General features: G+C 42.7%; 109 protein-coding genes, 1 other RNA gene and 1 pseudogene. 58 read left to right on the forward strand and 53 right to left on the reverse strand.

Features of this window, described 5'->3' with window-relative positions; all coding sequences use genetic code 11:
- Positions 1–237: 237 nt before the first annotated feature.
- The 4 genes from MWG72_RS06945 to MWG72_RS06960 all read right to left on the reverse strand — a co-directional run bounded on the left by MWG72_RS06945 (position 238) and on the right by MWG72_RS06960 (position 4,067).
- Positions 238–933 (reverse strand): methionine ABC transporter permease, encoded by a 696-nt coding sequence (locus MWG72_RS06945; protein WP_247143533.1) that lies wholly within the window; start codon positions 931–933, stop codon positions 238–240.
- A complete protein-coding gene (locus MWG72_RS06950; protein ID WP_247143534.1) occupies positions 930–1,955 on the reverse strand; it encodes a methionine ABC transporter ATP-binding protein in 1,026 nt (341 codons plus the stop codon). Before MWG72_RS06950 ends, MWG72_RS06945 begins: the two co-directional genes overlap by 4 nt.
- 76 nt (positions 1,956–2,031) lie before the next feature.
- Positions 2,032–2,907 (reverse strand): MetQ/NlpA family ABC transporter substrate-binding protein, encoded by an 876-nt coding sequence (locus tag MWG72_RS06955; RefSeq protein WP_247143535.1) that lies wholly within the window; start codon positions 2,905–2,907, stop codon positions 2,032–2,034.
- A 602-nt stretch (positions 2,908–3,509) separates the two neighbouring features.
- Positions 3,510–4,067 carry a GNAT family N-acetyltransferase gene (locus MWG72_RS06960; protein WP_247143536.1) on the reverse strand — a complete coding sequence of 186 codons (558 nt, stop codon included), beginning with the start codon at positions 4,065–4,067 and terminating at the stop codon, positions 3,510–3,512.
- A 166-nt stretch (positions 4,068–4,233) separates the two neighbouring features.
- On the opposite strand from MWG72_RS06960, the gene MWG72_RS06965 reads away from it, so the two are divergent.
- Positions 4,234–5,388 (forward strand): PDDEXK family nuclease, encoded by a 1,155-nt coding sequence (locus tag MWG72_RS06965; protein WP_247143537.1) that lies wholly within the window; start codon positions 4,234–4,236, stop codon positions 5,386–5,388.
- A 106-nt stretch (positions 5,389–5,494) separates the two neighbouring features.
- Here the strand turns inward: MWG72_RS06965 and purD are convergent, their stop codons facing one another.
- The 8 genes from purD to MWG72_RS07005 all read right to left on the reverse strand — a co-directional run bounded on the left by purD (position 5,495) and on the right by MWG72_RS07005 (position 13,649).
- A complete protein-coding gene (gene purD / locus MWG72_RS06970) occupies positions 5,495–6,778 on the reverse strand; it encodes a phosphoribosylamine--glycine ligase (RefSeq protein ID WP_247143538.1) in 1,284 nt (427 codons plus the stop codon).
- 127 nt (positions 6,779–6,905) lie between these two features.
- The gene (gene purH / locus MWG72_RS06975) at positions 6,906–8,480 is read right to left on the reverse strand and encodes a bifunctional phosphoribosylaminoimidazolecarboxamide formyltransferase/IMP cyclohydrolase (RefSeq protein WP_247143539.1); all 1,575 of its coding nucleotides are present in this window, start codon (positions 8,478–8,480) and stop codon (positions 6,906–6,908) included.
- 95 nt (positions 8,481–8,575) lie between these two features.
- Positions 8,576–8,845 (reverse strand): DNA-binding transcriptional regulator Fis, encoded by a 270-nt coding sequence (fis, locus tag MWG72_RS06980; RefSeq protein WP_001086304.1) that lies wholly within the window; start codon positions 8,843–8,845, stop codon positions 8,576–8,578.
- Positions 8,846–9,243: 398 nt separating this feature from the next.
- Positions 9,244–10,122: a DUF3426 domain-containing protein gene (locus MWG72_RS06985; RefSeq protein WP_247143540.1), complete on the reverse strand. Its 879-nt coding sequence runs from the start codon at positions 10,120–10,122 to the stop codon at positions 9,244–9,246.
- A gap of 15 nt (positions 10,123–10,137) precedes the next feature.
- Positions 10,138–11,043 carry a 50S ribosomal protein L11 methyltransferase gene (gene prmA / locus MWG72_RS06990; protein WP_004646702.1) on the reverse strand — a complete coding sequence of 302 codons (906 nt, stop codon included), beginning with the start codon at positions 11,041–11,043 and terminating at the stop codon, positions 10,138–10,140.
- A gap of 131 nt (positions 11,044–11,174) precedes the next feature.
- Positions 11,175–12,062: a bile acid:sodium symporter family protein gene (locus MWG72_RS06995; protein ID WP_005107208.1), complete on the reverse strand. Its 888-nt coding sequence runs from the start codon at positions 12,060–12,062 to the stop codon at positions 11,175–11,177.
- Positions 12,063–12,149: 87 nt separating this feature from the next.
- A complete protein-coding gene (locus MWG72_RS07000) occupies positions 12,150–13,037 on the reverse strand; it encodes a bile acid:sodium symporter family protein (protein WP_247143541.1) in 888 nt (295 codons plus the stop codon).
- Positions 13,038–13,181: 144 nt separating this feature from the next.
- A complete protein-coding gene (locus MWG72_RS07005; RefSeq protein WP_004279893.1) occupies positions 13,182–13,649 on the reverse strand; it encodes a hypothetical protein in 468 nt (155 codons plus the stop codon).
- A gap of 254 nt (positions 13,650–13,903) precedes the next feature.
- Between MWG72_RS07005 and mnmG the strand changes: the two genes are divergently transcribed.
- The 3 genes and pseudogenes from mnmG (at position 13,904) to MWG72_RS07020 (ending at position 17,762) form a co-directional block, all read left to right on the forward strand.
- A complete protein-coding gene (mnmG, locus tag MWG72_RS07010; RefSeq protein WP_247143542.1) occupies positions 13,904–15,784 on the forward strand; it encodes a tRNA uridine-5-carboxymethylaminomethyl(34) synthesis enzyme MnmG in 1,881 nt (626 codons plus the stop codon).
- Positions 15,785–16,098: 314 nt separating this feature from the next.
- Positions 16,099–17,303, forward strand: a pseudogene (gene mhpT / locus MWG72_RS07015) (3-(3-hydroxy-phenyl)propionate transporter MhpT).
- A gap of 132 nt (positions 17,304–17,435) precedes the next feature.
- Complete coding sequence (locus MWG72_RS07020) at positions 17,436–17,762, forward strand: hypothetical protein (protein WP_004279890.1); 327 nt, start codon at positions 17,436–17,438, stop codon at positions 17,760–17,762.
- Positions 17,763–17,811: 49 nt separating this feature from the next.
- Here the strand turns inward: MWG72_RS07020 and glnG are convergent, their stop codons facing one another.
- Together glnG and glnL are read right to left on the reverse strand one after the other, a co-directional pair.
- Positions 17,812–19,287 carry a nitrogen regulation protein NR(I) gene (gene glnG, locus MWG72_RS07025; protein WP_004279889.1) on the reverse strand — a complete coding sequence of 492 codons (1,476 nt, stop codon included), beginning with the start codon at positions 19,285–19,287 and terminating at the stop codon, positions 17,812–17,814.
- A complete protein-coding gene (glnL, locus tag MWG72_RS07030; protein ID WP_005107202.1) occupies positions 19,274–20,383 on the reverse strand; it encodes a nitrogen regulation protein NR(II) in 1,110 nt (369 codons plus the stop codon). The genes glnG and glnL overlap by 14 nt, the downstream gene beginning before the upstream one ends.
- A gap of 341 nt (positions 20,384–20,724) precedes the next feature.
- Between glnL and rimO the strand changes: the two genes are divergently transcribed.
- The 12 genes from rimO to lpxA all read left to right on the forward strand — a co-directional run bounded on the left by rimO (position 20,725) and on the right by lpxA (position 33,100).
- Complete coding sequence (gene rimO, locus MWG72_RS07035; RefSeq protein WP_247143543.1) at positions 20,725–22,068, forward strand: 30S ribosomal protein S12 methylthiotransferase RimO; 1,344 nt, start codon at positions 20,725–20,727, stop codon at positions 22,066–22,068.
- A gap of 46 nt (positions 22,069–22,114) precedes the next feature.
- A complete protein-coding gene (pyrH, locus tag MWG72_RS07040; RefSeq protein ID WP_004279886.1) occupies positions 22,115–22,843 on the forward strand; it encodes a UMP kinase in 729 nt (242 codons plus the stop codon).
- A gap of 80 nt (positions 22,844–22,923) precedes the next feature.
- A complete protein-coding gene (gene frr, locus MWG72_RS07045; protein ID WP_004279885.1) occupies positions 22,924–23,478 on the forward strand; it encodes a ribosome recycling factor in 555 nt (184 codons plus the stop codon).
- Positions 23,479–23,485: 7 nt separating this feature from the next.
- Complete coding sequence (gene uppS / locus MWG72_RS07050) at positions 23,486–24,238, forward strand: polyprenyl diphosphate synthase (protein WP_247143544.1); 753 nt, start codon at positions 23,486–23,488, stop codon at positions 24,236–24,238.
- A gap of 3 nt (positions 24,239–24,241) precedes the next feature.
- The gene (locus MWG72_RS07055; protein ID WP_247143545.1) at positions 24,242–25,066 is read left to right on the forward strand and encodes a phosphatidate cytidylyltransferase; all 825 of its coding nucleotides are present in this window, start codon (positions 24,242–24,244) and stop codon (positions 25,064–25,066) included.
- On the forward strand, positions 25,067–26,263 hold the full coding sequence (gene ispC / locus MWG72_RS07060; protein ID WP_213687179.1) for a 1-deoxy-D-xylulose-5-phosphate reductoisomerase: 1,197 nt from the start codon (positions 25,067–25,069) through the stop codon (positions 26,261–26,263).
- Positions 26,264–26,266: 3 nt separating this feature from the next.
- Complete coding sequence (gene rseP / locus MWG72_RS07065) at positions 26,267–27,622, forward strand: RIP metalloprotease RseP (RefSeq protein WP_247143547.1); 1,356 nt, start codon at positions 26,267–26,269, stop codon at positions 27,620–27,622.
- A gap of 39 nt (positions 27,623–27,661) precedes the next feature.
- Positions 27,662–30,172, forward strand: coding sequence for an outer membrane protein assembly factor BamA (gene bamA, locus MWG72_RS07070; RefSeq protein ID WP_247143548.1), 2,511 nt, complete (start codon positions 27,662–27,664; stop codon positions 30,170–30,172).
- An 80-nt stretch (positions 30,173–30,252) separates the two neighbouring features.
- A complete protein-coding gene (locus tag MWG72_RS07075) occupies positions 30,253–30,750 on the forward strand; it encodes an OmpH/Skp family outer membrane protein (protein WP_219309551.1) in 498 nt (165 codons plus the stop codon).
- Between the two features lie 3 nt (positions 30,751–30,753).
- Positions 30,754–31,824, forward strand: a complete 1,071-nt coding sequence (gene lpxD / locus MWG72_RS07080) for a UDP-3-O-(3-hydroxymyristoyl)glucosamine N-acyltransferase (protein WP_247143550.1) — start codon at positions 30,754–30,756, stop codon at positions 31,822–31,824.
- A 5-nt stretch (positions 31,825–31,829) separates the two neighbouring features.
- The gene (fabZ, locus tag MWG72_RS07085) at positions 31,830–32,315 is read left to right on the forward strand and encodes a 3-hydroxyacyl-ACP dehydratase FabZ (RefSeq protein ID WP_026055766.1); all 486 of its coding nucleotides are present in this window, start codon (positions 31,830–31,832) and stop codon (positions 32,313–32,315) included.
- Positions 32,312–33,100, forward strand: a complete 789-nt coding sequence (lpxA, locus tag MWG72_RS07090) for an acyl-ACP--UDP-N-acetylglucosamine O-acyltransferase (protein WP_247143552.1) — start codon at positions 32,312–32,314, stop codon at positions 33,098–33,100. The genes fabZ and lpxA overlap by 4 nt, the downstream gene beginning before the upstream one ends.
- A 64-nt stretch (positions 33,101–33,164) precedes the next feature.
- Here the strand turns inward: lpxA and MWG72_RS07095 are convergent, their stop codons facing one another.
- On the reverse strand, positions 33,165–33,962 hold the full coding sequence (locus MWG72_RS07095; RefSeq protein WP_247143554.1) for a tol-pal system YbgF family protein: 798 nt from the start codon (positions 33,960–33,962) through the stop codon (positions 33,165–33,167).
- A gap of 294 nt (positions 33,963–34,256) precedes the next feature.
- Here MWG72_RS07095 and ffs point away from each other — a divergent pair.
- An RNA gene (gene ffs, locus MWG72_RS07100) (signal recognition particle sRNA small type) lies at positions 34,257–34,353 on the forward strand.
- 220 nt (positions 34,354–34,573) lie between these two features.
- Here ffs and MWG72_RS07105 read toward each other — a convergent pair.
- The 4 genes from MWG72_RS07105 to MWG72_RS07120 all read right to left on the reverse strand — a co-directional run bounded on the left by MWG72_RS07105 (position 34,574) and on the right by MWG72_RS07120 (position 37,591).
- Positions 34,574–35,191 (reverse strand): regulatory protein RecX, encoded by a 618-nt coding sequence (locus MWG72_RS07105; RefSeq protein WP_247143556.1) that lies wholly within the window; start codon positions 35,189–35,191, stop codon positions 34,574–34,576.
- A gap of 91 nt (positions 35,192–35,282) precedes the next feature.
- Positions 35,283–36,326 (reverse strand): recombinase RecA, encoded by a 1,044-nt coding sequence (recA, locus tag MWG72_RS07110; RefSeq protein ID WP_004279873.1) that lies wholly within the window; start codon positions 36,324–36,326, stop codon positions 35,283–35,285.
- 145 nt (positions 36,327–36,471) lie between these two features.
- Complete coding sequence (locus MWG72_RS07115) at positions 36,472–36,912, reverse strand: RNA-binding S4 domain-containing protein (protein WP_004646726.1); 441 nt, start codon at positions 36,910–36,912, stop codon at positions 36,472–36,474.
- A complete protein-coding gene (locus MWG72_RS07120; RefSeq protein ID WP_035335127.1) occupies positions 36,905–37,591 on the reverse strand; it encodes an HAD-IA family hydrolase in 687 nt (228 codons plus the stop codon). The genes MWG72_RS07115 and MWG72_RS07120 overlap by 8 nt, the downstream gene beginning before the upstream one ends.
- 13 nt (positions 37,592–37,604) lie before the next feature.
- On the opposite strand from MWG72_RS07120, the gene MWG72_RS07125 reads away from it, so the two are divergent.
- The 3 genes from MWG72_RS07125 (at position 37,605) to MWG72_RS15525 (ending at position 39,623) form a co-directional block, all read left to right on the forward strand.
- Positions 37,605–38,456, forward strand: coding sequence for a 3'(2'),5'-bisphosphate nucleotidase CysQ family protein (locus MWG72_RS07125; protein WP_005246616.1), 852 nt, complete (start codon positions 37,605–37,607; stop codon positions 38,454–38,456).
- Between the two features lie 62 nt (positions 38,457–38,518).
- On the forward strand, positions 38,519–39,259 hold the full coding sequence (locus MWG72_RS07130; RefSeq protein WP_004279869.1) for a histidine phosphatase family protein: 741 nt from the start codon (positions 38,519–38,521) through the stop codon (positions 39,257–39,259).
- A 238-nt stretch (positions 39,260–39,497) separates the two neighbouring features.
- Complete coding sequence (locus MWG72_RS15525; protein ID WP_004646731.1) at positions 39,498–39,623, forward strand: hypothetical protein; 126 nt, start codon at positions 39,498–39,500, stop codon at positions 39,621–39,623.
- Between the two features lie 161 nt (positions 39,624–39,784).
- Here the strand turns inward: MWG72_RS15525 and rpsT are convergent, their stop codons facing one another.
- Positions 39,785–40,054, reverse strand: a complete 270-nt coding sequence (gene rpsT / locus MWG72_RS07135) for a 30S ribosomal protein S20 (RefSeq protein ID WP_004279868.1) — start codon at positions 40,052–40,054, stop codon at positions 39,785–39,787.
- A 214-nt stretch (positions 40,055–40,268) separates the two neighbouring features.
- On the opposite strand from rpsT, the gene MWG72_RS07140 reads away from it, so the two are divergent.
- From MWG72_RS07140 to MWG72_RS07160, 5 genes are all read left to right on the forward strand, one after another.
- On the forward strand, positions 40,269–40,934 hold the full coding sequence (locus tag MWG72_RS07140) for an NAD(P)H-binding protein (protein ID WP_184413600.1): 666 nt from the start codon (positions 40,269–40,271) through the stop codon (positions 40,932–40,934).
- A gap of 12 nt (positions 40,935–40,946) precedes the next feature.
- Positions 40,947–41,456, forward strand: coding sequence for a ribonuclease E activity regulator RraA (gene rraA / locus MWG72_RS07145; RefSeq protein WP_004279866.1), 510 nt, complete (start codon positions 40,947–40,949; stop codon positions 41,454–41,456).
- A 117-nt stretch (positions 41,457–41,573) separates the two neighbouring features.
- Positions 41,574–42,356, forward strand: a complete 783-nt coding sequence (locus MWG72_RS07150) for a glutathione S-transferase N-terminal domain-containing protein (RefSeq protein ID WP_004646733.1) — start codon at positions 41,574–41,576, stop codon at positions 42,354–42,356.
- Between the two features lie 222 nt (positions 42,357–42,578).
- On the forward strand, positions 42,579–43,262 hold the full coding sequence (locus tag MWG72_RS07155; RefSeq protein ID WP_247143557.1) for a response regulator: 684 nt from the start codon (positions 42,579–42,581) through the stop codon (positions 43,260–43,262).
- Positions 43,262–45,184, forward strand: coding sequence for a sensor histidine kinase (locus MWG72_RS07160; protein WP_247143558.1), 1,923 nt, complete (start codon positions 43,262–43,264; stop codon positions 45,182–45,184). Before MWG72_RS07155 ends, MWG72_RS07160 begins: the two co-directional genes overlap by 1 nt.
- A gap of 83 nt (positions 45,185–45,267) precedes the next feature.
- Here the strand turns inward: MWG72_RS07160 and MWG72_RS07165 are convergent, their stop codons facing one another.
- Genes MWG72_RS07165 through MWG72_RS07175 form a run of 3 tightly spaced genes read right to left on the reverse strand, consistent with a single transcriptional unit; the run spans position 45,268 to position 47,443 of the window.
- Positions 45,268–46,437 (reverse strand): ribosomal protein uL16 3-hydroxylase, encoded by a 1,170-nt coding sequence (locus MWG72_RS07165; protein ID WP_247143559.1) that lies wholly within the window; start codon positions 46,435–46,437, stop codon positions 45,268–45,270.
- A gap of 29 nt (positions 46,438–46,466) precedes the next feature.
- Positions 46,467–47,060 carry a Maf family protein gene (locus MWG72_RS07170; protein ID WP_247143560.1) on the reverse strand — a complete coding sequence of 198 codons (594 nt, stop codon included), beginning with the start codon at positions 47,058–47,060 and terminating at the stop codon, positions 46,467–46,469.
- Positions 47,060–47,443, reverse strand: coding sequence for a DUF2237 family protein (locus MWG72_RS07175; protein WP_004279857.1), 384 nt, complete (start codon positions 47,441–47,443; stop codon positions 47,060–47,062). Before MWG72_RS07175 ends, MWG72_RS07170 begins: the two co-directional genes overlap by 1 nt.
- A gap of 139 nt (positions 47,444–47,582) precedes the next feature.
- On the opposite strand from MWG72_RS07175, the gene MWG72_RS07180 reads away from it, so the two are divergent.
- The 4 genes from MWG72_RS07180 (at position 47,583) to MWG72_RS07195 (ending at position 51,301) form a co-directional block, all read left to right on the forward strand.
- Positions 47,583–48,770 carry a phosphoglycerate kinase gene (locus MWG72_RS07180; protein ID WP_071852145.1) on the forward strand — a complete coding sequence of 396 codons (1,188 nt, stop codon included), beginning with the start codon at positions 47,583–47,585 and terminating at the stop codon, positions 48,768–48,770.
- Between the two features lie 155 nt (positions 48,771–48,925).
- Positions 48,926–49,204 (forward strand): hypothetical protein, encoded by a 279-nt coding sequence (locus MWG72_RS07185; RefSeq protein WP_247143561.1) that lies wholly within the window; start codon positions 48,926–48,928, stop codon positions 49,202–49,204.
- Positions 49,205–49,323: 119 nt separating this feature from the next.
- Positions 49,324–50,361 (forward strand): class II fructose-bisphosphate aldolase, encoded by a 1,038-nt coding sequence (gene fba / locus MWG72_RS07190; RefSeq protein WP_004279853.1) that lies wholly within the window; start codon positions 49,324–49,326, stop codon positions 50,359–50,361.
- A gap of 85 nt (positions 50,362–50,446) precedes the next feature.
- Complete coding sequence (locus MWG72_RS07195; protein WP_195724805.1) at positions 50,447–51,301, forward strand: DMT family transporter; 855 nt, start codon at positions 50,447–50,449, stop codon at positions 51,299–51,301.
- On the opposite strand, the gene MWG72_RS07200 is transcribed toward MWG72_RS07195, so the two are convergent.
- Together MWG72_RS07200 and nfsB are read right to left on the reverse strand one after the other, a co-directional pair.
- Positions 51,264–51,491: a hypothetical protein gene (locus MWG72_RS07200; RefSeq protein WP_005171148.1), complete on the reverse strand. Its 228-nt coding sequence runs from the start codon at positions 51,489–51,491 to the stop codon at positions 51,264–51,266. The genes MWG72_RS07195 and MWG72_RS07200 overlap by 38 nt on opposite strands.
- A gap of 112 nt (positions 51,492–51,603) precedes the next feature.
- The gene (gene nfsB / locus MWG72_RS07205) at positions 51,604–52,257 is read right to left on the reverse strand and encodes an oxygen-insensitive NAD(P)H nitroreductase (protein WP_247143562.1); all 654 of its coding nucleotides are present in this window, start codon (positions 52,255–52,257) and stop codon (positions 51,604–51,606) included.
- A 243-nt stretch (positions 52,258–52,500) separates the two neighbouring features.
- On the opposite strand from nfsB, the gene hpaI reads away from it, so the two are divergent.
- Entirely contained in the window at positions 52,501–53,295 is a 795-nt protein-coding gene (hpaI, locus tag MWG72_RS07210; RefSeq protein WP_247143563.1) for a 4-hydroxy-2-oxoheptanedioate aldolase, read from the forward strand.
- 681 nt (positions 53,296–53,976) lie between these two features.
- Entirely contained in the window at positions 53,977–54,195 is a 219-nt protein-coding gene (locus MWG72_RS07215; RefSeq protein WP_004279847.1) for a hypothetical protein, read from the forward strand.
- A gap of 28 nt (positions 54,196–54,223) precedes the next feature.
- Here the strand turns inward: MWG72_RS07215 and MWG72_RS07220 are convergent, their stop codons facing one another.
- The gene (locus MWG72_RS07220; protein WP_004646748.1) at positions 54,224–54,943 is read right to left on the reverse strand and encodes a UDP-2,3-diacylglucosamine diphosphatase; all 720 of its coding nucleotides are present in this window, start codon (positions 54,941–54,943) and stop codon (positions 54,224–54,226) included.
- Between the two features lie 120 nt (positions 54,944–55,063).
- On the reverse strand, positions 55,064–55,573 hold the full coding sequence (locus MWG72_RS07225) for a peptidylprolyl isomerase (RefSeq protein WP_004279844.1): 510 nt from the start codon (positions 55,571–55,573) through the stop codon (positions 55,064–55,066).
- A 423-nt stretch (positions 55,574–55,996) separates the two neighbouring features.
- Between MWG72_RS07225 and MWG72_RS07230 the strand changes: the two genes are divergently transcribed.
- Together MWG72_RS07230 and MWG72_RS07235 are read left to right on the forward strand one after the other, a co-directional pair.
- Complete coding sequence (locus MWG72_RS07230; protein ID WP_247143566.1) at positions 55,997–57,724, forward strand: glutamine--tRNA ligase/YqeY domain fusion protein; 1,728 nt, start codon at positions 55,997–55,999, stop codon at positions 57,722–57,724.
- A gap of 69 nt (positions 57,725–57,793) precedes the next feature.
- Positions 57,794–58,705, forward strand: coding sequence for a bestrophin family protein (locus MWG72_RS07235; RefSeq protein ID WP_247143568.1), 912 nt, complete (start codon positions 57,794–57,796; stop codon positions 58,703–58,705).
- An 82-nt stretch (positions 58,706–58,787) separates the two neighbouring features.
- On the opposite strand, the gene MWG72_RS07240 is transcribed toward MWG72_RS07235, so the two are convergent.
- The 4 genes from MWG72_RS07240 to putA form a co-directional block, all read right to left on the reverse strand.
- On the reverse strand, positions 58,788–59,348 hold the full coding sequence (locus MWG72_RS07240) for a lecithin retinol acyltransferase family protein (protein ID WP_026055785.1): 561 nt from the start codon (positions 59,346–59,348) through the stop codon (positions 58,788–58,790).
- Between the two features lie 391 nt (positions 59,349–59,739).
- Positions 59,740–59,964, reverse strand: coding sequence for a hypothetical protein (locus MWG72_RS07245; RefSeq protein WP_034436106.1), 225 nt, complete (start codon positions 59,962–59,964; stop codon positions 59,740–59,742).
- A 243-nt stretch (positions 59,965–60,207) separates the two neighbouring features.
- Entirely contained in the window at positions 60,208–61,290 is a 1,083-nt protein-coding gene (gene trmA / locus MWG72_RS07250) for a tRNA (uridine(54)-C5)-methyltransferase TrmA (protein WP_219309525.1), read from the reverse strand.
- Between the two features lie 184 nt (positions 61,291–61,474).
- Positions 61,475–65,230 (reverse strand): trifunctional transcriptional regulator/proline dehydrogenase/L-glutamate gamma-semialdehyde dehydrogenase, encoded by a 3,756-nt coding sequence (gene putA / locus MWG72_RS07255; protein WP_247143569.1) that lies wholly within the window; start codon positions 65,228–65,230, stop codon positions 61,475–61,477.
- Positions 65,231–65,348: 118 nt separating this feature from the next.
- Between putA and MWG72_RS07260 the strand changes: the two genes are divergently transcribed.
- A complete protein-coding gene (locus MWG72_RS07260) occupies positions 65,349–65,843 on the forward strand; it encodes an Lrp/AsnC ligand binding domain-containing protein (RefSeq protein WP_004279833.1) in 495 nt (164 codons plus the stop codon).
- Positions 65,844–65,921: 78 nt separating this feature from the next.
- Here the strand turns inward: MWG72_RS07260 and putP are convergent, their stop codons facing one another.
- Positions 65,922–67,430, reverse strand: a complete 1,509-nt coding sequence (gene putP, locus MWG72_RS07265; RefSeq protein WP_247143571.1) for a sodium/proline symporter PutP — start codon at positions 67,428–67,430, stop codon at positions 65,922–65,924.
- Positions 67,431–67,851: 421 nt separating this feature from the next.
- Here putP and MWG72_RS07270 point away from each other — a divergent pair, with 421 nt between their 5' ends.
- The 5 genes from MWG72_RS07270 to MWG72_RS07290 all read left to right on the forward strand — a co-directional run bounded on the left by MWG72_RS07270 (position 67,852) and on the right by MWG72_RS07290 (position 75,536).
- Positions 67,852–69,294, forward strand: a complete 1,443-nt coding sequence (locus tag MWG72_RS07270; RefSeq protein WP_247143597.1) for an aspartate ammonia-lyase — start codon at positions 67,852–67,854, stop codon at positions 69,292–69,294.
- Positions 69,295–69,423: 129 nt separating this feature from the next.
- On the forward strand, positions 69,424–69,789 hold the full coding sequence (locus tag MWG72_RS07275; protein ID WP_247143573.1) for a hypothetical protein: 366 nt from the start codon (positions 69,424–69,426) through the stop codon (positions 69,787–69,789).
- Between the two features lie 123 nt (positions 69,790–69,912).
- Entirely contained in the window at positions 69,913–73,371 is a 3,459-nt protein-coding gene (mfd, locus tag MWG72_RS07280; protein WP_247143575.1) for a transcription-repair coupling factor, read from the forward strand.
- 229 nt (positions 73,372–73,600) lie between these two features.
- On the forward strand, positions 73,601–74,035 hold the full coding sequence (locus MWG72_RS07285) for an HIT domain-containing protein (RefSeq protein ID WP_004646760.1): 435 nt from the start codon (positions 73,601–73,603) through the stop codon (positions 74,033–74,035).
- 55 nt (positions 74,036–74,090) lie between these two features.
- Complete coding sequence (locus MWG72_RS07290) at positions 74,091–75,536, forward strand: adenylate/guanylate cyclase domain-containing protein (protein ID WP_005107163.1); 1,446 nt, start codon at positions 74,091–74,093, stop codon at positions 75,534–75,536.
- Between the two features lie 89 nt (positions 75,537–75,625).
- Here the strand turns inward: MWG72_RS07290 and fdx are convergent, their stop codons facing one another.
- The 8 genes from fdx to MWG72_RS07330 all read right to left on the reverse strand — a co-directional run bounded on the left by fdx (position 75,626) and on the right by MWG72_RS07330 (position 81,794).
- On the reverse strand, positions 75,626–75,964 hold the full coding sequence (gene fdx, locus MWG72_RS07295) for an ISC system 2Fe-2S type ferredoxin (protein WP_004279821.1): 339 nt from the start codon (positions 75,962–75,964) through the stop codon (positions 75,626–75,628).
- Between the two features lie 15 nt (positions 75,965–75,979).
- Positions 75,980–77,839, reverse strand: a complete 1,860-nt coding sequence (gene hscA / locus MWG72_RS07300; RefSeq protein ID WP_247143576.1) for a Fe-S protein assembly chaperone HscA — start codon at positions 77,837–77,839, stop codon at positions 75,980–75,982.
- Positions 77,840–77,873: 34 nt separating this feature from the next.
- Positions 77,874–78,389 carry a Fe-S protein assembly co-chaperone HscB gene (gene hscB / locus MWG72_RS07305; protein WP_005107161.1) on the reverse strand — a complete coding sequence of 172 codons (516 nt, stop codon included), beginning with the start codon at positions 78,387–78,389 and terminating at the stop codon, positions 77,874–77,876.
- A gap of 103 nt (positions 78,390–78,492) precedes the next feature.
- Positions 78,493–78,813 carry an iron-sulfur cluster assembly protein IscA gene (gene iscA / locus MWG72_RS07310; RefSeq protein WP_005107159.1) on the reverse strand — a complete coding sequence of 107 codons (321 nt, stop codon included), beginning with the start codon at positions 78,811–78,813 and terminating at the stop codon, positions 78,493–78,495.
- A 34-nt stretch (positions 78,814–78,847) separates the two neighbouring features.
- Complete coding sequence (iscU, locus tag MWG72_RS07315) at positions 78,848–79,234, reverse strand: Fe-S cluster assembly scaffold IscU (protein WP_004279815.1); 387 nt, start codon at positions 79,232–79,234, stop codon at positions 78,848–78,850.
- Between the two features lie 104 nt (positions 79,235–79,338).
- Positions 79,339–80,556 (reverse strand): IscS subfamily cysteine desulfurase, encoded by a 1,218-nt coding sequence (locus MWG72_RS07320; RefSeq protein ID WP_247143577.1) that lies wholly within the window; start codon positions 80,554–80,556, stop codon positions 79,339–79,341.
- A 1-nt stretch (position 80,557) separates the two neighbouring features.
- Positions 80,558–81,031 (reverse strand): Rrf2 family transcriptional regulator, encoded by a 474-nt coding sequence (locus MWG72_RS07325; RefSeq protein WP_004279811.1) that lies wholly within the window; start codon positions 81,029–81,031, stop codon positions 80,558–80,560.
- A gap of 112 nt (positions 81,032–81,143) precedes the next feature.
- Complete coding sequence (locus tag MWG72_RS07330; protein ID WP_247143578.1) at positions 81,144–81,794, reverse strand: hypothetical protein; 651 nt, start codon at positions 81,792–81,794, stop codon at positions 81,144–81,146.
- A 203-nt stretch (positions 81,795–81,997) separates the two neighbouring features.
- Here MWG72_RS07330 and MWG72_RS07335 point away from each other — a divergent pair, with 203 nt between their 5' ends.
- The 4 genes from MWG72_RS07335 to MWG72_RS07350 all read left to right on the forward strand — a co-directional run bounded on the left by MWG72_RS07335 (position 81,998) and on the right by MWG72_RS07350 (position 86,507).
- Complete coding sequence (locus tag MWG72_RS07335) at positions 81,998–82,471, forward strand: phasin family protein (protein ID WP_184413218.1); 474 nt, start codon at positions 81,998–82,000, stop codon at positions 82,469–82,471.
- 162 nt (positions 82,472–82,633) lie between these two features.
- Positions 82,634–82,906 (forward strand): HU family DNA-binding protein, encoded by a 273-nt coding sequence (locus MWG72_RS07340; RefSeq protein WP_004279807.1) that lies wholly within the window; start codon positions 82,634–82,636, stop codon positions 82,904–82,906.
- A 130-nt stretch (positions 82,907–83,036) separates the two neighbouring features.
- On the forward strand, positions 83,037–84,902 hold the full coding sequence (locus MWG72_RS07345) for a SurA N-terminal domain-containing protein (RefSeq protein WP_247143579.1): 1,866 nt from the start codon (positions 83,037–83,039) through the stop codon (positions 84,900–84,902).
- 156 nt (positions 84,903–85,058) lie between these two features.
- Positions 85,059–86,507 (forward strand): Ig-like domain-containing protein, encoded by a 1,449-nt coding sequence (locus MWG72_RS07350; RefSeq protein ID WP_247143580.1) that lies wholly within the window; start codon positions 85,059–85,061, stop codon positions 86,505–86,507.
- Between the two features lie 28 nt (positions 86,508–86,535).
- On the opposite strand, the gene MWG72_RS07355 is transcribed toward MWG72_RS07350, so the two are convergent.
- On the reverse strand, positions 86,536–87,408 hold the full coding sequence (locus MWG72_RS07355) for a DUF2797 domain-containing protein (protein ID WP_005246559.1): 873 nt from the start codon (positions 87,406–87,408) through the stop codon (positions 86,536–86,538).
- A 34-nt stretch (positions 87,409–87,442) separates the two neighbouring features.
- Here MWG72_RS07355 and MWG72_RS07360 point away from each other — a divergent pair, with 34 nt between their 5' ends.
- Together MWG72_RS07360 and MWG72_RS07365 are read left to right on the forward strand one after the other, a co-directional pair.
- Entirely contained in the window at positions 87,443–87,913 is a 471-nt protein-coding gene (locus MWG72_RS07360) for a DUF6231 family protein (protein WP_213687208.1), read from the forward strand.
- Positions 87,914–88,018: 105 nt separating this feature from the next.
- Complete coding sequence (locus MWG72_RS07365) at positions 88,019–88,690, forward strand: YidB family protein (protein WP_184413211.1); 672 nt, start codon at positions 88,019–88,021, stop codon at positions 88,688–88,690.
- A 66-nt stretch (positions 88,691–88,756) separates the two neighbouring features.
- Here the strand turns inward: MWG72_RS07365 and MWG72_RS07370 are convergent, their stop codons facing one another.
- Genes MWG72_RS07370 through MWG72_RS07380 form a run of 3 tightly spaced genes read right to left on the reverse strand, consistent with a single transcriptional unit; the run spans position 88,757 to position 90,718 of the window.
- On the reverse strand, positions 88,757–89,371 hold the full coding sequence (locus MWG72_RS07370) for an OB-fold-containig protein (RefSeq protein WP_184413209.1): 615 nt from the start codon (positions 89,369–89,371) through the stop codon (positions 88,757–88,759).
- 19 nt (positions 89,372–89,390) lie between these two features.
- Positions 89,391–89,699 carry a Rieske (2Fe-2S) protein gene (locus MWG72_RS07375; RefSeq protein WP_004279797.1) on the reverse strand — a complete coding sequence of 103 codons (309 nt, stop codon included), beginning with the start codon at positions 89,697–89,699 and terminating at the stop codon, positions 89,391–89,393.
- A 14-nt stretch (positions 89,700–89,713) separates the two neighbouring features.
- The gene (locus MWG72_RS07380) at positions 89,714–90,718 is read right to left on the reverse strand and encodes an adenosine kinase (RefSeq protein WP_004646774.1); all 1,005 of its coding nucleotides are present in this window, start codon (positions 90,716–90,718) and stop codon (positions 89,714–89,716) included.
- Positions 90,719–90,994: 276 nt separating this feature from the next.
- Here MWG72_RS07380 and MWG72_RS07385 point away from each other — a divergent pair, with 276 nt between their 5' ends.
- From MWG72_RS07385 to MWG72_RS07395, 3 genes are all read left to right on the forward strand, one after another.
- Positions 90,995–91,447, forward strand: a complete 453-nt coding sequence (locus tag MWG72_RS07385; RefSeq protein WP_005246552.1) for a GNAT family N-acetyltransferase — start codon at positions 90,995–90,997, stop codon at positions 91,445–91,447.
- Positions 91,448–91,612: 165 nt separating this feature from the next.
- Positions 91,613–94,552, forward strand: coding sequence for an insulinase family protein (locus tag MWG72_RS07390; RefSeq protein ID WP_247143582.1), 2,940 nt, complete (start codon positions 91,613–91,615; stop codon positions 94,550–94,552).
- A gap of 21 nt (positions 94,553–94,573) precedes the next feature.
- On the forward strand, positions 94,574–95,713 hold the full coding sequence (locus tag MWG72_RS07395) for a phospholipase A (protein WP_247143583.1): 1,140 nt from the start codon (positions 94,574–94,576) through the stop codon (positions 95,711–95,713).
- A 69-nt stretch (positions 95,714–95,782) separates the two neighbouring features.
- Here the strand turns inward: MWG72_RS07395 and MWG72_RS07400 are convergent, their stop codons facing one another.
- The 4 genes from MWG72_RS07400 to ilvA form a co-directional block, all read right to left on the reverse strand.
- Complete coding sequence (locus tag MWG72_RS07400; RefSeq protein ID WP_243474668.1) at positions 95,783–97,123, reverse strand: TrkH family potassium uptake protein; 1,341 nt, start codon at positions 97,121–97,123, stop codon at positions 95,783–95,785.
- Positions 97,120–97,776 (reverse strand): potassium channel family protein, encoded by a 657-nt coding sequence (locus tag MWG72_RS07405; RefSeq protein WP_247143585.1) that lies wholly within the window; start codon positions 97,774–97,776, stop codon positions 97,120–97,122. The genes MWG72_RS07400 and MWG72_RS07405 overlap by 4 nt, the downstream gene beginning before the upstream one ends.
- Before the next feature lie 109 nt (positions 97,777–97,885).
- Positions 97,886–98,350 (reverse strand): hypothetical protein, encoded by a 465-nt coding sequence (locus MWG72_RS07410; protein WP_247143586.1) that lies wholly within the window; start codon positions 98,348–98,350, stop codon positions 97,886–97,888.
- A gap of 152 nt (positions 98,351–98,502) precedes the next feature.
- Positions 98,503–100,041, reverse strand: coding sequence for a threonine ammonia-lyase, biosynthetic (ilvA, locus tag MWG72_RS07415; protein ID WP_004646781.1), 1,539 nt, complete (start codon positions 100,039–100,041; stop codon positions 98,503–98,505).
- A gap of 104 nt (positions 100,042–100,145) precedes the next feature.
- Between ilvA and rpiA the strand changes: the two genes are divergently transcribed.
- The 7 genes from rpiA (at position 100,146) to MWG72_RS07450 (ending at position 106,867) form a co-directional block, all read left to right on the forward strand.
- The gene (rpiA, locus tag MWG72_RS07420) at positions 100,146–100,817 is read left to right on the forward strand and encodes a ribose-5-phosphate isomerase RpiA (RefSeq protein ID WP_004279784.1); all 672 of its coding nucleotides are present in this window, start codon (positions 100,146–100,148) and stop codon (positions 100,815–100,817) included.
- Positions 100,818–100,957: 140 nt separating this feature from the next.
- Positions 100,958–101,638 (forward strand): M48 family metallopeptidase, encoded by a 681-nt coding sequence (locus MWG72_RS07425; RefSeq protein ID WP_219309505.1) that lies wholly within the window; start codon positions 100,958–100,960, stop codon positions 101,636–101,638.
- Between the two features lie 183 nt (positions 101,639–101,821).
- Positions 101,822–102,877, forward strand: coding sequence for an N-acetyl-gamma-glutamyl-phosphate reductase (gene argC, locus MWG72_RS07430; RefSeq protein WP_247143599.1), 1,056 nt, complete (start codon positions 101,822–101,824; stop codon positions 102,875–102,877).
- Positions 102,878–102,954: 77 nt separating this feature from the next.
- Positions 102,955–103,704 (forward strand): DUF6776 family protein, encoded by a 750-nt coding sequence (locus MWG72_RS07435; RefSeq protein WP_180038696.1) that lies wholly within the window; start codon positions 102,955–102,957, stop codon positions 103,702–103,704.
- An 18-nt stretch (positions 103,705–103,722) separates the two neighbouring features.
- Positions 103,723–104,136, forward strand: coding sequence for an ATP-dependent Clp protease adapter ClpS (gene clpS, locus MWG72_RS07440; protein ID WP_247143588.1), 414 nt, complete (start codon positions 103,723–103,725; stop codon positions 104,134–104,136).
- A gap of 9 nt (positions 104,137–104,145) precedes the next feature.
- A complete protein-coding gene (gene clpA, locus MWG72_RS07445; protein ID WP_180038695.1) occupies positions 104,146–106,422 on the forward strand; it encodes an ATP-dependent Clp protease ATP-binding subunit ClpA in 2,277 nt (758 codons plus the stop codon).
- 91 nt (positions 106,423–106,513) lie between these two features.
- Complete coding sequence (locus MWG72_RS07450) at positions 106,514–106,867, forward strand: YnfA family protein (RefSeq protein ID WP_005246534.1); 354 nt, start codon at positions 106,514–106,516, stop codon at positions 106,865–106,867.
- 101 nt (positions 106,868–106,968) lie between these two features.
- Here the strand turns inward: MWG72_RS07450 and MWG72_RS07455 are convergent, their stop codons facing one another.
- The 3 genes from MWG72_RS07455 to MWG72_RS07465 form a co-directional block, all read right to left on the reverse strand.
- Entirely contained in the window at positions 106,969–107,442 is a 474-nt protein-coding gene (locus tag MWG72_RS07455) for a hypothetical protein (protein WP_004646787.1), read from the reverse strand.
- A 105-nt stretch (positions 107,443–107,547) separates the two neighbouring features.
- Complete coding sequence (gene argF / locus MWG72_RS07460; protein WP_247143590.1) at positions 107,548–108,468, reverse strand: ornithine carbamoyltransferase; 921 nt, start codon at positions 108,466–108,468, stop codon at positions 107,548–107,550.
- Between the two features lie 113 nt (positions 108,469–108,581).
- Positions 108,582–109,229, reverse strand: coding sequence for a TetR/AcrR family transcriptional regulator (locus tag MWG72_RS07465; protein WP_247143592.1), 648 nt, complete (start codon positions 109,227–109,229; stop codon positions 108,582–108,584).
- Between the two features lie 230 nt (positions 109,230–109,459).
- On the opposite strand from MWG72_RS07465, the gene prpB reads away from it, so the two are divergent.
- On the forward strand, positions 109,460–110,344 hold the full coding sequence (prpB, locus tag MWG72_RS07470) for a methylisocitrate lyase (RefSeq protein WP_004280180.1): 885 nt from the start codon (positions 109,460–109,462) through the stop codon (positions 110,342–110,344).
- A gap of 4 nt (positions 110,345–110,348) precedes the next feature.
- Positions 110,349–111,488: a bifunctional 2-methylcitrate synthase/citrate synthase gene (prpC, locus tag MWG72_RS07475; protein WP_247143594.1), complete on the forward strand. Its 1,140-nt coding sequence runs from the start codon at positions 110,349–110,351 to the stop codon at positions 111,486–111,488.
- A gap of 64 nt (positions 111,489–111,552) precedes the next feature.
- On the opposite strand, the gene MWG72_RS07480 is transcribed toward prpC, so the two are convergent.
- Both MWG72_RS07480 and MWG72_RS07485 read right to left on the reverse strand, forming a co-directional pair.
- A complete protein-coding gene (locus MWG72_RS07480) occupies positions 111,553–112,173 on the reverse strand; it encodes an aminotransferase (RefSeq protein ID WP_247143595.1) in 621 nt (206 codons plus the stop codon).
- 102 nt (positions 112,174–112,275) lie between these two features.
- Complete coding sequence (locus tag MWG72_RS07485; RefSeq protein ID WP_004280184.1) at positions 112,276–112,752, reverse strand: CinA family protein; 477 nt, start codon at positions 112,750–112,752, stop codon at positions 112,276–112,278.
- A 257-nt stretch (positions 112,753–113,009) separates the two neighbouring features.
- Between MWG72_RS07485 and MWG72_RS07490 the strand changes: the two genes are divergently transcribed.
- Entirely contained in the window at positions 113,010–113,240 is a 231-nt protein-coding gene (locus MWG72_RS07490) for a hypothetical protein (RefSeq protein ID WP_004280185.1), read from the forward strand.
- The last annotated feature ends 260 nt before the right edge of the window (positions 113,241–113,500 follow it).

The raw sequence follows: 113,500 nt of genomic DNA on the forward strand, positions 1-113,500 counted from the left end.
TTAGTTAGTTGTTAGAAGATATTTTCTTTTACTTTTGATGGGACAAAAGTAACAAAACCCCTTTGTTGATCTGATGGCACTCTCATGTGTCACAGACCAACGGGCGACTTCCTGTCGCCGTGGCACGTATCAAATAGTTGCAGGACTTTACTTTGAAATAATGAGAAAGGGTTCGTAAGTATTAAAAACAATAAACCCTCTTTTTAGAGGGCTTTATTCATACATAAAAAAACTAGCTTAACGAAGTCGGGATAACCAGTCACCGAGGCTTTGTACAATCTGCACCAGAATCAACAATATGATCACCGTCATAATAACCACAGAGGTATCAAAACGCTGATAACCATAAGAAATCGCTAAGTCACCAATACCACCCGCACCGACAGCACCGGCCATTGCCGTTGCACCAATCAAACTGATGGTAGCAGTAGTCAAGTTTAGAATGAGTGAACTACGCGCTTCCGGCAAAATAAACTTAAAGATAATCTGCATTGGCGTCGCGCCCATGGCTTGAGCAGATTCGATAATACCTTCATTCACTTCAAGCAAAGATGTTTCAATCAGGCGACCAATGTATGGGCCGACATAAATGGTCAATGGAACAATCGCTGCCCATGTACCAATTGATGTGCCGACAATTAACTTGGTCAGTGGAATCACCGCAATCAACAAGATAATAAATGGCAGCGAACGCAGCGCATTCACAATCGGATTGAGACCGTGATAAATCACACGATTCGGCAGAATCCCATTTGGACGTGTCACCAGCAGGGTAATCGCCTGAATAAAGCCCCAGATACAGCCAAACAGCATCGCGAAGAACACCATATGAAAGGTTTCTTGTAGCGCTGTCACGAACTGATCTATCGACAGGGAGCTTTTCCAGAACGGTGCAGTGATCGTCGTCAGCCACTGTACAATCAAATCTCTCATGCCTGTACTCCCGCCTGATCGACTTGTACGCCGTGTTGTTCAAGGAATTTTATTGCTGCTTGAATTTCTTGTGCATCACCCAGTAGCTGAATAAACATCTGGCCAATCACCGTGCCATTAATTTCGGTCATATTGGCAAACAGAATATTTAAACTGATATCAAACTGTTTAATCACCGCTTGAATCACGGTTTCCTGTGCCGAGCTACCAAGGAATTTCAGGCAATAAATACTGTTGTGATTCTGGTTTTCCAGATTATTCAGAATATTGACTGGTAAATGCTGCTGTAATACGGTCTGAATAAAATTCTTGGTCGTCGGGTGCTGGGGCTGACTGAATATTTGTAAGGTACTGCCTGTTTCAATCACGTCACCTTTTTCCATCACAGCGACATAATCACACACGGTTTCAATTACATCCATTTCATGGGTAACCATAACAATGGTGATGCCTTGTTCTTCGTTAATTTTTTTAAGTAGCTGTAGAACAGATTTGGTGGTTTGTGGATCAAGTGCAGAAGTCGCTTCATCACAGAGTAAAATTTTTGGATGATTGGCAAGGGCACGGGCAATACCGACACGCTGCTTTTGACCGCCAGACAATTCATCTGGAAAAGCATGACGTTTATGTTTCAGGTCAATAAAGTCTAATAATTCTTCGAGGCGCTTTTCCCGTTCTGCCTTGCTCCAGCCCAAGAGTTTCATGGGCATTTCGATATTGGCGGCCACGGTTTTAGTCTGCATTAAATTGAAATGCTGAAAAATCATGCCGATTCTGGCACGTTCTTGACGCAATGCTTTGGCATCCAGTGCGGTAAAATCTGTTCCGTTAATGATAATCCGACCTGAGCTTGGGCGCTCAAGCAGGTTGATCAGACGGATGAGGGTGCTTTTACCGGCACCACTATAACCGATGATGCCAAAAATACTGCCGGTTGGAATCTGAAGATTAATCTGATTCAAGGCATGCAAGGTTTGACCCTTAAGCTCATACTGTTTTGAAATATCTTTAAATTCAATCATAGTGTCAAAAACTGCATCACGGATAAAAAAACAGGCAAGAAATCGTCCTTGCCTGTTCTAAAAGTCTATTATAGTACTATTTTGATTCAGTTAAATACGTCACAGGTTTGTTTACCGCAACTTTAGTACCACCAAAATGCTCATCAACATATGCTTTTACTGCTGGCGTATGATACAACGCACCTACTTTTTGCAGAACTGGATCATTTTGACGATCTGCTGCAACCGCTAATACGTTGACGTTCATTTTTGTGCTTTGATCAATCGGCTCATAGTAAATCGCATCTTTTAATACGTTTAAACCACCTTCCATTGCCAAGGTATTGCCCAGCACAATCGCATCAACTTCATCTTTTACGCGTACTGCAGTCGCCATTTGAATTGGCTTAATCACGATTTGTTTTGCATTTTCGGTCACATCAGAAGTTGTGCCTTTGACATTGTCAAAACCAGCTTTTAATTTAACCAGACCTGCTGATTGTAAAAGTAATAATGCACGCGATTCGTTTGCGCCGTCATTCGGAATGGCAATGGTCGCACCAGTTTTAAACTCGTTTAAAGATTTGACTTTGCTTGAGTAAATACCCATCGGCTCTAAATAAGTGGTAGATAGAGGTGCAATTTTGGCTGTGTTAGCATCGTTGTAAGCAACCATATAGGCATAAGACTGGAATGCATTTACATCAATTTCTTTGTTGGCTACTGCCGTGTTCATTGACACGTAGTCAGTGAAATTTTTCACATCAAGTTTGATGCCGGCTGCTTTGGTTTCAGGCAATGTCGCGATATAACGCCATACGTCTGCATCTGAACCGGTCGACGCCATGGTTACAGTCTGAAGACCATTTGCATCTTTGCTTTGCGCTGCATCAGTGGCAGGCGCATCCTGTTTACCACACCCAGTTAAAGTCAATACAGAGGCACTCAAGATAACGCCAAGTAACTTTTTCATGAAATTGTCCTAATTCTATTCTTGCCTAAAGTATAAGCATTTTTAAATCGTGTTAAATAAGAGTTTTATTACGATCTAAGTAGGTAGCTTGATCATGGTTGAAGAGGGCTTGAGATCGGAAGATGCAAGCGTGCAGCAACAGTTCTGGTGAACTTGATCAAGTCAGAGGCAGCCAAAATCTGATGTACTTGATCTATTTTGGAGAGAGAAAATAGATATTTTATAAGTACATGGTAAGGTTCGAGTGCTCTGAAGTTGCGGATATCATAGCAATAAATCTATATTCGATATACTGGATAAAAAAGCCTTGCTTATCTCTTTAGTCGAATATAAAAAAAAGATCTTTTAAAGAAAATATTAATTAAAACAATATATTATTTATATTGAAAATATAGTTTTAATGAATGTGTTTAAATAGTGATCTTTATAAGATTTTGTAAGATAGAAATATAAAAAATGCATATAGATAAATATAAAAAATGTCTGATTTTTGGGAAATGAAGAAAATTCGATCATTAACGAGATAAATCTTTCCTTTATATTAACTTAAGCGAGTCAGTATCTGATCTTGGTTTCCTCTGGTCATGATACGCAAACTTGTTTTAACAGAAGGGAATATAGAGATAATCCGAACGCTGTTTTTCATAGAGTACGTGTCTATACAAGATATGATCGGCAGGTACAAGCGGATGATCAAACTCTCCCACTTTTTCTAAGCCAATGTTTTGCATGACACGTTCTGATGGCGTGTTAACGCATGCAGTAAAAGAAATGACTTTCTCGAGTCGTAGAGTTCTAAAGGCATATTTCAGTACCGCTTTGGCTCCTTCAGTGGCATAGCCTTGATTCCAGTATTGCGGTAGCAAGCGCCAGCCAATTTCAGGTGCATCGGCAATTTCAAATTCAGGTGGATGTACGTGTAAGCCAATAAATCCGATGAATTCGCCTGTCGCTTTGAGTTCTACGGCAAAGAGTCCCCATCCACGCGTTTTAATAGCAGTACGAATACGTTCAAGAAAAGCGGTTGCCTCAGTCGCATCGAGTTTTTTAGGGAAGTAGCGCATGACCTCATCATCTGCACACATTTGGATAAATGGGGTAGTGTCGGATTCTTGCCATTGGCGGAGGATGAGGCGAGGGGTTTGAATGAATATATGCATATTAAATATTAATTTGTATGGGTGTTTTCTAACTGAGATTAAAGTAAATATTTTATAGTGTACATGAGGATGGAATTGACATAAGTGAATAGTATTTTTGGAAGATGTAATTTAATAAGCTAATCTTAATAGGCTTTTACTTATATTTAGTTGATAAGGAGTAAATATGGAGTTGCGATACAAATTTTCAGAGGATGAATTTCTCGCATTATGCCAAGAGAATCTTGGACGGGAAAAAACAACAGTTTTTGAAGATTTATATGAAGCTCTTATTCACTTTTTTAGTACTCCGGATTCAGTCTTAATAACCAACATAAAGCATAACTACCCATTTGAATACTATGATGATCACTTATCGCTGAAAGAGTATATAGACAAAGGGAAAATGATAATCCCTTATCTTCAATTTGAGCTACACAGTGATAAGGTCACTGATCTAGAGGTTACGGACGTTAAACTACCTTCATTTATTTTATTATGTGATTTCCTGTATGGAGGAGGCGTTACAAGAAAGTACAATATCAAAAATACAAAAATGAAAACCAAAAACAAAACATCAATACAGCTTCTTTCCGTTGAATTCCCACAAGCATTGTTAACAAAGCTTAATTCACGAATGACACCACCAAAAAGTTTATTACCATCAAAATTAGGCTTTTATGAATGGCGGCAGACTTTCTATAACAAAGTGACCGGTGAAAGCTTCTTTTGCTTATGTTTTAAAGATGCAATATTTAGAGAGCAGAATGGTTTAATGGTAAGACATGCTCATCTTAAAAATGCATTAGAAAAGCAGTCATTTAAAGAATCGATTTGTCACATTTGCACTAACACAAATTCAGACTTAGTATTTGGAGGTTCTGTATTTAAAGGAAGATATGGTGCATATATTACAAAGCACTCAATACAAGAAGGTATTAGTGAAAGGGAGTCGGAAAACCATATTAGAGAGTTAAAAGGTTTAGCGCGTATAGGTGAAAGGTGGGTTAATGAAACCTTATTGTTTAACTATATCAATCTGCTATTTCCTCAATACACGGTTCAAAGAGAAGCATCACCAAGTTGGTTGAGTCGACAAAGGTTTGATGTCTATATCCCAGAGCTAAATTTAGCGATTGAGTACCAAGGGCAACAACACTATCTTGCTGTCGATCTATTCGGTGGAGAAGAAGGTTTAAAACGGACAAAGCAAAGGGATAAGGAAAAGCTTCAACTCAGTAAAGCAAATGGAGTGGAGATTATCTATTTTAGCTACAAAGATAATTTAACTGAAAAATTAGTACAAAATCGACTTAAAAATTATCTTAAAGAACCTCTATAAAAGTGTATTTTTAATCATGGATATAGATGATAAAAGCCATTATTTGAGCTATATATTAAGAAAAAACCCCGCACTTAGCGGGGTTTTTTCTTAATCCAAATTCAGATTAAGCATTTTCACGAGCAATCGCACGGTAACCAATATCTTTACGGTATTGAACGCCGTCGAATGTCACTTTTTCGCAAAGCTCTAATGCTTTTGCTTGTGCTTCACCAATCGTGTTACCAAGCGCAGTTACGCAAAGTACACGACCACCAGCAGTCACGATCTCACCATTTTCATTGGCTTTAGTACCTGCATGGAACACTTTCGCATCAGTCATTTCAGTGTCTAAGCCTGAAATTACATCGCCATTGCTTGAAGTTTCAGGGTAACCTTTAGATGCTAGTACGATACCTACAGTCTTACGCTCATCCCATTCAGCTTCCGCAGGTAAGTTACCCGCAATACCAGCTTCAACCAAATCAACTAAAGATGATTTTAAACGCATCATGATTGGTTGAGTTTCAGGGTCGCCAAAACGACAGTTAAACTCGATCACTTTTGGTTGACCTTTGTCGTCAATCATCAAGCCTGCGTATAAGAAACCTGTATAAACGTGACCATCTTTTTTCATACCTTCAACGGTAGGACGCATCACTTCATTCATGGTTTTTTCAAAAACTTCAGCTGTTACAACAGGCGCAGGAGAGTAAGCACCCATACCGCCTGTGTTTGGACCTTGGTCGCCTTCAAAAATACGCTTATGGTCTTGTGAAGTTGCCATTGGCAAGATGTTGTCGCCATCAATCATACAAATGAAAGATGCTTCTTCACCTGCAAGGAATTCTTCGATCACAACACGAGAACCTGCATCACCAAATTTGTTGCCTGCAAGCATGTCGTCAATCGCATCGAATGCTTCTTGATTGGTCATTGCAACGATTACGCCTTTACCTGCAGCAAGACCGTCAGCCTTAATCACGATTGGCGCACCATTTTTCTCAACAAATGCTTTCGCAGCATCTACTTCAGTGAACACATCATAGAATGCTGTTGGAATGTTGTGGCGTTTTAAGAAGTGCTTGGCAAAAGCCTTAGAGCCTTCAAGCTGTGCAGCAAATTGAGTTGGACCCCAAATTTTAACGCCAGCTTCACGGCATGCATTTACAACACCATTTACAAGTGGTGCTTCAGGACCAACAACCACTAAATCAACCGCATTGTTTTTTGCAAAGTCGATAATTGCAGCGTTGTCTAAAATATTTAAGGCAACATTTTCGCATTTATTTTCTGTTGCAGTACCTGCATTACCTGGTGCTACAAATACTTTTGCGACTTTGTCATCTTGCGCGATTTTCCATGCAAGTGCATGTTCACGACCACCATTACCCAAAACTAAAATATTCATTAAAAAAAATCCTTCTGAAATAGAATCCCCCTAAATCCCCCTTTGATAAAAGGGGGACTCCCTTCGCTCTACTATGATATAGAAAACCCTCCTTTATTAAGGAGGGCTAGGGAGGATTTAAAATTAATTAGTGACGGAAGTGACGCATACCAGTGAACACCATTGCAATACCAGCTTCGTCAGCCGCAGCAATCGTTTCTTCATCACGCATAGAACCACCCGGTTGGATAATGCATTTGATACCCGCTTTCGCAGCGTTATCAATACCATCACGGAATGGGAAGAATGCGTCAGATGCCATTACCGCACCTTCAACTACTAAGCCAGCATGTTCAGCTTTGATTGCAGCAATACGAGCTGAGTTTACACGGCTCATTTGGCCAGCGCCGACACCAATGGTTTGACGGTTTTTAGCATACACAATCGCGTTAGATTTTACGTATTTCGCTACTTTCCAAGCGAAGATCATGTCATCGATTTCTTGTTCAGTCGGCGCACGTTTGGTGACTACTTTAAGATCATCTTTAGTGATCATGCCCAAGTCTTGATCTTGAACTAACAAACCACCGTTTACGCGTTTGTAGTCAAGTTGCGATTGACGCGCATCGATTGCTGGAAGTTCGCCACATACAAGTACGCGTACGTTTTTCTTCGCGCCTGTTACTTCAAGAACGCCTTCAGCAACGCTCGGTGCAATGATCACTTCAACGAATTGACGATCTACAATCGCTTGTGCAGTTGCAACGTCTAATTCACGGTTGAATGCAATGATGCCACCGAAAGCAGATTCAGGATCTGTTGCATACGCAAGATCATAAGCTGCTTGAATACCGTCTGAAGATACTGCAACGCCACATGGGTTAGCGTGTTTAACGATCACACAAGCAGGCTTCGCAAATGATTTCACACATTCAAGTGCTGCATCAGTATCTGCGATGTTGTTATAAGAGAGTTCTTTACCTTGAAGCTGTTTCGCTGTTGAAACAGAAGCTTCAGTCGCTGTGTCTTCTACATAGAATGCAGCAGCTTGATGCGGGTTCTCACCGTAACGAAGGTCTTGAACTTTGTTCAATTGAGTATTGAAAGTACGTGCAAATTTGTCTGCCTGACCTTCTTCTTTACCTACGCGAGCGCCTAAGTAAGATGCGATCATGCCGTCATATTGAGCAGTATGTTCAAATGCTTTTACTGCTAGGTCAAAACGAGTTGCATGAGATAAAGCACCCTCAGCTTTAAGCTCGGCAACGACAGTTGCATAGTCAGAAGCATTTACGATGATACCTACAGATGCATGGTTTTTTGCTGCAGCACGAACCATGGTAGGACCACCTATGTCGATGTTTTCGATAGCATCAGCAAGTGAACAGTTTGGTTTGGCTACCGTTGCAGCAAATGGATAAAGGTTTACAACGACTAAATCAATAGCATCAATGTTGTGTTCAGCCATCACAGCTTCGTCTAGACCACGACGAGCCAGGATACCCCCATGAATTTTTGGATGTAGTGTTTTTACACGGCCGTCCATCATCTCTGGAAAACCTGTATGCTCCGAAACTTCAACTACAGCCACATTATTGTCTTTCAACAATTTGTAGGTACCACCTGTAGATAAAATTTCTACCCCTAGAGCAGCAAGTTCTTGTGCAAATTCAACAATACCAGTCTTGTCAGACACAGAGATTAAAGCGCGTTTAATAGTCATGATCTTCGTCACAGTTTTCAAGGAACAGAATAAAACAAAATCAGCAATTTACAGGTTAAAAAAAATGCCTGCGGAAGCCGCAAGCATTTTATCATTTATTCACTCATTAAACCGTGAGCTTTTAACTTTTTACGTAAAGTACCACGGTTGAGTCCGAGGATCTCGGCAGCACGTGTTTGGTTACCACGTGTATATTCTAGAACTACAGATAGAAGAGGTTTCTCCATTTCTGCTAGCACCATGTCGTATACCTGAGATGGTTGCTCGCCCTGCAGTTGTGCAAAATAGTGGCGAACTGCGCGATCTACGTGGATACGTAAAGCAACATCAGATTGTGCAGTAAAAATAGGAGATTTGCTATTCATGCGAATTAATCCGAAAAACAAATATCACTTGGGTAAAGTGATATATAAAAGTGGTCTAGAAATTGAAATGAACTCCATTTTAGATCCTAAAACGGAAGTTCTAAAACTTAGTCATTACATTGAGCCTGTAGCTTGACACATCTCTGCGATTTGGTCGAAAAATAAGCGTAACAATAGTTAAAGTTTTGTTACTGACCAAAATCAAAACAAAAAAATCTGCACGATACGCAATAAATTTTATAGCGCATTAGGCAAGACTGTATTTGTTGTGAAAAAGTCGCGAGGAGTTGCAGCACATAGCTTTCGTGGCGCGTATCATACCATTGTCTAAGCAAAAGTGAGCAAGAAAACTGCATTTTTTTTAACTTTTTTTAATTTTTTAATGCTTTCTCAGCAGATTAGGGGCGAATTATTTCCAAAGTATAGCGATCAAAGCTTTTACGATCGACTGGAAGCTTAAATTTGAATTTAAACGGGCTGTTTTTTGGGATGCGCTGAATATTGACCAGACTTTCAATCAGGTACTCTTCGGAGGACAGGTTATAAGTTGCAATCACTTCACCGCGATGTTCCAGATTGATTCTTAAAATTGGTAAAGCCAGACTACGGTCATGAAAATTAATCAGCTCACCGCTAAACTCAGCTTCATTATTACCGGTTGCCTTGATTTTGACTTTATTAACCTGAATTAGTGTGTAGTATTTTTCCAGATTGGAACAATTAAACACTTCACAAGCACTGTTAAAGGCCAGACTCATGACGTGACTGTTTTTGATGTATTGCGGATTGAACCAGAAAAATTGAAACAGCAGCAGGCTGAACAGCGACAGATTAAGTAAACTCCAGCCTATATAGTACATTGGCCCGCGTTTGGTTTGTTTTTCTGCCTGATCTTCCCAATTCATGCTCGGCAGGACTGAAATCGGCTCGGTACTGAAATAATTCAGGTTATTTAAATAGGTTTCCAGGTCAATATTGGAATGTTCAACTTTTTGATCAAAAATCTGTAGCAGGCTATGACGATGGTGCTGCTGATCCGTGTGATAAACACCTGAGTTATTTTGAGCATTAGTTTTGCTGAATTCGCTGGAGTTTGATTGAGCCTGAGACATTGAGGCAGTGACCGAATTCCGGGTTTCGGTCACCAAATGCGATAAGGCATTAAATGAGGTGGTACATTTAGGACAGCAAACCATTCCCTGCGCAACGGTGAGTTGAGCAACTGTGACCTTATAGGTGGTGGAACAGGTAGGGCAATGGGTTCTTTTGTCACTCATGGATTATTTATAGGCTCATTCGTTCTTATGGCGTTTACCCGAGATACGGCACCAGTGCTCATCTCGTTTTTCTACCTCTAATATATCAAAATAATTTGAGTAAATGCTAGTAACATCAGCAACTTGCTCTTCAATAACACCCGCAAGTGCGAACTGTCCCTCAGATTTAATTAAAGTTGCGAACTCAGGAGCCAGCATCATTAGTGGTGCTGCCAGAATATTGGCAACAAATACGTCAGCTTTGGTATTGCCGAGTTCATCTCTAAATTCTTCTGGCAGTCCGACATAAAGCTTGTCCAGTACGCCATTCAGTTCAGCGTTTTGCTGAGTCGCCAGTACAGCTTGTGGATCGATATCCGTGGCATATGCTTTTTTCGCACCTAATAAGAGTGCAGCTACCGCGAGAATGCCTGAGCCACAGCCATAATCGATGACAATTTTATCTTTCACATCAATCTTGCCGAGCCATTGTAAGCACAGGAAAGTTGAAGCATGGTTGCCTGTTCCGAAAGCCAGACCTGGATCAAGCTTGATGTTTACCGCATCGGCATCAGGTGCTTCCATCCACTCCGGTACGATCCAGTATTTATCAGCAATCTGAATGGGCTCATAGGCATCCATCCAGGTACGTTCCCAAGCCTGATCTTCAATCAACTCATGACGGATCGGAGCATCTGGCATTTGTGCACGAATAAAGGTTTCTAGTGCGGTAACATCAATTTCTTCGCCTTCTTCCTGCGCATAAATACCAGTCACAATCACTTTATTCCAGAGTGGTGTTTCACCTGGAAGTGGTTCCAGCAAATCCTGGTTTTCAGCATCATCCAGAGTCACACTCACTGCGCCTAGCGAGCTGAGTAATGTCTCAGTAAAATCAACCTGAGCCTGTTCAACCGTAATATGAATTTGTAACCACTTCACAGAAATAACCTTTATACATTTTTCAAAAAGCTATTGTAACGGAAGTTCAGACTCAGCGCTGCTATCTTCTTGATCCATTCCCAAAATAAAAAGGATGCCTGAGGCATCCTTTAAATATCTTCAGATGTTGTCTAATCCAGATTTGTTAGGGGTGTTTGCGCCGGGAGTGGTGCAAGCCGATTCAACAAGCTGCCAAAAATTGCAGCAAAAATATACATAAAAATAGAATAAACCGCAGCCGGCATTGCCACAGCAGCACTGCCAATCACGGTCAGGGCAATAGTCATGGCGAGGGTACTGTTATGAATGCCAATCTCAAATGCGCTGGCACGGGCTTGAGCGCTATTAATATTCAGTAGTCGCGGAATCAGATAACCAATACTCAGACTTAGTATGCAGAACAAGGCAGTGGCCAGACCCACCTGGGTTAGATATTCACCGATATTTGTGCGTTCTTTAATAAGTGTGGCAAGAATAATCAGCACCAAAAAGCCAATGGAAAAAATCCGCAACGGCCGATTCAGTTTTGCGGTCACGCTTGGAGCATAGCGCCGAATTAACATGCCAATGCCCACTGGAATCAGGATGATCGCGAAGACTTGTAAAATCTTGCCGAATTGCAGGCCAACTTGCTGGCTATCCTGCATAAAATGCATGATCGAAAAATTAATAATTAAAGGTAGGGTAATCGCTGCAATGACTGAGTTGATAGCAGTCAGCGTGATATTGAGGGCTAAGTCACCTTTAAACAGGTAGCTAAACAGGTTGGCCGTTGCACCCCCTGGCGAAGCCGCCAGGAGCATCAACCCGACTGAGAGTAATGGAGTTAAAGCGAATAGCTTGCAGAGTAAAAAGGCAATGCCAACCAGAATAACCAGTTGGCAGAACAATGCTATAAATACGGCTTTGGGGTGGCGAGTGACACGGCTAAAGTCCCGAGGCGTCAGTTCAAGGCCCAGTCCCATCATGATAATTGCAAGTGCCAGTGGCAGTAATATCGTTATAAGGCCAGAATCCATCTGTATGCTCCTTGTCGAAAATTGTTTTAATACTTCTGATTTTCTTTGGAAAAGCATACAGCCTTATAGCAGAATCAGCCAAATAAATTACAAATCTGATAAACGACTTTTATTACTATATACCACTTGCTGGCGGCTAATCAGCACACCGAAAATGGTGGCGAAAGTGTACATGAAAATCGTATAAATACCTGCTGGAATGGCCATCGTGACATTATTCAACACCGAAATGGCAATGGTCAGGGCAATGGCAGTGTTATGAATGCCGATTTCAAAAGTACAGGCGCGTGCCATTTTCTCAGGAATGCCCATGAGTAGGGGAATGCAATAGCCAATAAACAGGCTGGAAAAACATAAAATCGCAGTTGCTGCACCAATATTGGCAAAGTATTCGACCAAATTCGAACGTTCTCTGAAAATGGCAAATATCAACAATATGGCTAAAAAACCGATAGAGAGTAAGCGCATAGGCCTGCTGACTGTAATCGACAGGTTTGGAAATTTGGCCCGAAGCAGCATACCCATGATCACAGGAATCAAGGTAATTAAAAAGACCTGCACGATCTTTTCAACTGGAAAAGTCACGTTTGAGTCATGACTCATAAAGTAGTGTAAGGACAGATTGATAATAAAGGGCAGAGTAAAAATAGAGATGATGGTATTAATGGCGGTTAGAGTAATATTTAGAGCTACATCACCTTTATATATGTAGCTAAACAGGTTTGCGGTTGGGCCACCAGGTGAGGCGGCTAGCAACATCAGACCTACAGCAAGCAAAGCGGGTAAGTCCAAAATCAGACAAATAAAAAAAGCAATACTGGGTAATAGGACTAACTGCGCAAATAAAGTAATAAAAATGACTTTAGGATAGCGACTTAAGCGCAGGAAATCTTTGATGGTTAGTTCTAGCCCCAGCCCCATCATCATAATTGCCAATGTAATTGGCAAAAAAACGCTAAAAAACCCCGAATCCATGAATTTGCCTTTTTATTATACATTTATAGATATATTTCCAGTTTAGCCTAGATGAATAAATAAGCAATAAAAAACGGGCAAAATGCAGTCACTTTGCCCGTCAAAGCTTTTACTTGAAATCTAAACTATTTGGATATATATCGGCTACATACCTGGCTGGCCTTGCATTGGTGAATCAGGCTGTGCTGGCTGGTTCATCTGATGCTGCATAGGCTGGTTTTGCATATGTGGCTGCATCGGTTGGCTTTGCATCTGAGATTGTCCCTGAGGGCGTGGTGGCATAAAGCCTAATGCACATTTACCTTTGACTTCGGCACCATTGATGGTGGCAGTAGTCGCACCACTGTTGCCGCTACAGGTACTCATGAGTTCGGCTTCATCGCCTTTGATTGAAGCATTTTTGGATGAAGCGAAAAACTGCGGCTCACAGGTACCATTCCAGATAATGCCGCGATAGGCAAAACTGACTTGTGCACCTTGGGATTTGCCTTTACAAACCTGTTGGTACTTTTGTGCATTATAAATGGTTTCGACCTTATCATTCGCTGATGCAGCAAATGGCGCAAAACATAAACCACATAGAACGGTTGAGAGGAAAATATTCTTATTCATCTTTTATACCTTTGTTTGTAATGTAACCAATATATAGATTAAAAAATGCGCGAGATTAAACAATGCAAATCGAGTAAATTTCTCAGCTTATATGTTTAATTTATATAGTTCCTCTGCAAAGTTAAATTACAGTGCTTTATTGTTATGGGAGTTAAGTGCGATTTATCTCAGGATAAATTCAACTGAATTTGTCTACTTTAGAGTGAAATTTGCTATAATGCTCAGCTATTCTTTTTTATCTCTCAATTACCACTATGCATTATCCTAAAGTATACGATGTCATTGTTATCGGTGGCGGTCACGCCGGTACGGAAGCGGCTCTGGCTGCAGCGCGTATGGGTCGACAGACTTTACTCTTAACTCATAACATTGAGACTTTAGGGCAGATGAGCTGTAACCCGGCCATCGGTGGTATTGGTAAATCGCATTTGGTGCGTGAAATTGATGCCTTGGGCGGTGCGATGGCACTGGCTGCCGATAAAGGCGGTATTCAATTCCGTATTTTGAACTCGCGTAAAGGTGCTGCAGTACGTGCAACACGTGCGCAGGCGGACCGTGTACGTTATAAAGCGGCTATTCGGGAAACATTAGAAAACCAAGCAAACCTTGATATTTTTCAGCAAGCCGCAGATGACCTGATTGTTGAAGGCGATACCGTTAAAGGTGTGGTTACCCAAATGGGTATCCGTTTTGATGCGAAAACTGTGGTGCTGACAGCAGGTACATTCTTAGGTGGTGTCATCCACGTTGGTCTGGAGAAATCTAGCGGTGGTCGTGCTGGTGATCCGCCATCTATTTCACTTGCACATCGTTTGCGTGAATTAAACTTGCCAGTAGGTCGTTTAAAAACAGGTACACCACCACGTATTGACGCGCGTTCAGTGGATTTCTCTGTGATGACACCACAGCCGGGTGATTTCCCATCTCCGACCATGTCATTCATGGGGGATGTGTCTATGCATCCTGAGCAGGTAAATTGCTATATCACGCATACCAATGAACGCACGCATGAAATCATTCGTGGCGGTTTAGACCGTTCACCGATGTACACGGGTGTGATCGAAGGTGTTGGACCACGTTATTGCCCATCGATTGAAGATAAGATTCACCGTTTTGCCGATAAAGATTCTCACCAAGTCTTCTTGGAGCCTGAAGGCTTGGATACACATGAGCTTTATCCAAATGGTATTTCGACTTCTTTACCGTTCGACGTTCAGTTTGAACTGGTTCGCTCGATCCGTGGTATGGAAAATGCGCACATTCTTCGTCCGGGCTATGCCATTGAATACGATTATTTCAACCCACAAGCGTTGAAATTTACCCTTGAAACCAAAGCAATTAATAACTTGTATTTCGCCGGTCAAATTAACGGCACAACCGGTTATGAAGAAGCGGGTGCGCAGGGTTTGCTTGCAGGCTTGAACGCTGCACGCCGTGCTTGGGATCAGGAGCAATGGACGCCAAAACGTGATGAAGCATACATGGGTGTTCTGGTCGATGACCTGATCACATTAGGTACCAAAGAACCATACCGTATGTTCACCTCACGTGCCGAATACCGTTTGATGCTGCGTGAAGATAACGCAGATCAGCGTTTAACAGCCATTGGTCGTGAAATGGGTCTGGTGGATGACGCGCGTTGGGCAGTGTACTGTGAGAAAATGGAAGCAGTGGAAAAAGAAACAGGCCGTTTGCAACACTTGTGGGCCGCACCAAATAACCCAATGGGTAAGAAATTCGTTGAGATGACCGGTGCAGACCTGTCTAAAGAATGTTCGGCGATTGATTTGTTGAAACGTCCAAACATTTCATTTGCTCAAATTGCAGAGTTAACCAATTCTGAAGTATCACCATTTGTCGGTGAGCAAATCGAAATTGTAGTGAAATATGCGGGTTATATTAATCGTCAGCATGAAGACGTCGCACAAATGAAACGTCTTGAAGAAACCCGTATTCCTGCGGATTTCGATTATGACATCGTGTCAGGTCTGTCCCGTGAAATTACCCTGAAACTGAAAGATGTTCGTCCTGAAACATTGGCGCAAGCCAGTCGTATTCCAGGTGTAACCCCTGCAGCAGTTCAACTGGTGATGATTACAATTCGTAAGAATGCACAAGCAAAGAAATCTGCTTAAGATTTTGCGCTAAAAAAGCCCGCATTAAGCGGGCTTTTTATCGGCTTGTAGTTTTGTATAAGTTTTGACTATCGTTGAATTAAAAATAACTACTATTAAATTAAGTTATTGATAAATATATATAATAAATATTATTAAGATGTATTAAGTCTATAAATACAATCTTTTAGGTCTAATTTAGATGATATTTACACATGCTGATGTGCTTAAACCCGACTATTGTCGTGCTATTTCTCTATTAAGATTAGGTTAAGAATAATGCAACGGATCGTCAGACTATTAAACGGTTTGTGAATTATTGATGGAGATCAGTCATGGCACAGTCATACAGCGAAAAAGCCCAAAAAATATTAACGATATTCTTATGTTTCTGGGTCGCATTTTTTGAAGGTTTTGACCTTCAAGTTCCCGGGATTGCGGCGAAAGGAATTGCAGCAAGCTTTGGTTTAGATCAAATCCAAATGGGCTATGTATTTAGTCTGGGTGTCTTTGGAATGCTGTTTGGCGCATTCTTTGGCGGACGTATTGCAGATTATCTAGGACAAAAGAAAGTCCTAATGCTTTCTGTGACTATTTTTGGTCTGTTCATGTCGTTGACTGCAATTGCGCCAAGCATCGAAGTTTTATATGCAGCGCGTTTCTTTACTGGTTTGGGTTTAGGTGCGGCAATGCCAACCATGATTTCAGTCGTCGGTGATGAAGCAACGGAAGCCAACCGTGGCAAGCTAAATAGTCTGATGTATTGTGGTTTGCCGGTAGGGGCGATCTTTGTTGCCGGTCTGGCCATGTTGCTTCCGGAGATTCAATGACAAACCTTGTTCCTGATTGGGGGATTAACGCCTTTAGCACTGATTCCATTGATGGCATTTATTCTTAAAGATAAGCCTAAAGTGAATGCGGAAGTACCGGTTTCTGGCGAAGCTGTGCCGGGAATGGCTGAGGTGTTGTTCAAGCAGCGACAGTATAAAAATACAGTGCCTCTTTGGGTTGGCTTCTTTTTTACCTTGATGATCAATTATATTTTGATTAGCTGGTTGCCAAATTTACTTATGGAACAAGGTTTGCAGAAACAGCAGGCATTTTTGGTGATGTTGGTGTTCCAGGTGGGCGCTGTCATTGGAACCCTAAGCCTGGGTTATTTACTGGACCGTTTAAAGCTCTGGCAAATGGCGACTATCATTTATAGTGGCTTGTTTGTTGCCTTGGTATTGCTATTCACCACAACTTCTATTCCGTTATTAATTTTGGCGGGAGTCATGGGGGTATTTTCTCTACAGGTGGCCAATCTATTCTGTATGGGATCTCACCAATTTTTTATTCAGGCGCAGGTAAAGTGACAGGCGTAGGCAGTGCGATCTCTTTAGGGCGTTTAGGGGCGATGACTGGACCATTATTAACCGGAAAAATTCTGGCATTAGGTTTGGGAACGACGGGCATTCTTGTGGCAAGTTTGCCAGCAGTGGTCGTATCGGCAGTAGCTGTCACCGCACTATCACGTTATAAGGCTGCTCATAAGTAATTGATCATTGATATCTGTCAATACAAAAAGGGAATCTGAAGATTCCTTTTTTTATCGTCGAGGTTTTAATTGAATAAAGTCAGTCCATAAAATTTGCTAAAATATACGGATAGTAAACAGATTGATTTTTATATGGCTTATCAACTTATTCCACTCTCGATTCAGGCCACTGATAATATTGCCTGTCCACATTGTCAGCACAACGTGATTGATTGGGCAGAAGAGCAGTATGTGCAACCTTGTGAACATACCCTGTTTATTGCCATGGATATTGGCTTTGAGTATATGACGGATGAATTCGAGCACAGCATGCCGCGTTCTGTAGATGATCTGCATGCCAATGATGATCAGGTGAATATGCTGGATGAAATCACCCAAGCGACTTATTCAAATTATCTGATATATAAGTCTGATCTGGGCATAGATGGGTATTTCCGCTATGTGGGTTTTACTGCATAAATCATCATCAATAAAAAAGCGCCAATCGGCGCTTTTTTATATGGAAAGATTAACTTTCTATTTCTTCTTCGATTTCATCATCCGTAGTATCCATGCCCAATTCTTTAAGCTTGCGCGTTAAAGTGTTGCGACCCCAACCTAGAAGCTCTGCGGCATGACGTTTACGGCCACGGGTTTGTTGCAAGGCTGCATTAATTAAGGTGCGTTCAAACATCGGCGTCGCAACATCCAGAAGTTTCATTTCACCATTTTTGAGTTTCTGCATCGCCCATTGACCCAGCAATTCATCCCAGTGATGCGGTGCGATCTGGTTCAGCGTTGGAATTGGCGCACCCGGATCCTGCTGATGAATTGGAATCTGTTTCAGCTCAGGTGGCAAGTCTTCAGGATAGACTTCACGACCTGTGATCATGACAGTCAGCCAGCGACAGGTATTTTCAAGTTGACGCACATTACCTTGCCATGGCAATTTCTGCATATATTCTTGGGTTTCAGGACGTAATATCTTTGGATTGACCCCAAGTTCTTTACCGGCACGTGCCAGAAAATGCTGCGCCAGCATCGGAATATCTTCACTGCGATGTGCCAGTTTTGGAATATGAATACGAATTACATTCAGGCGGTGATATAAGTCTTCACGGAAACGACCATCATGGACCAGTTTTTCCAAATCCTGATGTGTTGCAGCCACGATACGCACATCGACCTTAACCGGAATATGACCGCCAACTCGGTAGAACTCTCCATCGGCTAGGACACGCAATAAACGGGTCTGGGTCTCAAATGGCATATCGCCAATTTCATCTAAAAACAGCGTACCGCCATTTGCCTGTTCAAAACGACCTTGGCGCTGGGTATTAGCACCGGTAAATGCACCTTTCTCATGGCCGAAAAGTTCAGTTTCGATCAGGTCTTTTGGAATCGCCGCCATATTGAGGGCAATAAAAGGTTTTGAGCTGCGTGGTGAATGACGATGCAGGGCATGCGCTACCAGTTCTTTACCTGTACCAGACTCACCATTAATCAACACGGTAATATGCGATTGTGATAAACGGCCAATGGCACGAAACACTTCCTGCATGGCAGGCGATTCACCAATAATTTCGGTAGATTGAATTGGTGGAGCCGCTTTTGCTGATTCTTGTTGCTGTAGCTTGGTGATATGTAAAATTGCACGATTTACCAGCGCCAGTGCTTCATCAATATCAAAAGGCTTAGGCAGATATTCAAAAGCACCAGTTTGATAGCTAGAAACAGCCGATTCTAAGTCTGAATGCGCCGTCATAATAATGACAGGTAGGTCAGGATAACTGTGTTTAACCTTGCCCAGGAAGGTAAGTCCATCAATACCCGGCATGCGGATATCGGTCAAAATCACATCGGGTGCTTCCAGACTCAGTTGGTCTAGTGCAGATTGTGCTTCTTCAAAACTGGTCACATCCAGACCTTCCTCTTTAAAGGTCTTTTCCAGTACCCAGCGCATGGCGCGATCGTCATCAATCACCCATATTTTATTTCGCGACATGATTCGACTCCCAAGGTAAATATAAGCTAAAGACGGTTTTTCCAGCCACGGACTGACACTCGATCATGCCGTTGTGCTGATGAATAATATTTTGAGCAATACTGAGGCCCAGTCCGGTACCTTTTGCGCGACTGGTGACCAGCGGATAAAACACCGATTCGATAATCTCTTCCGGCACACCTGGACCGTTGTCTTCAATATCAATCCTTACTACAGAGCGGTGAATCACCCCGTTAATGGTAAAGAGACGCTGAATCCGGGTTCTTAAAATCAGTTCCGGTTGATGTTCGACAAAGAACTCCTTGTTCTCGGTCATGGCCTGTACGGCATTGGCGCAAATATTCAAAATGACCTGAATCAATTGGTCGCGGTCTGCCAGAACTTCCGGTAAGGACAGGTCGTAATCCCGGGTAATCTTGATTTTCTTTTTGGTCTGATTGGCAATCAGTGAACGCACCCGTTCCAGAGGTTCATGCACATTGACCAGTTCATAGCTCGGAAGCTGGCGTGAACCGAGCATGGTATCGGCCAGATTTCTGAGTCGATCCACTTCGCTAATAATAATGTCGGTAAATTCTTTGTATTGTGGATCATTCAAACTGCGTGCCAGGAGTTGAGTCGCCCCGCGAATGCCACCCAAGGGATTCTTGATTTCATGCGCAACACCGCGAATCAGCTGACGCGCTACCTGATGCTGTTGCAGCAGATTTTCTTCACGAGAGATTTTTAACATGCGATCGCGAGGATTGAGTTCGATGAGCAGTAGCGGATGATAAGGTTTGCCCAGATTTAGCTGAGAAACAGTGTAGTCAACATGGATGTCTTTAAAGTTGACCAGAATAGTGGCTTCGCGGCGTGTATAAGGCTGTCCCGTAGTTAAAGTATTATTCAGGGCTTCTTCGGTATTAAACTCATCTGTCGGGTTTTGCAGAATATTGAGTACGGATGTGCCGCTCGCGCGGAATAAGCTCACATCAAATAAGGCTTCACAGGCAGAATTCAGATAATAAATATTAAGATCGCGGTCTATCAATAAGATACACGTGGTCATATTGTCCACTAAAGCACGATAGTCGATCGGAATAATTTGATCCATTCGCGGGTTTGTTCCTGTATTAAAATGGCGCAATGGCATCTTCATAAAGCAATTTAATCAATTTTAAGTTCTGATTTGATGCAAGATGCACGCCAACTTTTATGACTAGAGATTATTTATTGCGATGAAATGCAGAAATGTGACAGAGCAACACAATTCATTTTAGATATAGCGGATTAAATTGAGGCTGTAAATCTAAAATGATTCATTTTGGTGCATGAGTGGGTATGTTGAATATTTTATGGCAATATTTTAGTGCATGATGCAAAGAGTCAGGTTTTCAACTATTTTTATGATGCGAAAAGACATACAATACGCGCATTCTAGTAGAGCGAAAATTCATGAAGTCCCCCAAAGTCGGTTTTGTATCTTTAGGTTGTCCTAAGGCATTGGTAGATTCTGAACGTATTTTAACCCAGTTAAAGACTGAAGGTTATGACGTCGCTTCGGATTATGACGGTGCTGATTTAGTTGTAGTAAATACCTGTGGTTTCATTGAATCCGCAGTGCAAGAATCGCTAGATGCGATTGGTGAGGCGATGAGCGCGAATGGTCGCGTGATCGTAACAGGTTGTCTAGGTAAAGACGAAGACAAGATTCGCCAAATGCATCCCAATGTCCTGAAAGTGACAGGTGCAGCGGCATATAAAGAAGTTATGGATGCGGTTCATCAATACGTACCTGAGCCGCCAAAACACAATCCATTTATTGATCTGGTTCCAGAACAAGGCATCCGCCTGACGCCAAAACATTATGCTTATCTGAAAATATCCGAAGGCTGCAACCATCGTTGTACTTTCTGTATTATTCCAAGCATGCGTGGCGATCTGGTCTCACGTCCAGTTGGTTCTGTGCTTGAAGAAGCTGCAGCGCTGAAACGTGCCGGTGTAAAAGAAGTACTCGTCATCTCCCAGGATACTTCTGCTTATGGCCTGGACACGAAATACAAGCTGGATTTCTGGAATGGCCAGCCGGTTAAAACCAAATTCTATGACATGTGTGAAGCATTAGGTCAGTTGGGGATCTGGGTGCGTTTGCACTATGTTTACCCGTATCCGCATGTGGATGCTGTGATTGACCTGATGGCACAAGGTAAAATCCTGCCTTATCTGGATATTCCATTCCAGCACGCGAGTCCAAAAATTCTCAAACTGATGAAACGCCCTGCGCACAGTGAAAATACACTGGAGCGTTTGAAAATCTGGCGCGAGAAATGTCCTGATCTAGTGTTGCGTTCAACATTTGTGGTGGGCTTCCCGGGTGAAACTGAAGAAGACTTCCAGATGTTACTGGACTGGCTGAAAGAAGCCCAGCTGGATCGTGTGGGATGTTTTACCTATTCGCCAGTTGAAGGTGCGACAGCAAATGATTTGCCAGATCACGTTCCTGAAGAAATTAAACAAGAGCGTTATGAGCGTTTCATGCAGGTTCAGCAAGAAATCTCGGCAGCCAAACTCCGAAAACGTATCGGTCAGACCATGACTGTGCTGGTAGATGACCTGGAAGATGAATTCCCGGTAGCGGTTGCGCGTTCTTATGCAGATGCACCTGAAATTGATGGTAATGTTTTTGTTGAAGATATCGATAAAAGCGTCATCAAGGCGGGGGATTTACTTGAAGTCGAAATTACTGATGCAGATGAATACGATCTGTATGCAAAACTCATTTCAGTCAAGTCTGCTTAAGATTTTGAATTAAAAAAATTTAAATTGAATACTTTGGAGTTTGATGATGTTGGATTCTAAAAAGCCACGCTTTGGTCGCATCCTGTTAAAGCTTTCTGGTGAGGCGCTGGCAGGCAATAAAGACATGGGGATCGATGCACAAGTGCTCGATCAGATGTCACTTTCTATTGCGCACCTCGTGGGTTTAGGCGTACAAGTAGGTATTGTTGTGGGTGGTGGTAACCTGTATCGCGGTAGCCAGCTACAAAAAGATGGTCTGGTTGGCCGTGTAACTGGCGACCAGATGGGTATGCTGGCAACAGTCATGAACGGTTTGGCACTTCGCGACGCTTTGGTGCGCCGTAATATTAAAACCCGTTTAATGTCTGCATTGCCGATTGGTGCTGTAGTTGAGTCTTACTCAAGCCGTGATGCGATCCGTCACCTGACTCAGGGTGAAGTGTGTGTATTCGTGGCAGGTACAGGTAATCCGTTCTTTACGACAGATACTGCTGCCTGTTTACGTGGTATCGAAATCGAATCAGATTTGATTTTGAAAGCGACCAAAGTTGATGGCGTATATAACAAAGATCCAAGCAAATATGATGATGCTGTTAAATATGACACATTGACTTTTGACCAGGTTCTGGACGAAAAGCTGGGTGTGATGGACTTAACTGCAATCTGTTTATGTCGTGATCACAACGTGCCGCTACAAGTATTCGATATGAATAAATCTGGCGCATTGCTTTCCGTTGTGATGGGTGAAAAAGAAGGGACTCACGTTACCAATTAATGACGTGAGCACCAAAGCACTTTATACTACACGCTAATTTAGTAATAACCTCTTTTCAAGAATTAAGTAAGGAAGATCATATGATTAACGATCTTAAAAAAGACAGCGAAGACCGTATGAACAAAACTCTAGAATCTCTAGAGCATGGTTTTGCAAAAGTTCGTACTGGTCGTGCGCATCCATCAATTTTAAATAACGTGATGGTTTCTTACTATGGTTCAGACGTTCCATTGAACCAGGTGGCAAACGTAGGTGTTGAAGATTCACGTACTTTGTTAATCCAGCCTTTCGAACGTTCAATGGTTTCTGCAATTGATAAAGCGATTCGTGAATCTGACTTGGGTCTGAATCCAATTACAGCAGATGCGATTCGTGTACCGATGGCTGCGTTGACTGAAGAAACGCGTCGTGACATGCAAAAAGTTGCACGTAATGAAGCTGAAAATGCAAAAGTCGCGATCCGTAACATCCGCCGTGATGTATTGGGCGATATCAAAGCTTTGTTGAAAGAAAAAGAAATTTCTGAAGATGAAGAGCGTCGTGCTGCTGACGAAATCCAGAAAATTACCGACAAATTTGTTGCTGAAGTTGACAAGCGCTTGGCTGCGAAAGAAGCTGAATTGATGAAGGTCTAATTCATCGATGACCGTTGCTGAAGAAAATCCCCGTCTTCCGAAACATGTTGCCATCATCATGGATGGCAACAATCGTTTTGCCAAAAAAAATCAGATGCAAAAAGGTGATGGACACCGTGAAGGAAAAACGGTTCTGGATCCGATTGTTGAACACTGTAAAAAAAGAAATATCCAGGCTTTAACTGTATTTGCCTTTTCAAGTGAAAACTGGAATCGTCCACAGTTTGAAGTTGAATTGCTCATGAAATTGCTGGTTGATACCATTCATGAACAATTGCCCCGCATGGAAAAATTCAATATTGCCTTACGCTTTATCGGTGATCGCAGCCGTTTGTCCCCAGAATTACAGGGACTTATGTTGCATGCCGAAGAAAGGACTGCTAATTTCAATAGTATGACACTCACTATTGCAATCAGTTATGGTGGTATGTGGGATATGGCACAAGCTGCACAGCGAATTGCCAGCGATGTTTTAACAAATAAATTAGATCTTGATGCAATTAATACTGATGTATTTGGTCAATATGTCAGCCTCGGTGATTTACCTGCAGTTGATCTGCTGATTCGTACGGGTGGAGATTTCCGTCTGTCGAATTTCCTGTTGTGGCAGGCAGCCTATGCAGAGCTTTATTTCACTGAGACGCTATGGCCAGAATTTACCGTTGAAGAACTTGATGATGCACTTGCCGTATTCGGTGGACGTGAACGTCGTTTTGGTAAAACATCAGAACAGATTCGTCAGGAAAAACTTGAGAATTAGTACATGTTTGAGCGGATTATAACCGCATTGGTGTTGGTAGCAGTTGTACTGAGCTGTATGTTTGCTACCGAATCACATTATCCAATGTTTGTATTGATGGTTCTTGCTGCTGGGGTGGCCGGTTATGAGTGGTTCAAACTCATGCCGCGAAAATTTAAACATGTCATCAAACCTGTTGCTTGGGGATATGGGGTGCTCACTGCAGCACTTTCCGCTTTGGCATTGTATTTTGCCGAAGTTGCCTTATTGTTATGGGTAGCTTCTATTATTACCTGGTTACTGAGTATTTACTGGGTTAAAACCTATCCTGAATATGATGGCTGGTATAACACTAGCCTACACGGAATCGGTGTAGTTCTGATTTCTGCTGCAGTTACTGCAATTTTCTCTGTCTGGCAAAGTTCACCGTGGTGGCTAATGTACCTGTTTCTACTGGTATGGGGCGCAGATAGTGGTGCATATTTTGTGGGTCGTAAACTCGGCAAGAAAAAGTTGGCGCCGAATGTTAGTCCTAACAAATCGGTAGAAGGACTTTACGGCGGTATCGTTACCTCAATGCTGATTGTAACGGCAGTTGCCTTGCTTTATCTGGATATGACCTGGCCAGAACTGACTTTATTCCTGATTTTATCTGTCGTTACGGTATTTAGTTCGGTACTGGGTGATCTGTTTGAATCCATGATCAAACGTCGTGCCGGTATTAAGGATTCAGGTCGCATTTTGCCAGGACATGGCGGAGTACTGGATCGTATTGATTCTTTGCTTGCTGCAGCTCCAATCTTTGCAGCAGGTATGGCTGTTTTAAAACTTATTGGTGTAGATTTATAAATGTCACAAGCAGTTTGTATACTGGGTGCTACAGGTTCCATTGGTCAAAGTACTTTAAAAATCTTGCAGCGACATCCTGAAGCATACTCGGTTTTTGCTGTGACCGCGCAAAGTCGTATCGAGGAGCTGGTTGAAATTTGCCGGCAATACCGTCCTAAAGTGGCGGTGGTGCCGGCTGAAAAAGTAGATGAACTCTCAAAACGACTCCAGCAACATCATTTGGCTAATATTGAAATTCTGCAAGATGAAGCCGGTTTAATTGCTGTGGCTGAACACGCTGACGTTGATATTGTGATGGCAGCAATCGTTGGTGCTGCAGGATTATTGCCGACATTGGCTGCTGTGAAAGCGGGTAAACGCGTACTGTTGGCCAATAAAGAAGCTTTGGTGATGTCGGGTGACATCATGATGCAGGCAGCGCGCGATCATGGGGCATTACTGCTTCCCGTTGACTCTGAACATAACGCGATTTTCCAATGTCTGCCACAGCATTATTTTGAGGCAGAGCGTCATGGCAAGCCCAAACTGGGTGTATCCCAGATTCTGCTGACCGCGTCGGGTGGGCCGTTTCTGAACCATAGCATGCAGCAACTTGAAGAGGTCACACCTGCCCAAGCTTGCAAGCATCCTAACTGGTCCATGGGTCAAAAAATTTCAGTCGATTCTGCTACCTTGATGAATAAAGGTTTAGAATTGATTGAAGCCTGCCATTTGTTTGCAGTTCAAGAACAATTTGTTACAGTTGTTGTGCATCCACAGAGTATTATTCACTCCATGGTTCAATACGTTGATGGTTCGACTTTGGCACAAATGGGTAATCCAGATATGGGCACGCCTATTGCACATGCTTTGGCATGGCCTGAGCGTATTAGTACGCATGTGGCGCCACTGGATCTGTTTATGCATTCACAACTTAATTTTCAAGAACCGGATATGCTCCGTTTCCCTGCATTAAAACTGGCCCGTCAGGCCATGCAGAGTGGCGGAATTGCACCTACGATTTTAAATGCGGCCAATGAAATTGCAGTTGCTGCATTTTTAAATCAACAGATCAGATTTACCCAAATTCCTCAGGTAGTTGAGCATGTCCTAAATCAGATGGACAATCAACCTGCACATGATCTGGAGGCTATCTTGCAAGCAGATCAAATGGCACGAGGTTTATCACAGCAATACGTTGTGAGTAAAGGAAGTTAAGATATGAATGCCTTGTTTATGATTGCCGCAGCAATTCTCTTACTCGGTCCCTTAATTGCGATTCACGAGTTCGGTCACTATATTGTGGCGCGTAAACTGGGCGTTAAAGTATTGGTCTATTCCATTGGATTTGGGCCAACATTATTAAAATGGACCTCGAAAAAATCCGGAATTCAGTATCAATTGTCTGCCTTACCTTTGGGTGGCTACGTCAAGATGCTGGATGAACGTGAAGGTAATGTTGCTGAAGAAGACTTACCCAAAGCTTTCAATCGTCAGCATCCGTGGAAACGGATTGCCATCGTGGCAGCGGGTCCATTGATCAACTTGATTTTTGCAGTTCTTCTATTCTGGGTGTTATTTTTACCGGCACAAGAACAGCTCAATACCCGTGTGGGTAAAGTTTTACCAAATACGCCTGCTGCCACCGTACAAATGCAGCCGGGTGACAAAATTGTAGCTGTGGATGGTACTCAGGTGGAAACTTGGGAAAAGCTCAGTTATGCCTTGGTGGATCGTGTTGGTGAAACTGGTGTGGTTTCTATTCAGGCAGATCGCGCTGGTGAAAACAAATTGTTCCAGTTGCCGATTCAAAACTATTTAAAAGATCAAAGTCAATCGCCGCTAGAAAGCCTGGGGTTCTTGCCTTATCGGCCAGAAATTCCGGCAGTGATCAGCAAATTGAGTGAAGATGGTGCAGCCATCCGTCAAGGTTTGAAAGAAGGTGACAAGATTCTGGCCATTGACGGCGTTCAGATGAAAGACTGGTTTGATGTGGTGCAGGTGGTACAGGCATCTCCAGAAAAATTACTGAAAATGGATGTACTACGTGCAAATCAGGTGGTTCAGCTAGAAGTCATGCCACAAGGCAAACGTGACAATATGGGCAATGTGACCGGTATGCTGGGTGTACAAAGTGATCCGGGTAAACTGAACATTCCTGCAGAATATAAACAGACCATTCATTACTCGCCAGGCGAAGCACTGGTAATGGCATTTGATAAAACAGCACATTTATCTTCGATGATTCTGAACTCGATTGTCAAAATGGTACGTGGTCTGATTGGCCTGGATAATTTATCAGGTCCAATTACTATTGCCAAAGTGGCAGGACAAAGCGCAGAAATGGGCTGGGAAACTTTTATTTCCTTTATGGCGCTAATGAGTGTAAGTTTAGGAATATTAAATCTACTGCCTATTCCAATGCTTGATGGCGGACATCTGGTTTACTATTTTGTTGAATTAATTCGTGGTAAACCTGTTTCCGAACAAATACAATTGGTTGGGTTAAAAATTGGTATGGTACTGCTCGGCAGTATGATGCTTCTGGCATTATTTAATGATTTTATGCGTTTATAACAACGTAAATGGAATAAATTAACAGCGGAAAAGACTGGCATGCAGCACACACATTTATTTATGCCTCTGGCACTCGTTAGTGCAATGGCAGTAGCACAACAAGTATATGCAGCAGATGAATTCATTGTACAAGATATAAAATTTGATGGATTAGTACGTTTAACTCCTGACAATGTGTATGGCCTAGTGCCAATTAACAGTGGTGATCGGGTCAATGATCCAATCATTGCCAATGCAATTCGTAGCATGTATGCATCAGGCCTGTTTGATGACATTAAAGCCGTTCAGCAGGGCAATACCTTGGTTTTCCAAGTGGTTGAACGCCCGGTTATTTCGAAAATCGAATTGAAAGGCAATAAGCTGATTCCTAAGGAAGCACTTGAGGAAGGCCTGAAAAAAATGGGTCTGGCTGAAGGTGAAGTTCTGAAAAAATCAGCGCTGCAAACTATTGAAACTGAACTTGAACAGCAATACATGCAGCAAGGTCGTTATGATGCCGATATTACGGTCACTACTACGCCTCGACCAAATAACCGTGTTGAATTGCTAATTGATTTTATTGAAGGTAAAGCGGCCAAAGTTTTTGATATAAATATTATCGGGAATACCGTATTTAAAGAATCTGATATCAAGCAGGCCTTTGCAGTAAAAGAAAGTGGCTGGAGTTCAGTCATTTCGCGTAATGACCGTTATGCACGTGAAAAGATGGCGGCAAGTCTTGAAGCTTTGCGTGCCATGTATCTGAATCGCGGTTACATCAACTTTAATATTACCAATTCCAGTCTGAACTTGAGTGAAGATAAAAAGAATGTCTTCATCGAAGTATCTGTGGATGAAGGTGAGCAATTTAAATTTGGTCAAACCAAATATTTAGGTGACGCGCTTTATAAGACTGAAGAATTACAGGCTTTACAAATTTTCAAAGAAGGCGAAATTTATTCGCAGGAAAAAGTCAACGCGGTTAAGCAGTTATTGCAGCGTAAGTATGGTAATGCAGGTTATTACTATGCAGAAGTCAATATTGTTCCTCAAATTAACAACGAAACCAAACTGGTTGATCTAAATTATTATATTAATCCGGGTCAGCAAGTCACGGTGCGACGTATTAATTTCACTGGTAATACGAAAACTGCAGATGAAGTACTACGTCGTGAAATGCGCCAAATGGAAGGTGCACTTGCTAGTAATGAAAAGATTGACCTGTCTAAGGTCCGTCTGGAGCGTACCGGGTTCTTTAAAACTGTCGATATCAAACCTGCACGTATTCCGGGTGCACCAGATCAGGTGGACTTGAATGTTGCCGTTGAAGAGCAGCATTCAGGGACCAGTACTCTTGCAGTTGGTTTCTCGCAAAGCGGTGGTGTAACTTTCCAGGCAGGTTTAAGTCAGACCAACTTCCTGGGTACAGGTAATAGTGTCTCAATCGATTTGTCGCGTTCTGAAACGCAAGATTATTATAACCTGAGCGTGATGGACCCGTACTTCACCATTGATGGTGTGCGTCGCGGCTATAACATGTATTACCGTAAAACCAAGCTGGATGATGATTATAACGTCAACAACTATGTAACGGATAGTTTTGGTGGTGGGATTAACTTTGGTTATCCAATTGATGAAAACCAAAGTGTTAGTTTGGGTCTGAATGTTGATCAGACGGATGTAACCACTGGTCCATATGTGTCGACTTATGTTGCTGATTATTTGGAACGTAATGGCGGAAAAGAAACAAAAAGTGGTGAGTATTGTCCTCAAGCATTAGTTCCAATTAAAGATTCTGCTGGGAATGTTACTGGTTACCAGCCTTGCCCTAATCCAGTTCCATATGGTCAAGAATTCCAGGGTGATTTTTTGACTTATAACCTTAATTTAGGTTGGTCTTATAATACCTTAAATAGACCGATGTTCCCGACAACGGGTATGTCACATCGTGTCAATGCTGAAATTGCCTTGCCAGGTAGTGATGTCGAGTATCAAAAAGTCACTTATGACGCTCAGGCATTTTTCCCATTAGGCAAAGATTTTGTCCTGCGCGGTTATGGTAAGTTGGGTTATGGTAATGACTTGCCATTCTACAAGAATTTCTATGCAGGTGGTTTTGGTTCGGTTCGTGGTTATGAAAATAGTACATTAGGTCCTAAATATCCAGGTGTATATTTCTCTGATACAGGTCAAACGGATCCTTCTCCTGAGGAAGTAGGTGGTAATGCACTAATTCAATTTGGTACCGAATTAGTGCTTCCAGTACCATTTAAAGGGGATTGGGCACGTCAGGTTCGTCCAGTCATCTTTGCTGAAGGTGCACAAGTGTTTGATACCCAATGTGATGTATCAAATGAAAATATTTTCGTTAATGGCACTTCAGTAAATGGAAAGCAGTACTGTAAAGATAACTTCGGTTTCGATGCAGATAATATGCGCTATAGCGTGGGTGCAGGTTTCACCTGGATCACTATGATTGGACCATTATCACTTAGCTATGCTTATCCGTTGAATAAAAAAGACGGTGATGATACTAAAAACATCCAGTTCGAAATTGGACGTACTTTCTAAAATCGTTTTGACCTAGAAACTAAATTTTGCTCATAAAGCCTTTAGGTTTTGTGAGCAAATTTTTTTGAATGAGTAAGAATATGAAAAAAATGATTATGGCAATGAGCCTGGCTTTGGCAAGTGTTGCTCCTTTGACTCAAGCGGCTAGCATGGGGGTAATTGACTTGGAGCGTGTGGTTGAAGGTAGTACATATCTGAAACAACAAAACACGATATTTCAGCAAAAAATTCAGCCACAAACCACCAAGATTGAGCAACTCAGCAAAGAGCTGGAAGCTTTGCAGCAACGTGCTCAATCCAATACCAAGCTCAGTGAAACTGAAAAACAGAAAATGTCTGCGCAATATCAGGCTAAGTTGCAAGAATTGAATCAGTTACAGCAATCTGTACAGACGAATGTCCAAAGCTCGATTCAGCAGATCCGAATTGTATTTGATGCACGGGTAAAGCAAATTGCTGAACAATTGCGTAGAGAAAACAACCTGGATGTGGTTTTAAATAAAAATTCAGCGCTTGCTTATGATGCTAAATATGATTTAACTGATAAAATGATTCAAAAGGTTAATGCAATTAAATAATCAATGAATCATCAACAGCTTCAGTTAGCTGATCTCGCTCGCCTGGTTCAGGGCGAGTGCATAGGTCAGACAGATTTACGTTTGAGCGCTTTGGCCAGTCTTGAACAGGCAACTTCACACGATCTGGCATTTGTGAATGTCGATAAATATGTAGAGCAGGCCAATCAAAGTCAGGCAGGTGCTTTAATTGTCACGGCTGAACTAAAACAACAGATAACTTCACATCAAAACTTTATTGTTGTGGCAAATCCCTATCTGGCTTTCGCTATTCTGACGCATGTCTTTGAGAAAAAACATCGCCAGCGCGGCATTGAGAGTACTGCTCAAATTCACCCGTCGGCAGTGATTGCGGACGATGCTTATATTGGTCATTATGTGGTGATTGGTGAGCATTGTGTCGTGGGTGCGAATACGATTGTTCAGGCGCATGTGCAGATCGATGATGAGGTCGAGATCGGTCAGGACTGTTTTATTGACTCACATGTGACCCTCACCGGCGCAGCAAAAATTGGTAATCGGGTACGTATTCATGCCAATAGCGTGATTGGCAGCGAAGGGTTTGGTTTTGCACCTTATCAGGGTAAATGGCACCGTATTGCGCAATTAGGTTCTGTACGCATTGAGGATGATGTGCGTATTGGGTCAAATTGTAGCGTAGACCGTGGTGCGCTGGATGATACGATTTTGCAACAGGGTGTTATCATTGATAATCTTGTGCAAATCGCGCATAACGTTAAAATTGGTGCACATACCGCCATTGCTGCAAAAACTGCGGTAGCAGGAAGTACCTCGATTGGCAAAAACTGTATCATTGGTGGTGCTTCCGCGATTTCTGGACACTTGAATATTGCCGATAATGTGACGTTGACCGGAATGTCAATGGTGACAAATAATATTTCTGAAGCTGGAAAATATTCATCCGGGATTGGTCTGTTTGAAAACCAGAAATGGAAACGTACCGTGGTTCGCCTCAGACAATTAGCAGATGTGCCATTGACCCAGGTGATCAAACGACTAGATCATATGCAATCTCAGATTGAGTCCATTGAATCAACATTTAAGTTGCGTAAATAATTATGATGACAGAGTCGAATTTGCCTACATTCACGAAGCCTGAATTGCCAATGAATATTCAAAAGATTCGTGAATATTTGCCCCATCGCTATCCATTTTTATTGGTTGATCGCGTTGTCGAAATTACCGATAATGGCATTGTTGGTTATAAAAACGTCTCAATTAATGAAGAGTTTTTACAGGGCCATTTTCCGAATTATCCAATTATGCCAGGTGTACTGATTGTTGAAGCGCTGGCACAAATCTCTGGAATTCTGGGTTTTGTGATGAATAACGAAGTGCCAAGTGAGGGTTCTTTGTTTCTGTTTGCCGGTGCGGAAAAAGTTAGATTTAAAAAACAGGTGGTTGCAGGTGACCAATTGGTTTTAAAATCTGAATTAGTGATGCAAAAGCGGGGCATTTACAAATATAATTGTATTGCCACTGTAGATGGCGTCGTCGCAACAACCGCGGAAATTATGGTTTCGCATCAAAAAGTCGAGCAGGCATGAGCAATAATCCCCTTATTCATCCAACTGCCATTATTGACCCGTCAGCAGTCATTGCTGCTGATGTAGAAATTGGCCCATATTGTATTATCGGGCCAAATGTCACTATTGGTGCGGGTAGCAAACTTCATTCACACGTAGTGGTGGGTGGCTATACGCGTATAGGTGAATATAATGAAATTTTCCAGTTCGCCAGTGTAGGCGAGGTGTGTCAGGATCTTAAGTATGCCGGTGAAGAAACCTGGCTTGAGATTGGTGATCACAACAAGATTCGTGAGCATTGCAGTCTGCATCGTGGTACGGTTCAGGACCAGAGCCTGACTAAGATCGGTAGTCATAACCTGCTCATGGTCAATACTCATATTGCACATGACTGTATGGTTGGAGATTATAATATCTTTGCCAATAATGTCGGTGTGGCTGGACATGTGCATGTCGGGGATTATGTCGTCATTGGCGGAAACTCGGGCATTCATCAGTTCTGTAAGATTGATTCTTATAGCATGATTGGTGGGGCATCACTGATTCTGAAAGATGTACCGGCCTATGTAATGGTGTCGGGTAATCCTGCGCATGCATTTGCCATGAATATTGAAGGCATGCGTCGTAAAGGCTGGTCGAAGACCGTAATCAGCGGTTTACGTGATGCCTTTAAACTGATTTATAAATCAGGTTTAACGACTCAGGAAGCAATCGAGCAGATCCGTACAGGAATTTTGCCGGAAGTGACTGAAGTACAGCGTCTCATTGATTCTCTTGAACAGTCGAAGCGCGGTATTGTGCGCTAAAAGTTTAAGATAATAAAAAAGACACCTTATTTAAGGTGTCTTTTTTATTTTGGAAATTTCTATTTTACTTAAGAAATTTTATTTCCTCAGCTTTCGGATAATTCTTCAGTAGCTTTGTTTTGTATTGCGATGCAAGCGTAGTATTCTTTTCGACATCTTTGCTGATGTTATAAAGCTGATACAGGGCAGTGGAGGCTTTCGCAGAATTTGGATAGCGGTCAACGACAATCAGATAATTGCGTTTCGCTTCATCAAATTTTGGTGGGTCAATCGCCAGATTGAATTCCGCTAACCAGAAATAAGCATTGCTGATATAAACGCTATTCGGATTGTTTTTAATAAAGTTTTGCATCGGTGCAATGGCTTTGGCTGCACCGCCATTTTTATAAGCATCTAAAGCCACGGTATAAGCTGCTTTTTCAAGATCAGCAGGTTGCTGTCCGCTGCTTGCTGTATTGACCTTATTTGTGTTTAGGCTGGGTGCAGTATCCTGTGGGTTTTCCTCCGTTGGATTGTCCTCAGCAGGTTCAATTTTTTGTTGCAATAGTTCAAGGCGCTGATCAAGATCGGCATAACGATTGGTCAGTTCATTCTTGAGCCGTTCAATCTCATTTTCCTGTTCTTCCATTTTACCGCGCAAAATCCGCAGGTCATTCTCGAGCTGCTGGTTCTTTTGCATGATTTGCCAGCTGGTATTGGTTTGAACTGCTGGAGTTGCACCAGCCGCAATTGCTGCTGGGGTATTTACTGTGGTTTGATTCGTAGCTTGACTCAAGCCACGCGATTCAATCGGAATATTGGCAAATAGAGGCGTGGTAAAGAGTGCTGTCACTGCACACAATACGGTCTTTTTAAACATCATAAAATTTCCATAATTCTTTGTGAGATGCGGATCCGCTGCTCATCTTTTCAAAGTAGATCATTCATATACATTGCACACATTAAAAACGGCATTTTTAGAAAATGCAACAAGGTTTTACAAAGATCATGTGAATCTGAGTGTTGATGGATTGATTGTGAAGATCCCTTAAAAATCAGCAGAAATATCAATATTGTTTTTAAAATAATCAAACGGATAGCTTGAGGGATTATTTTGCGGAACAAGGCTTGCAACTTGATTAAAAATCTCTATACTCTGTTTTTGTAATGGTAGCCCTGCTGGTTACTTCGCAATTGTACTCTATGAACCCCGCCAGGACCGGAAGGTAGCAACGGTAATAGAACTATGATGTGCCGGAGCTTTGCTGGTAGGGTTGCCACCATATTCTTATTATTATAATAACAATGCAAATTCGCAGTTTTCTATTCTCAAATATTATTCCTTTTTCAATGTCGTCAAATAGCACTATCTTATTATTTTAATGATTAAATCATCATTATCTTTTGCCGTGCTTTATTTTATTTTGCAGCTAATATTGAATTAAATATCCAATATGTTTATACGTGTATTAAGGCTTTCAAAGAATATAAGACTTAGTCTTCTGCTTTACGGTTAATCGCCTTGATAATCGCATCCATTTCAAAACCACGATACATTAAAAAACGGATCTGTTTGGCTTTGAGCTTGGGGTCTTTAGTAACTTCAGTCCCATATTTTTTGACTTTTAGTTCATAGGCTTGCTGCACCCAATCAGTTTCCTTGAGTTCTTCTGAAATCAGGGCAGCATCAATCTTTTTGCTCTTGAGTTTCATTTTAATTTGATTGGGACCTTTACCTTTACGCTTTTGACTCGACAACATGGTTTCCGCCACGCGCTGATCACTTTGATAGTTCTCACGGGACAGTTCTTCAACCAGGTTAATAACTTCATCACGATGCTCTGCATAGAGGGCTAGTTTCTCGATCAGTTCGGCTTTGGAATATTCCTTGCGCGTCAGTACGGCAAAGGCATAAGAACGTAAGCGTGAGCCTGTCAGTCCCGGTTTTTTCTCATCCTGAGTTGGGGTAGAGGAAAATAAACGCTCTTCGGGATCAAATTCAGGAGCGTCTTGGATCGCAGTTTTTGCAGGTTGAGCTTGATCTTCAGCATCACCAAATTGCTGTTTTAAAGTTTCATAATCGAGCAGTTTGCTGAATTTCACGTCTGACATGATTCTCTCGGATTTTAGATTCCCTATATAATAACAAAACGCCCCGGAGGGCGCTGTGTATTGACGTTTACAGATGATGCGTCTAATAAGATCATGCATCTAAAAAGTCAGGTTCTTCCTTGCTATCGTCTTCTTCAACAACCACTGCTTTAGTCAGAAGCTGGTCGCGAATCAGTTTTTCAATCGTCTGAGCCATTTCTTTATGCTCTTCCAGATAACGGATGGTGTTGTTCTTACCTTGGCCAATTTTATCGCCTTGATAAGAATACCACGCACCAGCTTTCTGCACGATTTCTTGCTGTACAGCAAGGTCGATCAATTCACCTAAATGGTTAACACCTTTGCCATAAAGAATCTGGAATAAAGCTTCTTTAAACGGAGGCGCCATTTTGTTTTTCACGACTTTGACTTTGGTTTCAGAACCCACAATCTCGTCGCCTTCTTTCACTTGACCGATGCGACGGATATCTAAGCGAACAGATGCATAGAATTTCAGTGCGTTACCACCAGTTGTGGTTTCCGGGCTACCAAACATCACACCAATCTTCATACGAATCTGGTTAATGAAGATCACCATACAGTTTGAGCGTTTGGCATTACCAGTAATTTTACGCAGTGCCTGGCTCATCAAACGGGCTTGCAGACCCATATGCGAGTCACCCATTTCGCCTTCAATTTCGGCACGTGGTGTCAATGCAGCCACGGAATCGACAACGATCATGTCGATCGCGCCAGAACGCACCAGCATATCGGCGATTTCAAGTGCCTGTTCACCGTGGTCAGGTTGCGATACCAGTAAGTTGTCGATATCTACGCCCAGTTTGCGTGCATATTGAGGATCAAGTGCGTGTTCCGCATCGATGAATGCACATGTACCGCCTGCTTTCTGACACTCTGCAATTGCTTGCAGGGTCATTGTGGTTTTACCTGAAGATTCCGGACCATAGATTTCGACGATACGACCTTTAGGTAAACCACCAATACCGAGCGCGATATCCAGCGTTAAAGAACCTGTAGACACAGCTTCAACTGCCTGAACGGTATTGTCACCAAGACGCATAACTGTATTTTTACCAAACTGTTTTTCAATCTGGCTTAAGGCAGCGTTGAGCGCCTTGTTTTTATTCTCATCCATCTTACAACCTCAATACGATGTCACTAAGTTAGTACTCAAGTGGATGTCTTAAATTAGAGCTTTGTTCCACAGGTGTATAGTGACAGAATTTTCCCTAGTGTTCTATAAAAGTCAGCGCATGTACGACATATTCTGACGCTTAAATTTAATCGTCATTATAGGACCATGACTGATCGAAATTCTGACTATTTTCATTTTTAAATCTACTGATGTCACGACGATCTTTCTTGCTTGGACGATGGTCGGGACGAGCTAGATTATGCAACTTTCTTTGTGACGTAATCAATTCCCGGCGCGCAATACTGACTTCGGTTTCTTCATACAGTTTTTGTGCCACGGGTGCAGGGCCACGAACATCAGAAAGTTCCTTAACCAGCACGGTTTTTTTGTCGATGCCTTGCTGAATCGTCAGTTCCATACCAACACGGACTTCGCGCGATACCTTGACACGTTCACCATTGTGATGGACTTTGCCACCTTCAATCGCATGTTTGGCAATCGAGCGGGTTTTAAAAAACCGTGCTGCCCACAGCCATTTGTCTATACGCATGCCTACCGCATCTTCGGGTAAAGACGATTTACGCATATTTTTTTTCTACCTCAGCCTGATTTAAATGAGTGATTAAATCTGTTAATTGGTGCAGCATCGGGTAATTACAAGTCTGGCGTGCTACTTTGGCTGAAGAGGGTTGCTGGATGCTGAACAGGTTCTGAATGCCATAGGTTTGGGCCCCATTCAGGACTTTTTCAGTATCATCAATAAAATAAGCATGTGCAGGATCAAATGGATGCAGTGAATTCAGGCCTTGCCAGAATTCGACAAATTCTTTGGCATGCCCAATCGTTTCTGAGCTGACGATGACATCGAAATAATCTCTTAAATTCAAGTGATCCAGTTTAAAGGCTAGACCTGCGCAGTCAGCATTGGTGGCCAGCCAGATTGGATAGCCATTATTTTTAAGATAATCGAGTAATTCAAGACAATGAGGGCGCAAGGCGACTTTATCTTTATGTTCAATTTGCATCGCCAGAACATCGACTTCGACTTTAGCCGTCCAGAAGCGTGAAGAGTACCAGTTTAAGGTATGATTATGTTCCTGATAGAATGCATAGAGTGTCGCCTGGCTGTGTTCCAGGCTACAGCCATGTGTGGCAGCATAACGCACAGGCAATAACTCGTTCCAGATGAAATCGTCGTAGGCAAGATCAAGTAAAGTGCCATCCATATCGAAAATTATGGTAGGTTTTTCAGAGCATTTTGACATATTTAGGTTTTCTATGTTTAAAGCAACAGCAGCACCACAAGATCCAATGATTTTGCAGTTTGTGCCCATTTTGACACAAGCCTGTGAAATTTTGCGAGAAGAATATCAGCGTTATTGTTCTGGTGCGGCTTTTGATGTCATCAAAAAAAATGATAATTCTCCGGTGACTCAGGCAGATTTTCGGGTCAATACTTATCTGACCCAGGCTTTGGCAGAGATTTCCAGCTTGCCTTTACTGTCTGAAGAAGGACAGGAACATGAACGCCGCTCATGGTCAGAATTCTGGTTACTGGATCCGCTAGATGGTACCAAGGAATTTCTGCACCAGCGCCCCGAATTTACCATTAATTTGAGTCTGGTCAGAGGCAGTTTGACCACTTTTGCCATATTGGCGGTTCCGGAGCAGCAACTGATTTATTTCTGTCCTGAGCAGGGCTTGCCTTATAAATATGATATCCAAAAGATGACATGGTTTGCTTATGAAATGCTTGAAACTACTAAAATGATTGCTGTGGGATTGAGCCAAAGTAGCCAGCAGAAACCGAAATATACCGAGTATTTGCAAAGTCTGGCTAAGCTCACTGACTACACCGAATTTAAAGCGGGCAGCGCTTATAAATTTTGCATGATGCTGGAAGATCAGGTAGACATCTATCCACGTTTTCATCCGACCTCGGAATGGGATACCAGCGCTGGTCAATGTATGCTCGAACGGATTGGTGGTGGTCTGGTTGATTTAGAAGGTCGTCCATTTATTTATAATCATCGGGATACCTTGCTGAACGGTGGATTCATTGCTTATAAAAATAATGATATGAAAATTATTGCATTGCAGGCAGTGTCTGACATGCAGGCCGAGCATTGAGCAAAATTCTGAGCGTGTTATAGTGGTGCTTAACCTATTACCAATCCAGAGTTGGCTGTAACGTGTCCCTGAAACTGCTTCCACCGAGTATGTTGAGTGCAATTGATTTATTGCCTGATGTACAAACGCCTGTCACCTTATTCACACGGCATTCGATTCGTGAGGAGGTTCCGGGTCAAGGTTTGGCAGGCTATGATCTGCAACTGACCAATCAGGGGCGGGATCTGGCGCAAGAGTGGGGGGCTTATCTGGCTGATCAAACCGATCGCGTGATTCATCACTGTATTTCGAGTCCGATTCAGCGTTGTATTGATACCGCTGCATTGATGATTGAAGGGGCAGATGCGGTTACCCCTGAGCAGAATACCCATCGTATTGAAATTATTGAACAGGGACTTCTGGTGGAGCCTGGTAGCTTTGTACTGGATATTCAAAAAGCTGGACCTTATTTCGCCAAGCAGGGTGCGCTCGGTTTCATTAACAGTTTTGTCAATAATGCCTTGCCGGGGATGAAACAGCCGATTCATGGCGTGGTGGATGTACTGGAACTGATTTACAACACCCATCCGCAAAATAAATATGGGCTGAGTTTGGCTGTCAGCCACGATACTATTCTCGCAGCCATGATTGCAGTGATGTCTGGGCGTCAGGACGTCAGTCGGGAAGACTGGCCGAAAATGATGGAAGGTCTGTTTGTCTGGTTTGAGGGTGATGTATTCTTGGAATCTAAGCTGAAATGGATCTGGCGCGGTCAGGTACATGAACTGGATATTGCTGATTTTAAACGTTCCCAACTTTCTTAAATGAAAATATTCTTTCAAAACTCAATTGTTCGCAGCAGTTGAGTTTTTTATTGGGGAGTTAGGAATTATGAAGATGGTGTGGCCTTTCATATTGACCATTCAATAAAAGTCAGTCTAAAACGATAAAAATAAATTTTAAACTGCACCTTTTTACATTTATAGGGTGAAAATTCAATAATGTAAGTATAAAAATTATCTATGCTTAATAAATATAGAAATATTCATCTTGAGGAAAATTATGAAAGTTATCACAATTTTTAGCCTGATCGCGATTTTGGGTTTAACCGCATGTCAAAAGCGGGACACTGACAATACGAAACAGGATAAAACCACTTCGCCATCTTCTATGGATAAAGATCAATAATCTAAAAGAGAGGGAGATTCAGGTTTTTATCTCACAGTATCGCATTGACTGGATGAGTGCTGTCTAAACAAATTATTTTTCTGAATGAGTCATTATATTTTTTAGTTTCTTCAAATTCCAGACACAAAAAAAGCCCTAAAAAGGGCTTTTTTCATTTGCGATTAGTTAGAAGCTAGTGCTTTAACTTGCGCGTTCAAGCGGCTCTTATGACGAGCTGCTTTGTTTTTATGGATGATGCCTTTGTCAGCCATACGGTCGATTACTGGAACAAGCGATTTGTACGCTTCAGTAGCAACTGCATAGTCATTAGTGCTGATAGCAGCTAATGTACGTTTAAGATAGGTACGAACCATAGAACGCAAGCTTGCGTTGTGTTTGCGTGCTTTAACGTTTTGACGAGCACGTTTTTTAGCTTGAGCAGAGTTTGCCACTCGTGCACTCCTTGAAATAGATTGGTCTGGGCGGGCTGAAACTCAACTGAAAACCAACATCAGAGGAATTATCACCAGCCCGTAAACAAGTGCCATATTTTGATTAAACTAAGCACCGAAGTCAAGTCTTGACATGCTTTGACAACATTTTAGATGCAGAAAAATTCTAAAGAAAACGTTAGATTAGTATTCCACCTAGGAGATCGTATAAAAAATGACTAAATCACTGACTCATCCCATCGTGATAGGTGCCACCGGCTTGGTGGGAAAACAACTGATAAAACGTTTGCAAGATGAGCCGACTTGCCAGCAGATTACTGCAGTGGTCAGAAAACATCAAAATGATCTGGATGCTTTGGATAAAGTTCAACAACTGGTACTGGAAGATTTCCTGATGTTGAATGATCAGGATGTTAGTAAGCATAGCCATGGTTTTAGCTGCCTGGGCAGCACCATGAAAAAGGCCGGATCCAAACAGGCATTTTATAGTATTGACTATACCATAAATGCTCACTTTGCAGAGCTGTTACAACAAACTTCAGCGCATTACCTGTTGCTGAGTGCAATGGGTGCCGATTCCCAATCGCATTTTTACTATAATCGGGTCAAAGGTGAGCTGGAAGAATATGTACAAACATTGACTCTGGACAGAATCAGCCTGATTCGACCTTCATTGCTCATTGGTGAACGTCCAGAGCAGCGTTTTTTGGAAGATATCGCGCAGCAGGTTTACCACAAAGTATCGCGTTTTATTCCGGATAGTTTTGCGTATAAGCCAGTGACAGCCGAGCAGGTGGCTCATACTATGGTCGAGGCCGCGCTAACTCAGACGGTAAAATTTGAAATTTATGATAATTTACGCATACAAAAAATGAAATGAGGGGAAAACACCGTGTCTACAGCAGCATTTGTTACCTGTGACTTGTTAGATGATCATCCAGAATTAGAGCTTCAGGTGGTGACACCTTGCCTGGACGGTAAATTTTTTAAGAGTTATGGGGCGCGCAAAACCTTTGGCGGTCAGATTGTGACAGTAAAATGTTTTGAAGATAACTCGCGGGTGAAAGAGTTGTTGGCCACAGATGGAACAGGCAAGGTCCTGGTCGTAGATGGCGGTGCATCCATGCGCTGTGCCTTGATGGGTGACCTGATTGCAGAATCAGCGGTAAAAAATCACTGGAATGGCGTAATTATTTATGGTTGCGTTCGTGATGTCGATGCGATTGCTGAACTTGATCTTGGTGTGCATGCATTGGCGGCTATTCCGCAAAAGAGCAACCGCAAGGGTGTGGGTGAAGTTGATATCTCTCTCTGTTTTGGTGGTGTCACGTTTAATGCAGGCGAGTATGTCTATGCAGACAATAATGGTATTGTGGTGTCTAAAACAGCATTAGTGGCTTAATCGGCCGGAATCTGCATTTCTGCATGAAAGAATAACAACAAAACTTATCTGTACCCTGAAAGACAGGATGCCTAGATTCTGTCTTTCATTCATATAAAACAAAAATAGGAAAATACTATGTTGAGTCATCAAATTAAAGTTGTACAAGCTTTGGCCTCTTCAATCGCTGAAGGTGGACGTGGGATGGTGGGTACACCGTTTCCAAATCAGCCTGAAAAAGCCTTGAAGCTCTATGAATACGAGGGTTCACCATTTTGTCGTCGGGTGCGTGAAGTCATGACCTTGCTAAATCTGGATTATGAAGTTTATCCATGTCCACGAGGGGGTACTCATTTCCGTCCTGAGGTGCAGCAATTGGGTGGAAAACTGCAATTTCCTTTTTTAGTTGATGAAAATACCGGTGATCGACTCTATGAGTCTCAGGATATTATCGATCATCTGTTCAAGCATTATGGCAAAACTGGCAAAACTCCCAAGAAATATGCTCACTATCCTAAAATTCCAGTGGCTGCAATTGCGGGAACCGTCCTCAATGGTTTACGCGGCGGAATGGTGAATCCCAAGATTAAGGATCGGCCAACACCTGAACTGTTATTAGAATTATGGGGCTTTGAGGCCAGTCCTTATACCCGAATTGTACGCGCCGTTTTGAGTGAACTGGAAGTGCCGTTTGTTTTTCATAATGTCGCTAAAGAGCGCTGGCAAGATTATGGACCGGCCAAATTGCGTTTAAAACCGGGAAAATATGAACCACTACCAGGCGGTAAGCGTGAACATTTGTTTGAAATGATGGGAAATAATATTCAGCTTCCCTATCTGGTCGATCCAAATACAGATACCAAAATGTTTGAATCGGCTGAGATTGTGAAATATTTAAAACAGCAATACGGTACTGCTTAAAGTAGACAGCTCGTATAACTTCAAAAGATTTTCTATCTTGAACTGCCATCTGCTAAACAGATGGCATTTTTTATGTCTATGATATGGAAAACGGGCGTAAGCGTTTCTCGCTGCTTAAAACTTCAGATAATAAAAAATAAATAAATCATGATTTTTAGTGTGATTTTGTTTATATTTTAATCTTAAAGGGGATATATAAAAATAAATATAAGGGGCGTACTTATGACAGCATCGGAGGCAGTCTTGCCAGTACCAGTATTAATCGTTGAAGATGAATATGTCATCCAGCGCCGTTTAAAAATCATATTAAGCAATCTAGGTTATCAGGATGACGTTCTGTTATTTGCCAATACGGTGAAAGAAGCATATGCCGTTTTGCAGCAACAGCCGATTGCACTGGCCTTAGTAGATTTGGGTTTACCGGATGGAAGTGGCATTTCAATTATTGAAAAAATCCGCGAACAGGACGCACAAGCGCTGATTCTAGTGGTGTCTGCCTGGAGTACACAGGATAGTCTGTTTAGCGCAATTCAGGCTGGTGCGACCGGTTATGTGCTTAAAGAGCGCGATGATGTGGAAGTCGCCTTGGCTATTCGCAGTATTTTGCGTGGCGGTGCACCGATTGATCCCTTTGTTGCTCGTGAAATTTTAAAACAGATTTCTATTCCCACCATTTCAGCAACAATAGAGCAAAACAGGTCAGCTGCGGATCAGGAAATGCTGACACAGCGTGAGCAGGAAATCCTGTCCTTGGTTGCGCAAGGTCTGAGTAATCGTGAAATTGCCGAGCAGCTCTATGTGTCGCGCTATACCGTCGAAAGTCATATCAAGCATATTTACCGGAAACTTTCGGTCAGTAAACGTACTAAGGCAGTCAGTACCGCACGGTACTTGGGAATTCTGTAATGTCATCTGGCTGTTCCAGAAGTAGCAAGCAGCAGCGACTGAAATGGATGGGCGTTTTTGTCCTGTGCATCTGGCTCTGTCTGTTCTGTAGGATGAGTCAGGCACAAAGCCATTTTCAGATTAATGATCTTTGTCAGGTGAAGATCGACTATATTCAGAAGGTTCAGGCTCAGGATCCTACCGAGATGCCGAAATCGGGCTGGCAAAGCGTACGTTTGCCGGATAACTGGCAGAACAACTGGAAGAGTTATCATGGGGGTGCTTGGTACAAGATCGTCTGGCGTTGGTCATGTCAGGACAACATCCGCCTTGCAGAACCGGTTGCCTTTTCTATTGATTATATTAATTCGGCAGGTGCCGTGTTCCTGAATGGTGACTTGCTTTGGTCTGACCGGAACTTGCAAGAGCCCTTGTCAAAAAGCTGGAATATGCCGCGTTACTGGGTTTTCCCGATTAGCGGTTTGCGTAAAGACAGTAATGAAATCCTGATTTACGTAAATGGCTACAGTTTCCAAAGCGCGGGCCTGGGCAATATTCAATTTAATAATGTACTGGTGAATAGCCAGCAGTATCTAGGCAAAATCTGGGATCGCCGTACTGTATTTCAGATCAATATGATTTTCTCGGCCACGATTGGGCTGATCTGTTTCATTATCTGGTTATTCCGGCGTTCAGAAACCACTTTTGGCTGGTTGGCACTCAGTTCACTGTTATGGATTTTGTTTATTTCCAATGTGCTCACGACAGAAAACTTTCCATTTCGCTCCACGATTTCGGCAAGTAAAGCCAACATGCTTTTTTTTGTTGCCTATATCCATTGCTTCTGTCTGTATCTGATCCGCTTTGTAAAACAGAAATTTAAGCAGTTGGAGCGAGGATTTATTCTGGTCAGCGTTCTGTCTAGCTTACTGGTTATGATCAGTCCCTTGGATTATCTGGAGCAGGTATTGGGTGGAGTGTTTATCTTCTATGTATTGCTCTTTGTCAGTTGTACTGTGTATATCAGCTATCAGGCCATCAAAACCCGAAATGGAGAATATCTCTTCCTGACGTTGTGTCTTTGGGGGATTCTGCTGTGTGTAGTCATTGACCTGATCATGTTGAACCAAACCACGGTCAATGAGTTTTCACCTTTATCTCCCTATACCTCACCAATTATTACCTTGTTTGTCGTGCTGATTATGGGCACACGCCTGAATCGTAATGTCAGGAAAATCGAAAAATTTAATACCCAGTTAGAACGTAAAGTCCAGCAGGTCAGTGCTGACCTGAATAAAAGCCTGAGCGATAAACATCAATTGGAGCTGACCAATGTTCGTCTGCAAGAGCGGATTAATCTGTCACATGAACTGCATGACGGGTTGGGAGGGTCTATTGTCCGTTCCATGATTCTGGTGGATCAAAGTAGCGAAACAGTTTCTAAACAGCAGTTTCTTTCCATGCTGAAACTGCTCAGAGATGATCTCAGACAAATCATTGACAGTGGTTCATCTATTGAAAATAAAGTCCCACAAACGCCGGTACTCTGGATCGCACCGGTACGTTATCGTTTTACCCAGCTGATGGAAGAAATGGGGATTGTAGTTGAATGGTCATTTCCAAAAGTCTGGCAGCGTGAACCGACGGCATTACAGTGTTTGACCTTGATCCGAGTAGTCGAAGAAAGTCTGACCAATATCATTAAGCATAGTCAGGCCAGTCAGGTAAAAGTCAGTCTGGAATATTCCCAGCCACATCAGCTTACCCTGAGTATTCAGGATAATGGCATCGGTTTCGATGCTGACATGGTGCAAAAAAATGGTCTGAGTATTGGAATGCGCAGCATGAAAATGCGGGTTGAGCGCATGGGAGGATTGTTCCAGATTGAATCTGAACAAGGAAATACGCTGATTCGGGTGGTACTGGAACTTTATCAGCCTTAAGTGGCTAGAATTTTAGACTCTGAAAATAAAAGAGGATCATGTGATCCTCTTAAAATTATTGCTTAAATAGAGCCTTGGAAAGCTTACTCGTCGTCAGCAGGTGGAACCAGCATTAACAAGGCTTCATTTAATAATGCAGCAACATCTTCCAGAATTTCTTCATCAGCGAAGTCTTCACCGAATAACAGCGCTTCACCATCTGCAAGCTGTTTGAGTTTTGCGGTAAATGTCTCAGAGATGCACACACCCTCACCATTTGCCCAGAACAGAACGTCGCCGTCCGTTTCAGTATAAAGCAGGCGTGACGCAGGTTCGAGCATCAGGCTATAGCCCTGATCGAGTGCTTCTTCCAGATCACCTGTACCGATTTCTTCTGCTTCAGGCAGGTTTTCAGGATATTTAGGTTCGGACATCAAGCTCATGATGGCATCTTCGAGAACATTGGAATTATGCAGTTGCTGCATGATGTGTTCTTTCAGATATTCCAGCTCATTGCTGCTCACTTCACCGATAGCACCGACTTGATCACGGATGATATCCAGCAATGGGTTACGCAGCGTTTCATTTTCAGAGAATTTATCCCCGACACGATCCATCATGTCACTGATATTTGGCATGCGGAAACCGAATGAATAAGTCAGGCAGTCATCTTCAGCCACGCCGTAATGAGCCAGACCAGGCGGCACATAGAGCAAGTCGCCAGGTGCCAGCACTTCATCAAAGTTCACTTCTATTTCAGGCAATAATTTAAGCGGTTGACCCGGAACAAATGGAGTTTCGGTATCACACATTTGCCCAAGCTGCCAGCGACGATGGCCATAGCCTTGTACCAGAAACACATCATAGAAATCGAAATGCTTGCCGACTGAACCGCCTTGCGGTGCATAAGACACCATGATGTCATCGCGACGCCATTGTGGAATAAATGGGAATTTTTTCCAAAGTGCCGACAGGTCAAATGAATAGTGATCTACAGCCTGAACCAAAAGCGTCCAGAGCTTGGGCATTTTCTGGAAATCTGCTTTGAGCAAAGGTGAAGATTTCACGCTCCATTGATTCGGATCACGATCTTTCTGCTTGATGAGACGGGCAGTGACATGTTCTTCAAGCGCAAGTTCCATCACATCATTGGGTTCAAGCAAACTGGCGATTTCAGGCATTGCATTACGCACCAGTAAAGGTTTCTTTTGCCAGTATTCGCTAAGGAATTGTTCAGCGGTAATACCGCCTAGTACGTCTAAAGGTTGAGACATAGAGTAAAGCCTGAATTTAAAGGGAGAGATTAAGGAACCAAAATTTTTAATTCACGAAGAATATGACAGAGCTTGATCATTGGCATGCCCATCAGCGTGGTCTGATCTTGTCCGATCATTTCTTCAAACAAGCTGATACCGAGGCTTTCACATTTGAAACTGCCTGCACAATGCAAAGGTTGTTCAATTTCGACATAACGCTCGATTTCGACCTGAGACAGTTTGCGGAACTTGACTTTATAGTGTTCAAGCAGACTTTGTTCAAAACCGGTCGATAGCTGCTGCACACTGAGCGCAGTACTAAAATAGACAATCTTGTCCGAGTTGGCTTGTAGCTGGCGAATAGCTTTTTCAGTCGTTAATGGTTTACCGATAAAAATATCCGGTGCACCTTCACGCCATGCCACCTGATCTGAACCAATCACAATCGCTTCTGGATTCTGTTCGGCAATATATCTGGCTTTCTCGAAAGCCAGTCGTTGTGCCAGATCATCTGCGTGATTTTCCCCGCGAGGAGATTCATCAATATCCGGTACCATGGAAATATAATCAATATGCAGACGATCCATCAGCGCTTTGCGGGTTTGACTGGACGATGCCAAGATAATCTGTGCAGAATTCATTAGACAGCATATTCCTCAAGAATATTTAACGGTACATACGCCAGAACAGCTTTGTGACAGGCTTGTAGCTTGATCGGTGGAGCTTGACCCGCTTCATAGGCTTCGACCCAGCGCGTTACGCAGATACACCAGAAATCGCCAGGTTGCAGGCCCGGGAAATCCAGTTCGGGCAAAGGCGTAATCAGGTCATTACCGACTTTTTGAGAAAAATTCAGAAATTCTGAGGTCATTTGCGCGCAAACCGTATGCTGGCCCAGATCGGTGGTCGCAGTATGGCAAAAGCCATTGCGGAAATATCCGGTAATCGGATCGAAGCAACAGCTGGACAAAGGCTCACCTAACACGTTCAAACGGTTAAGATTTGGATCAGGATGTATCGACATAGGGACTGAATCTAAAAGAGGCTTTTTTCTATCATAACAAAACTTTGGCATTCATAATGTTTTCTGCAAAAGATGCTAACCTTTTTCTGCATAATCATTTAAAATCGCCTGGTTTTAATATCTATAAAGTGAGCTCTACATGAACTTTCAGCGTATGACTGACCTCGATTTAGCAGGTAAACGTGTTCTGATCCGTGAAGATTTAAACGTTCCTGTTAAAAATGGTGTGATCACCAGCGATGCGCGTCTTCGTGCAGCATTGCCAACGATTAAAGCAGCACTAGAAAAAGGCGCTGCAGTCATGGTGTATTCTCATCTGGGTCGTCCGGTTGAAGGTGAGCCTAAAGCTGAACAGTCACTTGCTCCTGTAGCGGCTTACTTGACTGAAGCTTTGGGCCAAGAAGTGAAACTGTTTACTGACTATTTAGATGGCGTTGATGTTCAGCCAGGTCAGGTAGTTCTACTGGAAAATTGCCGTTTTAACGTCGGCGAGAAGAAAAACAATCCTGAACTTGCAGCAAAATATGCAGCATTGTGTGATGTATTCGTGATGGATGCCTTTGGTACAGCACACCGTGCAGAAGCATCTACTGAAGGTGTAGCGCGTTTAGCGAAAGTTGCAGCAGCAGGTCCTTTATTGGCAGCTGAACTGGATGCGCTTGGCCGTGCACTGAAAACTCCAGAAAAACCAATGGTGGCGATTGTTGCAGGTTCTAAAGTTTCAACCAAACTTGACGTTTTGACCTCACTTTCTGATATCTGTGATCAATTGATCGTTGGTGGCGGTATTGCCAACACTTTCCTTGCTGCGGCAGGCTATAACGTGGGCAAATCACTGTGTGAAAAGGATCTAATCGATACAGCAAAAGCCATTGCTGCAAAAGTATCAGTTCCACTTCCAACTGACGTAGTCGTTACAGATGCCTCTGAAATTAACTTTGAAGATTTCTTGGGTTCATTGGCTGCTGCGAAAGCGACGGTGAAAAACGTTGCAGATGTTGCTGACAACGACATGATCCTAGATGTAGGTCCAGAAACTGCGAAAGCATTTGCAGAAATCCTGAAAACCTCTAAAACCATTCTTTGGAATGGCCCGGTCGGCGTATTTGAAGTAGATCAATTCGGTGAAGGGACTAAAACTTTATCTTTAGCAATTGCTGAATCGGAAGGTTTTTCGATTGCGGGCGGTGGGGATACACTTGCTGCGATTGATAAATATGAAGTGGCTGACAAAATTGGTTATATCTCGACGGGTGGCGGTGCATTCCTTGAATTCGTTGAAGGTAAAACCCTTCCTGCAGTTGCGGTATTGTTAGAACGTGCTTAATGGCATGTCCTAAGCTAAAAAGCTGGCCAAGTGCCAGCTTTTTTTTATGTCATTTTTTTGACAGTGAAAACTTACCCTTCATGGCTTCGTCATTAAAATGCAATAAATCTGTCATAAGATGCAGTCATTAAATCACCAAATGACGAGAATACGTGATGAAAAAACAGTTAACTACGGCAGTATTATTAGCAGCATCTCTGGCATTGACTGCGTGTGCAAAACAGGAAAGTGCACCAGAAGCTGAAGCAGAAAGCTCGGCAGCCGTGGCAGATCAGGCTGTAACTCCAGAACAGCAAGCTGCCATTGATGCCATTGACCAGCCAATTTTAGATGAAAAAAATACCGATATTCCAGCTGAAGTTGCCAATGCGCCAGCCGACGAAGCGACTGCAGACGAGTCAGTTGCTGCGACTTCAGAGCCTGTAGCACCTTAATCCGGTTAATGTGACACAAAATCCCTGCAAATGCAGGGATTTTTTTTAAATAGTGTTATTTGTTGCTGAATTGAAACCTTTGAACATGTAGAATATGTGGCATTCACTGGGAGGATATTATGGCTCTTATTTCATTGCGCCAGCTCTTGGATCACGCCGGCGAACATGCTTACGGCGTACCAGCATTTAACGTAAACAACTTAGAACAAATGCGTGCAATTATGCTTGCAGCAGATGCAACCAATTCACCTGTTATCGTACAAGCATCTGCGGGTGCGCGTAAATATGCAGGCGCTCCGTTCTTGCGTCACCTGATTTTGGCTGCAATTGAAGAATGGCCACATATTCCAGTGGTAATGCATCAAGACCACGGTACCAGCCCTGACATTTGTCAACGTTCAATCCAGTTAGGCTTTTCATCAGTAATGATGGACGGTTCACTGGGTGAAGACGGTAAAACACCAACTTCATATGAATATAACGTTGATGTGACTCGCCGTACAGTTCAAATGGCACATGCGTGTGGCGTATCTGTTGAAGGTGAAATCGGTTGTTTGGGTAGCCTTGAAACAGGTATGGCGGGTGAAGAAGATGGCGTAGGCGCAGAAGGCGTACTGGATCATTCTCAACTCCTGACTTCAGTTGAAGAAGCGCGTAGCTTCGTTGCTGATACCAATGTTGATGCGCTTGCAATTGCAGTAGGTACTTCACACGGTGCGTACAAGTTCACGCGTCCACCTACAGGTGATATTCTTGCGATTGACCGCATTAAAGAAATTCACGCAGCACTTCCAAACACACATCTTGTCATGCACGGTTCAAGCTCTGTGCCACAAGAATGGTTGGCAGTGATTAACCAGTATGGCGGCGACATCAAGGAAACTTACGGTGTTCCGGTTGAACAGCTGGTTGAAGCGATCAAACACGGCGTGCGCAAGATTAACATCGATACTGACTTGCGTTTAGCATCTACCGGTGCAATGCGTCGTATGATGGCAGAAAAACCAAGCGAATTCGATCCACGTAAATTCTTCAGCGCAACTGTAGATGCAATGAAGCAAATCTGTATCGATCGTTACGAAGCTTTTGGTACTGCAGGCAATGCAGACAAGATTCGCCCAATCTCTTTAGAGAAAATGGTGTCACACTATAAATAATTCCCAGTGAATCATTTATAAAAAAAGCCCACTGCAAATGTGGGCTTTTTTGTAGACTCATAAATATCAAGAATAAGAGCAGCATATGGAACTGATTTTCGCAGCAGCGCTATGCAGCGTTGCGGTCTCAATATTATTAAAAGTCGCCAAAAATAAGGGCTTGAGTCCGATACACATGATTAGCTGGAACTATATGACAGCTAGTCTCTTGTGTTTTTTCTGGTTTAAGCCTGATATTCAGCATATTTCAATGTCTCAGACGCCTTGGTTGCTTATTCTGGCTCTGGGTATTTTGCTTCCGAGCGTATTTCTGTTTTTGGCCAAGGCTTTGCAAACGGCTGGAATTTTAAAAACCGAAATTGCCCAGCGACTTTCTGTAGTTTTGTCACTGGCTGCAGCCTATTTCATTTTTCAGGAACAGTTTAATCAGCTGAAAATACTCGGGATCGCTTTAGGTATTGGCGCAGTGCTGTGCATCCTGTTTTCACATCGACAAAGTACAGGACAGGGCAGTCAGGGAATGTTATATCTGGGCTTGGTCTGGGTCGGTTATGCACTGATAGATGTATTGTTGAAATATACAACCAGTCTTGGCCTGCAATTCGCGGTGGCGCTGAATCTGATGTTTGTTTGCGCTCTGATCATTTCGATGGGCTATCTGTTACTCAAATATAAAAGCTTGGGCTCGATGCAGAATATCGGCGCTGGTCTGTTATTGGGTATCCTGAATTTTGCCAATATTGCTTTCTATGTCAAAGCCCATATGCTGCTCAAGGATTCACCGGCGATCGTCTTTGCCGGCATGAATATTCTGGTGGTGGTATTTGGTGTGATAGCAGGTCTGGTATTCTTTAAAGAGCGGCTCAAACCTGCAAGTACTGTAGGGTTGCTGCTAGGCTTGACTAGTGTGATTTGCCTAGCTTATGCAATGTCTGTTTGACATAAGAAGATGCAAATTCAATCGGATGTCGGAGCAGGTCGCCTGCTTCGGCCAGTCCAAGCAATAAACCGGCCTGTTGGCAGTCTGGACAATGCGGATAACGATGCTGCTGATCTTTATAGTGCTGGAGATAAATTTTATCGCAATGATGGCATTCAAATTTCAGGGATTTGGATGTAAGGAGCGACATAGATGACCTCTATTGTTATTCTATTCTATTAGATGGTAAATTAAATAAAGCAAAAAATAGGCCCGAATTGATATGGAAAGGGGCGCTTGCCCCCTTTTATAGCACAAATTCCTTACAGTTTGGTGAAAATATCTTCAGCGGCAAGACGTGATTTAGGCAGTTTGGCATTGAAATCATTTTCACTACGATAGCCTAAAGTCAGCAATACAGAGGGGATCAAGCCCTGTTCTGCGAGTTGTAATTCTTCACTAATTATCTCTTCATCAAAGCCGCCAATTGGTGTGGCATCGACACCTTCAATTCCGGCAGCCAAGAGCATTTGACCGAGTGCAATAAAGGTCTGGTTTTCAGCCCAACGCTGAATATCACCTTTTTCATTACGATAATAATGAATATAACCTGCACGGGTGTTTTTCTGACCTTCCTTGGCGGATTCATCTTTAAATCGGCCACTGAGATCATCGCGGTTCAATAAGTTTTCCAGATGCAACTCATTAATATCGGCTTTGGTGCAGAATAAAATGGTATGGGATGAATCCAGAACTTTGGGTGCATTGTAGGCATAAGTACCGACCAAGGCTTTGGCAATGCGCTGTTTGGCTGCCTCATGATCGGCAATAAAAAAATGCCAAGGCTGAATATTGATTGAAGAGGGTCCCAGACGCAAAATTTCTAATAAGCGTTCAAACTGTTCTGCCGGGATTTTCTTGCTAGGATCATAGGCTTTAGTGGTATAGCGGGTCTGTGTGATCTTGAGTAAATCCATCAATGGACTCCAATCTTTTTAAATAAACAGCGAGTAGAAGTTTTAAATATATACATTTTTCACATCCTCCGATTATTACAATAAAAAAGCATCAGGCAAAGCCTGTTTTGAGATGATCTTGAGCTGGATTCAAGCAAAACTTAGAGTTAAATCAGATTAAAACCCAGTTTTTGTCTATTGGCACTTTTAAGCGAGAAGCGTTTAATAAGAGACATCGCCGGCAACATGCAAATAGGTTAGCGGATGCAAGTCACCAATTATTTTAAACACAAACTGAAAACCCAGCAGCAAATCGGCTTATGGATTGGACTGGCGGATGCCTATGGAACCGAGATTGCGGCAAATGCAGGTTATGACTGGCTGCTGATTGATGGTGAGCATGCGCCCAGTGATTTGAGAACCACCTTGTCGCAACTGCAAAGTATTGCTGCTTATCCCTCGCAAGCAGTGGTACGACGGCCCATTGGCAGCGTACAACTGATCAAGCAACTCCTCGATATCGGCGCGCAAACGCTGTTGATTCCGATGGTAGAAACCGTGGAACAGGCCGAACTCATGGTCAGGGCAGTCCGTTATCCGCCTGAAGGAATTCGTGGCGTTGGTGCTGCACTGGCACGTGCCACCCGCTGGAACAGCATTCCAAATTATTATCAGACGGCACATGAAGAAATCTGTTTATTAATCCAGATTGAATCGGTCACAGGACTTGAAAATCTGGATGCTATTCTTCAGATCGACGGGATTGATGGCGTGTTTATTGGCGCCGTTGATCTATCTGCCACTATGGGTTATCAAGGTGATCCGAATCATCCTGAAGTACAAAAAGCTGTAATTGATGCAATCCAGCGGATTCGTTCTGCAGGCAAAGCTGCAGGAATTCTGTCAACCCAGCATGAAGTGACGCAAAAATATATCGAACTTGGCACTGAGTTTGTAGCAGTGGGCGTAGATACCAGTATTTTGATGAATTCCTTGCGTGATCTATTGGGGAAATATAAAAAGGATATCAATGTGATTAATCCGACTAGCGGTTATTAATCAACAAGAGATTCTGAATGAATAGCTTGCTTAGATTTTTAGTTTATTTTTAACCGGAAATTCTTTAGATGAGCTATTCATTCAGCCATAAGAAAATCATAATGAACCTTCAAGATGCAGAACAATTTTTACAAGAACAGCAGAACATCTTAGAGAACCAACGTCAGCAAAAAACTAGACGAGTGCAACAAGCCTTTTTTATGATTCACGTACTGTTTGTAGCCTTAAATGCTATTCTCTTGATCCTAAATTATCAAAAGACGGGAGAGTGGAACTTGCTGTACCTCGGGCTGAGTTTCATGTCTCTAATATTGATTTTAAGGTATTTAAAGACAGGTTTTGTTTATCAACGGAAATGAAGTAACGTTAAAATGAATTTTAGATCATAAAAATCAAAAGCCTAATAATTAACAAAGCATGAAAAAAGTTCTTAAAAATCCCATTCTATTGTCATTACAATGTAATTTTGCTTTTGCTGGATAAATAGCTTACACTGGCTGCACTTCAAGCAAGTACTGTTCTTGCTTCTATTATTATTTTAAGCTGATTGTGATGTACTTTTTAGTTCAAGTATTTGAACTCAAATAAGATCTACTAACCATAGAACTATTATGTAAACTAGGTTGTTATTAATCTCTCTCCATATAGTCACAAAAAGCTCATATCGTGTGAGTAAATATTTTGATCAAAATCAATGAATGGCATATTGCCACTGCCGCTGATGGCAATGAAATTAACGTGAAACTGGTTCCATTAAAGCGCAAGCAAAATACAATGGACGGTTTTATCTGGGTTGAGGTCGGTAAAATGATTCAATTGCCAACGGGTGAGGAATTTCAGTTCAATCTCGATGGTAAAAGTTTCTATACTGGGGTAAACCAGCTTTATCGTCTGTGTTAAGCAGATCAATATCGTAAAAAGTGGCTGATTAATATCGCCACTTTTTTAGTTTCAGGGTATCAAAACTTTGATCTTCCTGAATTTCCAGAATCTCTGCACTGTCTTCTTTCCAGTCGCCTAGTACAATTCTTCTTTTCTGGGCTAACTGATGAATGGCTGCGCGATGCGTATGACCATGGATTAGTACATCTACATCCTGTAATGCCAGCTCAACTGCATGTGGGTTGACGTCCATCACTTCATAGCTTTTAAACTGTTGTGCCTGATGGCTTTGTTGACGAAAGCGGTTGGCTAGTCTGGTTCGAAATGAGAGAGGGGTTTTTCTTAAGAAGCCAAGTAGCCAGGGATGACGAATAATCTTTTTAAAACGCTGATAGGAGACGTCATCGGTACATAGGGCATCGCCATGTTCCAGGCGAAAATGTGTTCCGGCAATGATTAGCTGATCGATTTCGGGAAGAAGCTGCCCGCCAAATCGAGCTAAAAATTTACTTCCTAAGACAAAATCCCGGTTGCCGGCCTGAAAATAGACTTGATTCCCAGCCTGAGTAAACTGTTTTAATGCAGTGACAATTTCGTCCAGCCATGGAGAGGTATAGTCATCACCAATCCAGGCATTGAACCAGTCACCCAGAATATACAATTGGGTATTTTGATTTTGATATTCAGTTAATAAATCTAAAAACCCCCGAACAAGTCGAGGGTGATCAGGTGACAAATGTAAATCTGAGATAAACAGATAGGTCACGAATCTTTTCCTTGTTTAATTTAATCCCTCCCGACCTCCCTTTGAAAAAGGGAGGAAAACCTTATTTTGATAAAAGGTGATTCCCTCCTTTATTAAAGGAGGGTTAGGGAGGATTTAAACTTATTCAGAAATGATTTTTGCAGATTCGATTACTACATTTTCTAGAGGAACGTCAGCGTGGTAGCCACGGTTGCCAGTACGTACGTTTTTGATTTCGTTCACAACGTCCATACCTTCAACCACTTTACCAAATACCGCATAACCCCAACCTTGAGCAGTTTTGCCAGAGTGGTTAAGGAATGAGTTGTTTTTCACGTTAATGAAGAACTGAGCAGAAGCAGAGTGCGGTGCCTGAGTACGCGCCATTGCAATCGTACCTTCGTCATTGGTCAAGCCGTTGTCTGCTTCGTTTTCGATTGCATCACGTGTTGCTTTTTCCTTGAAGTTTTCATCCATGCCGCCGCCTTGGATCATGAAACCATCAATAACACGGTGGAAAATTACGCCGTCATAAAAACCGTCACGTACGTATTCTAAAAAGTTAGCTACGGTTTTAGGTGCTTTTTCAGCATTGAGTTCTAGAACAATACGACCTTTATTGGTGTTTAATTCGACTTGAGGAAAACTCATTGTGTAATCTCCTGATCATGGACGAGTGCCATGGTTTTTTCTGAATGAGTGAAGCATAAGCAAACTACATTCGACAAGGCAAGTAAAAACATTATTTTCTTTGTTAAAAGCATAAAAATAATACCTTATTTATACGTTGATTTATCAAGGCATTTCAAATGCTGCCAGACAGGGCGTTATATTTCGGACAGGCACGAATTGAATCATTTTCCAGTTTCTTAAAGCGTTGATATTTTAGTTTTGGGCAGCTTGCTGTATTTTCACTTTTTAAAATGAGTGAATTGAAATCAAATACCGTAGTTAGCGGTTGAGAGATTAATCACCTATAGTTAAACTAAGGAACTTTGATAATGAATATACGTACAACTTGTGCGATGAAATATTTGTTAATCCCTTTTTAACTTTAGAAGTGAATGATTGATCATGAAGCCAAATGATGTTGTGACATCTCTGCCCGAGAACCCGACCCAAAAGAACAATGCAGTCGATTCAGTGCAGCAGCAAGAACAACAACCAGGCTTGGACTTTGTACGTCAGGTCATTACCGATGATTTAGCCGCTGGTCGTACTCAACAGGTGGTGACGCGTTTTCCGCCTGAGCCGAATGGCTATTTACATATTGGCCATGTGAAAGCAATTTGCTTGAACTTCGGAATTGCTGAAGAATTTAAAGGTGTTTGTAACCTGCGTTTTGACGATACCAACCCGGATGCCGAAGAGCAGGAATATGTGGATGGTATTGCCAATGATGTGAAATGGCTGGGTTTCCAGTGGGAAGGTGAGCCGCGTTATGCATCAAGCTATTTTGATCAACTTTATACCTGGGCAGTTCAGCTGATTGAGCAGGGTGATGCCTATGTGGATTTGCAAAGTCCAGAAGAGATCCGTTTAAACCGCGGTAATTTCGTTGAGCCAGGTAAGAACTCGCCACAACGTGATGCAAAGGTTGCAGAAAACCTGGAACGTTTTGAGAAAATGCGCAGCGGTGAATATGCAGAAGGTCAGGCCGTTTTACGTGCCAAGATCGATATGACGTCACCGAACGTGCATATGCGTGATCCGATCCTGTATCGTATCCTGCATTCTGAACACCATCAGACTGGCGATAAATGGAAAATTTATCCAATGTATGACTATGCGCATCCACTTTCTGATGCGATTGAAGGCATTACGCATTCACTGTGTACTTTGGAATTCCAGGATCACCGTCCGTTCTATGACTGGGTGGTGGCAAAAGTTAAATCACCATCCGTGCCACGTCAGTATGAATCGAGCCGTTTGAATGTGGACTATACCATCACCTCAAAACGTAAATTGCGTAAGCTGGTTGAAGGTGGTCATGTAAATGGTTGGGATGATCCACGTATGCCAACTGTAGTGGGTATGCGTCGTCGTGGTTTCACACCTGAAGGTCTACGTGATTTCTGTCAACGTGTCGGTGTGTCGAAGGTTGATGGCAGTATCGTCGATGTAGCCATGCTGGAATACTGTATTCGCCAGTCTCTGGAAAATACCGCAGCTCGTGGTATGGCGGTGTTAAATCCATTAAAAGTGACTTTAACCAACTTGCCAGCCGATATGGACCTGACCCATTCACGTCATCCGAATGTCGATATGGGCGAGCGCGTTATTCCATTGACGACTGAGCTGTATATTGACCGTAAAGACTTTGAAGAAGAGCCACCAAAAGGCTTTAAACGTTTGATTCCAGGTGGTGAAGTCCGTTTACGTCATGCCTATGTGATCAAATGCGACGAAGTCATTAAAGATGAAAATGGCGAAGTGGTTGAGCTGAAATGTTCGATTGATCCTGAAACTTTGGGTAAAAATCCTGAAGGTCGTAAGGTCAAAGGTGTGATTCACTGGGTATCTGCGACAAAAGGCGTTCCTGCAGAAGTGCGTATTTACGACCGTCTGTTTACGGAGTCTGATCCAGAAGTGGGTGATGACTTCTTGGCAAACCTGAACCCTGAATCATTGAAGGTGGTTCAGGCCGTGATTGAGCCTGCATTAGCGCAAGCTCAGCCGGAGGATCGTTTCCAGTTTGAGCGTGAAGGTTATTTCGTGGCAGATCAATATGATCATTCCAGCGAAAAACCGGTATTTAACCGTATTCTGGATCTTAAGGACAGCTTTAAACCAGGCAAATAAGCTGGTTTAAGTCAGAATGTAAAAAGCCCAACTCTGGTTGGGCTTTTTCAATACAGCAGGGAAAATTGCATGATTGTGCGTGATAAGAATAATAGTTTGGGGTTACTGTTTGCCTGGCAGGGAACGATTCTGCCCAAGGTGCTGCCCGCATTAATCTTGGTGGTTTTTATTTCCGCTTTGCTGGTGTATTTGAGTCAGGCGCATTTCGTCAGCCTTCCTGCTGTTCCGGCAATTGGCTTTACCATTTTTGGTGTCATTCTCTCGATTTTTTTAAGTTTTAGAAATACAGCCTGCTATGATCGCTGGTGGGAAGGGCGCAAACTTTGGGGCGCGCTGATTGCCACCACGCGTCATTTATGCCGCGACAGCCATGTTTTGGACGAGCCAACCCGTGAGGTTTTGCTATATCGCATGATGCTGTTTACCCATCTATTACGTGATCGGCTGAGACAGCAAACGCCTAGCATTCAGGCTTATCAAGCCACTTCCAGTTTTGAACCTAAGTCATTTGAGCAATTGCCCATGCAAATCAATCCCTCGCAATGGGTGCTGGAGCAGATGCAAAAAGAGCTGGTGCAACAGTATCAGCAGGGCAAGATCAGCGATATTATTTATAACAACCTGAATCAGCACACTGTAGCTTTGGGAGATATTCAGGCTGGTTGTGACCGAATTTTGTCAACGCCATTACCATTTTCTTATTCAGTGCTATTACATCGTGCGGTTTATTCTTTTTGCTTTATCCTGCCTTTCAGTTTGCAGGCAAATTTAGGCCTGTGGACACCGATTCTGGTGGGATTGATTGCTTATATGCTACTCGGGCTGGACGAGCTCAGTGCGGAGCTGGAAGAACCCTTTGGCTTGCAGGATAACGACCTGCCGCTAGATTCAATTGTACGACTGGTCGAGCGGGAAACCCTAAGCTCTTTAGGTAAAGCACTACCTGAGGCGATTCAAGCCAGAAAAGGCTATTTAACCTGATTCCTTATCGACATCATCAAAATGTAAACACGAACTTAAAATTTCTTGCTCACAAAAAATCATCAGCAGGCTGAGCTTTAAATTAACGATGTTTAAGATTGGTCAGGTCTGACACTTTAGTTTTAGCCTGATCTTGCAATTCACGGTATTGTTGCAAACGCAGATTGGCTTTATCTCTGAGCTTCTTCTTGATGTACAGCGCCAATGCGAAACTGGTGGTGGTCAGGGTCAGGAACATGCTGTTCATAAAACTCATCATCGAGCTGATATAACCAATCGTGGTCAGACGATTCATCATATAAATCACTTGCGGGCTGCTTTCTACACCGGTAATCGCCCAGGTACACAAATGTTCGCAATTATTAATAATCAAATGATAGTTATTTTCATGCATTCTGGACCGCATGCGGCGCACCACTTTACGACCTTTATATTTTGCCGAGTCATAATGCTGCATATGAATCGGTTTGCCATGACTGAATTTTTCAATCGAGGTGATTTCAATGGGGCGTTTCTTGAATAAATGCGCAAAGCCGGAATAATGAATGACACGACCACGTCCGGCGTAAATCCCATGATGGGTATAACCGAAATGTTTAACCATAAGATGTGCGCCTATGGGAAACCGTTTAGTCTGTTGCATATCAGAATTAAGCCATTTAAAAAGCATTGTCGTTTAATAGGAAGTGTACTGTGTTTTGCTAAATTAATCGATGCCTTGCCTGAGTTTCAGATCAGAATTGAAGCGTTATTAAGCCAAGTTTAAAAGGATTAAAAGAAAGCAGTATTTAAGAAATATACTTCTGATAAAGGTTTTAAATAGCCTAAGTAATTCTTAACATTTCTTCAAAATCACAAGTAGGGGATCAGATGAGTCATTCAGCATTTTCTTGCCTGATCCTAGAGTTTTTAAAGTTAAAATTAATGAACTATGCTGAAATAGAGAAGATCAAACCCTTCAACTAAACTTCCAAGCATAAAAAAAGCACCTGACTACGCAAGTGCTTCTTTTATACGGCTGTAACCTTGGCCGATTACTGCAATGGCAAGTGCTGAAGTTCATTCAGTTCTTTGCGGCTATAGCCGCGAGATACGAGAACCTTTTTAATTCCAATGATGATTTCTTCATCAGTGGCTTTAGAAAGTGCTTCAAGAAGCTGTTCATTCGTCTTGCAAGAGCAATCATTTTCAACACAAGCAATTTGATTCTTGTGTTCATTGTGTTGTTCATTAGAAAACAACTTTTGCCAAAAACTCATAGAGCCTTCATACAACAACCTAACATAGAGTGAAATATAGCCAATTAAATAAATAAAGCAATAGGACCTATGTGATAAAAGCAGCAGTTAGTCTTGAAAATTTCCGATGGAAGCCCGAAGGTCTAACGATATTTCTTGCTGTACAAGTCAATATTTATTATTAAATATATGATTTTTAATATAAAAAATGGAGCTTCAAAAAGCTCCATTTTTGTAACAATATAATAAATTGAAACAAATTCTTTATACTTTTTCCAACAAGACACCCGTCTCAACATGGTGCGTATACGGGAACTGGTCAAACATTGCGAACTTGCTGATTTTATGCGTTTGAGACAACTGTTTCAGATTGTCATATAAGGTATCTGGATTGCAAGAAATGTAAATAATACGCTGGAAACGCTGTAACAGTTTCAGCGTTTCATCATCAATACCGGCACGTGGTGGATCGACAAATACTGTATCGAAATCATAAGTCGAAATGTCAATTTGTGCTTCCTGCAAACGACGGAAAACACGTTCGCCATTATAAGCTTGAGTGAATTCTTCTGCAGACAGACGCGCAACCTGAATATTTTCAATCTGGTTCTGCTCAATATTCCACTCAGCTGCATAAACTGAAGATTTGGCTAATTCAGTGGCTAAAACACGGCGGAATTTGGTCGAAAGCGGTAGAGTGAAGTTGCCATTACCACAGTAGAGTTCCAGCAAATCTTTATCTGATTGCTCTGCTGCATCACATGCCCATTCCAGCATTTTTTGACAAACTTGTGCATTGGGCTGGGTGAAGCTGCTTTCGATCTGCTTATATTTATAGCGACGATCAAAAACAGACAGTTCTTCCACCACATATTCATCAGTCAGGACGAATTTCTGACCACGGCTACGGCCAATCAGTTTGATATTCAGCTTTTCCGCCAGTACTTTTGCGGCAGGTTCCCAGCTTTCATCCAGCTTGCGGTGATAAATCAGAGATACCAGAACTTGACCACTTAAAGTTGCCAGAAAATGGACTTCAAACAGGCGATGACCCAGATTGGCATCTGCCTTGAATGCTTCAAGTAATTGTGGCATCAAGTCATTAATGCTGCGGTCTGCAATTGGAAATTCATCAATACGAATGACTTTTTTATTGTTGTTTTCGTCACGTTCGAACATGGCATAAAACAGATCATCTTCAGTATGCCAGATCCGGAATTCAGCACGCATGCGGAAATATTTTTCAGGAGACTGGAATACTTCTAAAGCAGGTGGTTGATATTCGGCAAACTGAGCGCTGATGCGTTCAATTTTGGCTTCAAGTTGTTGCTGATAAGATGAAGTCATATGCAGTAAGAAATCGCAAATATTTTAAAGCGCAAATGGTAGCAAAAAATTGCCGATCTGCCTAAGCCTATTGTAGTCGAGCCGCTTGAAAAGCTGCATAAAAAAGACCAAACCTTCTGAGGAGAGAGGTTTGGCCATCAAGAGGAAAGATTTAAGCTAAAAATGCTGAGATGATTGGACTGATTTAGAGATTATCCATCGTCATCAAGCTGGCATTACCGCCTGCCGCCGCCGTGTTGATACTGATAGCGCGTTCAATCACAAATCGCTCGACCGGAATATCATAGTTGCCCGAACTTAAATGGGTGATACCAATAATTGCACCTTTTCGGCCTGCAATGCGTTTCTGCAAATCAATCAGTTCAACAGTGTCACCATGATGCAGGACGGCATCAAATACATCTGTTTCAATATCCCGGACTACTTTAAATTGCTTGCTGACCGCGGCTGGCATGGTTGGTAAATATTTCAGAATAAAAGTATTGTTTGCCAGTACCGCAGGACGACTGCCAACCGATAAAATCGCCAGAATTTGCTGAATCTGGTCTTGATCCCTATGTGCTAACGAGAGAACGCTTTCACGCGGCAAGATTAGGTATTGATTTTCCTCGCCAGTTGGGCCTTGCAGGCTAAAGCTTTGACCAGTCGCAATTTGCATAGGCGCTTTTAAAGATAAAGTTGGGAAAGTTTTAGCTACCCAGGCTTTAAACTCCTGAACAAGTTTATGTTCAACAAGTGCTGGCTCAGCTTGAGCTGCATAAGGCTGAGCCAGTTTTTTCTCGGATACTTGATGCATTAAACGATAGATATACAACGGGCCACCTGCTTTCGGGCCGGTGCCGGAAAGACCTTCACCACCAAAAGGCTGGACGCCCACGACCGCACCAACGATATTGCGGTTAATATACAGGTTGCCGACTTCGGCCTGTGCAATCACGGTTTGCATGGTTTCATCAATACGCGTATGCAAGCCCATGGTCAGGCCATAGCCTTTACTGTTGATCTGCTCTAATAACTGTTCCAGTTCACCATATTTATAACTAATTAGATGCAGCACCGGACCAAATACTTCACGTTCTAGATCGTCCAGATTTGGCAGTTCAATCAGGGTCGGCGCAATGAATGTTCCTGGAGTTAATTCAGTCTGGTCTTGATTAAACATCAACTGATGAACTTTATGACCTTTGCTGCGCATCTGCTCAATATGCTGTTGGATATTTTGCTGGGCTTCTGCATCAATCACTGGACCAATATCGGTTTTCAGCAAGACCGGATTACCAACGCGCAACTGTTGCATGGCACCTTTGAGCATGTTGCGAACAGCCTCCAGATTATCCTCTTGCACACAAAGGACACGCAGGGCAGAACAGCGCTGACCGGCACTGTCATAGGCAGAGCTCACAACATCCAACACCACCTGTTCAGTCAATGCAGATGAATCCACAATCATGGCATTTTGACCACCAGTTTCAGCAATCAGGGTGACGCTTTCTCCAAACTGGTTTATTCGTTCTGCCACGGTTTTTTGTAGAATTTGGGCGACCTCGGTGGAACCGGTAAACATGATGCCCTGAATACGTGGATCTGCACTGAGCTGTGCACCAATGGTTTCACCACGGCCCGGCAATAGCTGTAACACATCCTGCGGAATGCCGGCTTCCCATAAAATCTGTACGGCTTGTGCTGCAATGAGCGGTGTTTGTTCAGCCGGTTTGGCAATCACGGTATTGCCAGCGACCAGCGCTGCTGAAATCTGACCGGTAAAAATCGCCAGCGGGAAGTTCCATGGACTGATACATAGTAGAGTACCTAAAGGCTGGATCTGTACATTGTCACTGAGATCCAAAACTTGAGCTGCATAGTAACGCAAGAAATCTACCGCCTCACGTACTTCGGCAATCGCATTGGCATAGGTTTTACCTGCTTCGCGAGAAAGAAGAACCATGAGCGGAAGCAAACGCTGTTCCATCAGTTCTGCGGCTTTATTCAGGCAGGCAGCACGCTCATTTTTTGGCAGATTGGCCCAGAAACTTTGTGCATTAACTGCTTGAGTGAGTGCAATTTCGGCCTGTTCAGAAGTTGCTTCATAGACTGTGCCGACCACATCCTGATGGTGTGCTGGATTGATCACTGGAACTGCATGGGGCGTATCCACGCTGCTAAATGCCGTTCCCATAGCCGCTGACTGAAATTGCGTATTTGCCAGACTGGATGCGACTTCATTTAAAATACTGAGTTCAGCATCATTGGCCAAATCGAGTCCTGAAGAGTTCAATCGTGCATCGGTATAAAGATCTTGCGGATAGGGAATCTGGGGATGCTTGGCACCCATCACGCCTTCTTGTTTTGATGCCTTTAAAATGGTTTGCTGTGGATTTTCAATCAAATCTTCAATTTTCAAGGTTTTGTCAGCAATACGATTGACGAAGGAGGTATTGGCACCATTTTCCAGTAAGCGGCGCACCAGATAAGCCAGCAAGGTTTCATGATTGCCGACTGGTGCATAGATCCGGCATGGTACACCGAGTTTATTTTTCGATGGATCGCCCACGACATTTTCATACAGTGGTTCGCCCATGCCATGCAGACATTGGAACTCATATTGGCCGGCATAATACTGCTCAGGTTGTGCCAGCTGATAGATCGTCGCTACCGTTTGTGCATTGTGAGTGGCAAATTGTGGGTAGATATAATCCGGTTCAGCCAACAGCTTACGCGCACAAGCAATATAAGACAGATCTGTATGCACCTTACGAGTAAATACCGGATAATCTGACATTCCATCAATTTGGGCTTTCTTGATTTCGCTGTCCCAATATGCGCCTTTGACCAGACGAATCATCAAGCGTTTCTGGCTGCGCTTCGCCAGATCAATGATGTAATCCACTACATAGAAGCAGCGTTTCTGATAGGCCTGAATCACAAAGCCAATGCCTTTCCAGTCCTGTAATTGTGGTTCAAAACACAGACGTTCTAATAGTTCCAGCGAAATTTCAAGGCGATCGCTTTCTTCAGCATCGATATTTAAACCAATATTGTATTGCTTGGACAAGACCGCGAGTTTCAGTACTTTTGCATAGAGCTCATCATGCACGCGATCCATTTGTGAGCGCTGATAACGTGGATGCAGCGCAGAGAGCTTGATAGAAATTCCGGGACCATCATAAACATCTTTATCCTGCGAAGATTGACCAATGGCATGAATGGCTTGCTGATAATCCTGATAATAACGTTCAGCATCCGGATCGGTCAGTGCAGCTTCACCCAGCATGTCATAGGAGTAGCGGAAGCCTTTTTCTTCAAGCGGTTCGGCATTTTTTAATGCTTCATCAATGGTTTCACCTGTGACAAACTGCTCGCCCATCATGCGCATGGCAACATCCACGGCCTTACGGATAATCCTGCGGCCACTGCGTGCCAAAAGACCGGTCAATAAGCTAGACAGGCTTTTTTGCTGTGGGGTTTCCATCAGCTTGCCGGTCAGCATCAGTCCCCAGGCTGCTGCATTCACAAACATCAATTGGCTCTGGCCCAAATGTTCTTTCCAGTTACCTTGATTGATTTTGTCACGGATCAGCAAGTCACGTGTGGCTTTGTCCGGAATCCGCAGTAAGGCTTCTGCCAGACACATCAGGGCAATGCCTTCCTGAGAAGATAAAGAAAATTCCTGCAATAAGCCTTGGACAATACCGGCTTTCCCAGTGGAACTTTTGCGTTCACGTAAGGAATGTGCGAGATCAAAGGCAAGCGCCTGAATCTTGTCACTCATCTCGGAAGAAATTTCACTATGGGCCAATAACTCTTCGACGCATTCAGTTTCTGCACGACGCCATACCGTATTAATACGTTCTTCGTATTGGTTTTTGTGTTTAAATTCAGCAATATAATTTGAGTGCTGGGCTGAATCTAAAATTGAATCTGGGCGGAGAGTGGTTGGCATAGTGACTTCCTGTACTGCGTCAATCAGTTCTTTGAGGTGAATGAGTTTTAATCTATAATCACAGAATATTTGACGAATATCTCACTATAGTTTTCGCTTTTTTTAGAGAATAATTCTAATGCCAAGTCCTTATTTGAACCTTGACCGTATAGATATTCGTATACTGGGTTTATTGCAATCCGATGCCAAGCTATCCAATATCAAACTGGCTGAACTGGTCAATTTGTCGCCTACAGCAGCCTTGGCGCGTGTACAAAAGCTGACCCGGGAAGGTTTTATTGTGGGCTATGAAGCGCGCCTCAATCCAGTCATGTTGAATAATGGTTTTGTGGTCTTTGTTGAAATTTTATTGGATAAAACCACGCCGAATGTTTTAGATGAATTTTCCCATGCTGTGCGGCAGATTCCTGAAATTATCGAATGTCATATGATCAGTGGCGGGTTTGATTTCGTGGTAAAAATCCGCTGTGCCAATATGGATGAGTTCCGGAAAATCTCTGGTCAGATCTTGTGGCAATTGCCCGGAATTAAAGAAACGCGCAGTTATCCGGTGATGGAAGTAATTAAAGAAAGTCAGCAGATCCATCTGAAAATGCCGGGAAAAGCTAAATAATTCGCAACCGCTTCATCCGAAAAGATAAAAATATAAAAGGGACAATTCAGTCCCTTTTATATTCAAGTAAGAAGATGATTATTTTTCCATTTCTGCCATTTCTTTTTGATACTCGGCTTTAGCCATTTCAAAGCGTTTGACCACATCAGCACTCGGTGCTTTATCCAGCAGGCTGACGATGATAATGCTGAGGGTGGCCAGAATAAAGCCTGGAATGATCTCATACAGACCGGTATCACCCATATAATTTTTCCAGACAATTACAGTCATGGCACCAACCACCATACCCACAATTGCGCCGTTGAGGGTCATTCGTTTCCAGAATAGCGACAAGATAATCAGCGGGCCAAATGCAGCACCAAAGCCCGCCCAGGCATAAGCCACCAGACCCAAAACCTTACTGTTCGGATTAATCGCCAGTGAAATGGCAATTAGGGCAATCACCAAGACCATGCCGCGACCGACCCAGATCAGTTCTTTTTGTGAAGCATTTTTACGCAGGAAACTCTTATATAAATCTTCGGTCAGGGTGGTTGAGCAGACCAGAAGCTGACAGCTCAAGGTGCTCATAATTGCCGCCAAGATAGCAGCCAGAATGATTCCGGCAATCCATGGATTAAACAGGATTTTGGTCAACTCCATAAATACCGTTTCAGGGTTTTGATTCACCACCGAAGCCAATGCGGGATTGAAACTGAAGTAGGCAATACCGATATAACCGGCAGCCACTGCACCGCCTAGGCATAGAATCATCCAGGTCATGCCAATACGGCGTGCAGCAGGAATGGTTTTGACCGAATCTGCTGCCATAAAACGCACCAGAATATGCGGCTGACCAAAATAACCCAAGCCCCAAGCCAGACTGGAAATAATCGCAACGGTGCTTAAACCTTCAAGCATGCTTGAAGCATGTGGGCGAGCCGATTCAAGGATGACACTCACTTGCTGGCTGTTGTCGCCCAGAGCCAAGAAGGTAATGATCGGAGTCAGCAATAAGGCAAAAATCATCAAACCGGCTTGGAATGTATCTGTCCAGCTGATCGCCAAAAAGCCACCAATACAAACATAAAGAATCGTCGCCATCGCACCAATCACAAGCGCTGTGGTGTAATCCCAGCCAAACAGGCTTTCAAACAGTCGTGCACCTGCGACCATGCCTGAGGCACAATAAATTGCAAAGAACACCAGAATCACCAAGGCAGACAAGACCCGTAAAATACGTTTACGATCGGAAAAACGGCTGGTGAAATAATCCGGCAAGGTCAGGGCATTGTTCTGATATTCGGTATGGGCACGCAGTCGACCTGCTACGAGTAACCAGTTCAGCCATGCACCGATAATCAAACCGATCGCAATCCAGACTTCTGACAGGCCAGACAGGTAAATGGCTCCCGGAAGACCCATCAACAGCCAGCCACTCATATCCGATGCGCCCGCCGAAAGTGCAGTAACGACACTGCCCAGACTCCGTCCACCTAGAATATATTCGTCAAAATTGGAGGTGACACGATAAGCATATAAACCGATTGCAATCATGGCGATAATATAAAACATGAAGGTAATCAGGGTGGGGTTTAAATAAGTCATAGGCAGGTCATCCTGTAAATATGGAAATCATCGTCCAAGATGATTTTTTGTACTGAGATTGCAAGGAGGTGATTCAAGCATGGTTTAAAAATTACACTCTGTAACAATTGCACAGCTTTTATGTGTGCTTATTGTAAACATAATAGTAATCCACTGAAATTGAATCAGGAATAACTTGAGCGGATAAAAGGCAATACGACGTCGGATTCAGGGGGAAAGTGGAAATTTTGAATAAATAATTAAAATATTTGAATTTTAGCCAGTTACTTACACAATCTTACAAAACTCACAGCTTTAGCGTATTGGTAATAAATCGTAGCAAATCTAGGTTAAAGTCTTCCTATTAGGCCTGTATTTGTTTGCTCATATTAATGTCACACCAAATACGGTGCATCGCCAAGAGTATTTTTTAGTGGACAATATGCTTCAAATCGAACCGACCCGCATTGAACGTGATTTATTGGGGGAAAAACAAATCCCGTTGCATAGCTATTATGGGATTCATACCTTACGTGCCATCGAAAATTTTAAGATTTCTGGATTGGCGGTGGGGCAACAAACGCACTTTATTCGTGCTTTGGCCCAAGTGAAAAAAGCTTCGGCACAAGCCAATCTGCACTTTCAAAAATTGTCCGAGCAGACCTGTACTGCCATTCAGAAAGCTTGTGATGAATTGATTCAGCATCCGGAAGCGTGGCAAACGGCATTTCCACTCGATCCTTATCAGGGCGGTGCCGGAACTTCCATCAATATGAATGCCAATGAGGTAATTGCCAATATTGCACTTGAAATGTCAGGTTATCAGAAAGGCGATTATCACATTCTGCATCCGAATGATCACGTCAATACCTCGCAATCGACCAATGATGTCTATCCAACGGCTTTGCGTCTGGCGACCTATAGCAGTCTGGATGAATTGTTGAGCGTGCTTAAAGCATTGATTGACTGTATCGACCATAAAGCTGCCGAATTTGAATATGTCATCAAGATGGGACGTACCCAGTTACAAGATGCAGTTCCGATGACCATGGAACAGGAATTTCGGGCATTTGCCACCTTATTAAAAGAAGACCTGAAGCTGATTGGACAGATGCGACAGTTGTTGCTGGAAGTCAATTTAGGTGCCACTGCGATTGGGACCGGGGTAAACACACCGCCAGGTTATGCGACGCGAGTCGTCGAAACTTTGGCGCACCTGACGGGGCTGCCTTTAAAAGGTGCAGAAGATTATGTGGAGGCCACCAGTGATTGTGGTGTCTTTATTATCTTGTCGAGCAGTTTAAAACGTCTGGCAGTGAAATTGTCCAAAATCTGTAATGATTTGCGCCTGCTCAGTTCGGGACCGCGTACAGGTCTGGCTGAAATTCGCTTACCCGAATTACAGGCAGGTTCTTCGATCATGCCGGCAAAAATCAATCCGGTAATTCCGGAAGTGGTCAATCAGATTGCCTTTCGGGTGATTGGTAACGACTTAACCATTACTATGGCTGCGGAAGCCGGACAGCTACAATTGAATGTCATGGAACCTGTGATTGCCGTGGCGATGAATGAATCAATTCAGTTGTTGACCCAAGGTATGCAAACCCTAAATCAGAAATGTATTGCTGGTATTCAGGCCAATGAACAGATTTGTTTAAGTTCCGTCATGCGCAGTGTCGGGATTGTGACCTTGCTTGAACCGATTCTGGGACATGCCAAGTGCGATGAAATCGGCAAACAATGTATGCGCGAAAATAAAACTGTGCCGCAAGTGGTGTTGGAGCTGGGCTTATTAAGTGCAACGCAATTAGAAGAAATCTTTGCATTTGAAAATCTGGTGTCTGAAATTCCTTCAGCAGAGAATCAGCTCGAACAGGTTTCTTAACAGAACCGGAGCTGTTAAATCATCTGAAACAGCGAATCGCTGCTATTTTGATAATTTGCCTCAAGTCCAGGATGTGGATTTGAGGCATTTTCATCTAGACTAGAGCAAGAACTATATTTGGCTAGGTAAATGGCAATGTTTGATAAAATCAGTGCATTATTTAAAAGTAATAAACCGACTGCTGCACAGCTATATCTAGAAGAGCAGAATATTCAGTATGTAGAAGGTACAGGTTATATTGTCGATGATATTCAACTCAATCAGGAGTGGGGTGCACGATTAGAGTATTTGTCGAATCGGCGTTTAAAACAGTTTGATGATTTAAAAGCGTTATATGACACCGCGATGCTGATCAATGAAAAAATTGATCTGGAAATTGCCCATCAGCGTTTTAATGCGACTTTAGGCAATACCAAAGAAAACCTGCTGCAATTCAAAATGATCCTTAAGAAGTTAAATGATTATTATCGTAACTTTCTGCGTGATCAAAAATAAGCTGCAAAAGTGGCTTATTTTCGATGTGTATTGATGTCGCAAGACTGCATAAAAATAACAAAATATCCTGAGATCATCGTGCTAGTATAAGCCTCAGGTTATTTAGACTTTAAAGCTATATCCATGTTCCAGCAAGAAATTTCCCAACTCAATTTACCACAGCTCAAAGCAGGCGAGAAACGCTGGTTAGGCAATCTGCAAGGTTCCTCAACCGCCTTATTGCTTAAAGAAATCGTGCAGCATCAATCGCGTTTATTTATCGTGATTGCACGTAATAATCAGCATTTGGGTCAACTGGAAAGTGAGCTGGAATTTTATGGGATTAAACCCACGATTTTTCCAGATTGGGAAATCTTGCCTTACGACCGTCTCTCCCCACATCAGGATATTGTCTCGGAACGTCTGGCAATCTTATCCAATATGCCAAAAACTGGCGTACTGTTGCTGTCTGCCTCAACTTTGGCACAACGTGTAGCGCCCACCTCATGGATTCTGGGTGAGCATTTCGATATTCATGTCGGTCAGAAATTTGATCTGGAACAACAAAAGAAAAAGCTGATTCAGGCGGGTTATCATCTGGTCGATACCGTTTATGATCCGGGTGAATTCGCAGTACGCGGCAGTATCATGGATATCTACGCATCGGGGCAGGAAGCACCGATTCGGATTGACCTGTTCGATGATGAAATTGAAAGCCTGAAATTTTTCGATGCCGAAACTCAGCGCACCACGCAAAGTTTGCAACAGTTTACCGTATTGCCCGCGCAGGAATTTCCGCTTAAGGAAGGTCGTGCCACTTTCCGTGACCGTTATGCTGAATTTTTTCCGACCGCGAATCCGAAGAAAAATCCAATATACCAGGATGTGATGGATGGCATAGTCTCTCCGGGAATCGAGTTTTATTTGCCCTTGTTTTTCAGCGCTGAAGCCATGCAAGGTCAAAGTTCACTCATTTCGTACTTACCTAAGAATGGCATTGTCATTACAGATAAGGCTTTGGACGAAAGTCTGAGCCAGTTTTGGCAAGATGTAGTGCGCCGTTATGAAGATCGCCGCCACAATGTCGACCAACCGATCATGCCGCCTGAAAGCCTGTTCTTCCAGACCAATCAGGTTCTGGAGCAGCTGAATCAGTTTGCGCGCATCATTGCTGCACAAACGCCTTTTGATCAAAAAGCTGGGGTATTGAATCTTGATACCCAGTTGCCACCGCGTCTACCCGTAGACCCTAAACGTGAAAAACCGTTTCATGAAGTCAAAAAATACATTGATCAGGCCAATCATCCGGTACTGCTGGTGGCTGAAAGTGCTGGACGCCGGGAAAGCCTCAAAGATGCATTAAGACCAAGTCTGGGTGATATCCCCACGGTTGAAAATTTCGATAGTTTTATTCAGTCTCTGTATGCAATTGCCATTACCAATGCGCCTTTAGAGCGCGGTCTGGTATTGACTGATCGCGTTAGTGTGATTTCTGAAAATCAGCTGTATGAACATCGGGTAGTACAGCGCCGTCGCAAGCGTCAGCAGGAAGTTTCCGAAGAGTTCCTGATCCGAAGTCTAACTGAGCTGACCATGGGCGCGCCTGTGGTACATATCGATTATGGGGTCGGACGTTATGCCGGTCTGGTCACTTTAAGTATTGATGATCAAGATCATGAATTCTTGCAACTGGATTACGCGGATGCCGCCAAAGTCTACGTGCCGGTGACCAATCTGCACTTAATCAGTCGGTATAGTGGTGGTGATCCGGATCTGGCACCTTTGCATAAACTGGGTACAGATGCGTGGAATAAAGCCAAACGTAAAGCGCTGGAACAGATTCACGATGTCGCGGCCGAATTGCTGCATATTCAGGCACGTCGTGCTTCCAAGCCCGGGATCAGTTTTGAAGTCGATCAAAGCCTGTATATGCAATTTGCCAGTGGCTTTGCTTATGAAGAAACACCGGATCAGGCCAATGCCATTGAAGCTACGCTGCAGGATATGCAGCAGGCCAAACCGATGGATCGACTGGTGTGTGGTGATGTCGGTTTCGGCAAGACAGAAGTCGCGATGCGTGCCGCATTTGTTGCAGTGCAGAATAATCGGCAGGTCGCGATTCTGGTACCAACCACCTTGCTGGCACAGCAGCATTATGATTCATTCAAAGACCGCTTTGCCGACTGGCCGGTCCGGATTGAAGTGCTGTCACGTTTCGGTTCTTCCAAAGCACATACCAAGACCATTGATGACCTGATCGAAGGGAAAGTCGATATTGTGATTGGTACACATAAGATTTTGCAGGAAAATGTCCAGTTTAAGAATCTCGGTCTGATGATTGTCGATGAAGAGCATCGTTTCGGTGTGCGCGACAAGGAGCGAATCAAGGCCATGCGTGCCGATGTTGATATGCTGACACTGACTGCGACTCCAATTCCACGTACGCTGAATATGGCCTTTAGTGGCATGCGTGATCTGTCGATTATCGCCACACCGCCGGCACGCCGTCTTGCGGTGAAAACCTTTGTGCAGGAACATACCGATGACACCATTAAAGAAGCGATTCTGCGTGAATTGCTGCGCGGTGGTCAGGTTTATTTTCTGCATAATGAAGTTGATACAATCGATCGTGCCGCCGAGCATATCCGTAAACTGGTGCCGGAAGCGCGGGTGATTGTGGCCCACGGACAGATGCGTGAACGTGAACTGGAGCAGGTGATGCAGCAGTTCTATCACAAGGAATACAATGTTCTGGTATGTTCGACCATTATTGAAACCGGGATTGATGTTCCGAATGCCAACACCATTCTGATTGAACGTGCCGACAAACTGGGCCTGGCGCAATTACATCAGCTACGCGGACGTGTAGGGCGCTCACATCATCAGGCTTATGCATATTTGATGGTACCGTCATTAAAAGCCTTAAAAGGTGATGCAGAAAAACGTCTGGATGCCATTCAGCGTGCTTCAACTTTGGGTGCCGGTTTTATGCTGGCAACTGAAGATCTGGAAATTCGCGGCGCAGGTGAATTACTCGGTGAACAGCAGAGTGGTTCGATGCAGGCGATTGGTTATAGCCTGTATATGGAAATGCTGGAAAAAGCCACCAAAGCCATTCAAAAAGGTAAAACGCCAAACTTCGACGCACCATTGTCATTGACTGCCGAAATTACCCTGCATATGCCAGCACTGATTCCGGATGAATATCTGGGTGATGTGCATCAACGTCTGTTGTTCTATAAACGCATCAGTAATACCGATACCCAGGAAAAGCTGGATAATATCCGGATGGAATTGATTGATCGTTTTGGTATACCGCCGCAACCAGTCAAACAGCTCTTTGCTGTACATCAGATTCGATTGAAAGCCGAGCAGCTTGGTATTACTAAAATTGATATCAGCAGTCAGGGTGGGCATATTGAATTTGCACCGGATACTCCGGTTCAAGCCATGACGATTATCCAGATGATGCAGAAACATCCGACCTATTTCCGGATGGATGGCGGTCAACGTCTAAAAGTCATGGTCATGCTGGAAGACTATCAAAAGCGGATTCAGTTTATACAGGATTTACTGGACAGTCTGCTTAAAGAATTGCACTGATTTTATTCGATTAAATCAGCCTGAAAATTCAGTTTGGGTTTCATTTTCCAATGAAGTTTGCAGGAACAACAGGCTTGATTTTTTTAATGAATTGTTTACAGTAATTGTTGTGATGTGCTTCGCAACAAATCATGAGAATTTGTCTTTAAACACATTGCTTTCAATATTCAGCTTCAGTTGGATATGTTAGTATTAGCCATCATTCTAATTTTGCATCATTTATAAAGATATGTTTAGTTTGCATCCACAACTTGCTCAAGATACGTTTTTTGTAGGCGACTTTCCTTTGTCAACATGTCGTTTGATGAATGATATGCAATTTCCCTGGCTCATTCTGATTCCACGTGTGCCGGGTGTCTCTGAATTATATGAATTGAGTCAAGCTGACCAAGAGCAGTTTTTAAGAGAGTCAAGCTGGTTATCAAGCCAGCTGGCACGTGTTTTCCGTGCAGATAAAATGAATGTAGCAGCGCTGGGTAATATGGTGCCGCAATTGCATTTTCATCATGTGGTTCGTTATCAGAACGACGTTGCATGGCCGAAGCCTGTTTGGGGTACACCTGCTGTTCCTTATAGCAGTGAAGTATTGGCACATATGCGTCAAACCTTAATGCTGGCTTTACGTGGTCAAGGTGATATGCCATTTGACTGGCGCATGGACTAATCAGCCAAGGCATTCCGAGAACCATGGACAGTTGCGGACTTCAGGGAGTGAGTGAGTGCAATTAGACGACTGGATTCAAAAAGAACCCCATCAGTTTGAATATTTCCATCGCATGATGGGCTATATCATGCTGTCTCTGGTTCTGGTCGTCTTTCATTACACTGAACCAGATACCCAGTATCAGCTTTTTGTTCCATTTTTTTTGTTTCTGGTTTTGTTGATCACTCCCAAGCTATCTCGCTGGCTGATCTATCGTCATGATTATCACATTCGGCGTAATATTCTTTTCCTGATTGATGTCATTGTCATCTCGGTGGTTTTGGCGGCCGTGCATCTGGACTTGGTACTGTCCTTGCTCGGTCTGGTCGCAGTGCTCTATACCGCGATCAGCAATAAAATTTCATTGATGATGGCTTCTCTGGCCAGTCTGGTCGGGATCACCGTTTTTTATCTGGCCAATATTCTGGTCTTTGGTTTTGGGACTTATTTTGAACCGACCAGCAGTGAACTGACGGTTTTAGGCTTCATCTGCCTGATTACCTATTTTGGTGTCGGAAGTTTTTATCAAAGTGGTCGTGTGCAATATATGACCCAGAAGAAAAATCATTATTTTGAACAGATGAACCGTTATATGGAATTTGCCAATCAGCTGAGTCGTTATGCGCCTGTGCAGTTGTGGCAATCCATCATGAAAGGTGAATCTGAAGCCAAAATTGAATATAAGCGTAAAAAGTTGACGATCTTTTTCTCTGATATTCAAGGTTTTACCGAGCTATCTGAAACCCTGATTCCAGATGATTTAGCATTCCTGTTGAATGACTATTTGCGGCACATGACCGAAATTGCTAAAAATTATGAAGCGACTGTCGATAAATTCATGGGTGATGCCATCCTGATTTTCTTTGGTGATCCGAACTCCGAAGGTGTGGAACGGGATGCCAAGAACTGTATGGAAATGGCATTGGCTATGCGTCAGCAAATGAAATTGCTGCGTGAACGCTGGATTAAAATGGGTTATCCACCAATGCATATCCGCATGGGAATTTCGACCGGTTATTGCCACGTAGGGAATTATGGGGCTACGCATCGTATGGCTTATACCATTGTAGGGCGTGATGCTAACCTGGCTGCGCGTTTGCAAAGTGCAGCGGAAGTCGATGAAATCCTGATTTCGGAAGATACTCATAATCTGATCAAAGATGATTATCTTTGTGCACCGAAAAAGCCGATTTTCTTGAAAGGCATTAAAGCACCTGTAAGAACCTGGCAGGTCATGGAAAAATATGCGTCTCAGAAAGTCGAGTATCAGCGCTGGTTCGATTATGAATATAAGGGCTTTCATTTATTGCTGAATCTGGATGAAGTGCAAAACTTTGAATATCCTGAGCTGATTCATGTACTAGAAAAAATGATTAAACGCATTGAAACTCAGCAGAAAATGACCAATTCACAAGGTATTGTCAAATTGAAGCTTGAGGATGAAGTAATTGAACACATTTAAAGTTCATGTAAATTTACTTTAATTGTTTCTTATAAAGAGAAAAAACCACGCCTGAGCGTGGTTTTTTATTTTAGCCTGCAACGAAAATCTTAGTGATTTTCTGACGCATGGTTAATGGTGTATTTTGGAATTTCAATTTCCAGATCTTCATCGTCCAGTTTAACCTGACAAGAAAGACGTGAATCAGGTTCTAAACCCCAGGCACGATCGAGTAAGTCAGCTTCAACATCATCCATTTCTTCCAGGCTGTCAAAACCTTTGCGTACCACTACATGGCAGGTGGTACACGCTGCTGACATATCGCAAGCATGTTCAATTTTAATGCCATTTTTCAGTAGGCTTTCGCAAAGATTGGCATTTTGTTCGACTTCAAACTCAGCACCTTCGGGGCAAATCTGCGCATGTGGAAGAACTTTAATACGTGGCATAGTCGTTACCTTAAATTAGTTTGAGTTTGACCAGTCGTCGAGTTTAGTGCCCTTAAGAGCTGCATCAATATGTTGATTCATACGTGCTGCTGCAAAAGCATCACTATGTATTTTAAGCTGTTCAACGGCAGATTCAATTGCTTTGATATCTGAACCCTGAAGCTGAGTTTCAAGTTGTGCTTGCGCAGTTTGCAGTGCTGCAAGTTGTTCCTCAGTCAAAAGACCGGCATCTGCTTTGAGTGCCTGAACCAGTGCTTCCAGCTCACGCTGTGCTTCAACTTTGGTTTCATTCAAATGTCGAAGATTTTTATCTTCTTCAGCGAATTTATAGCCGTCTAGCAACAGGCGCTCAGTATCTTCACCCGATAAACCATAAGATGGCTTGATATCGATTTGAGCAGTCATGCCAGAAGTAGTTTCTTTCGCAGATACAGTCAGCAAGCCATCAGCATCGACCTGGAACGTCACTTCAATACGTGCCTGACCAGCAGTCATTGGCGGAATGCCATGCAGGACAAAACGCCCTAAACTACGGCAATGCTCAACCAGATCACGTTCACCTTGAACCACATGAATCAACATGGCAGTCTGGCCATCTTGATAAGTCGTAAATTCCTGACGACGAGCGACTGGAATCGCAGTATTACGCGAAATTAATCGTTCAACCAGTCCGCCCATGGTTTCAAGACCAAGAGACAGAGGCGTCACGTCTAATAGTAATGAGCCATCAGTTGAGTTGCCAATCAATTGGTTCGCAGTAATTGATGCGCCAATAGCAACCACTTCATCCGGATTAATAGTGCATAGTGGTTCTTGATTGAATACTTCACGCACGGCTTTTTGTACTGCATAAGAACGGGTTGAGCCACCGACCAAAACGACATTTTGAATGTCATCCAGTTCAAGCTTGGCATCACGCATCACACGCTTACATACGCTGATGGTCTTATCCAAAGCAACTTTAATGATCTCTTCAAATGTCGGACGGTCAAGCGTCAATACCTGATCAAGCAATTTGAGTTGAACTGAATCTGCATCAGACAAAGCTTCTTTGGCTTTACGTGCTGCAACCACAAAATGTGCATATTCTGCATCATTCAAGGTGTCAATATTCAGTTGTTTCTTGGCCCATTTCAGGATCAAACGATCTAGGTCATCACCACCGAGGGCAGTGTGGCCACCGGTTGCCAGAACTTCAAACACACCTTGACTAAAACGCAGAATCGAAACGTCAAAGGTACCACCACCCAAGTCGTAGATCACATAGTTGCGATCTGTACTTAAGTTGCTTTCCTGATCGAGACCATAAGCAACAGCAGCAGCGGTTGGCTCATTCAACAAACGTAAAACATTCAAGCCAGCAAGTTGAGCAGCATCACGGGTTGCCTGACGCTGTGCTTCATCAAAGTAGGCCGGAACAGTAATAACGGCACCATTGACCGGATTTTGCAGACTGGCTTCAGCGCGGTCTTTCAACTGCTTTAAAATTTCTGCAGAAATCTCAACCGGCGTCTTACGGCCTTGTGCGGTTTCAAAAGCCGGCATTTCATTCGCTTCACCAACCAACGCATAAGGATGCTGGAATTTGATGTCAGCTTTCGAGCGACCCATAAAACGTTTTACAGAAATGATGGTGTTTTTAGGGTCAGTAGTAATGAAAGGCGCAGCTTCATTGCCGTATTGAGTCTGTTGTTCTGCATAATGCACGATAGAAGGAAGTAGCACACGACCTTGTTCGTCATTAAGTACTTTGGCTTTACCTGAAAGAACCGTGGCAACCAAAGAGTGGGTGGTGCCTAAATCGATACCAATCGCAATGCGGTGTTCATGTGGTGCACTTGATTGACCTGGTTCTGCAATTTGCAAGAGAGCCATAGTGTTACATCCTTTGCACGTTAAATATTAAAAATTAGAAATCATCATCAAGATCAAAGCTGTCATCGTCCAGGAAGCGGTCTTCCGCTTTGTCGATATCGGCCATGACTTTAACGAAGAAGCGTAGTTTGCGCACTGTATCGCGTGCTTCGGCCCAGTCTTCATCCGCATAATCAATTTTGAACTCGCGAACCAAGCCTTCAATCCATTGCTGGACTTCGACTTTCAGTGAAGTTAAATCTTCAGCAGAGGTTGCATCGTCAAGTTGTTCACGAATTTCCAGAGCGTCCTGCAAGAATTCAAAATCACTGATCGACTGATCTAAGTGATAATCCTGTTTCTTGAGAGACAGTAAATACGCTGCACGGCTATCGACCGCTGACAAGGCTTTAAATGCCTGATTGATATCACTTGATTTAATCAGAGCCTGATCTTTGTCTTCAGCTTTATCTGGGTGATATTGTTGCTGCAACTTTAAAAATTCAGTCTTTAAAGCCGCCAAATCAATATCGAGTGCTACAGGAAGGTTGAACAACTCAAAATGATTCATGGGAGATGGGATCCGCGATTAATGAGCAAAAATAACTGTATAAATGCAATTAAAACAGTGTGAAACACACTGTTTTAATGTCAAAAGAGAATAACTGCCGGGTTTATACAGTGAAGGATTCACCACAACCGCATTCGCCTTTTTTGTTGGGGTTGTTAAATTCGAAGCCTTCGTTCAAGCCGTTTTTAACATAGTCCATCTCCATACCTTCAAGATAAACCAGACTTTTCGGGTCAACGAATACTTTAACCCCAAACTGTTCAAAGGCTTGGTCATGTGCATCGACTTCATCGACGAACTCGAGCACATAGGCCAGACCAGAACAGCCTGAAGTTTTCACACCAACGCGAATGCCTTCACCCTTACCGCGATTTTTTAAATAATTGCTGATATGAGTTGCAGCATTTTCAGTTAAATGGATCATGAAAACTCCGTTAAAATTTCAAAACGTGGAACAATTAAGCTTTAACTTTCTTGCTACGGTAGTCTTCTACAGCTGCTTTGATTGCATCTTCAGCAAGAACAGAACAGTGTACTTTTACTGGTGGAAGTGCAAGTTCAGTCGCAATATCAATGTTCTTGATCGCTTGGGCTTGATCCAAAGTTTTACCTTTGAGCCATTCGGTCACAAGTGAACTTGATGCAATGGCAGAACCACAACCATAAGTTTTGAAACGTGCTTCTTCAATCACACCTTCGTCGTTTACCTGAATCTGTAAACGCATCACGTCACCACATGCTGGCGCACCAACCATACCAGTACCAACGTTTTCAGCATTTTTATCTAAAACGCCAACATTACGAGGGTTTTCGTAATGATCAATTACTTTTTCGCTATAAGCCATGTTGCTTCTCCAAACCTCGGGGTCAGCCTTAGTATTAAATATGGGGGTAAAAAAACTTTTCTCAATGAGATAGCAACGGATTTGTCACTATCTCAGAATGAAAATTAGTGCTCAGCCCACTCAACTTTAGAAAGGTCAATACCTTCCTTATACATATCCCAAAGCGGAGAAAGTTCACGTAACTTCTCAACAGCAGCTTTAGTGATAGTCAATACGTGATCGATATCTTCTTCAGTGGTGTATTTACCGAAGCTGAAGCGGATCGAACTGTGTGCAAGTTCGTCTGAAAGACCCAATGCACGAAGTACATAAGATGGTTCAAGTGTTGCAGATGTACATGCCGAACCTGAAGATACCGCAGCATCTTTCAATGCCATCATCAATGATTCGCCTTCAACGAAGTTGAAGCTAATATTCAGGTAGTTCGCTACGTTTTGTGTTGGATGGCCGTTCAGGAACACTTGTTCAAGACCTTGTAAACCATTCCACAGCTTGTCGCGAAGTACACGTAAACGAGTCTGTTCAGCTTCCAGGTTTTTGCCTGCAAGTTCAAAGGCTTCACCCATACCTACAATCTGGTGAGTCGCAAGGGTACCTGAACGCATACCACGTTCGTGGCCGCCACCATGCATTTCAGCTTTAAGGCGTACACGTGGGCTACGACGTACAAACAGTGCGCCAATACCTTTAGGGCCATAGATCTTGTGCGCAGAGAAACTCATCAAGTCTACTTTTAAAGTTGAAAGATCAATTTCAACTTTACCTGCCGCCTGAGCTGCATCTACATGGAAGAAAATCTTGTTGGCGCGAGTGATTTCACCAATCGCTGCAACATCAGTCACAGTACCGACTTCATTGTTCACCATCATCAGGGAAACAAGAATCGTATCTGGACGGATCGCTGCCTGTACCATTTCTGGAGTAATTAAACCGGTTTGAGGTTGAGGCTCAATATAGGTAATTTCAAAACCTTCAGACTCAAGCTCACGACAGGTATCTAAAACTGCCTTATGTTCGATTTTAGAGGTAACGATATGTTTACCTTTAGATGCATAGAAATGAGCTACACCTTTAAGCGCAAGGTTGTCTGACTCGGTCGCACCCGAAGTCCATACGATTTCACGTGGATCAGCTTTAATTAAATTCGCAACTTGTTCACGTGCATATTCAACTTTTTCTTCTGCTTGCCAACCATACGCGTGTGAACGAGATGCCGCATTACCAAAGGTACCATCGAATGTTAAGCATTCCATCATACGTTCAGCAACCTGAGGATCTACAGGAGTTGTAGCTGCATAATCAAGATAAATCGGACGTTTCATGTCAAATACCTGTAACCGATAAAAGGGCTGAATCTAAAGGTGCTGATTTTTGGCGTAATGACACAGTCTGGACGTTGTCACGTGCAACCAGATCAGCAAGCGAGATTTTTTCTAAATAATCGGCGATGTGATGGGAGAGTTCCTGCCATAAATCATGAGTCAAGCACATCGCACCATTCTGGCAGTTGCCTTTATGGTCACAGCGAGTCGCATCAACTGTTTCGTTTACAGCTTCAATAATTGCTAACACAGTAATTTCATCTGCATTACGTGCTAAATGGTAACCACCATTTGCGCCACGAACACTAGAAACTAAACCATGACGCTTGAGCTTCGCAAATAACTGCTCAAGATAAGCAACAGAAATAGTTTGACGTGCTGCAATTTCAGCGAGCGTTATCGTTTTTTCAGAAGGCTGCAAAGCTAGATCAAGTAGAGCAGTCACAGCGTAGCGACCGCGAGTGGTTAGGCGCATGATTCGATACACATGGTTAGACTAGATGTGTAGATTTTATGAATCCCGACTAAATTAGTCAAGTTATTTTTAGTAGACCTTAGTGGGATTTAATTTTTGGAGAATGAAAGATTTACATGCTCAGCCAATTATACACTAATAACGTAATCAAAAGTACGCTGCTTAAGCCAAAAATGATGTTAATGCGCTTTTGACGGCGTTCAACCCGTTTCAGGCGGTTTTTATACTGTTTGACTTCCACTTGCAGGGTATTGATCTTGGAACGCTGCTCTTCAATTTTCTTTAGAAGCGGCGCAATACGCTTTTTAGAGGCAATAATTTCCGCTTCATCCGTCGGCGCATCAGACAGCCAGTGTTTCCAGTCGGCTAATACTTTAGGCAAACTGAATACGGTTAACAGATCACGAAACTCATCTTTTAAAACCTGATGACCATCAATACGCATGCTACGAATGCTACGATGATTACCAAAAATGAAAATTTTAATCAGGTCGGGCAATGTGGTGCGTACATCCAGGTCGACAATGCGGCCCGGTGCTTTATGGTCAAATAATAGTCCATTGGGGGTGAATTGCACATAAAAGTCGAAATACGGAATATAGCTATTGATTTTAATCGAAATGTTTTCATCTACAAACTTTTTGGCCTGTAATGCAACGACACGATCATGCTTGAGAATGAAAGTAAATATTGTCTCTAAAACAATTAACGTCATCGTAAGCAACAAATGCGGTTGATTTTGACTTTGTTGCGATTCGCTCATATACAACCAATCCTTACCTGAAATATAAAGTGTAAAAGCTTCCTGCTTGTGAAGAGATTTCAGGGTTAAATCAAATTAGACTTGAAATAAATTGCTTTGTAGAACAGTTTATCAAATCTATCAAGTACTAAATTTGCTATTATGCAGTGGTTTTGTAGAATAATTTATAATAATTGCGCAGAAAACAAACAGGAGCCGTGCACATGGACAAGTCAAAAACAGCACAAGACTCAGCTGAAGCTTCGAATGAGAAAATGCTGAAACCCAAGTCTAAATCTGCCTCGGAGCGCAAATCGGTTCTTGATTTTCGTAAATACACCAAACAGATCTGGTTGGCTGGACTCGGGGCATTTTCACGTGCAGAAGAAGAAGGCAATAAACTGTTTGACTCGCTGGTCAAGGTCGGGGAAGAACTTGAATCTAAAACTGCAGATATTGCCGATCAAACTGTAGAGAAGGTTTCAGAAAAAGCCAAAGAGTCGGTCACAGACACCAAAGACAAAGTGGAAAAATTAATCGACAACTCTATTCATCACTCATTGAATCGTATAGGATTAGTCACACTGAAGGATGTACAGTATTTGGAACGTTTAATTCTCCAGTTGCATGCCAAGGTTGATCAGTTGACTGCGGAACAAGAAAAAATGAAAGAAGAATTGCCGAAAAAACTTAAATAAAATGACTTTATTTATTATTCAATGTTTTTTTCGCATATTTTTTGAAAAAAAAGAGGTTCTTAAGTATTGCGTTTATACCTAAAGCATTGCTATAAAGGCGTTATGGCATGTTAAACCAATTCTTGAACCTTAAATAAACGATATTAAGAGGACGTAATCTTCATGAATAAATCAGAATTAATTGATGCAATTGCAGAAAAAGGGGGATTATCTAAGGCTGACGCAGGTAAAGCTTTAGATGCTACAATTGCTTCTGTTACTGAAGCTTTAAAATCGGGTGATACAGTAACTTTAGTGGGTTTTGGTACTTTCGGTGTGAAAGAACGCGCTGCACGTACTGGCCGTAACCCACAAACTGGTGCTACTCTTGAGATCAAAGCAAGCAAAGTACCTAGCTTCAAAGCAGGTAAAGGCTTAAAAGACGCTGTAGCTTAAGCTTACCCAGCGACGAAACGCGCCTTCTTTGGCGCGTTTTTTATTGATAAATTTAATTGTGATGATTAACACATTCATTCAATGGGTATTTTCGGTTAAAATCCTTTGCAAATAAAATATTGGAATACTTATGGAAGCTTTTCGTAAAGTTATTAAGGGTTGGTTGGGCAAAGTCTTGCTCGTTCTGTTTTTGACCCCGTTAGCACTTGTAGGTATTGAAGGATATTTTAGCAGCGGAAACTCTGATGCGGCAAAATCAGTGAACGGGACTGAAATATCTCAAAAAGAATTAGAGTCACTGACCAAATCATTTAAAGAACAATATCTCAGTTATGCCAATGGGGATGAAACTTTACTGAATCAAAGCTTCATTGACCAAAAAGCCATGGATACTCTGGTTGCACGTACTTTATTGCTGCAACAGGCTGAAGAATTAGGGATCAGTCTGAGTGACCAGCAAATTGAACAGATGATTGCTCAGCAGCCTACTTTCCAGCAAGATGGAAAGTTCTCGAATGCTTTATATGAAAATTATCTAAAATCAATTGGCATGACTAATCGTGCTTTGATTGAAAGTTTACGTAAAGATCATGCGCTGAAGATGCTGTCATCGACTTTCCTGGATTATCCATTGGTAAGCCCAGTCGAAATGCAGCAGATTGCTGATTTACAAACTGAACAACGTCATATTCATATTTCCAGCATTAATCTGGACAGCTATAAAAAAGATGTCAAAGTGACGGATGCAGATATTGCTGCCTATTATGAAAAACACAAAACGCTATTCAAACAGCCGACCAGCGTAGATGTCGACTATGTGGTGTTAAAGCCAAGCGATATTCAGGTGCAGAGTTTGGCGGTTACCGATGCTGAACTTCAAGAAGCGTACACGGCTTTTGTCGCGACACAAAAACAGGCAGTTAAACCAGATGTGAAGCATATTTTAATTACGGCGGACAGTCGTAGTGATGCTGAAGCAAAAAAACTGGCGACCGATATTGCAGCCAAAATTAAAGCCGGTACTACTTTTGCTCAGGCAGCAGCACAATATTCTGAAGACCCTGAATCTAAGTCTAAAGGTGGCGCGCTTGCCGTTTATGAAGAAGGTGTATTTGGTACTGCATTTGATCAGACGGTTAGTTCTTTAAAATCGGGTCAGGTGTCTGCACCAGTGAAAACAGATTATGGTTACCACATCATTTCTGTGCAAACGCCAGATGTTGCAGTTCCTTCTTTTGAATCACAAAAAGCACGTTTGTCTGAAGAAGCCTTGGCTGCTAAAAAATCCAATGCATTCTCTGATACGGTCAATACGCTAAATGATATGGTGGTAGGAAGTGATTCTCTGGATGTCGTTACACAGGAAGTTAAAGGTGTACAAGTCCAGAAAGCCCAAGGTGTAACACTTTCGACCCGTGATCCTGTGCTGAGCGATGCTAACCTCAAAGTCAAATTGTTTAATGACGATGTTAAAAATGGTGATCGTAATGCTTCATCAAGCATTCAGTTAGCCAATGGTGATGTAGCCTGGATAAAGGTGCGTAATTATCATGCAGCCGGCGAACAAACACTGGCAGAAGCAAAACCGCGTGTTAAGGCTCAGCTGATTGAAGACAAAGCAGCTGCTTTGGCAAAAGCAAAAATTCAGAAAGCTTTGGATGAGTTCAAAACCAAACCGGTTGCAGCAGTGGCGAAAGGTGATTTGATCTTTGAAGATGCTGGTGTTTACACACGTGCTGAAGGTTTACTAAAACGTGATGTACAGCGTGCGGCTTTTAGTCTTCCGACACCAAAAGCAGGCCATTGGTCAGTGACGACAGCGAAAATGCCAAATGAGCTGGTTGTGGTTGCGGTATCAGAAGTAAAGAAAAATCCGGTGGATGTATTGAGTGTAGAACAACGCAGTGAGTTGATGAAGTTATATCAACAACTTCGTGGTCAGCAAGAATTTGATGACTATACGCGTTACTTGAAATCTCAGGCAAAAATCAAATAAAATTGTTGTATAGAAAACCAGCCTGCGGGCTGGTTTTTTATTTTCTAAAACTTATAGTTTTATAGGTAATAATATTAAATATCTGATATATAATTATTTTAGGCTGTAATCCAGTCTATATCCATTCAGCATAAATAAAAAATGATAAGGCATATAATGAAAAAAATATCGTATTTTAATCCTGTTCCGCAGCATGCGCAGGTCGTTAAATCACCTCACTATCACCCACAACCAAATAAACCTGGAAAAGGTCATGAACCAAATAAACCGGGGAAAGGTTATGTTCGCGATGAAACTGCAATTATTCTCAAACCTTCTACGCCTGAGGTAACGGAGTTTGGTAGCCAAATTGTTGGTATAGCCGATCCGTTTGTTACTATTATTGCAACTTATAATGGTCAGCAATATCAAACTACTGCTGATGCGCAGGGAAGTTGGTCACTGAATAATCCTATCTCAGGCACTGGCTCAGTGACGATTGTTGCTGTAAATGCAAAAGGAATTGTTTCCTTAGAAATTGGATTAGCGCAAATAGCACCACTACCTCCGAGTATACCTGTGTTTTCTCAAGAGGGTGATTATTTAGTCGGTACGGCTGATCCACATGTGACGGTGGTGGTTAGGCATAATGGTGTTGAATATAACACCGAAGCTGATGCAAATGGGCAATGGATACTTCTAAATCCGATTGTGCCGGGTACTTTTATAGAAGTATTTGCTCGTAATGAACTTGGAGAAGAGTCTCCACCTATTATTTCTGGTATGGCACCACTTCCTGAAATTCCGGTATTTCCAGATTGGGCACCTATTACCCCAGTGATTTTAGAGCAGGGTGAATATCTATCAGGTAAAACAACCCCTCATACGCAGATTATTGTGATGGCAAATGATTATGAATATTCAACCAGTGTTGATGGTCAGGGGAATTGGTCGTTACTCAACCCAATTGCACAAGGAGGAACTTTAGAGATTTATGCGGTAAATGATTTAGGTATTCGATCTAACATCATTGCATTGGCGATTCCTGTGGTATTTCCTGAGCCGGAATTACCTGTTATAGAGCCAGAACAGCCAAGTTACATCTTGTTTGAGCCAGTTGTCCCTACTATTTTGGAAAATGGCGAACAGCTTACTGGCGAGGCAATGCCTTACGGTAAAATTGTGATTCTTGCTGATAGTCAGGAATATGTGACTTATGCAAATGCAAAGGGTGAGTGGAGTATAGAAAATCCAATTGCACAAGGTGGCTTCTTGACTTTATATTCGGAGAATGCAGCAGGCCAGCGTAGTGAAACTATTTCATTAGCAAAAATTAATTTTCCATTAAACGTGGAGCAACATGCTTCTATTGAGGATATTCTTACTACAGCGATTGAGCAAGATGAAGAATCTGCAAGTTTAGAAAATGATCATCAAGATATTCAGGTTGATTTAACATTGCTCCTACAAGATATAGAAAGGCCGACTACATCAGTTTCACTCATTGAGCCGATTGTGGTGGAAGCACGAGAAGAAAGCTTCGAAGTCCCTTATTTTGCCGACCAAAATATTAATTCACAGCTTATACAACAGCAGCTATTTGATCAGATTAATATTATTGGATAAAAAAGGGAGCATTTGCTCCCTTTTTTAATTATTCAGCACGAATAATCAGTTCATAACCGGTATATTTGCGCATATTAATTACGCCAGTATCCAGAATTAAATACTGACCCTTGATGCCTTGTAATTTGCCACGAATGACAGGAGTTTTATCCAGATTATGCGATTTAATCTTTTCTGGATATTGTTCTACCGGATAAATAAATTCTCGTGCGAATTCATCTTCCAATACTTCAATATTTTCATTAAATTCTAGATTCTGATTAAATTCTTCGCGAATGCTTTGAATTTTAGGCGCAAATTCTTCCAGCAGTTGTTCACGCACTTCAATCAGGTTCAATGGTTCTGCTTCACCTTTCAGTAGCTTGCGCCAGTCAGTTTTATCAGCAACCTGCGTACCAAACATGACCTCAAGCTTTCCGGAAAGACGACGTGAGCCCACTTTCATAATCGGCAGGGCCTGGGTGGCACCCTGATCAAGCCAGCGAGTCGGCATTTGGCTGGTACGGGTAATGCCGACCTTTAATGCACTGGAATTGGCCAGATAGACAATATGTGGTTGGAAGCAGACATTCTGTGCAAATTCATCTTCGCGGCAAGTGCCCAAATGATAATGGCACGTCTCTGGCTTCATGATGCACATATCACATGAAGCATTGGTTTTAAAACATTTAAAACAGTGACCTTGCGAAAATGATTTGGAAGTTTTGTTGCCACAGGACACGCAGTAAATATTACCGGTCCATTCAATCTCGATTTCCTGGCCTAAATTAAACGGAAGATCAATTTCTGCACGATCTAAAATTAATTTATATTCAACATTTGCCCGCTGTATCTGTTGATCAGTTACACTAAGGTCCTTGAGGCCGACGTGCATTTTATGACAAATGCCCTGAAGTTCCATAAAAATTACTCACTTAAATCATAAGGATGCAGTTATGGCTGAGCAGAATGTCATTACCTCGATGCTAGACGATTTCGCACAGGAACAGCCAATTCATACTGCTATTTGTATTGGGCAGGACTTGAGCCAAGTCCAGTTTCAGCCAGCTATTCAATGGTCCTATTTTAGCGTATCTGACTTTTTAAATCTGCCTTTTCAGCAACGTTATGACTTGGCTGTGGTGATGCTGGATACTGTAGAAACAGAACATTTGTCTGAACAGATCATGAGTCAAATTCTGGTGAAATTACGTGATTTGTTTGCCAAACGGCTAGTGGTGATCAGCCGGATGCAAAATGAAAAGTTATTGAGAGCTTTAGGATTTACCCAGCTGATTGACAAAACTATACATGAGGCCGATTTTGCGCTGTGGCAGTTTAATATTTTAACCTATAAGCACGTGCCAGACTGGTTTAACTCCAAATTTTGGGCCAATCCGGAAAACTGGGATAAATTTCGCTGGTAAGCTAAAAACTAGCTTAACTAAGATTGCAAATATTAACACAATCTTGCCTAGACAATATGAGGGCAGGCCGTATTCTGTAATTAAGATGCACATAGGATATAGGATATGACAAACCTGAGTAGTATTGTGGAAATATTAGCAAAGCAGGCATTGGGTGGCGGGCAGTCGCAGCAGAAATCCTCACAACAAGGTGGCTTGGCAGATATCCTAGGGTCTGTGCTAGGGCATTTAAACCAGTCAAATCCTCAGCAAAATCAAAATACTCAAAACCAGCAAAATCAAACCGGCCAGCAGAATCGACAAAATGGTCTGGGGGCAATTTTAGGTTCAGTACTAAGTCAGCTCGGTGGTGGTAGTACTCAAAGTACTGCTCAGTCTCGTTCAGGACTAGGTGGTTCTACCGGTAAAACCCTATTGATTGCTGTATTGCCTTTAGTGTTGGCCTGGATTCAAAAACAAGGCGGTTTGCAAGGTGCGTTGGACAAGCTAAAAGGACAGGGACTCAACAGCCAGGTCGATGATTGGGTATCGACTGGTCCCGGTGAAAATGCCAATGTTGATCCGCAGCAGATGCAAAACCTGTTTGATGATCAGGAAGTTGAAGAAGTAGCACAGCAAACGCATGCACCGAAGCAGGATGTTTATAGTGCGATTTCACAGGTCTTGCCGCAGATTATTGATTCGCTTACTCCACAAGGTGAGCAGACCAGTAAGCAAGAAGCCAATAATGATATTCAAAATGTATTGAATATGGTTTCAGGACTTCTTAAAAAATAAATCTAAACATTAAAAAAATCCCAATATCTGTCGGGATTTTTTAATAACTATTAAATGATTTAGAATTTAATCTAGATTCATGCTAAACAGCTGATTAGATTTACAAATTTTCTTGGCAACATAATGAGATTTTCTCATGCGAATCAGGATAATCTGCGACTGAAACCCGAGTTCACCAAACTCAGGTTCTACCTGTACATAATGTAGTTGTCCATACTCATCCCGTACCCGTGCTTGAGCAGAAAAACCGGGACGGGCATTGCCACTGGAAATCGTTGCCAGACGACCAAGTAGATTGACATTGTTCTTTTTATATTTAGGGGGAATGACCTGATCCAGACAGTGAATCATAAAAATAGTAAAAAAAGTCGCAATGATCAAAGCTGGAATAATCAGATAATAGGCAGGCAGAAATTTAAATTCCTGAAAATAGATCAGGAACTGTAAAACATAGCCGGCAAAGCTAAAATTCATCAGGAAGAAAAACACAATCAAAGTTTTGGAGAATTTGACGTTTAGTAGATCCATCTGCTGAAAGTCATAAGGTGAAATTTTTTGCAGAAACTTGCTGGGTCTGAGTCCAAAATAGAAACCAATGGTTTTCACCACACCAAACAGAATAATCGCCAATAAACTCAGATGAAAAGGCATCAGGTTATAGTCTAGAAAAAATGCAGGCATGGTGAAGTCCGTTTTCGTCTTATTCTGAGAGGTAAATTCCACCATCAGAATGCACGGTAATCTCTACTTTTTCAAGTGCTTGACCTTGGCAAGGCCCAGAAATGCATTCACCGCTTTCTACCAGAAACAAGGCGCCATGCGTGGAGCATTCAATAAATTCCTGATCACGATCCAAAAACTGGTTTTCCAGAAATTCCAGTTCAACCTGCAAATGCGGACACAGGTTTTGATAGGCATAGAAGGCACCGTCACGCTGTGTGATAAAGATATTGTCTCCATCAGGAAGCTCAAAAGAGCGTGCTTCGCGCTCTGGAACGTCTTCGGTCATGCAGATTTTAAACATTAAGCACATTCCTTTTGAAAGTCTTGTAATAATGCCGCATAGTCTTCAACTGCCAGGCGCGGACCAAATTGTGAAACCACTTGGCTCGAAATGAGAATCGCCAGTTCAGCCGCAGCTTGAAGACCCAAATTAGCATTCAATCCGTACAGGAAAGCCCCGGCAAAAGCATCACCGGCACCGTTGGCATCTACTGCAGGCACTTTACGGCCAGGAACAGTAAATGTATTTTGATAATCCGAAATCAGTGCGCCTTCAGCTGACAATGTAATGACAACGTGCTGACTGATTGTTTTTAATTTAAGCAGGGCTGCCTCAAGATTATCTGTTTCTGTATACATCAGCGCTTCTTGCTGGTTACATAACAGCAAGTCTACACCATCTGCAATCATTTCATCCAAACCGGCACGCGCGTATTGCACCATGGCAGGATCAGATAAAGTTAGGGCAATTTTAACGCCATTGGCACGGGCAATATCACGTGCTTGTTGTACGGCATGACGTGCTGTGTCAGAAGTTGATAAATAACCTTCGAGATATAGCCATTTCGCGCTATTTAGTGCGCTGAAATCAATTTGTTGATCAGTCAGTTCGGCCGTAATACCCAGATAGGTATGCATAGTACGTTCAGAATCAGGGCTGACCAGAACCATACATGTCCCTGTCACGCCTTCACTGATCGATTGGGTGGTGGTTTTAATACCGGCATCATTTAAACCTTTCAGGTAGATGTGTCCCAGTTCGTCATTGCCGACACGACAGCCATAAAATGCAGAACCACCGAGCGCAGAGAATGCCACAGTAGTGTTGGCTGCTGAACCGCCTGAAGCCTGACCTTTATACACTTGAGTCGCTTGAAGATTTTGATAAAGAGTGGCCTGAGTCTCACCATCTGCAAGTTGCATGGTGCCTTTTTGCAAGTGATGTGCAGTTAAAAAGTCATCAGAAACTTTAAATTCTTGGTCAATCAGCGCATTACCAATCGCAAAAAGATCAACAGTTGCCATGTTCAAATATCACATTAAAAATGAAAGTCCTAAGTTTACACGATTGCTTGGGATTGCTGTAGTTTGCTGAATCATTTTCAAATACTTTTCAAAAATGCCGTATTTTGTTCAGCAGCTATCTTTGGTCTAAAAACTGACTTATTTTTGTGCACTAGGGCGCTGCAGCATTGATTTAAGGATCACATTTTATTTATAAAGAGATATCGCTCCTGGCATGATACTTTAAGTCGCTTGGCAACTGTCATTCTCCACAACAATTTCAAATAGTGTGCGTATATGAATATTAAAATTGTAACAGCCGAACAACTCCCGGATCAGATCGAAACACTGGCAACTCTGGCACGTAAAGAAGGCTATAATTTGGTAGATAAGTTAATAGAAGAATATCGCACCGGGAAAAACTGCTTTAGCCACGCTAATGAATATCTGGTGGTGGCGCATGATGGCAAGAAATTGGTTGCCTGTGGCGGCTTAAACCAGCAATGGGGAGATAACGGCATTGAAGAGCGGATTGGTCGGGTACGTCGTTTCTATGTGCATCCGAAATATCGTCAGCATGGCGTAGGCAAACAGCTTTTGGCTTACCTAGAGCAATTGGCACGTCCGCATTATTCGGCTTTGTGCCTGCAAACAGATACCCGACTAGCCGCCAGTTTTTATCAAAAGCAGAATTATGTATTTGTGGAAAACAATCCAAGCTATAACTATTTTAAATATCTGATTTCTTAAGCTTGTAAATACTCATCTAGATGCAGGAAGTAAATTTGATGATTTAATTTTCAAATGATCAAGTTTACTTAATTCGATCAAAATCCTCGGTTTTCAACGTGAATAATTCAGATAACTAAAGCTATAATGCGCTTAGTTATTTTAATTAAAGCATTAGGAGATCGCATGACTGTAGATGTCACTGAAACCATTTCTCAAACTGTACATCCTGCGTTTCAGTTGGTACGTCAACAACATGTTGAAGCTTTAGACATTTTCGTGTCTGAATATAAACATAAAGTGACTGGCGCCACACATTATCATCTGGCGACCAATCACGACGAAAATGTCTTTCTGGTGGCGTTTCGTACCCAGCCGATGGATTCTAAAGGCGAAGCACATATTCTGGAACATACTGCGCTGTGTGGTTCAGAAAAATTCCCGGTGCGTGATCCATTCTTCCTGATGATTCGCCGTTCACTGAATACTTTCATGAATGCCTTTACTGCGGCGGACTGGACTGCGTACCCATTTGCGACGCAGAACAGCAAGGATTTCCAGAACCTGCTTGAAGTGTATATGGATGCAGCATTTGCTGCGAACCTCAATCCACTAGATTTTGCCCAGGAAGGCATTCGCATTGAGCTGGAAAATGGCGAGCCTGTCTATAAAGGCGTGGTCTTTAATGAAATGAAAGGTGCGATGAGTTCGCCTTCAGATCAGTTGTATCACACGCTGGCACATCATTTATTCCCAAATACGACCTATCACTATAATTCGGGTGGTGATCCTAAAGATATTCCTGACCTGACTTACCAAGAGTTGGTTGATTTCTATAAGTCACATTATCATCCAAGTAATGCAGTCTTCATGACCTTTGGCAATAAGACCGCATTCGAATTGCAAGAGCAGTTTGAACATCTGGCATTGTCTAAATTTGAAAAAGGTCAGACGCTGTATCCAACACCTGAAACCCGCCTGACTGCACCATTGACGGTGACAGACAGCTATGCGGTCGATGCCGAAGATCTACAGGACAAGACCTATCATGTGCTGTCATGGTTATTACCGGAAGCCAGTGACATTAAACTGCGTTTGGGCATGCGTTTAGTTGAAGGTATCTTATTAGAAGATTCAGCATCGCCACTGCGTCATTATCTGGAAACTTGTGGTTATGCAGATGCAACAGGTCCATTCATGGGCGTGGATGATTCTAATTTTGAAATGACTTTCTACTGCGCGGTACAGGGTTCAAATCCTGAACATGCAGAAGAATTTAAAAATGGTGTGTTTAAGGTTCTGGAAGATGTTGCCTCTAAACCAGTTGATCAGAGCATGGTCGATGCGATCCTGCATCAAATTGAATTGCATCAGCGTGAAATCAATGGCGATGGTACGCCGTATGGTTTGAGCTTGATTCTGAGCGGTCTGGGTAGCGCGATTCATCATCGTGATCCGGTCGAAGTTTGGGATGTGGACTCTGCGATTGCCGCAGTCAAAGAAGAGCTGCAAGATCCGATGTGGTTATCCAATCTGCTCAAAGAGCATCTGCTGGATAATCCACATCGTGTCCAATTGACACTGGTTCCGGATGCGACTAAATCTGCTAAAGAAGCAGCGGATGAAAAAGCGCGTTTGGCTGAAATTGGCAAGAATCTGACTGAAGAGCAGAAAGCGGAAATTATTGCCCAGACTGAAGCATTGAATATTCGTCAGGACACGCCGGATGACTTGAACTTATTGCCGAAAGTCGGTCTGGAAGATGTTCCTGCGGAATTACAGATTGTGCAAGGTCAGTTACGCGAGATTATCTGTAACCGTGTTGATACGCCGTTGAACCTGTATCATGCCGGTACTAATGGTATTTATTACCAACAGGTTCTGGTTAATATTCCGGATGAAGTGGTGCAGTCGCCTTACTTTAACCTGCTTTCAATCCTGATGGGTGAGGTGGGTGCGGGTGAATATGATTATCTTGAGTTCCAGCAACTGCAAACAGCGGTAAGTGGCGGTCTGGGCATGGGCGCATCTTTGCGTTCTAAAGTCGATGACAAAAACAAGATTACTGCCTGGTTGACGCTAACGACCAAATCTTTGGTGAATCATCTCGATGCGATCCGTCTGTTAAAGATTGGTTTTGAACAGCTTCGTTTTGATGAGAAAGACCGTATTGTTGAACTGTTACAACAGCGTAAAACGCGCTGGCAGTCACGTATTTCTGGTTCTGGACATAGCTATGCAATGCAAACGGCTTCACGTCAGCATAGTGCATTGGCTTTGCGTGATTATCACAATACCGGTTTGGGTGCATTGAACTGGCTAATCGAACTGGTGTCTAAGATCGAAAAAGATCCGGCTGAATACGATCTGCTGATTGATGAATTAAAACGGATTCATCGGGTCTTGTTGCAAGCACCAAAGCAATTCCTGCTAGTGTGTGAAGAACCACAATCTGAGCATCTGATCGAAGAAATCCAGAATGTCTGGGACAAACTTGCGGTTGATCCAGCACCGGTTGCACTGACTCAAGTCGAAAAACTGACCCATGATCAGCACGAAGCCTGGTTGATTCAAGCCAATGTCCAGTTCTGTGCGGCTGCTTATCCGGCAGTTGAAGTTTCACATCCTGATGCTGCTGCATTGATGGTACTGGCGGGTTATTTGCGTAATGGCTTCCTGCACAGCGCCATTCGTGAAAAAGGCGGTGCCTATGGTGGTGGTGCGAGCTATGACGGCAATGCCTGTTCGTTCCGTTTCTACAGCTATCGTGACCCACGTCTGGCAGAAACTTTCCAGGATTTTGATGCGAGTATCCAGTGGTTACTCAATGCACCACAACAGCCGCATCAACTGGAAGAAGCCATTCTGGGTCTGATTGCCAGCATGGATAAACCGGGTTCACCGGCAGGCGAAGCCATTACTGCATGTTATTCTTACTTGCATCAACGTACACCAGCGTTCCGTAAAAAATTACGTGAACGTTTATTGAATGTCACACTGGATGATTTGCAGCGTGTTGCACAGACCTATCTGGTCGAGCAGCAGGCGACGAAAGCCGTTGTGGCACCAGTGGCAAAACGTGAAATGCTGGAGCAGCTTGGTTTTGTAATTCAACAAGTTCTATAAATAAAAAAAAGAGGATAAGGGATGGCGCTTAATTCGTTTAAGCGCTCAACTCTACAGCTGAGCGTGTTGCTGGGCTGTGCAGTTGGGACGCAAGTGAATGCGGAAGAAACAGTAGTCAACAGTCCCACGCCGGCAACGGCTGAAGCCTGTGCTGCACTGGAAATTAGTGCAGAGCGTCTGGCCTGTTATGATACTTTATTTAAAATTCCGGTCACTGATAAGCCTGCAATCGTTTCTGAGCGTCGTGCAGCAGCAGAAATTGCGCCTGAACCCGATAATTTAAAAGCGAAAATTGGTCAAACCGTTTCCAATATTTATGCTTCTGAAGGATCAAAGCTGACGCCGAATCTGTCTTTGCTGGATAGCCGCTGGGAACTCTCTCCAGAAAGTAAATTAGGCACCTGGAACATTCGTTCTTATCAGCCAGTGTATTTGATGCCAGGTTTCTGGACATCAAAGAAAAATGAATTCCCTCAAAGTGAAAATCCAGAAAACACAGTGAAGGAAGACCAAAATCTTACCTCAACCGAAGCAAAGTTTCAGTTGTCTTTAAAGACCAAGGCGGTTGAAAATATCTTGGGAGATAATGGCGATCTCTGGCTTGGTTATACCCAATCTTCACGTTGGCAGGTGTATAACTCGGAAGAATCACGTCCGTTTCGTGAAACCAACTATGAACCCGAAGCCAGTTTAATCTTCCGTACCAACTATGATCTTTTAGGTCTTAACTGGCGTATGTTGGGATTGACCATTAATCATCAGTCCAATGGCCGTTCTGATCCGTTATCACGTAGCTGGAACCGGGTGATGCTGAATCTCGGTTTTGAAAAAGACAATTTTGCCTTGATGGTTCGTCCTTGGTATCGCTTTGAAGAGAAGCGAGAAGATGATAACAATCCAGAAATCAAAAACTATATCGGCCGTGGAGACATGACCGCATTTTATCGTTATAAGGAGCATGATTTTTCATTAATGCTGCGACATACCTTAAAAGGTGGAGATGAAAATCGTGGAGCCGTACAGTTCGATTGGTCATTCCCGATCAGTGGGCGTTTGCGTGGCCAATTCCAGCTATTTGATGGCTACGGAGAAAGTCTGATTGATTATAATCACCGTGCCACGTATGTCGGTTTAGGTGTCTCATTGATGAACTGGTTCTAAGATTCCAAGTTTCATGACCTTATAATGAAAATAAAAAACCATGCCGATGCATGGTTTTTTCTAGGTAGATTAACCAATCTGGATTTCTGAAGGCGGATGTTTGAGACGACTCTTTTTGGGAGTCGCAATAAAATAAGCAAGCGTCAGTGGCCCTAGACGCCCTGCGAACATTAACAGCATCAGAATGATCAAACTGGCAGGTTGTAGCTCCTCAGTTACCCCTCGGGACAAACCGACGGTACAGGCCGCAGACACGGCTTCAAACAACAGATCCAGAAAATCCTGCTCAGGTTCCAGGATTAATAAGCTCATAAAACCCATCATGATCAACGCTGCAGTAATACACACGACGGCCAATGCTTTAAACGTAGTTTTTTCAGGAATAGAGTGATTAAACAGCCGGATCTCATCTTCGCGTCTTAAAAAACTGATTACGCTGATGACCACAATAATAAACGTACCGACCTTAATGCCGCCTGCCGTACTTAAGGAACCTCCACCAATAAACATTAGAAATATGGTAACTAGAGTGGATGCATCACTCATTTGTTCCATTGGCAAGCTATGAAAACCTGAAGAGCGGGGAACGGTGGCATGGAACCAGGCATTCACGGCCTGATCGCCCAAACTCATGAGACCTAAGGTCTGTGGATTGGAAGCCTCCAATAGCCAAAGTACGATAAAAGCACTTAGGTTCAGACCCAGAATCGTTGAGAGGATTAGCTTGCTGTTGGTACTCAACTTACGCCAGCGCTTATGTTCTTTGACGTCCATCAGCACCAGAAAACCGATACCGCCAATGATATACAGCATACTGATGGTAAAGGTAATCAGATACTGTCCTGAAAAGCTCATCAAGCTATTTGGAAATAGTGAAAATCCACCATTATTAAAAGCGGAGACGCTATAAAAAGCTGCATAAAATAGTGCATCGCTAAACTGATATTCTTTGAGCCAAGCCAAAGTCAGAATCAGCGTACCGATTGCTTCAAAGAATAGAGAATATAAAAACACGGCTTTAATGGTAAAACTGACTTTTTTCAGACTAGTTTGTCCAATGGACTCCTGTGCCATGACTTGTTGTTTTAGCCCCAGTTGCGGTGCCAGACTCATCACTGCCAGAATGGCAAAGGTCATAAAACCCAAGCCGCCGCATTGCAACAAAAACATAATCACGATTTGACCAAATACGGTATAGGCTTCACCGACATTCACCACCGATAGCCCGGTAATGGTCACAGCAGAAGTTGCTGTAAAAATGGCTTCCAGCCAGCTGATTTCTCCATGATGGGCAATAGGCAGCATCAGCAGCAGCGAACCGATCAGAATTAATCCAAGAAAACCCAAAGCCAGTAAGCTCGGAGGACTGAGGTTGACCGTCCTGTGTTGCTTTAAATCAGAACTTTTCATAGATGTTTAAAATATTTAGCAAGACGGCGCAAAGGTTCCAGCAATCCTTCAACCAGTAAAATATCGCCTTCCTGAAGAATCTGATTGGCATCTCCGTGATATTGCAATGTAGATCCGCGTTTATGTAATAAGGTAGTGATTTCAGGAGCATGCTTCATCAACTGATTCAGTGGCGTACCATGATGATCTGCATGAATTTCAATTTTGACAATATAATGATCATCCTCAAGCGCCATATAACGACTGACCATCGGATAGCTTAATGACTGGGCCACCCGAACGCCCATATCTTCTTCAGGATGAATGATTTTTTCAACATTGAGATGGGTCAGAATCATGTGGTGGGATTTGGATTTGGCCTTCACCCAGATTTTCTTTACGCCCATATTTTTTAAGTGCAATACACATAGAATACTGGCCTCAATATCCTCTCCAATCGCAACGACAACGGCATCACAGCGCTGAATGTTCAGCTCATCGAGTACATGTTCATCGGTTGCATCGGCAATCACGGCATGGGTCAGCTGATCAGAAATGTTTTCGACATATTTTTTATTCAGATCGATTCCGATCACTTCATGCTTCAGGCTGATGAGCTGTGTGGCCACGGTCGCACCGAAACTGCCAAGCCCGATGACTGCAAATAATGCCATGGATTGTCCTTCGTTATCTTTATGTCATTCGTTATATCCGCTATGGTAATGAGAAGGCGATTCTTCAGCTATAGTTTTTAGGTAAAAATAGTACAGATCTTTGAAGTATTTACGCTTCTTTCATCTGAAGTACAGATTGAAAATTTGGACAGTCAGACATAACCTGACGATGTGTATATAAGGTTCCATAGCTGTTTTGGATGATGTATTCGAATTCATGATGATCATCCTTCATGATATTGAGTGTGGCTTGGCGTTTGAGTTGAGGATAAGTTTTTAAATTATCGATTGAGGAACAAGAAAAGCTTTTTACAAAAGCTGAAATTTTAGGATCTAATTTCACTTCTTTATAATGATTTAGAAAAATATAAACAAATTTGGGATACTGGTTGAGTATTTCTGAATGTGCCTCTATACCAGCGATGTTGCTGAGGTTATTTGCGGTTGCATTACTGGGAATATTTTTCATACTTGTTCGAACACGATCTTCTTCTTGATTTAATTTGTATGCTGGATAGCCGTATAAATAGACAAATAAAGTGGTGAGCAAAATAATAATAAAAGTGATATTCATATCTTAAGGTTCTGTTTTTGTAATTGTTTTTAATTTTAACAAGATTGGAAATTAATGGATAATTGGTGTTTTCATTCATGATACATTTTTAAATCTGCCTAGAATATCATCCTAAAAAAACCGCCTCGAAAGGCGGTTTATGTTTGAAAGAATTACTTCAAGAAACGTTGATAACCCAGATTATTGGTAATTTCCTGATATGGATAGGTAATGGTTTCGAGAGTTTCGATCAAGCCATCCGGATTCTGTTGTGCATCGGTTGCTTCAAGACCCACCAGAACACGTCCTTCAGCAGCGCCGTGGTTACGGTAGTGGAACAGGGTAATGTTATGGGTTGGGCCAAGACGTTCCAGGAACATCAGTAAAGCGCCAGGACGCTCCGGGAATTCCACGCGGAACAGGCGCTCATTTTCAATATCGGCATGACCACCAATCAGATAACGGATATGCAGTTTGGCCACTTCGTCATCAGACAGATCGTCAACGTCATACTGGAACTTTAAGGTTTCATAAATTTCCTGACGTTCTTTCTCGCCATTTTTCAGACTGATGCCGACAAAGACTTGCGCAGCAGAAGCATCGCTGGCACGGTAGTTAAATTCAGTGATATTACGGCCTTGTAATGCACGGCAGAAACTCAGGAATGAACCTTTCTGTTCCGGAATGGTCACGGCAAAAATCGCTTCTTTGCGTTCACCCAATTCGGTACGTTCAGCGATATAGCGTAAACGGTCGAAGTTCATATTGGCGCCGCAGACAATCGACACCATGTTCTTCCCTTCGATGCCATGTTCAGCCACGTATTTTTTAATACCTGCCAGAGCCATTGCACCAGATGGTTCGACAATGCTACGGCATTCGTCATAAGTGTCTTTAATCGCTGCACAGACTTCATCCGTATTCACCAGCACCACATTCGGTTCAACGATCGGGCCTGAATTGTCCGACTTTTGCAGACGAATCACATCAAATGGTTTTTCACCAATTTGGGCTACCGCCGTGCCATCAGCAAACAAGCCCACAGATGGAAGAATGACACGCTCATTGGCTTCTAAAGCAGCTTTTAAACAGGCAGATTCGTCGTATTCAACTGGAATGACTTTAACGTGTGGTGCGACATCACCTAAATACGCTGCAACACCTGCGATCAGGCCGCCACCGCCAACTGCGACAAACACGTAATCCACATCGCGCCATTGACGCAGAATTTCATTAGCAATGGTGCCTTGGCCAGCAATCACCAATTCATCATCATAAGGTGGAATGAAAGTCATGCCATCTTCTTGGGCACGTTGAATTGCATATTTATTGGCAACATCAAATGAATCGCCATGCAAAACCACTTCGCCACCCAGACGTTTAACCGCCTGCACCTTGATATCAGGCGTGGTTTTAGGCATCACAATAATCGCGCGAATACCCAGCTTTTTCCCTGAGAGTGCCACGCCCTGTGCATGGTTACCCGCTGAAGCAGTAATAACGCCACGTTCCATTTGTGATTTCGGTAATTGACTAATACGGTTATAGGCACCGCGTAGCTTGAATGAAAAAACCGGTTGTAAATCTTCACGTTTAAAGCGGATATTATTATTGAGTCGTTCGCTAATTCGTGGCGCTGCTTCGAGTGGAGTTTCGATTGCAACATCGTAGACCGTTGCTTGTAAAATTTGTCGAACCAAACGAGACAGCATGTTAATTTTCCATCTAACAGTTTAAAATAGGGGCTTATTGTAACAAACCACACGGCTTTGCGGTTTAAAAAAGCTGCAAAAGTCCAAAATAGTTGAGTGAAGCCATGAGTCTATATGCAACCCAAGATGAGAAAAAACAAGCAGCAGCCAAAGCCGCTTTAAAACACTTGCCAAAAGGGGGCATTTTAGGCGTAGGTACAGGCAGTACTGTAAACTTTTTAATTGACTTATTGCCTGAGCTGCAATTGGAAGCTGCGGTAGCCAGTTCAGAAGCAACTGCACAGCGCTTAAAAAAGCTCGGTATTGAAGTAGTGGATATGAACTCTGTCAGTGGTTTAGATGCCTATGTCGATGGCGCAGACGAAATTGATCGTCATATGCATATGATCAAAGGTGGCGGCGCAGCATTGACACGTGAAAAAATTGTTGCCTCTATTGCGAAAAAATTTGTGTGTATCGTGGATGATTCAAAATGGGTTGGACAATTGGGTCGTGAGTTTCCGCTTCCTGTAGAAGTGATTCCAATGGCACGTTCTGCGGTTGCGCGTAAAATTGTATCTTTGGGTGGCGATCCTGCTTATCGTGAAGGTGTGGTAACTGACAACGGTAACGTGATTCTAGACGTGTACAACCTGAATATTCTAAATGCGCTTGAACTGGAAAAAACCTTAAACGATATTCCGGGCGTGGTGTGTAACGGGATCTTTGCGATTAATAAAGCAGATATCGCCATTGTCGCGACGGATAACGGAATTGAAGAGCGTACTGCGGTTTAATTAAACTTTCTAGAAAAAATCCCTCTAAATCTCCCTGAGCGAAGTTTTAAAACACTGCTTTAAAAACAAGTGCAAGAAGGGAGACTTTTAAAAGCCCCTCTTTGAAAAAAAGGGGTTTGGGGAGATTAAAAAAAACTATAATGACCTTATCCGACCTACCCGAAATTCAAATCACCCGAAATGTCCGTTCAACACGGTTACGTTTGCGTGTCGATGCGACCCAGATTCGTCTGACAGCACCGGTTTTTTGCAGCAAAAAACAGATACAGCATTTTATTGAACAATCTGAAAGCTGGCTGATTAAAACCTGGCAATCCCAGCAGGAAAAAATCGAAAATATTGACCGGACGCTACCGAGTGAGCTGCGGTTATTCAATCTAAAAGCAGCAGTAAAAATTTCTTATCACAGCCAGAAAAACAACTTTATTTTTGATCATGAAGATCTACAGCTTTGGATCAGTGACCGACATCCTGAAGAATATTTAAAAACTTTCGTGATTGCCTACGCAAAAGAACAGCTTCCTTCATATTTAAATCTTGTCTCACAGCAATGTCGGTTGCCTTTTAAAAACTGCAGTATTCGACAACCTAAAACCCGTTGGGGCAGTTGTTCTGCCAAGCATGACATTATGTTGAACAGCGCGCTGGTATTATTTCCTGAAGAGGTCACGCATTATGTCGCTGTCCATGAACTGGTACACACAAAGCATTTTGATCATAGTCCACGCTTTTGGGCAGAAGTTGCTAAGCATGATCAGCATTTCCAGCAGCATCGTATAACGCTGAAAAATACGCCGTTGCCATATTGGTGGGGTGCCTAAAACCATAATTAATAAGTCCATATAACTCTATTGAAATAGCCTAAGCAAATTAAAAGTTTCATGATCAAAATCGGACTTATCCTACTGATCAATTAAAAAACCAGCAAACCCCAGTGAAATGGTTTAGAAAACCTCAACTTCCTGTCATACTAGGCTGTATAAAGGAAACATTTATTTGAGGTAATCATCGTGATTTCAGTGGGTATTGTGGGTGGTACGGGTTATACAGGCGTTGAACTTTTGCGTCTTTTGCTACGACATCCAGATGTAAATGTAACAGCACTGACATCACGTACTGAAGCAGGTCGTCGTGTAGATGACATGTTCCCAAGCTTGCGCGGGCATACCAATCTTAAATTTTCTGATTTGAGTCTGGGTTTATTAAAATCATGCGATGTGGTGTTCTTTGCAACACCGCATGGTGTCGCAATGAAACATGCCGAAGAGCTGGTTGCTGCAAATACCAAAGTGATCGACTTGGCGGCAGATTTTCGTTTACAAGATCTTGAACAGTTTGAAAAATGGTATGGCATGCAACATGCATGTCCAGAACTGTTAAAAGATTCTGTTTATGGTTTATCTGAGCTAAATCGTGAAGAAATTAAAAAGGCCAGTGTGATCGGGAATCCGGGGTGTTATCCAACTACAGTTCAGTTGGGTCTGGCGCCAGTCTTAAAAGCGGCTGAAGCATTGGTGAAACCTGAAAGCATTATTATCGATGCCAAATCTGGTGTATCAGGTGCAGGTCGTAAAGCCAGTCTGGGCATGATTTATTCTGAAAATTCCGATAATTTTAAGGCCTATGGTGTAGCGGGTCATCGTCATCACCCTGAAATTGTCGAAGCATTGGAAAAAATTTCAGGTCAAAAAAATGTGTTTGATCATATTTTATTTGTACCGCATTTGGTGCCGATGATTCGTGGTATGTTGTCGACCATCTATATCGATTTAACTGAAGCAGGCCAATTAGCAGATTTACAAGCGCTATATGAGCAGTTCTATGCCAATGAAGCATTTGTCGATGTTATGCCGGCGGGTAGCTCACCCGAAACCCGTTCAGTGCGTGGAGCGAATCAGTTGCGTATTGCCTTGTATAAGCCACAACCAACAAAACTGGTGATCCTGGTTGCACAAGACAATCTGGTGAAAGGTGCAGCAGGACAGGCTGTGCAAAACATGAACTTGATGTTTGGCTTTGCTGAAGATGCTGGCTTAAATAATATTGGTTTATTACCATAAAAAACGTATTAGAACTTCACACACATTTAGATTTGGATTTAAATGTGTGTCTTGATTAAAGCAAACAAGAGATCAAAATGCCGAATAACGAGTCAAATACGACGCTTCCTCAGGAACCCGGTACTAAGAAACCATTCATGAAAGGCAATACCCCCTTAGCCATTGGTGCGGCTGTATTGATCTTAAGCAGTGGCGTACTCGGATATACCGTAGGACATCGTCAGGGTTTGACTGCGGCGGGTTATGACGCAGATGCAGAGCAACTGGTCGATGTGGTACAGACTCAGAAAGCCAGTCTGGAAACACTGAACAAGACGCTAAATACTGCGGTTCAGGAGCGTGATCTGGCTGTCAGCAATGCCAATGATCTGTATCTGGCCATGACCAAGGCACGTGATGAACAGGTTCAGGCCGAAAGTGTGGGAACCATTTATCGCGAGATCTTGCGTCAGCGTGGTGGTTTGGCATTGGCGGTTCAAAACCTGTCGATTAAACCATTACCCGAAAATGCCTTTGAATACCAGATTGATCTGGTTCAGGTCAGTCCAGGCAAAAGCCGTGCCTCAGGTAGTGTGGAATTGCGCCTGATTAAAGGTGCGGAAATTCTGGTGGTGCCACTGGAAGATAAAAACTTTAATTTTGAAAATTATGAGCGACTCACTGGCCGCTGGACCATGCCGAAAGGCTTTAAGCCAGAATTTATTGAAGTGCGTCTTACTGGTGCCAAACCTGTAATTCGTCGTTTTAGTTGGGAACAGGGCAAAGCAGTAGAAAATCAGTCTGCTACCTTGTCAGAAATTCCGAAAACCGAAGCAAATGCAAATTAAGTGTGAAATATAAATCTTATGCCAAGCAATAAACGTCAAATGTGTTTAAATGATATTAAAAATTCTTTTAATGAGTCTGGAATCGTTGATTGGCATATCAGCCCACGTTTAGCAAATGAACCCTCTGAAGACGGTGATTCTGACTTAGCTGTACAGACCGCACCGCCAGAACTGAAACGTCCACCGTTGTATGCCGTTGTTTTATTAAATGACGACTATACGCCGATGGAGTTTGTAATTGAAATTTTACAACAATACTTTGCAATGAATCTTGACCAAGCTACACAAGTAATGCTAACTGTACATTATGAAGGAAAGGGTGTAGCTGGGGTCTATCCTCGAGACATTGCGGAGACCAAAGCGAACCAAGTCAATAATTATGCTCGATCACAAGGTCATCCGTTACTTTGCCAAATAGAGCCTAAAGATTAAGGGGGTTACATGCTCAGTCGTCAATTAGAAGTATCACTACGTTTGGCTGTCAGCATGGCTCGTCAAAAGAGACATGAGTTCCTGACCGTAGAACATTTATTGTTAGCCTTGCTTGACAACGATTCTGCCGTGAATGCCCTCAAAGCATGTGGTGCGGACATCATCGTGTTGCGTAAGGAATTAGAAGAGTACGTAGAACAACATACCCCTAAACTTGGTGAAAATAGTGATCAGGCACCACACCCTACAGAAAGCTTCGACCGGATCTTGCAACGCGCGATTTTTCACGTGCAATCAAGCGGCGGCGATCGTACTGTAGAAGGTGCCGATATTCTGGTTGCCATGTATTCTGAGCGTGACTCATTTGCAGTCTATCTGCTGAAACGTCATCAAATTAACCGTCTGACCCTGACTCAGTACCTGTCTCATGGTACCCGTAAAGAAGATGTACAGTCTGAAGAAGAAATCGAAGACCTAGATGGCGAATCAGCGTCTTCAGCAAGTTCAGGTCCACTTGAGCTTTATACCACTAACCTGAATGTTGAAGCACAAAAAGGCAAGACCGATCCGCTAATTGGTCGCGAAAAAGAAATCGAGCGTGCCGCGCAAATTCTCTGTCGCCGTCGTAAAAACAACCCATTGCTTGTTGGTGATCCAGGTGTTGGTAAAACCTCGATTGCTGAAGGACTGGCTTGGCTGATCGTTAATGGTAAAGCGCCAAAACCACTGAAAAATGCTGAAATCTTCAGTCTGGACATCGGCGCTTTGGTAGCAGGAACTAAATACCGTGGTGATTTTGAAAAACGCTTGAAACAGCTTTTAAATGCGCTGAAAAAGAAACCTGAAGCAGTGCTGTTTATTGATGAAATTCACATGATTATTGGTGCAGGCTCGAGTATGGGCAGTACCATGGATGCATCGAATCTGATCAAACCGGCGTTGGCAAATGGTTCTTTACGTTGCATTGGCTCAACCACTTTCCAGGAATACCGCCAGGTCTTTGAGAAAGATCATGCTTTGTCACGTCGTTTCCAGAAAATTGATGTGAACGAGCCATCTATTTCTGAAACCATTGATATCCTACGTGGTCTGAAATCGAAGTTTGAAGATTTTCATCATGTGGAATATGACGATCAAGCTTTGGTGTCTGCGGTAGAACTTTCTGCAAAATTTATCAACGACCGTTTCTTGCCAGATAAGGCGATTGATGTCATTGATGAGGCCGGTGCTCAGCGCCGTTTAAAAGCGGAGCAAGACGACAGTTTGATTACTGTGGAAAATATTGAAGACATCGTCTCTAAAATTGCGCGTATTCCACCAAAAACTGTTTCTAAAGATGATAAGAGCGTGCTGGAAAATCTTGAGCGCGATCTGAAACGTGTGGTCTTTGGTCAGGATGAAGCGATTGAGGCCTTGGCATCTGCGATTAAACTGTCACGTGCCGGTTTGAAATCTCCAGACAAGCCTGTAGGTAGTTTTGTCTTTGCAGGTCCAACTGGTGTCGGTAAAACTGAAGTGACCAAGCAGCTGGCGAAACAGATGGGTGTAGAACTGGTTCGCTTTGATATGTCGGAATATATGGAACGCCATGCGGTGTCTCGTTTAATCGGTGCACCTCCGGGCTATGTCGGTTTTGATCAGGGTGGGTTATTGACCGATGCGATTCATAAAAATCCGCATTGTGTACTGTTGCTCGATGAGATCGAAAAAGCGCATCCAGATGTGTTTAACCTGTTATTGCAGATTATGGATCATGGTTCATTGACTGATAATAACGGGCGTAAATCTGATTTCCGTAACGTGGTCTTGGTACTCACCACCAATATTGGTGCTGAAAGTATTTCACGTGTCAGCATTGGTTTTATGGAACAGGACAATAGTAACGATAATCAGGAAGCGATGAAGAAAGCCTTCTCGCCGGAATTCCGTAACCGTCTCGACGGCGTGATTCAGTTCAAGGCATTGCCAAGCAGCATTATTGAAAATGTCGTGGATAAATTCCTGACTGAACTTCAAGCACAACTGGATGACAAAAAAGTCATGCTGGAAGTGGATCAGAGTGCACGTGAATGGATGTCAGAACATGGCTATGACCGTTTAATGGGCGCACGTCCAATGCAACGTCTGATTCAGGAACACCTGAAAAAACCGCTGGCTGAGATGATCCTGTTTGGTGAACTGGCTGAAAATGGCGGCAATGTTGCAGTATCGGTGAAAAAAGAAAATGGTAAAGCGGTTGGCTTAAAACTTGAGGTTTTTGAAGATCAGACTGCTGAACCAGCCTAATTAAAAAGAAGGATCAAACCCGTGCTTGCACGGGTTTTTTCATGCACTCATATTTTAAATTATCAAATTTATATCATTTAAAAGATAAATTATGGATATTCAAGTTACCAAGCTGTTCACGACATTTTTACTGTTTTTAGTCACGGCATTGATGGAAATTTTAGGCTGTTATTTTCCCTACCTGATTTTAAATCAGGGGAGAAGCCACTGGTTATGGATTCCGACAACTCTGGCTTTGGCGGCTTTTGTCTGGCTGTTAACCTTGCATCCAGCTGCTTCAGGACGAATCTATGCCGCTTATGGCGGTATCTATATTTTTTCAGCGCTAATGTGGTTGCGCTTCGTTGATCAAGTGACTCTATCGCGTTGGGATCTGCTTGGTGGCATGGTGGTGATACTGGGTGCGTTGATTATTATTTTGCAGCCGCAGGGTCTGGTGCGTTAGCAGGATATAACAACAAACCTTATCAAAAAGGTAGCCACGGCTACCTTTTGTTTTCAGGATTCTTGAATCCTGAATCGAAATAAATGTCTTATGTGTTTAGATTATTTTAATTTGCAATCTTTCTGGGAAATATCCGTTTTATATGTTTGTGTCTGCGAGTTCAGGCTGAGTTCAACCTTGTAAGGGTTCTCAATCTGATAGCGATGCTCAAAGAAAATTTCACAATTATTGAGCAGATTATTGCGAATGACTTTCATCACTTCTTTGCGCCCCAAGTCTTTTTCAAACTGGCTAAAATCGGGCGTGATGATCATGCCTTTCAGTGTGGTTTTATTGGCACTTAACTGTAATTGTTCAATAATCGTATTTTGATCAATCTGCAATGGTAAAGTTCTGGAATCCTCTGCACTGAGCACTGCGAGCAATTCATTCAGCTCAGCTTTTTTCTGAATTTTAAATTTGCTGTCAATAATATTTTTTTCTTGAAGATATTGGTCAAATTCAGAAGCATGCACCGGTAAGGCGACACTGCTAAAACCAGTCAAGAGTGCCAAAGCCCAATATTTTTTTTGCATTGTATAAAATCACTTTTTATTCCATTTCAACAATGATTATAAGAGCTGAGACAAAAAAAGCACCAGAGATTGGTGCTTAATTTGTGAAGATTCATCTTAAAAAAATTAGTCTTTTTTCAGATTTTCATTAATCAGGAATTCAATCAAAGCTTTTTGCGCGTGCAAGCGATTTTCCGCTTCATCCCAAACTACGGCATTTTTATGGTCAAGCAGATTTTCTGAAATCTCTTCACCACGATGCGCAGGCAAGCAGTGCATAAACAAGCAATCCGGATGTGCAAGATCCATCAGACGTTCATTCACCTGATAATCTGCAAAGGCTTTTTCACGGATCTTTTGCTCTTCTTCCTGGCCCATGCTTGCCCAAACGTCAGTCACGATCAGGTCGGCATTTACCGCTGCATCTTCAGCAGAAGGAACCAGTTCCACGCAATGCGCAAATTCAGACAGGAATTTTTCTTGTGGCTCATAGCCTTTTGGCGCTGCAATTTTCAGATTAAAGCCCCACATATGTGCAGCTTCAATATAAGAGTTACACATATTGTTGCCATCACCGATCCAGGCCACAGTTTTCCCTTCAATTGAGCCACGTTGCTCTACATAGGTCTGCATATCAGCAAGTAACTGGCAAGGGTGGTGATCATCTGTTAAAGCATTAATCACAGGAACTTTTGAATAAGATGCAAAACGCTCCACGATATCATGACCGAAAGTACGGATCATCACGATATCCAGCATGCTTGAAATCACACGTGCAGAATCTTCAATCGGTTCACCACGACCTAACTGGGTATCGCGTGAAGACAGGAAAATCGCGCTACCACCAAATTGGCTCATGCCAGCTTCAAACGAAACACGCGTACGGGTACTCGATTTTTCAAAAATCATGCCCATCACTTTACCAACAAATGGTTGGAACACTTCATTGTTATGCTGTTTGCGCTTAAGCTCAATTGCGCGTTGCAAAATCTGGTTAAGTTCTAAAGTTGATAAATCGCGTAAGGTGAGAAAGTGACGGAGAGCCATTCGTTACTCCACAATAATTGCCGAAAAACTCGATCAACAATCAGTTGTTGGTTAGTTTAAGAAAAAATACGGAATCGGCTAATATACTATAAGCAATGAAAAATGCAAAAAAACTAGACTTTTTGATGACCGTCTAAAAAGCGATCCACACAATAACTGATGTATTTGTCGATTTCCTGATCATCTTCCTGTACCGGAATTCCCATCAGAATACGCCATTCCAGATTGCGCAAAATACCAAAATACAGCTGCGCCGAATATTGTGGATTTTCGCAATGCAATAAACCTTGCGCATCTGCCTGTTCTAAAGCCGTGGCAATGGCACTTTGCACATGCACCGGGCCTCGCTCATGAATATGCTGAGCAAGTTCAGGATTACGCTGGCTTTGTTCCAGCACCAGACGCATAAAGGCCGAGTTTTCCGGTTGCATAATCTGGTGACAAAAATTAAGCAACGTGTGTACTAAATAACTACGAAAATCCAGTGCCATCAGTTCGATCGGAATACTGATATCTTCAAAAAACTTGATACGACGATAATCGCAGATGGCTTTAAACAAGCCCTCTTTATTGCCAAAGTACTTATAAATAGAGGCTTTAGAGCCACCGGCATGCTGGACGATATCATCCAGAGACACAGCATCATAACCCCGTTCCAGAAATAGCTCGGTTGCACTGATCAGCAGCGCAATACAACGCTCATGACCACGTTTGGTCTGTGGCAGATCTTTGGCGAGCGGTTCTAGGGCGAGGTCTTGCATAGGAGATAGTACATCAACATGTCAATAGAGATTGAAACGCCATCATAGCAAATATATGCACATATTTCATAATTGCGCCAGATAAGTGCGCTATTTGCTAATTAGGTAAAGCAAAACTTAAAAATTTGACTAAAGTTTTAGAGTATTTGTTCTATCAGGTTATGGAATGAGCAAGCCAAATGAGTATACTCGAATTTCAATAATTATAGCCAAGACTGTGGAAAAGGAAGATGACAGAACAAATGTCTGCAGGTTTAAGATTTAGACAAGCGCTTGAAGTCGAGAAACCATTGCAAATTATGGGCACGGTAAATGCCTATGCTGCCATGATGGCCAAACAGGTCGGTTATAAAGCCATTTATTTATCAGGTGCGGGTGTCGCGAATTATTCTTATGGTTTGCCTGATCTGGGCATGACCAGCCTGGATAATGTTCTTGAAGATGTACGCCGGATCACTGAACGTGTGGATACACCTTTACTGGTTGATATCGATACCGGTTGGGGCGGTGCATTAAATATTGCCCGCACGATTAAGCAGATGATTGCAGCAGGAGCCGCTGCGGTTCATATTGAAGATCAGGTGGCACAGAAGCGTTGTGGTCATCGTCCAAATAAAGAAATCGTATCGCAGCAGGAAATGGTCGATCGTATCAAAGCGGCTGTAGATGCGAAAACCGATTCAAACTTCGTGGTGATGGCGCGTACCGATGCGCTACAAAAAGAAGGCTTGCAAGCAGTGATTGATCGTGCTTCTGCCTGTGTTGAAGCGGGTGCAGATGCGATCTTTGCTGAGGCGATGACCGATATCACCATGTACCGTACAGTGTGTGATGCGGTCGGTGTGCCAGTCTTGGCAAATATTACCGAATTTGGTGATACACCGTATTATACGGTTGATGAACTGGCGGAGCAGGGCATTGGCATGGTGCTGTATCCGTTATCAGCGACACGTGCAATGCAAAAAGCCGCACTTGAAGTGATGCGTTCAGTACGCGAACATGGTACTCAGGTAAATGTGCTGGATATTATGCAACAACGAAAAGAACTCTACGAATTTTTAGATTATCACAGCTTCGAAGACACATTAGATAAACTGTTTAAACAGGAGAATTAAAAAAATGGCTGAAGGAAAAGTACTCACTGGCGCAGGATTGCGCGGACAAGTGGCAGGTAAAACCTCACTTTCAACAGTAGGCAAAAGTGGCGCAGGTCTGACCTATCGCGGCTATGACGTGCAGGATCTGGCTGAACATTGCCAGTTTGAAGAAGTCGCTTATCTGATTTTCTTCGGAGAATTGCCGACAGCAGAGCAATTGGCTGCCTACAAAGCCAAACTGAAATCCTTGCGCACTTTACCTCAGGCATTAAAAGAAGTCCTTGAGCGTATTCCTGCCGACTCGCATCCAATGGATGTGATGCGTACTGGCGTTTCCATGCTGGGCAATCTTGAAACTGAGCAGTCTTTTGATCAGCAACAGGATATCGCAGACCGTATTTTGGCAACTTTGCCGGCAATCATTTGTTACTGGTATCGTTATAGCCATGACGGTGTGCGTATTGAAGAAAATACCGATGACGATTCAATCGGTGCGCAGTTCCTGCATCTACTGCATGGCGAAACGCCAAACGAATTACATGAACAGGTGATGAATGTTTCCTTGATTCTATATGCAGAGCACGAATTCAACGCTTCAACTTTTACCGCTCGTGTGTGTGCATCAACGCTGTCAGATATGCATTCCTGTATTACCGGTGCAATCGGTTCCTTGCGTGGTCCTTTACATGGTGGTGCTAACGAAGCTGCGATGGACATGATTGAAAACTGGGAATCACCAGAAGAAGCTGAGCGTGAAATGCTGGGCATGCTGGAACGTAAAGAAAAAATCATGGGCTTCGGTCATGCGATCTATAAGGACAATGATCCGCGTAATGGCATCATCAAAGTCTGGTCTGAGCGTTTAGCCAAAGATGTGGGTGATACCGTACTTTATCCGGTGTCAGTACGCTGTGAAGAAGTCATGTGGCGCGAGAAGAAATTATTCTGTAATGCGGATTTCTTCCATGCTTCGGCTTATCACTTTATGGGCATTCCAACCAAGCTGTTTACCCCGATCTTTGTTATGTCGCGTGTGACAGGCTGGGCAGCGCATGTGATGGAACAGCGTGCAGACAATCGTATTATCCGTCCAAGCGCGGACTATATCGGTCCTGAACTGCGTAAAGTAGTGTCAATCGCTGAGCGTTCTACAGCGGCTTAATCCGTAAATGTCCTAGAATAAAAATAAGGTCTCAATTGAGACCTTATTTTTTTAGTGAATTCTGTTATCGGCTTAACAGTGCCGGATCTTCAATGCTATAACCTGTTTCAAAAGGAATACCCAGATACTTTACTACTACCAGGGTTTTATTCTGTCGCGGGACTTTATAGGCCTGGCTAATTTTCAAGCCTTGCTGATAACTGACTGCTTGCTGAACCGGACTTTTTTGTGAGCCAGATTTCACTTGATATTGATAGGTCCATTTTGGCACTTTTTCCTGAGGATCATGCCAAGCAGGCGCGCTACCTTTTGTTGTCTTTAAAACCTTAAGCTGTGGCTTTGATTTTTGAATCGGATTTAATGGAACTAAACGTTTTTTGATTTTGGCAATGTCCTGATCAAACTTGCGACTGTCTTGATCATAATCGATGCGCTTGGTTTTAGGATTGATATATAAGGAACTGACCTGAATCAATTGATTTGGTTTTTGGGATTTAAAATTATAATAATACAGTTGAGGCAAGCGTCCACGACCATCAAGATAATGACGCATGATATAAAGCTTCTGTTCTTTGACTTCATAGCCTAGAACTTCAATATTTTGTGGACCGCCTACGGTAGCGAAAGCCAGAGTGGGCAAGCTCAGAGGGAGCAGGAGCAGTGCAGTTTTAATATTCATGGTCATTCCACCCTCAAAAAAATAGATTGGCATTTGATCATGCCAATCTATCTTAAAATACGGTAGAAATAATGAAGCTTATTCAGGCTATACAGTAACTTTGAAAGCTTAGCTGTTATTCAACAGATTGATCATGTCATGTGCAACCACAGCTGACAGTTTGTTGAGGCGTTCAAGTGGCGAGCCTTTGAGATAATACTGGAACTGATGGATTTGCGTGCCGTCATTAATGGCCACAAAAAATGTTCCTTCCGGTTTCTCTGGTGTCGCGCTACCACCTGGTTTAAGTAACCCTGTACAGGCGATAATCCAGTCAGCATCACGGAACATTTTTTTACCTGCTTCCGCCAGAGCAACCGTTACCGGCATAGATTCCGCGGTATGACTATTGATCAGATTCTTGGAAATGCCCAATACAGAAGTCTTGACACTTACATCGTAGCAGATCAAACCACCAATCAGAATTTCGGCACCTTCTCCTTTACAAATGGAGAACTGGCTACTGAGATATCCAGAACTTGCGCTTTCGATAAAGGCAATTTTTATGTTTTTCTCTTCGAGTAAGCCGCAACAGGTTTTTATCATAGTCTCTATATTTTCTTTTCTTTGTGGGAGTGATTTTAGATCAATTTAGACAGATTTTTTCTGTCGATCAACTCCAAGTATATTTATATTTTTATGAAAGTTAAAATTTTTTTCATAGATTAGTGTAATTTCATGTTGATCTGATCGCAAAATCTGAATGGTTAAAGCTTGGGCTATTTTCAAAAATAGAGGTTTCTTCTCAGGCGGAACAGTGGTAAAAATAAAAATAAAGTGCTTAGTGAAAGTAGGGTGTTGGAATGAAAACCACAGTAAAATATGTAGTCTTAAAAAGTCTTGACTATCAATTGGGTACACCATTATTTCAGGAAGAAATTGACGCTGATGGTCAATATTTTGATCAGATACCAAGCACAATTTCTTATCAGAACTTGCAGTTCAAAGTAAAAAGCAAAGAGCTTAAACGTTTGCATCTGGCCGAAGAGCAGGAAGATACTCAAACGATTATCGTCAAAGTAGTCAATATCTAATAAAAACTGAATAGAATAAGCCTCTTTTAAAGAGGCTTATTTATTATAAATAGATTAATAAATATAATTACAAACAATGATTTGATCTAAGTTTATACCAAAATAATAAGTAAAAATATTTGAATTAAAGTCAAGGTAAATTCGAAACAGCTTAAGTTTTATTGGTGAGGTCATGTTAAGTATCGTATTTCTTCACAGTTAATAATATTCAAAAGGAATTGTATTTTTAATGTTTTATTTAATTTTTTAAAAATATAGAA

It is taken from the genome of Acinetobacter lwoffii (genome assembly GCF_022967985.1).
Taxonomy (GTDB): Bacteria; Pseudomonadota; Gammaproteobacteria; order Pseudomonadales; family Moraxellaceae; genus Acinetobacter.

Bases quoted from the DNA above. Each gene is read 5' to 3' on its own strand.
- MWG72_RS06945 (WP_247143533.1), bottom strand. From the start codon at position 933: ATGAGAGATTTGATTGTACAGTGGCTGACGACGATCACTGCACCGTTC.
- MWG72_RS06950 (WP_247143534.1), bottom strand. From the start codon at position 1,955: ATGATTGAATTTAAAGATATTTCAAAACAGTATGAGCTTAAGGGTCAA.
- MWG72_RS06955 (WP_247143535.1), bottom strand. From the start codon at position 2,907: ATGAAAAAGTTACTTGGCGTTATCTTGAGTGCCTCTGTATTGACTTTA.
- MWG72_RS06960 (WP_247143536.1), bottom strand. From the start codon at position 4,067: ATGCATATATTCATTCAAACCCCTCGCCTCATCCTCCGCCAATGGCAA.
- MWG72_RS06965 (WP_247143537.1), top strand. From the start codon at position 4,234: ATGGAGTTGCGATACAAATTTTCAGAGGATGAATTTCTCGCATTATGC.
- purD (WP_247143538.1), bottom strand. From the start codon at position 6,778: ATGAATATTTTAGTTTTGGGTAATGGTGGTCGTGAACATGCACTTGCA.
- purH (WP_247143539.1), bottom strand. From the start codon at position 8,480: ATGACTATTAAACGCGCTTTAATCTCTGTGTCTGACAAGACTGGTATT.
- fis (WP_001086304.1), bottom strand. From the start codon at position 8,845: ATGAATAGCAAATCTCCTATTTTTACTGCACAATCTGATGTTGCTTTA.
- MWG72_RS06985 (WP_247143540.1), bottom strand. From the start codon at position 10,122: ATGAGTGACAAAAGAACCCATTGCCCTACCTGTTCCACCACCTATAAG.
- MWG72_RS06995 (WP_005107208.1), bottom strand. From the start codon at position 12,062: ATGGATTCTGGCCTTATAACGATATTACTGCCACTGGCACTTGCAATT.
- MWG72_RS07000 (WP_247143541.1), bottom strand. From the start codon at position 13,037: ATGGATTCGGGGTTTTTTAGCGTTTTTTTGCCAATTACATTGGCAATT.
- MWG72_RS07005 (WP_004279893.1), bottom strand. From the start codon at position 13,649: ATGAATAAGAATATTTTCCTCTCAACCGTTCTATGTGGTTTATGTTTT.
- mnmG (WP_247143542.1), top strand. From the start codon at position 13,904: ATGCATTATCCTAAAGTATACGATGTCATTGTTATCGGTGGCGGTCAC.
- MWG72_RS07020 (WP_004279890.1), top strand. From the start codon at position 17,436: ATGGCTTATCAACTTATTCCACTCTCGATTCAGGCCACTGATAATATT.
- glnG (WP_004279889.1), bottom strand. From the start codon at position 19,287: ATGTCGCGAAATAAAATATGGGTGATTGATGACGATCGCGCCATGCGC.
- glnL (WP_005107202.1), bottom strand. From the start codon at position 20,383: ATGGATCAAATTATTCCGATCGACTATCGTGCTTTAGTGGACAATATG.
- rimO (WP_247143543.1), top strand. From the start codon at position 20,725: ATGAAGTCCCCCAAAGTCGGTTTTGTATCTTTAGGTTGTCCTAAGGCA.
- pyrH (WP_004279886.1), top strand. From the start codon at position 22,115: ATGTTGGATTCTAAAAAGCCACGCTTTGGTCGCATCCTGTTAAAGCTT.
- frr (WP_004279885.1), top strand. From the start codon at position 22,924: ATGATTAACGATCTTAAAAAAGACAGCGAAGACCGTATGAACAAAACT.
- uppS (WP_247143544.1), top strand. From the start codon at position 23,486: ATGACCGTTGCTGAAGAAAATCCCCGTCTTCCGAAACATGTTGCCATC.
- MWG72_RS07055 (WP_247143545.1), top strand. From the start codon at position 24,242: ATGTTTGAGCGGATTATAACCGCATTGGTGTTGGTAGCAGTTGTACTG.
- ispC (WP_213687179.1), top strand. From the start codon at position 25,067: ATGTCACAAGCAGTTTGTATACTGGGTGCTACAGGTTCCATTGGTCAA.
- rseP (WP_247143547.1), top strand. From the start codon at position 26,267: ATGAATGCCTTGTTTATGATTGCCGCAGCAATTCTCTTACTCGGTCCC.
- bamA (WP_247143548.1), top strand. From the start codon at position 27,662: ATGCAGCACACACATTTATTTATGCCTCTGGCACTCGTTAGTGCAATG.
- MWG72_RS07075 (WP_219309551.1), top strand. From the start codon at position 30,253: ATGAAAAAAATGATTATGGCAATGAGCCTGGCTTTGGCAAGTGTTGCT.
- lpxD (WP_247143550.1), top strand. From the start codon at position 30,754: ATGAATCATCAACAGCTTCAGTTAGCTGATCTCGCTCGCCTGGTTCAG.
- fabZ (WP_026055766.1), top strand. From the start codon at position 31,830: ATGACAGAGTCGAATTTGCCTACATTCACGAAGCCTGAATTGCCAATG.
- lpxA (WP_247143552.1), top strand. From the start codon at position 32,312: ATGAGCAATAATCCCCTTATTCATCCAACTGCCATTATTGACCCGTCA.
- MWG72_RS07095 (WP_247143554.1), bottom strand. From the start codon at position 33,962: ATGATGTTTAAAAAGACCGTATTGTGTGCAGTGACAGCACTCTTTACC.
- MWG72_RS07105 (WP_247143556.1), bottom strand. From the start codon at position 35,191: ATGTCAGACGTGAAATTCAGCAAACTGCTCGATTATGAAACTTTAAAA.
- recA (WP_004279873.1), bottom strand. From the start codon at position 36,326: ATGGATGAGAATAAAAACAAGGCGCTCAACGCTGCCTTAAGCCAGATT.
- MWG72_RS07115 (WP_004646726.1), bottom strand. From the start codon at position 36,912: ATGCGTAAATCGTCTTTACCCGAAGATGCGGTAGGCATGCGTATAGAC.
- MWG72_RS07120 (WP_035335127.1), bottom strand. From the start codon at position 37,591: ATGTCAAAATGCTCTGAAAAACCTACCATAATTTTCGATATGGATGGC.
- MWG72_RS07125 (WP_005246616.1), top strand. From the start codon at position 37,605: ATGTTTAAAGCAACAGCAGCACCACAAGATCCAATGATTTTGCAGTTT.
- MWG72_RS15525 (WP_004646731.1), top strand. From the start codon at position 39,498: ATGAAAGTTATCACAATTTTTAGCCTGATCGCGATTTTGGGTTTAACC.
- MWG72_RS07140 (WP_184413600.1), top strand. From the start codon at position 40,269: ATGACTAAATCACTGACTCATCCCATCGTGATAGGTGCCACCGGCTTG.
- MWG72_RS07150 (WP_004646733.1), top strand. From the start codon at position 41,574: ATGTTGAGTCATCAAATTAAAGTTGTACAAGCTTTGGCCTCTTCAATC.
- MWG72_RS07155 (WP_247143557.1), top strand. From the start codon at position 42,579: ATGACAGCATCGGAGGCAGTCTTGCCAGTACCAGTATTAATCGTTGAA.
- MWG72_RS07160 (WP_247143558.1), top strand. From the start codon at position 43,262: ATGTCATCTGGCTGTTCCAGAAGTAGCAAGCAGCAGCGACTGAAATGG.
- MWG72_RS07165 (WP_247143559.1), bottom strand. From the start codon at position 46,437: ATGTCTCAACCTTTAGACGTACTAGGCGGTATTACCGCTGAACAATTC.
- MWG72_RS07170 (WP_247143560.1), bottom strand. From the start codon at position 47,060: ATGAATTCTGCACAGATTATCTTGGCATCGTCCAGTCAAACCCGCAAA.
- MWG72_RS07175 (WP_004279857.1), bottom strand. From the start codon at position 47,443: ATGTCGATACATCCTGATCCAAATCTTAACCGTTTGAACGTGTTAGGT.
- MWG72_RS07180 (WP_071852145.1), top strand. From the start codon at position 47,583: ATGAACTTTCAGCGTATGACTGACCTCGATTTAGCAGGTAAACGTGTT.
- MWG72_RS07185 (WP_247143561.1), top strand. From the start codon at position 48,926: ATGAAAAAACAGTTAACTACGGCAGTATTATTAGCAGCATCTCTGGCA.
- fba (WP_004279853.1), top strand. From the start codon at position 49,324: ATGGCTCTTATTTCATTGCGCCAGCTCTTGGATCACGCCGGCGAACAT.
- MWG72_RS07195 (WP_195724805.1), top strand. From the start codon at position 50,447: ATGGAACTGATTTTCGCAGCAGCGCTATGCAGCGTTGCGGTCTCAATA.
- MWG72_RS07200 (WP_005171148.1), bottom strand. From the start codon at position 51,491: ATGTCGCTCCTTACATCCAAATCCCTGAAATTTGAATGCCATCATTGC.
- nfsB (WP_247143562.1), bottom strand. From the start codon at position 52,257: ATGGATTTACTCAAGATCACACAGACCCGCTATACCACTAAAGCCTAT.
- hpaI (WP_247143563.1), top strand. From the start codon at position 52,501: ATGCAAGTCACCAATTATTTTAAACACAAACTGAAAACCCAGCAGCAA.
- MWG72_RS07225 (WP_004279844.1), bottom strand. From the start codon at position 55,573: ATGAGTTTTCCTCAAGTCGAATTAAACACCAATAAAGGTCGTATTGTT.
- MWG72_RS07230 (WP_247143566.1), top strand. From the start codon at position 55,997: ATGAAGCCAAATGATGTTGTGACATCTCTGCCCGAGAACCCGACCCAA.
- MWG72_RS07235 (WP_247143568.1), top strand. From the start codon at position 57,794: ATGATTGTGCGTGATAAGAATAATAGTTTGGGGTTACTGTTTGCCTGG.
- MWG72_RS07240 (WP_026055785.1), bottom strand. From the start codon at position 59,348: ATGCAACAGACTAAACGGTTTCCCATAGGCGCACATCTTATGGTTAAA.
- MWG72_RS07245 (WP_034436106.1), bottom strand. From the start codon at position 59,964: ATGAGTTTTTGGCAAAAGTTGTTTTCTAATGAACAACACAATGAACAC.
- trmA (WP_219309525.1), bottom strand. From the start codon at position 61,290: ATGACTTCATCTTATCAGCAACAACTTGAAGCCAAAATTGAACGCATC.
- putA (WP_247143569.1), bottom strand. From the start codon at position 65,230: ATGCCAACCACTCTCCGCCCAGATTCAATTTTAGATTCAGCCCAGCAC.
- MWG72_RS07260 (WP_004279833.1), top strand. From the start codon at position 65,349: ATGCCAAGTCCTTATTTGAACCTTGACCGTATAGATATTCGTATACTG.
- putP (WP_247143571.1), bottom strand. From the start codon at position 67,430: ATGACTTATTTAAACCCCACCCTGATTACCTTCATGTTTTATATTATC.
- MWG72_RS07270 (WP_247143597.1), top strand. From the start codon at position 67,852: ATGCTTCAAATCGAACCGACCCGCATTGAACGTGATTTATTGGGGGAA.
- MWG72_RS07275 (WP_247143573.1), top strand. From the start codon at position 69,424: ATGGCAATGTTTGATAAAATCAGTGCATTATTTAAAAGTAATAAACCG.
- mfd (WP_247143575.1), top strand. From the start codon at position 69,913: ATGTTCCAGCAAGAAATTTCCCAACTCAATTTACCACAGCTCAAAGCA.
- MWG72_RS07285 (WP_004646760.1), top strand. From the start codon at position 73,601: ATGTTTAGTTTGCATCCACAACTTGCTCAAGATACGTTTTTTGTAGGC.
- fdx (WP_004279821.1), bottom strand. From the start codon at position 75,964: ATGCCACGTATTAAAGTTCTTCCACATGCGCAGATTTGCCCCGAAGGT.
- hscA (WP_247143576.1), bottom strand. From the start codon at position 77,839: ATGGCTCTCTTGCAAATTGCAGAACCAGGTCAATCAAGTGCACCACAT.
- hscB (WP_005107161.1), bottom strand. From the start codon at position 78,389: ATGAATCATTTTGAGTTGTTCAACCTTCCTGTAGCACTCGATATTGAT.
- iscA (WP_005107159.1), bottom strand. From the start codon at position 78,813: ATGATCCATTTAACTGAAAATGCTGCAACTCATATCAGCAATTATTTA.
- iscU (WP_004279815.1), bottom strand. From the start codon at position 79,234: ATGGCTTATAGCGAAAAAGTAATTGATCATTACGAAAACCCTCGTAAT.
- MWG72_RS07320 (WP_247143577.1), bottom strand. From the start codon at position 80,556: ATGAAACGTCCGATTTATCTTGATTATGCAGCTACAACTCCTGTAGAT.
- MWG72_RS07325 (WP_004279811.1), bottom strand. From the start codon at position 81,031: ATGCGCCTAACCACTCGCGGTCGCTACGCTGTGACTGCTCTACTTGAT.
- MWG72_RS07330 (WP_247143578.1), bottom strand. From the start codon at position 81,794: ATGAGCGAATCGCAACAAAGTCAAAATCAACCGCATTTGTTGCTTACG.
- MWG72_RS07335 (WP_184413218.1), top strand. From the start codon at position 81,998: ATGGACAAGTCAAAAACAGCACAAGACTCAGCTGAAGCTTCGAATGAG.
- MWG72_RS07340 (WP_004279807.1), top strand. From the start codon at position 82,634: ATGAATAAATCAGAATTAATTGATGCAATTGCAGAAAAAGGGGGATTA.
- MWG72_RS07345 (WP_247143579.1), top strand. From the start codon at position 83,037: ATGGAAGCTTTTCGTAAAGTTATTAAGGGTTGGTTGGGCAAAGTCTTG.
- MWG72_RS07350 (WP_247143580.1), top strand. From the start codon at position 85,059: ATGAAAAAAATATCGTATTTTAATCCTGTTCCGCAGCATGCGCAGGTC.
- MWG72_RS07355 (WP_005246559.1), bottom strand. From the start codon at position 87,408: ATGGAACTTCAGGGCATTTGTCATAAAATGCACGTCGGCCTCAAGGAC.
- MWG72_RS07360 (WP_213687208.1), top strand. From the start codon at position 87,443: ATGGCTGAGCAGAATGTCATTACCTCGATGCTAGACGATTTCGCACAG.
- MWG72_RS07365 (WP_184413211.1), top strand. From the start codon at position 88,019: ATGACAAACCTGAGTAGTATTGTGGAAATATTAGCAAAGCAGGCATTG.
- MWG72_RS07370 (WP_184413209.1), bottom strand. From the start codon at position 89,371: ATGCCTGCATTTTTTCTAGACTATAACCTGATGCCTTTTCATCTGAGT.
- MWG72_RS07375 (WP_004279797.1), bottom strand. From the start codon at position 89,699: ATGACCGAAGACGTTCCAGAGCGCGAAGCACGCTCTTTTGAGCTTCCT.
- MWG72_RS07380 (WP_004646774.1), bottom strand. From the start codon at position 90,718: ATGGCAACTGTTGATCTTTTTGCGATTGGTAATGCGCTGATTGACCAA.
- MWG72_RS07385 (WP_005246552.1), top strand. From the start codon at position 90,995: ATGAATATTAAAATTGTAACAGCCGAACAACTCCCGGATCAGATCGAA.
- MWG72_RS07390 (WP_247143582.1), top strand. From the start codon at position 91,613: ATGACTGTAGATGTCACTGAAACCATTTCTCAAACTGTACATCCTGCG.
- MWG72_RS07395 (WP_247143583.1), top strand. From the start codon at position 94,574: ATGGCGCTTAATTCGTTTAAGCGCTCAACTCTACAGCTGAGCGTGTTG.
- MWG72_RS07400 (WP_243474668.1), bottom strand. From the start codon at position 97,123: ATGAAAAGTTCTGATTTAAAGCAACACAGGACGGTCAACCTCAGTCCT.
- MWG72_RS07405 (WP_247143585.1), bottom strand. From the start codon at position 97,776: ATGGCATTATTTGCAGTCATCGGGCTTGGCAGTTTCGGTGCGACCGTG.
- MWG72_RS07410 (WP_247143586.1), bottom strand. From the start codon at position 98,350: ATGAATATCACTTTTATTATTATTTTGCTCACCACTTTATTTGTCTAT.
- ilvA (WP_004646781.1), bottom strand. From the start codon at position 100,041: ATGCTGTCTCGTTTGGTTCGACAAATTTTACAAGCAACGGTCTACGAT.
- rpiA (WP_004279784.1), top strand. From the start codon at position 100,146: ATGAGTCTATATGCAACCCAAGATGAGAAAAAACAAGCAGCAGCCAAA.
- MWG72_RS07425 (WP_219309505.1), top strand. From the start codon at position 100,958: ATGACCTTATCCGACCTACCCGAAATTCAAATCACCCGAAATGTCCGT.
- MWG72_RS07435 (WP_180038696.1), top strand. From the start codon at position 102,955: ATGCCGAATAACGAGTCAAATACGACGCTTCCTCAGGAACCCGGTACT.
- clpS (WP_247143588.1), top strand. From the start codon at position 103,723: ATGCCAAGCAATAAACGTCAAATGTGTTTAAATGATATTAAAAATTCT.
- clpA (WP_180038695.1), top strand. From the start codon at position 104,146: ATGCTCAGTCGTCAATTAGAAGTATCACTACGTTTGGCTGTCAGCATG.
- MWG72_RS07450 (WP_005246534.1), top strand. From the start codon at position 106,514: ATGGATATTCAAGTTACCAAGCTGTTCACGACATTTTTACTGTTTTTA.
- MWG72_RS07455 (WP_004646787.1), bottom strand. From the start codon at position 107,442: ATGCAAAAAAAATATTGGGCTTTGGCACTCTTGACTGGTTTTAGCAGT.
- argF (WP_247143590.1), bottom strand. From the start codon at position 108,468: ATGGCTCTCCGTCACTTTCTCACCTTACGCGATTTATCAACTTTAGAA.
- MWG72_RS07465 (WP_247143592.1), bottom strand. From the start codon at position 109,229: ATGCAAGACCTCGCCCTAGAACCGCTCGCCAAAGATCTGCCACAGACC.
- prpB (WP_004280180.1), top strand. From the start codon at position 109,460: ATGACAGAACAAATGTCTGCAGGTTTAAGATTTAGACAAGCGCTTGAA.
- prpC (WP_247143594.1), top strand. From the start codon at position 110,349: ATGGCTGAAGGAAAAGTACTCACTGGCGCAGGATTGCGCGGACAAGTG.
- MWG72_RS07480 (WP_247143595.1), bottom strand. From the start codon at position 112,173: ATGACCATGAATATTAAAACTGCACTGCTCCTGCTCCCTCTGAGCTTG.
- MWG72_RS07485 (WP_004280184.1), bottom strand. From the start codon at position 112,752: ATGATAAAAACCTGTTGCGGCTTACTCGAAGAGAAAAACATAAAAATT.
- MWG72_RS07490 (WP_004280185.1), top strand. From the start codon at position 113,010: ATGAAAACCACAGTAAAATATGTAGTCTTAAAAAGTCTTGACTATCAA.